The sequence below is a fragment of the Novosphingobium sp. ERN07 genome, assembly GCF_012641335.1.
GTDB lineage: Bacteria > Pseudomonadota > Alphaproteobacteria > Sphingomonadales > Sphingomonadaceae > Novosphingobium.
Genome location: NZ_JABAID010000010.1, coordinates 56,769 through 138,341 on the forward strand (window position 1 = coordinate 56,769; position 81,573 = coordinate 138,341).

The 81,573-nt window shown below is 61.9% G+C and carries 78 protein-coding genes (1 of these 78 cut by a window edge); 32 read left to right on the forward strand and 46 right to left on the reverse strand.

What is annotated here, in order from left to right:
* From HGI47_RS14025 to HGI47_RS14040, 4 genes are all read left to right on the forward strand, one after another.
* Positions 1-8: the final stretch of an FAD-binding oxidoreductase gene (locus HGI47_RS14025; RefSeq protein WP_168853391.1), read on the forward strand. The gene continues 1,621 nt to the left of window position 1, outside the view; only the last 8 of its 1,629 coding nucleotides appear in the window; its start codon lies beyond the left edge, outside the window; its stop codon occupies positions 6-8.
* Positions 8-760 (forward strand): SDR family NAD(P)-dependent oxidoreductase, encoded by a 753-nt coding sequence (locus tag HGI47_RS14030; protein ID WP_168853392.1) that lies wholly within the window; start codon positions 8-10, stop codon positions 758-760. The genes HGI47_RS14025 and HGI47_RS14030 overlap by 1 nt, the downstream gene beginning before the upstream one ends.
* A 13-nt stretch (positions 761-773) precedes the next feature.
* A complete protein-coding gene (locus HGI47_RS14035) occupies positions 774-1,652 on the forward strand; it encodes an MBL fold metallo-hydrolase (RefSeq protein WP_168853393.1) in 879 nt (292 codons plus the stop codon).
* A 73-nt stretch (positions 1,653-1,725) separates the two neighbouring features.
* Entirely contained in the window at positions 1,726-2,499 is a 774-nt protein-coding gene (locus tag HGI47_RS14040; protein WP_168853394.1) for a triacylglycerol lipase, read from the forward strand.
* On the opposite strand, the gene HGI47_RS14045 is transcribed toward HGI47_RS14040, so the two are convergent.
* From HGI47_RS14045 to HGI47_RS14060, 4 genes are read right to left on the reverse strand one after another with little or no spacing between them, the layout of a single operon-like run.
* The gene (locus HGI47_RS14045) at positions 2,496-3,074 is read right to left on the reverse strand and encodes a GNAT family N-acetyltransferase (RefSeq protein WP_168853395.1); all 579 of its coding nucleotides are present in this window, start codon (positions 3,072-3,074) and stop codon (positions 2,496-2,498) included. The genes HGI47_RS14040 and HGI47_RS14045 overlap by 4 nt on opposite strands.
* A complete protein-coding gene (locus HGI47_RS14050; protein ID WP_168853396.1) occupies positions 3,074-4,156 on the reverse strand; it encodes an alpha/beta fold hydrolase in 1,083 nt (360 codons plus the stop codon). The genes HGI47_RS14045 and HGI47_RS14050 overlap by 1 nt, the downstream gene beginning before the upstream one ends.
* A complete protein-coding gene (locus HGI47_RS14055; protein WP_168853397.1) occupies positions 4,153-4,533 on the reverse strand; it encodes a hypothetical protein in 381 nt (126 codons plus the stop codon). The genes HGI47_RS14050 and HGI47_RS14055 overlap by 4 nt, the downstream gene beginning before the upstream one ends.
* A 22-nt stretch (positions 4,534-4,555) precedes the next feature.
* Complete coding sequence (locus HGI47_RS14060; protein ID WP_168853398.1) at positions 4,556-5,323, reverse strand: LuxR C-terminal-related transcriptional regulator; 768 nt, start codon at positions 5,321-5,323, stop codon at positions 4,556-4,558.
* A 142-nt stretch (positions 5,324-5,465) separates the two neighbouring features.
* Here HGI47_RS14060 and HGI47_RS14065 point away from each other — a divergent pair, with 142 nt between their 5' ends.
* A complete protein-coding gene (locus tag HGI47_RS14065; RefSeq protein ID WP_168853399.1) occupies positions 5,466-6,563 on the forward strand; it encodes an acyl-CoA dehydrogenase family protein in 1,098 nt (365 codons plus the stop codon).
* Between the two features lie 57 nt (positions 6,564-6,620).
* On the opposite strand, the gene HGI47_RS14070 is transcribed toward HGI47_RS14065, so the two are convergent.
* Positions 6,621-7,406 (reverse strand): ThuA domain-containing protein, encoded by a 786-nt coding sequence (locus tag HGI47_RS14070; protein WP_168853400.1) that lies wholly within the window; start codon positions 7,404-7,406, stop codon positions 6,621-6,623.
* Entirely contained in the window at positions 7,403-8,815 is a 1,413-nt protein-coding gene (locus HGI47_RS14075; RefSeq protein ID WP_168853401.1) for an aromatic ring-hydroxylating dioxygenase subunit alpha, read from the reverse strand. The genes HGI47_RS14070 and HGI47_RS14075 overlap by 4 nt, the downstream gene beginning before the upstream one ends.
* Before the next feature lie 159 nt (positions 8,816-8,974).
* Here HGI47_RS14075 and HGI47_RS14080 point away from each other — a divergent pair, with 159 nt between their 5' ends.
* The 4 genes from HGI47_RS14080 (at position 8,975) to HGI47_RS14095 (ending at position 14,535) form a co-directional block, all read left to right on the forward strand.
* Positions 8,975-9,757 (forward strand): SDR family NAD(P)-dependent oxidoreductase, encoded by a 783-nt coding sequence (locus HGI47_RS14080; RefSeq protein ID WP_206066210.1) that lies wholly within the window; start codon positions 8,975-8,977, stop codon positions 9,755-9,757.
* Between the two features lie 4 nt (positions 9,758-9,761).
* Positions 9,762-10,577 carry an SDR family NAD(P)-dependent oxidoreductase gene (locus HGI47_RS14085; RefSeq protein WP_168853403.1) on the forward strand — a complete coding sequence of 272 codons (816 nt, stop codon included), beginning with the start codon at positions 9,762-9,764 and terminating at the stop codon, positions 10,575-10,577.
* The gene (locus tag HGI47_RS14090; RefSeq protein ID WP_168853404.1) at positions 10,574-11,353 is read left to right on the forward strand and encodes an SDR family NAD(P)-dependent oxidoreductase; all 780 of its coding nucleotides are present in this window, start codon (positions 10,574-10,576) and stop codon (positions 11,351-11,353) included. Before HGI47_RS14085 ends, HGI47_RS14090 begins: the two co-directional genes overlap by 4 nt.
* A 257-nt stretch (positions 11,354-11,610) precedes the next feature.
* The gene (locus HGI47_RS14095) at positions 11,611-14,535 is read left to right on the forward strand and encodes a TonB-dependent receptor domain-containing protein (protein WP_240950194.1); all 2,925 of its coding nucleotides are present in this window, start codon (positions 11,611-11,613) and stop codon (positions 14,533-14,535) included.
* A gap of 98 nt (positions 14,536-14,633) precedes the next feature.
* On the opposite strand, the gene HGI47_RS14100 is transcribed toward HGI47_RS14095, so the two are convergent.
* Positions 14,634-15,125: a GreA/GreB family elongation factor gene (locus HGI47_RS14100; protein WP_168853405.1), complete on the reverse strand. Its 492-nt coding sequence runs from the start codon at positions 15,123-15,125 to the stop codon at positions 14,634-14,636.
* A 51-nt stretch (positions 15,126-15,176) separates the two neighbouring features.
* Between HGI47_RS14100 and ybaK the strand changes: the two genes are divergently transcribed.
* Positions 15,177-15,653: a Cys-tRNA(Pro) deacylase gene (gene ybaK, locus HGI47_RS14105; RefSeq protein WP_168853406.1), complete on the forward strand. Its 477-nt coding sequence runs from the start codon at positions 15,177-15,179 to the stop codon at positions 15,651-15,653.
* Positions 15,654-15,807: 154 nt separating this feature from the next.
* Here ybaK and HGI47_RS14110 read toward each other — a convergent pair whose 3' ends face one another.
* From HGI47_RS14110 to HGI47_RS14160, 11 genes are all read right to left on the reverse strand, one after another.
* Positions 15,808-16,584: an SDR family NAD(P)-dependent oxidoreductase gene (locus tag HGI47_RS14110; RefSeq protein WP_168853407.1), complete on the reverse strand. Its 777-nt coding sequence runs from the start codon at positions 16,582-16,584 to the stop codon at positions 15,808-15,810.
* A 34-nt stretch (positions 16,585-16,618) separates the two neighbouring features.
* Positions 16,619-17,962, reverse strand: a complete 1,344-nt coding sequence (locus HGI47_RS14115; RefSeq protein WP_168853408.1) for an SRPBCC family protein — start codon at positions 17,960-17,962, stop codon at positions 16,619-16,621.
* 80 nt (positions 17,963-18,042) lie between these two features.
* The gene (locus HGI47_RS14120) at positions 18,043-18,477 is read right to left on the reverse strand and encodes a nuclear transport factor 2 family protein (RefSeq protein WP_168853409.1); all 435 of its coding nucleotides are present in this window, start codon (positions 18,475-18,477) and stop codon (positions 18,043-18,045) included.
* A 90-nt stretch (positions 18,478-18,567) separates the two neighbouring features.
* Positions 18,568-19,119, reverse strand: coding sequence for a VOC family protein (locus tag HGI47_RS14125; RefSeq protein ID WP_168853410.1), 552 nt, complete (start codon positions 19,117-19,119; stop codon positions 18,568-18,570).
* 127 nt (positions 19,120-19,246) lie between these two features.
* A complete protein-coding gene (locus HGI47_RS14130; RefSeq protein WP_168853411.1) occupies positions 19,247-20,581 on the reverse strand; it encodes an SRPBCC family protein in 1,335 nt (444 codons plus the stop codon).
* A 23-nt stretch (positions 20,582-20,604) separates the two neighbouring features.
* Positions 20,605-21,123, reverse strand: a complete 519-nt coding sequence (locus HGI47_RS14135; protein ID WP_168853412.1) for a nuclear transport factor 2 family protein — start codon at positions 21,121-21,123, stop codon at positions 20,605-20,607.
* Positions 21,124-21,125: 2 nt separating this feature from the next.
* Positions 21,126-22,547 (reverse strand): SRPBCC family protein, encoded by a 1,422-nt coding sequence (locus HGI47_RS14140; RefSeq protein WP_168853413.1) that lies wholly within the window; start codon positions 22,545-22,547, stop codon positions 21,126-21,128.
* Positions 22,548-22,635: 88 nt separating this feature from the next.
* Positions 22,636-23,832, reverse strand: coding sequence for a cytochrome P450 (locus HGI47_RS14145; protein ID WP_168853414.1), 1,197 nt, complete (start codon positions 23,830-23,832; stop codon positions 22,636-22,638).
* An 83-nt stretch (positions 23,833-23,915) separates the two neighbouring features.
* Entirely contained in the window at positions 23,916-24,662 is a 747-nt protein-coding gene (locus HGI47_RS14150) for an SDR family oxidoreductase (RefSeq protein WP_168853415.1), read from the reverse strand.
* 11 nt (positions 24,663-24,673) lie between these two features.
* Complete coding sequence (locus HGI47_RS14155) at positions 24,674-25,720, reverse strand: nuclear transport factor 2 family protein (RefSeq protein ID WP_168853416.1); 1,047 nt, start codon at positions 25,718-25,720, stop codon at positions 24,674-24,676.
* A 73-nt stretch (positions 25,721-25,793) separates the two neighbouring features.
* Positions 25,794-28,094, reverse strand: a complete 2,301-nt coding sequence (locus tag HGI47_RS14160) for a TonB-dependent receptor (RefSeq protein WP_168853417.1) — start codon at positions 28,092-28,094, stop codon at positions 25,794-25,796.
* Positions 28,095-28,270: 176 nt separating this feature from the next.
* Here HGI47_RS14160 and HGI47_RS14165 point away from each other — a divergent pair, with 176 nt between their 5' ends.
* The 3 genes from HGI47_RS14165 (at position 28,271) to HGI47_RS14175 (ending at position 30,187) form a co-directional block, all read left to right on the forward strand.
* Positions 28,271-28,969 carry a TetR/AcrR family transcriptional regulator gene (locus HGI47_RS14165; protein ID WP_168853418.1) on the forward strand — a complete coding sequence of 233 codons (699 nt, stop codon included), beginning with the start codon at positions 28,271-28,273 and terminating at the stop codon, positions 28,967-28,969.
* Between the two features lie 84 nt (positions 28,970-29,053).
* Positions 29,054-29,740, forward strand: a complete 687-nt coding sequence (locus tag HGI47_RS14170) for an SDR family NAD(P)-dependent oxidoreductase (RefSeq protein WP_168853419.1) — start codon at positions 29,054-29,056, stop codon at positions 29,738-29,740.
* 12 nt (positions 29,741-29,752) lie between these two features.
* Entirely contained in the window at positions 29,753-30,187 is a 435-nt protein-coding gene (locus HGI47_RS14175) for a nuclear transport factor 2 family protein (protein ID WP_168853420.1), read from the forward strand.
* Here HGI47_RS14175 and HGI47_RS14180 read toward each other — a convergent pair.
* Genes HGI47_RS14180 through HGI47_RS14195 form a run of 4 tightly spaced genes read right to left on the reverse strand, consistent with a single transcriptional unit; the run spans position 30,175 to position 33,002 of the window.
* Complete coding sequence (locus tag HGI47_RS14180) at positions 30,175-30,621, reverse strand: thioesterase family protein (protein ID WP_168853421.1); 447 nt, start codon at positions 30,619-30,621, stop codon at positions 30,175-30,177. The genes HGI47_RS14175 and HGI47_RS14180 overlap by 13 nt on opposite strands.
* Before the next feature lie 40 nt (positions 30,622-30,661).
* On the reverse strand, positions 30,662-31,012 hold the full coding sequence (locus tag HGI47_RS14185) for an EthD domain-containing protein (protein WP_168853422.1): 351 nt from the start codon (positions 31,010-31,012) through the stop codon (positions 30,662-30,664).
* Positions 31,013-31,022: 10 nt separating this feature from the next.
* Complete coding sequence (locus tag HGI47_RS14190; RefSeq protein ID WP_168853423.1) at positions 31,023-31,814, reverse strand: sugar phosphate isomerase/epimerase; 792 nt, start codon at positions 31,812-31,814, stop codon at positions 31,023-31,025.
* Between the two features lie 9 nt (positions 31,815-31,823).
* On the reverse strand, positions 31,824-33,002 hold the full coding sequence (locus HGI47_RS14195; RefSeq protein ID WP_168853424.1) for an aromatic ring-hydroxylating dioxygenase subunit alpha: 1,179 nt from the start codon (positions 33,000-33,002) through the stop codon (positions 31,824-31,826).
* A 168-nt stretch (positions 33,003-33,170) separates the two neighbouring features.
* Here HGI47_RS14195 and HGI47_RS14200 point away from each other — a divergent pair, with 168 nt between their 5' ends.
* A complete protein-coding gene (locus HGI47_RS14200; protein WP_168853425.1) occupies positions 33,171-34,793 on the forward strand; it encodes an AMP-binding protein in 1,623 nt (540 codons plus the stop codon).
* On the opposite strand, the gene HGI47_RS14205 is transcribed toward HGI47_RS14200, so the two are convergent.
* Positions 34,790-35,836, reverse strand: coding sequence for an aromatic ring-hydroxylating dioxygenase subunit alpha (locus tag HGI47_RS14205; RefSeq protein WP_168853426.1), 1,047 nt, complete (start codon positions 35,834-35,836; stop codon positions 34,790-34,792). The genes HGI47_RS14200 and HGI47_RS14205 overlap by 4 nt on opposite strands.
* Before the next feature lie 86 nt (positions 35,837-35,922).
* On the opposite strand from HGI47_RS14205, the gene HGI47_RS14210 reads away from it, so the two are divergent.
* Positions 35,923-36,543, forward strand: a complete 621-nt coding sequence (locus HGI47_RS14210; protein ID WP_168853427.1) for a TetR/AcrR family transcriptional regulator — start codon at positions 35,923-35,925, stop codon at positions 36,541-36,543.
* Between the two features lie 2 nt (positions 36,544-36,545).
* Here HGI47_RS14210 and HGI47_RS14215 read toward each other — a convergent pair whose 3' ends face one another.
* Complete coding sequence (locus HGI47_RS14215) at positions 36,546-37,352, reverse strand: SDR family NAD(P)-dependent oxidoreductase (protein WP_168853428.1); 807 nt, start codon at positions 37,350-37,352, stop codon at positions 36,546-36,548.
* 145 nt (positions 37,353-37,497) lie between these two features.
* Between HGI47_RS14215 and HGI47_RS14220 the strand changes: the two genes are divergently transcribed.
* From HGI47_RS14220 to HGI47_RS14235, 4 genes are all read left to right on the forward strand, one after another.
* A complete protein-coding gene (locus HGI47_RS14220) occupies positions 37,498-38,256 on the forward strand; it encodes an SDR family NAD(P)-dependent oxidoreductase (protein ID WP_168853429.1) in 759 nt (252 codons plus the stop codon).
* 10 nt (positions 38,257-38,266) lie between these two features.
* Positions 38,267-38,794, forward strand: coding sequence for a VOC family protein (locus tag HGI47_RS14225; protein ID WP_168853430.1), 528 nt, complete (start codon positions 38,267-38,269; stop codon positions 38,792-38,794).
* Positions 38,795-39,054: 260 nt separating this feature from the next.
* Entirely contained in the window at positions 39,055-40,464 is a 1,410-nt protein-coding gene (locus HGI47_RS14230; protein ID WP_168853431.1) for an SRPBCC family protein, read from the forward strand.
* Positions 40,465-40,474: 10 nt separating this feature from the next.
* Complete coding sequence (locus HGI47_RS14235) at positions 40,475-41,659, forward strand: SRPBCC family protein (protein WP_168853432.1); 1,185 nt, start codon at positions 40,475-40,477, stop codon at positions 41,657-41,659.
* 2 nt (positions 41,660-41,661) lie between these two features.
* Here the strand turns inward: HGI47_RS14235 and HGI47_RS14240 are convergent, their stop codons facing one another.
* From HGI47_RS14240 to HGI47_RS14250, 3 genes are all read right to left on the reverse strand, one after another.
* Positions 41,662-42,549 (reverse strand): helix-turn-helix domain-containing protein, encoded by an 888-nt coding sequence (locus tag HGI47_RS14240; protein WP_168853433.1) that lies wholly within the window; start codon positions 42,547-42,549, stop codon positions 41,662-41,664.
* A 94-nt stretch (positions 42,550-42,643) separates the two neighbouring features.
* Entirely contained in the window at positions 42,644-43,360 is a 717-nt protein-coding gene (locus tag HGI47_RS14245; RefSeq protein WP_168853434.1) for an SDR family NAD(P)-dependent oxidoreductase, read from the reverse strand.
* Positions 43,350-44,372 carry an NADP-dependent oxidoreductase gene (locus HGI47_RS14250; RefSeq protein WP_168853435.1) on the reverse strand — a complete coding sequence of 341 codons (1,023 nt, stop codon included), beginning with the start codon at positions 44,370-44,372 and terminating at the stop codon, positions 43,350-43,352. Before HGI47_RS14250 ends, HGI47_RS14245 begins: the two co-directional genes overlap by 11 nt.
* A gap of 154 nt (positions 44,373-44,526) precedes the next feature.
* Here HGI47_RS14250 and HGI47_RS14255 point away from each other — a divergent pair, with 154 nt between their 5' ends.
* Together HGI47_RS14255 and HGI47_RS14260 are read left to right on the forward strand one after the other, a co-directional pair.
* A complete protein-coding gene (locus tag HGI47_RS14255) occupies positions 44,527-46,893 on the forward strand; it encodes a TonB-dependent receptor (RefSeq protein ID WP_168853436.1) in 2,367 nt (788 codons plus the stop codon).
* A 96-nt stretch (positions 46,894-46,989) separates the two neighbouring features.
* Positions 46,990-47,754, forward strand: coding sequence for an SDR family NAD(P)-dependent oxidoreductase (locus tag HGI47_RS14260; protein WP_168853437.1), 765 nt, complete (start codon positions 46,990-46,992; stop codon positions 47,752-47,754).
* Positions 47,755-47,835: 81 nt separating this feature from the next.
* Here the strand turns inward: HGI47_RS14260 and HGI47_RS14265 are convergent, their stop codons facing one another.
* The 3 genes from HGI47_RS14265 to HGI47_RS14275 all read right to left on the reverse strand — a co-directional run bounded on the left by HGI47_RS14265 (position 47,836) and on the right by HGI47_RS14275 (position 52,081).
* A complete protein-coding gene (locus HGI47_RS14265) occupies positions 47,836-48,627 on the reverse strand; it encodes a ThuA domain-containing protein (RefSeq protein ID WP_168853438.1) in 792 nt (263 codons plus the stop codon).
* Complete coding sequence (locus HGI47_RS14270; RefSeq protein WP_168853439.1) at positions 48,627-49,637, reverse strand: NADP-dependent oxidoreductase; 1,011 nt, start codon at positions 49,635-49,637, stop codon at positions 48,627-48,629. The genes HGI47_RS14265 and HGI47_RS14270 overlap by 1 nt, the downstream gene beginning before the upstream one ends.
* A 137-nt stretch (positions 49,638-49,774) precedes the next feature.
* Entirely contained in the window at positions 49,775-52,081 is a 2,307-nt protein-coding gene (locus HGI47_RS14275; RefSeq protein ID WP_168853440.1) for a TonB-dependent receptor, read from the reverse strand.
* A gap of 342 nt (positions 52,082-52,423) precedes the next feature.
* On the opposite strand from HGI47_RS14275, the gene HGI47_RS14280 reads away from it, so the two are divergent.
* The 3 genes from HGI47_RS14280 to arsB are packed head-to-tail and all read left to right on the forward strand — an operon-like array spanning position 52,424 to position 54,326.
* Positions 52,424-52,756, forward strand: a complete 333-nt coding sequence (locus tag HGI47_RS14280) for a helix-turn-helix transcriptional regulator (protein ID WP_168853441.1) — start codon at positions 52,424-52,426, stop codon at positions 52,754-52,756.
* Positions 52,756-53,262 carry an arsenate reductase ArsC gene (locus HGI47_RS14285; RefSeq protein WP_168853442.1) on the forward strand — a complete coding sequence of 169 codons (507 nt, stop codon included), beginning with the start codon at positions 52,756-52,758 and terminating at the stop codon, positions 53,260-53,262. Before HGI47_RS14280 ends, HGI47_RS14285 begins: the two co-directional genes overlap by 1 nt.
* Positions 53,262-54,326 carry an ACR3 family arsenite efflux transporter gene (gene arsB / locus HGI47_RS14290; RefSeq protein ID WP_168853443.1) on the forward strand — a complete coding sequence of 355 codons (1,065 nt, stop codon included), beginning with the start codon at positions 53,262-53,264 and terminating at the stop codon, positions 54,324-54,326. The genes HGI47_RS14285 and arsB overlap by 1 nt, the downstream gene beginning before the upstream one ends.
* A 6-nt stretch (positions 54,327-54,332) precedes the next feature.
* On the opposite strand, the gene HGI47_RS14295 is transcribed toward arsB, so the two are convergent.
* The 5 genes from HGI47_RS14295 to HGI47_RS14315 all read right to left on the reverse strand — a co-directional run bounded on the left by HGI47_RS14295 (position 54,333) and on the right by HGI47_RS14315 (position 57,503).
* On the reverse strand, positions 54,333-54,761 hold the full coding sequence (locus HGI47_RS14295; protein WP_168853444.1) for a nuclear transport factor 2 family protein: 429 nt from the start codon (positions 54,759-54,761) through the stop codon (positions 54,333-54,335).
* 99 nt (positions 54,762-54,860) lie between these two features.
* Positions 54,861-55,211 (reverse strand): Rieske (2Fe-2S) protein, encoded by a 351-nt coding sequence (locus HGI47_RS14300; RefSeq protein WP_168853445.1) that lies wholly within the window; start codon positions 55,209-55,211, stop codon positions 54,861-54,863.
* A gap of 11 nt (positions 55,212-55,222) precedes the next feature.
* Positions 55,223-55,756 (reverse strand): VOC family protein, encoded by a 534-nt coding sequence (locus tag HGI47_RS14305; protein ID WP_168853446.1) that lies wholly within the window; start codon positions 55,754-55,756, stop codon positions 55,223-55,225.
* Complete coding sequence (locus HGI47_RS14310; RefSeq protein WP_168853447.1) at positions 55,753-56,490, reverse strand: glucose 1-dehydrogenase; 738 nt, start codon at positions 56,488-56,490, stop codon at positions 55,753-55,755. The genes HGI47_RS14305 and HGI47_RS14310 overlap by 4 nt, the downstream gene beginning before the upstream one ends.
* Complete coding sequence (locus HGI47_RS14315; protein ID WP_168853448.1) at positions 56,490-57,503, reverse strand: NADP-dependent oxidoreductase; 1,014 nt, start codon at positions 57,501-57,503, stop codon at positions 56,490-56,492. The genes HGI47_RS14310 and HGI47_RS14315 overlap by 1 nt, the downstream gene beginning before the upstream one ends.
* Positions 57,504-57,629: 126 nt before the next feature.
* On the opposite strand from HGI47_RS14315, the gene HGI47_RS14320 reads away from it, so the two are divergent.
* The gene (locus HGI47_RS14320) at positions 57,630-58,043 is read left to right on the forward strand and encodes a nuclear transport factor 2 family protein (RefSeq protein ID WP_370521729.1); all 414 of its coding nucleotides are present in this window, start codon (positions 57,630-57,632) and stop codon (positions 58,041-58,043) included.
* A gap of 146 nt (positions 58,044-58,189) precedes the next feature.
* Here HGI47_RS14320 and HGI47_RS14325 read toward each other — a convergent pair whose 3' ends face one another.
* Positions 58,190-58,597, reverse strand: a complete 408-nt coding sequence (locus HGI47_RS14325; protein ID WP_168853449.1) for a MarR family winged helix-turn-helix transcriptional regulator — start codon at positions 58,595-58,597, stop codon at positions 58,190-58,192.
* 184 nt (positions 58,598-58,781) lie between these two features.
* On the opposite strand from HGI47_RS14325, the gene HGI47_RS14330 reads away from it, so the two are divergent.
* Positions 58,782-61,373 (forward strand): TonB-dependent receptor, encoded by a 2,592-nt coding sequence (locus HGI47_RS14330; RefSeq protein WP_168853450.1) that lies wholly within the window; start codon positions 58,782-58,784, stop codon positions 61,371-61,373.
* Between the two features lie 47 nt (positions 61,374-61,420).
* Here HGI47_RS14330 and HGI47_RS14335 read toward each other — a convergent pair whose 3' ends face one another.
* From HGI47_RS14335 to HGI47_RS14355, 5 genes are all read right to left on the reverse strand, one after another.
* The gene (locus HGI47_RS14335) at positions 61,421-62,830 is read right to left on the reverse strand and encodes a mannitol dehydrogenase family protein (RefSeq protein WP_370521731.1); all 1,410 of its coding nucleotides are present in this window, start codon (positions 62,828-62,830) and stop codon (positions 61,421-61,423) included.
* Between the two features lie 8 nt (positions 62,831-62,838).
* The gene (gene uxaC / locus HGI47_RS14340; RefSeq protein WP_168853452.1) at positions 62,839-64,239 is read right to left on the reverse strand and encodes a glucuronate isomerase; all 1,401 of its coding nucleotides are present in this window, start codon (positions 64,237-64,239) and stop codon (positions 62,839-62,841) included.
* Positions 64,239-65,861, reverse strand: a complete 1,623-nt coding sequence (locus tag HGI47_RS14345) for a family 43 glycosylhydrolase (RefSeq protein WP_168853453.1) — start codon at positions 65,859-65,861, stop codon at positions 64,239-64,241. Before HGI47_RS14345 ends, uxaC begins: the two co-directional genes overlap by 1 nt.
* Positions 65,858-66,862 carry an alpha/beta hydrolase gene (locus HGI47_RS14350; RefSeq protein ID WP_168853454.1) on the reverse strand — a complete coding sequence of 335 codons (1,005 nt, stop codon included), beginning with the start codon at positions 66,860-66,862 and terminating at the stop codon, positions 65,858-65,860. The genes HGI47_RS14345 and HGI47_RS14350 overlap by 4 nt, the downstream gene beginning before the upstream one ends.
* A gap of 64 nt (positions 66,863-66,926) precedes the next feature.
* The gene (locus HGI47_RS14355) at positions 66,927-69,779 is read right to left on the reverse strand and encodes a TonB-dependent receptor (protein WP_168853455.1); all 2,853 of its coding nucleotides are present in this window, start codon (positions 69,777-69,779) and stop codon (positions 66,927-66,929) included.
* Between the two features lie 241 nt (positions 69,780-70,020).
* Here HGI47_RS14355 and HGI47_RS14360 point away from each other — a divergent pair, with 241 nt between their 5' ends.
* On the forward strand, positions 70,021-71,367 hold the full coding sequence (locus HGI47_RS14360; protein ID WP_168853456.1) for a polysaccharide lyase family 1 protein: 1,347 nt from the start codon (positions 70,021-70,023) through the stop codon (positions 71,365-71,367).
* A complete protein-coding gene (locus tag HGI47_RS14365) occupies positions 71,364-71,759 on the forward strand; it encodes a cupin domain-containing protein (RefSeq protein ID WP_168853457.1) in 396 nt (131 codons plus the stop codon). Before HGI47_RS14360 ends, HGI47_RS14365 begins: the two co-directional genes overlap by 4 nt.
* On the opposite strand, the gene HGI47_RS14370 is transcribed toward HGI47_RS14365, so the two are convergent.
* The 5 genes from HGI47_RS14370 to HGI47_RS14390 form a co-directional block, all read right to left on the reverse strand.
* Positions 71,728-73,272, reverse strand: a complete 1,545-nt coding sequence (locus HGI47_RS14370; protein WP_168853458.1) for a carboxylesterase/lipase family protein — start codon at positions 73,270-73,272, stop codon at positions 71,728-71,730. The genes HGI47_RS14365 and HGI47_RS14370 overlap by 32 nt on opposite strands.
* Positions 73,259-74,269, reverse strand: coding sequence for a sugar kinase (locus HGI47_RS14375; RefSeq protein ID WP_168853459.1), 1,011 nt, complete (start codon positions 74,267-74,269; stop codon positions 73,259-73,261). The genes HGI47_RS14370 and HGI47_RS14375 overlap by 14 nt, the downstream gene beginning before the upstream one ends.
* Positions 74,266-75,033, reverse strand: a complete 768-nt coding sequence (gene kduD, locus HGI47_RS14380; protein ID WP_168853460.1) for a 2-dehydro-3-deoxy-D-gluconate 5-dehydrogenase KduD — start codon at positions 75,031-75,033, stop codon at positions 74,266-74,268. The genes HGI47_RS14375 and kduD overlap by 4 nt, the downstream gene beginning before the upstream one ends.
* A 25-nt stretch (positions 75,034-75,058) precedes the next feature.
* The gene (locus HGI47_RS14385; protein ID WP_168853461.1) at positions 75,059-75,697 is read right to left on the reverse strand and encodes an RpiB/LacA/LacB family sugar-phosphate isomerase; all 639 of its coding nucleotides are present in this window, start codon (positions 75,695-75,697) and stop codon (positions 75,059-75,061) included.
* 211 nt (positions 75,698-75,908) lie between these two features.
* Positions 75,909-76,925, reverse strand: a complete 1,017-nt coding sequence (locus tag HGI47_RS14390) for a LacI family DNA-binding transcriptional regulator (RefSeq protein WP_168853462.1) — start codon at positions 76,923-76,925, stop codon at positions 75,909-75,911.
* Between the two features lie 166 nt (positions 76,926-77,091).
* Here HGI47_RS14390 and HGI47_RS14395 point away from each other — a divergent pair, with 166 nt between their 5' ends.
* The 4 genes from HGI47_RS14395 to HGI47_RS14410 all read left to right on the forward strand — a co-directional run bounded on the left by HGI47_RS14395 (position 77,092) and on the right by HGI47_RS14410 (position 81,187).
* Positions 77,092-78,603 carry a UxaA family hydrolase gene (locus tag HGI47_RS14395; protein ID WP_168853473.1) on the forward strand — a complete coding sequence of 504 codons (1,512 nt, stop codon included), beginning with the start codon at positions 77,092-77,094 and terminating at the stop codon, positions 78,601-78,603.
* Positions 78,604-78,684: 81 nt separating this feature from the next.
* Entirely contained in the window at positions 78,685-79,494 is an 810-nt protein-coding gene (locus tag HGI47_RS14400) for a 2-keto-4-pentenoate hydratase (protein ID WP_168853463.1), read from the forward strand.
* A gap of 51 nt (positions 79,495-79,545) precedes the next feature.
* On the forward strand, positions 79,546-80,832 hold the full coding sequence (locus HGI47_RS14405) for an MFS transporter (RefSeq protein ID WP_168853464.1): 1,287 nt from the start codon (positions 79,546-79,548) through the stop codon (positions 80,830-80,832).
* 67 nt (positions 80,833-80,899) lie between these two features.
* Positions 80,900-81,187 (forward strand): hypothetical protein, encoded by a 288-nt coding sequence (locus tag HGI47_RS14410; RefSeq protein ID WP_168853465.1) that lies wholly within the window; start codon positions 80,900-80,902, stop codon positions 81,185-81,187.
* Positions 81,188-81,573 lie beyond the last annotated feature (386 nt).

Consider the following 81,573-nt stretch of genomic DNA (forward strand, 5'->3'; position numbering starts at 1 on the left):
TCATCTAATGATGCGTTTCGAAGGAAAAGCCGTCCTTATCACCGGTGCCGCCACCGGTATCGGCCGCGCCACCGCGCTCGCCTTTGCGCGTGAGGGTGCCGCCGTGATGATTGGCGACGTTGATGCCCGCGCGGGCGAAACCGTGGACATGATCGTGGGCGAGGGTGGCCGCGCCGCCTTCCGCCAAACCGATGTGCGCAAAAGCGCTGACCTGACCGCGCTGGTGGCCGCGGGCCTCGAACGCTTCGGGCGGATGGACGCGGCATTCAACAACGCGGGCGTCCTGCCCCCGCAGCGCCCGATCCACGAAGTGCCTGAAGACGAACTCGACCTTGCCATCGATGTCGATTTCAAGGGCGTGTTCTTTGCCATGCAAGCACAGATCCGCCATTTCCTGACAGTGGGCGGCGGCTCAATCGTCAACACTGCCAGCGTCGGCGCGCTGATCGCAGACCCGAACATGAGCGCCTATTGCGCGATGAAGCACGCCGTTTCGGGGCTGACCAAGGCAGCGGCGGTGGAATATGCGCAGATGGGCATCCGCGTGAACGCCATCGCACCGGGTTTCGTCGTCACCCCGATGACGCAGCACTGGGCCGACAGCAACGAATTCACGCAGATGTTCTTCGCCCAGAACATATCGGGCCGCGCTGCCCGGCCAGAGGAAATTGCCCCCACCGTGCTGCACCTCTGCTCTGACGGGGCAAGCTTCATCAACGGGGCCACCTTCACCATCGACGGTGGCCAGACGGCCCATTGAGGGAGAGCGTTACATGCGGAAATTTCTCACACTTCTTGCCGCCTCCGCGCTCACTGTCAGCGCAGCGCAGGCAAAGCCGCTCGACTATAAGGTCATCCCCACCAGCCCCCTGAGTATGGTGGCCAACGTCACGCTTGTAACGGGCGAAAAGGACGCGGTGCTGGTCGATGTGCCCTTCGCCCGGTCAGACGCGCTGCGCGTGGTGGCCGACATTCTGGACAGTGGAAAGACGCTCAAGGCCATTATCATCACGCACGATCATCCCGATCATTTCTTCGGGCTGGACGTGCTGCAGGATGCCTTCCCTGATGCAAAGATCGTGGCGCATCCGGTGGCGGCCAAGGACATGGAACGCTCCATACCCATCAAGTTCAAGCGCTGGAGCGGGCAATTGGGCATCAACGCCCCCAAGCGTCCGGTGCAACCTGCGGCGATGAGCGGCGATAGCATCGACCTCGAAGGGCACCAGCTGCAGGTGCTGGGGCCCATCCAGGGCGATCACGTGCATTCCACTGTGGTATGGGACTCCGAAACGCGGACGCTGATCGCAGGCGATATTCTCTACAACGGCGTTTATGTCTGGCTGGGCGAACATGGCCCGGCGAACTATGATGCTTGGCTGAAAACGCTCGACCGGTTGGAAGCGATGAACCCGGTCAGGATCGTGGCGGGCCACACCCGGCCCGGCCTGCCCGATGACAGTATGAGCATTGCGTGGACGCGCGGCTACATCAAGGCCTTCGTCGATGCCCGCGCCCGTTCCAAAACATCAAAGGAACTCGCCGCAATCATGGCGGAGAAGTACCCCAACGCCCTCGAAGTCTACGGCGGGTTCCTGCTGGGCATTTCCAGCCAGGTCGGCGCGGGCGAGATTCCGCCGTGGGATGAATAGCGGCGCTACCCAAAACGATAGGATTGCCGCCTTGGTCGCCTTGGCCGATGACGGGCCGGAAGGGATTCCAGCCATGCAGGCAAGATCACACGAAGACATCAGACGCCCGCAGCTAGGCTGGACGATGATGGAAACGCCACGCTTCCTGTCGGAAGCGGCGATGCTGGCGATGGCATGGCCGATGTTGCTGCGTGCGCCCGCAGGCGATGGGCATCCGGTGATGGTCCTGCCCGGCTTTGCGACCAACGATGCGATGACAGGGCTGTTGCGGGCCTATCTGGCCAAGCTGGGCTATGCGGTGTTTCCGTGGGATCTGGGCTGGAATCTCGATCAGCATTCCGCCGGCGAAAACGGCGAACATCTGGCAGAGCGGATCGAGGCTATCGCGCAACTGACAGGGCGCAAGGTCAGCCTTGTGGGGTGGAGCCTTGGCGGGGTCATCGCGCGCGAAGCGGCCCGGCGCGATCATGGCGCGCTGCGTCAGGTCGTCACGCTGGGCAGCCCGTTTACCGGCAATCCGCGCGCGACCAGCCTGACCACGCTCTATGAGCTGTTGACCGGCAACAAGGTTTCATCGGACGAAACAGCCGCGCGCTATGCCCGTGGGCACGATCCGCTGCCGGTTCCATCCAGCGCGATCTTCTCGCGCTCGGACGGGATCACGGCTTGGGAAAACTGCGTGAGCCAGATCGATCCGCAGACCGAAAACATCGAAGTGCATTGCAGCCATTTCGGCTTCGTATCAAATCCCGGCGTATTCTGGGCGGTGGCCGACCGGCTTGCCTTGCCGGAAGGCCAGTGGGCGCCTTTTGTGCCGAAGGGGCCGTTTGCAGGCTTCTTTCCCTAGCCCATGCCGTAAAGCGTCTTGATCCCGCCCTGCCGGTCAAGATCCAGCGCCATGATTGCGATATCGTGCAGTTCACCATCGTTATCGCGCACATGATCGCGCAACAGCGCTTCGGGGCGGAAGCCCAGATCTTCGAACACGGTCAGCGCCGCCCCCTGATCCGGGGTCAGGCGCGCGGTCAGCTTCGATACGCCATCAGCCATTGCCATCGTCAGGCATTCCTGCGCCAGCACCCGCCCAAAGCCGGTGCCGCGCATCCGCGGGGATATCAGCAAACGGATATCGGCAACGTGCGGCGACCAACTGAGTTCGTCGCGGGCCAGCGCGGTGCAGCCCACGATCTCGCCATTCTCCACCGCAACGATGCTGCGGATCAACCCGCGCTCCACCTGTTCGATCCATGCGGCGACCACGCGTGGATTGCGGATATCGCGCAGCAGAAACAGCAGGTCGTGGGGTGGCAGGCCTTGGGCAAAGGCGATCAGCGCCGGGGCGTCGTCCGGGCGCAGCAGGCGCAGTTCGATGGTCTGCGTCCCCGCCTTTACCGTGCGAGGATATGTGAGTGTATCGGGCATCAAACGGACCTCTCGGCAAGCCAGCCATCGATCAGTGGCCAAAGGCGCCTCAGCGCGGCAGGGCCGGCCACAAGGCTGACATGCCCACCCTTAGAGACGATTTCATGATAATCGGAACAGCCCGTCCGGTCACGCAAAGGCCGCGCGGCATCAAGGCTGACCACGTGATCGTGCTGGGCAACGATGTTGAGGATCGGGACCGTGATCTTGCCAAGATCGGCCATGCGCCCGCCGATTTCCAGCGTGCCTTCGTGCAGCGCGTTCTCCCACATCAGATGGCGGATCTGCTGGCGGAAATATTCGCCCGGAACCGGCAGCGTTTCGGCGGCCCAGCGATCAAACATGCGATAGGATTTGACGAACTCGTCGTTCCACATGTTCGTCCATAGCTGCATCCGGCCTGCCGTGCGGTTCGCCGGGCGCGCCAGATCGAATGCACCCAGCATGATCTCCGGCGGGATCACGCCCAGTTTGTCCACCACATCATCGACATCGAAGTGCCGCCGGTCGGACCATTTCTGGAACATGTGCATCTGCGTGAAATCAACCGGCGTTGCAAACAGCACCAGATTGCGCACGCCATTGCCCGGATGAAGCGCGGCTTGGATCGTTGCCAGTGTCCCGCCCATGCAATACCCGGCAAGCGTAACGTCCGTCTCACCGGTAATTCGGGCAATGGTGGCAAGGCTGTCCGGTATGAAGCGGTCCACGTAATCGCTCAGCCCAAGATGTGCCTCGTCACGCCGGGGTGCGGCCCAGTCCAGATTGAACACATCATAGCCACGGCCCAGCAGATATTCGACCATGCTCTGGCCCGGTGCCAGATCGAAGATATAGCCCTTGTTGCTGGGGGGTGAAACGATCAGCAGCGGCAACCGATAGATCTCGTCGGTCACCGGCCTGTAGCGATAGAGCATCGCGGTGCCTTCGCGGTGGACCAGATCCTTGGCCATCGCGCCCACGTCCTGCCGGGGCGCGGTCAGGAATTCCAGGCCCTTGATGTTGCGTTTTAACGCGCGGTCCACTTCCCGGCGGACCCGCTCCGCCACTGCTTCAGCCGATGGCTGATCGGCCTCGCTCATGAAGTGGCCGCAGGCGGCTTGCGCGTCCGGCGGGGTTCGGGTGGCGGCGGCGTGGCCTGCGTTTTCGTGGCGAGCGCTTCCACGGCCAAGCGAACCCGGTCGACCGAATCCTCAATCGCGTCAAGCCGCTCGGACAGCGCTTCTACCTGCGCTTTGCTGGGCAGGTTCAGGTTGCGCAGCAGCGATTCCATCTGTTCGGCAAACGCGCGCTGGGCCACCAGTTGCACTTTGGTCATCTGGCCCATCATCGCGCCAAACTGTTCGCTTTCCGTCAGCTTGCCCGACCAGCCGTTGATTTCCTGTTCCCACTTCTGGACCATTTCCTGCCATCGCGCGCCCGACCAAAGCTCGAATGGATCAAACGGTTGTTTTGACATGTGGTCCCCTCCGGTGCCCTGATCAGGTGGCCAGTGAAATGTATCCAAGCTGCGCTGCCTTGAACACGGTCTGGCTGCGGTTCACCGCGTTCAGCTTCATTGATGCGTTGTGGATGTGGAACCGCACCGTCGCACGGCTGCGGCTCATGATCATGCTGATTTCAAGGTCGGTCTTGCCGATGGCTGCCCAGCGCAGGCATTCCACTTCGCGCTTTGACAGGCGCGACCCGGATGGCAGCGCCTGCGCCGAACCCATCGCGTGGACGTAGCTGGCGATGAACGTGCGCGCATAGATGCCAAAAGCGTCGCCATTTTCCAGAAACACGTCATCCAGCTCGGTCATGTCCGTATCGAGCGGGTTGAAGCTGACTGCGCCGATCTGGCCGAAAGGCAGATGCACAGGCACCACGATGGCTCCGCGCGTCATCGCCCGCGTTTCGAAGTTCGTCAGATCGATCGCTGTCAGATAGTGATTGGGCTGGCGGGTGTGGAACCCGTTGGCATTGACCCAGAAGGGTTCGCTTTCAAACCGGCAGGCCGATGTCAGCGGCGAATCGAGCGCGATGCGCGAATTGCGCCACCACACCTTTTCATCGTTCCACCCGAACACGTCGCGCGCCAGAATATTACCTTCCGCGTCTACCGGGGTGCGCTTGTCGGCAATGTCGTGCGCAGGGGCGGCGCGCATACCTGCGGCGATTGCGATTTCGTGCAATGCTTCGGCTGCGCGGCGCACGTCCTGCGGCCCGCTGATCCTCACCGAATCGATGGATTCCACCGAAAGCTGCACAGTTCTCTCCTGTCCCAATTGCCGTATCCTTACCGGTCAAGCCATTTGGAAACAACGACGGGATTGTTGCAATCGCCTAGTCATTTGCGCAGCGTGGCTAGCCTCTCGAACTTGTTACAGAATGAGCCTTGAGGAGAGGGACGTGAATTTCGACCTGAACGAAGACGAGGAAATGCTCAAGGCACTGGCCGAGCGTTTCGTCGAAGATCACTATGATCTTGATCGCCGCCGCGCCTATCTGGCCGGGGCCAACGGATTCTCGCCCGAAATGTGGGCACTGCTTGCCGAACTCGGCCTCGTCGCGGCGCCGCTCTCTTTCGAAAGCGGCGGGTTGGCACTGGATGCTACAGCCATCGCCACAGTGTTCGAAGCGCTGGGCAAGGGCCTCGTGGTCGAACCGCTGATCGAAAACGTGATGGTCGCTGCGCGCCTTTTCGAACGGGTCGCGCCCGAAGCGTTGAAGGGCGAATGGATGGAAGCGCTGGCGATGGGCAGCCGCCGCCTCGTGCTTGCCCATGCCGAACAGGGATCGCGCGGGGGCAGCCTGTGGGTTGCCGCCACCGCTGATGCCGATGGCGTCCTGACCGGCACCAAATCCTGCGTGCCAGCGGGCGCGGGTGTCGATGGCTATATCGTCACCGCGCGCGAAAGCAGCGCGGCGGGCGATGAGATGGGCGTTGCGCTGTTCCTCGTCGCTGCCGATGCGCCCGGCATCACGCGCACCGCATGGCGCACGGTCGATGGTGCGCTGGCCATCTCGCTCGAATTGAACGCGACGCCTGCCGTCCGCCTTGGCGGAAGCGCTGCCGATGTTGCCGACAATGAAACGCTGGCCTCACTCGCCCGCTCTGCCGAGGCGCTCGGCATCATGCAGCTTCTGTTCGACGCTACGCTGGATTACCTGCGCACGCGCCAGCAGTTTGGCACGCCGCTCGGCTCGTTTCAGGCAATTCAGCACCGCATGGCCGCGCAATATGCGGCTATCGAACAGGCCCGCGCGCTGCTGAATCTCGCCATCGTAAGCCAGGGATCCGATCGTTTCGCCAATGCTGTTGATGGTCTGCGAGCCTTCATCGCGCCCGCATCGGTCGAACTGGGGCATGAGATGATCCAGTTCCACGGCGGCATGGGCGTGACCGACGAACTGTTCATCGGCCACGGCCACAAGCGCCTGCTGATGCTATCGCGCTGGCCCAATGATCCGCAGGCCGCGCTGGATCGGTTCGCCAAGGTGGCGTGAAGGAACAACAGAAAAAGGCCGAGATCGCTCCCGACCTTTTCGTTTTCTGTAACAGGATCAACCGTCGCGCAGCTGCCGCTCTTTCAGCCAGCCAATTCCCCGCCGTAGCAGGTCATAGAACACCGGCAGATCCCACGCACAGCGGTCTACCGTTGGCCACCAGTCCAGCATCGGTTGCAGGTCGTAATGCCCCCGGCAATGCCCCAGCGTGTTATAAAGTACCGCGCCTTTACCGTGGTCTTTCAAATACATCACCGCGTGCTTGCCCAGCGCGTCCTTCGCCTCGACAAAGCCGGTGCCTTCTACTGTGCAGTCCGTTTCCAGCAGCACGTGAAGCTTCCCGTGGTATTCCATGTGGTAAAGCTCGTCCGTCGTCTCGAACGGCTCCACCCCTTTCACCAGCGGGTGGTCCGGGTCGGCCACGGTCACCGTATAGGGCGCGATGGGCGGATGGCTCAGGAACTGGCTACCCAGCATATCCATCATCAGCGGTGCCCAGCGCGGTGCGTCCCACAGGCCCGCATTCGGCCCTTCGGACAGCAGCCGCAGCACCGAATTGGTGCCGTGCAGCGCATACCAGCGCCCGCCCGCTTGCAACCAGTCGCGCAAGGCTTCCTGCGCGGTGAGCGAAGGGGTGACATCGCAGGTATAGGTGATCAGGATATCGGCGGCGCGGATCGCCTCGACGTTCTCATAATCCTCGAACACGCGAGTGCGCACGGCAGGGTCTTCGGCCAGCAGCTTGAGCAGTTCAAGCCGGGCAAAGTCCATGTCATGCCACACCCCGCCGCAGATCAGCACGCAGTTGATGCGTGGTGGATGCGCTTCGGCTGCCTCGCTCATTCCGCTGCCTCGGCGTTCAGGTACTTGTCGAGCGTCTGGTGGAACTGGCGGATGCGGATTTCCTGGTAATCGCCCAGGTTCACTTCGCCGGTCTTGGATGCATGGAGGCCTTCCTGAACGAACGGCAGGTTTTCCATGTCCTGTTCGAACACATGGCCCAGCACGCCGATTTCGGGCGCATCCGTCCACTTCTGGTCCTTGCCCAGCAGCTTCATCGGCACGCCATGCGGCATCGGATCACCCTTCTTCACGCGGGCAAGGATGCGCACTTCCATCAGGCATGTGTCGGGCGTCTTTCCGGGCCGCCAGCGATAGACGATGTTCGGCATGAACCCACCCCACGGCGCAAAGTTCGGGAACACGTTGTAGACCAGCCCGTCGAGCAGTTCGGCATCGGTGGCATGATCGTGGTCATAGCCGGTCTGCGCGGTATAGCCTGCGCGCATCGCCGCGCCCAGCGCTGCGCGCGCGGTCATGCCTTCGGGCACGGTCACGGCAAAGGGATCGCCTGCTGCGTCATAGTTGTCAGCGCTGCGGCCGTTGTATTTGCAGAACTCGTCGACGATCCACTGCTGCGTCTTGCCATTGGGATCAACGTGGGGTGACATGATGCCGAACGGCACATGGTTGACGTTCACATTGTCGCCATAGGTCCAATATGCGCTGTTGGCATCGCCGGTGAACGGCAGCAGTTGCGGATGGGTGACGATGGTGTGCCACGCTTCCATGAATGCCTCGGCGGTCACCTTCCAGTTGGCCGGAACTTCCTTGGCCACCCAGATTACCGTGGTGCATTCCTCGTGCCGCCAGCGTTTGAAGAACTCCGGCAGCGGGGCCAGGTATTCCTCAAGGCTCGGCCCGCCCTTTTCCTCGCGCAGGAAGATGTATCCACCCCAGCGGCCCACTTCGGCTTCAGGCAGCGCCATCTTGTCGGCGGTCAGGTGTTTGAAGTCCCACGAACAGGGCATTCCGTCGAAGCTGCCATCCTTGTTCCACGCAAAGCCGTGGAACGGGCAGGTGAACTTGTCGGCTGTGCCGTCCTCTGTCCGCAGCTTGCGCCCGCGATGCAGGCAGACGTTGTGCATGGCTTTGACGCTGCCATCTTCCTGACGGCTGATCAGCCACGAACGGCCGGCGTTTTCGAAAACGGTATAGTCGCCAGCCTCAGGAATATCCTCTTCACGCGCAGCGAACTGCCACACATGCGGCCACATCTTTTCGCGTTCGAGCTTTGCAAATTCCTCGGAGGTATAACGCTCCGCCGCCAGCGGTTCCGACCCGCGATACTGATAGCTTTCCTCGGTCAGCATGGCAGGCGCTGGGCGCGAATCCTGCGCCAGCAGTTCCTGCCAGCTAATCGCCTCGCAGCGTGCCTTGCCACCACCCATGTTGGGATCACTGTCAGCCATTATGATTCCTCACCCAAATTCCGGTATTACTGCCGGTTTTGCCGCTCCCTCGCGCGCGCGTCACCTTGCTGAAAGCATAGGTTGCACATGCGGCGTCCGGGCGTAACCACTCAATTCATCATGCGGATTCCGCGCAGGCGGATTTTCGGGAGAAAACAATTGTCGAAGAGGCTTGAAGGCAAAGTCGCGCTCATCACTGGCGGGACCACCGGCATCGGCGCGGCCACGGTCGCCCGGTTGGCGCAGGAAGGCGCGAAAGTCTGGTTCACCGGATCGAAGGAAGAACCCGCCGCCGCGCTCTGCGCGGAAACCGGCGCCACCTTCCGCAAACACCGCGTGCAGGATGCCGCCGCATGGGCACCGCTGATTGACGAAATCATCGCCACTGAGGGCCGCCTCGATATCGTGTTCGCCAATGCCGGCACCGAAAGCGGCGATGGCAGCATCGAAGATGTCGGCATCGAAGGCTGGGATAATGTCGTCGCGGTCAACCAGACCGGCGTCATGCTCACCGTGCAGCACGCGATTTTGGGCATGAAGCGCAATCCCGATGGGCCAAAGGGTTCGATCATCGTCAATTCCTCGATGAACGCCACGCGCCCCCTGGGCAACTATGTGACCTATTCTGTGACCAAGGCCGCCGTCTGCGCGCTGGCAAAATCCGCCGCCGTCCACTGCGGGCAGCAGGGCTATGCCATTCGCGTCAACGCGATTCTGCCGGGCGTGGTGGAAACGCCCCTGATCCAGCAGATCATGAACGCGCAGCCAGACCCCGCCGCCGCCCGCGCGGTCTATGAAGGCATGGCCCCGCTAAAGCGCATGGCGCAGTTGAACGAAGTGGCGGGCCTTGTTGCCTACCTCGCCTCTGACGAAGCCGGGTTCATCTCCGGCGCGGAATACGCGATCGACGGCGCGACGACCGCCGGCATGATGGGAGTTTGATTTGATGGAACTTTCCGCACAACGCCTGCAGGGCCGCGTCGCTTTCGTATCGGGCGGCCTGCGCGGCATCGGCCTTGCCTGTGCGACACGGTTCCTTGCCGAAGGGGCCGAAGTCGTCCTGTCCGATCTTGATGCCGAAGACAGCGATACCGCGCGCGAAGTCATGGCCAGTCTGGGGCAGGCTGCCAGCTACATCAGCGCCAACGTGGCCAAGGAAGAAGACTGGCAGCGCGCCGTTTCCCTTGTGAAAGAGCGCCACGGCAAGTGCCACATACTCGTCAACAACGCAGGCATCGATCTTACCGGCCCGGTGGAAGAGCTTTCGATGGAAGGCTGGCGGCGGATCATGTCGATCAACGTCGATGGCGTGTTCCTTGGCACCAAGCACTTCGTGCCCATGATGGCGGCGAGCGGTGCCGATTTCCGCGGCGGTTCCTCGATCATCAACGTCAGCTCGATCATGGGCCTTGTCGGCATGAACGAAGTTTCGGCCTACAACGCGTCCAAGGGCGCGGTGCGCCTGTTCACCAAGGGCATCGCCATCGAATTTGCGCAAAAGAAGATGCCGATCCGCGCCAATTCGCTGCACCCCGGTTTTGTCGAAACGCCGCTGCTCAAGGCTGGTTTTCAGCGCTGGGTCGATCAGGGCTTTGCCGAAAAGCCCGATGATCTGGTGGCAGGCGTCGTCGGCTCCACGCCGATTGGTCGTCTTGCGCAGCCCAGCGAATTGGCCAGCGCCGCATTCTTCCTCGCCAGCGAGGATTCAAGCTACATGACCGGCGCAGAGCTGGTGATCGACGGGGGGTGGACCGCACAATGACTATTGCTCTCAACGATGTGGTGGCCGTCGTCACCGGGGCCGCAGGCGGAATTGGCCGCGAACTGGTGAAGGCGATGAAGGCGGCGGGCGCCACAGTCATCGCCACCGATCTGACGCCTGATGCGCAGATCGAAGGCGCCGACCACTACCTGAAGCATGACGTGACGAGCGAGGCCGATTGGCAGGCCGTTGCGGCTCTGGTGCAGGAAAAGTATGGCCGCCTCGATGCACTGGTGAACAACGCGGGCTATTCGATCGTCACCAAGTTCGATGAAACCCCGCTCAGCGATTTTCACCGCGTCAACGCGATCAATGTGGATTCGATCATCATCGGCACACAAACCCTGATGCCGCTGCTTCGGGCGGGCGGCAAGGCGCGCAAAGGCGGGGCATCGGTCGTCAACTTCTCCAGCGTTGGGGGCTTGCGCGGTGCGGCGTTCAACGCGGCCTATTGCACCAGCAAGGCGGCGGTAAAGATGCTGTCGAAGTGCCTTGGCGCTGAATTTGCCGCGCTGGGTTACAACATCCGCGTCAACTCCGTGCATCCCGGCGGGATCGATACGCCCATGCTCGGTTCGATCATGGACAAGTATGTCGAACTCGGCGCAGCCCCCTCGCGCGAAGTGGCGCAGGCTGCGATGGAAGCGCGCCACCCGATTGGCCGCATGGGCCGGCCAGAGGAAATGGGCGGCGGCGTCGTCTATCTGTGCTCCGAGGCAGCCAGCTTCGTTACCTGCACCGAATTTGTGATGGACGGCGGTTTCAGCCAAGTCTGACCAGTCCGACATTTACCATTTTAGGCCTGCTTTCCGTAGGGGAAAGCAGGCCATATTTTATTCCAGAATGAACGCATTTCTGTGGCAGTCTCGCCACACTTCGTTGATTATCGTCGCAACCGAAACCAACTGAAGTATGGTTCTGGGTTGACCCAAATGCCCGCATTGGCGAGTGGATCAAATTCATAACATTGTTCTGTAATGAATTTCAGGGACTCGCAATGATAAACAAAAGTTCACTCCGGTCAGCCCTGCTGATGTCGGCAAGCGCTCTTACGCTTTGGTCCGTTCCGGCGCTTTCTCAGGATGCACAGGTTTCTGACACCACCGCAGCACAGAGCGCGGATGACGCGGGCGAACAGACCATCGTCGTTACCGGCAGCCGCATCCAGCAGCGCGCCGATTACAACACGCCGAACCCGATCGTGGCGGTGACATCGGAAACGTTGCAGCAGGCAGGCAATATCCAGATCGTTGAAACGCTGGCCCAGAACCCGGCGCTGCTCAATTCGCTTTCCGCAGGCCGCACCTCCGGCTCCAATGCCGATTTTGGCGCGGTTGGCGTGCAGTTGCTCGATCTGCGCGGCCTTGGTGAAAACCGCACGCTCACGCTGGTCAACGGTCGCCGCCATGTGTCGAGCCTTGCCGGCACCGCAGCGGTCGATGTGAACTCGATCCCGACAGACCTGATCGAAAGCGTTGACGTTCTCACCGGCGGCGCATCGGCCATCTACGGCGCAGATGGCGTGTCGGGCGTGGTCAACTTCCGGCTGAAGCGCGATTTCGAAGGCCTGATGGCCAGCGGCCAGATCGGCATCTCCAGCGAAGGCGACGCCGGGCAGCGCTTCGGTTCGGTCACCTATGGCCGCAACTTTGCCGATGGGCGCGGCAACATCGCCGTGTCTTACGAATTCCGCGACATTGATCGTGTACGCGGCACCGCGCGCGATTTTTCGGGCGATCCGCGCAAGACGTTTGGCCTTGTGCGCAATCAGAATGACATTCCCGACAATCCCAACGTGCCAGACCGCATCCCCACCAACGATCTGCGCTATGCCGATAGCTCAATCGATGGCGCGGTCGACCTTGATCTCGATGGCATCCCGGACTTCACCGGCTCGGGCACGCGCTACCGGCGCGGTCGTCTGCTTGCATCTGCCGGCGGCCTGACGCAGGGCGGCGACAGCACGCCGCTGGCAGGGTATCAGGGCGACCTTCAGGCCGCCAACCGCGTTCACAACGTCAACGTGCTGGCGCACTACGATTTCAGCGATGCTGTGTCGTTCTATGTCGAAGGCAAGTACGTCAAGAACCGCACGTTCACGCTGGCGCAGCCCTCGTTCGATTTCTTCACCTACCTCACGCCGGAAAATCCCTATCTGCAGGATCGTTATGCCGGTATCGCCGATACCAGCAGCGGCGCGCTGATCTCGCGCGATAATTATGACCTTGGCGTGCGCGGTGAACGCAACGACCGTGAAACGATCCGCCTTGTCGCGGGGTTCGAAGGCCAGATCTCGGATCACGCGCGTTATGACGTGTCCTATGTCTTCGGCCAGACCAAGTCGACCATCCTGCTGACCGACTACCGCATTGCCGACCGTTACTTCGCAGCCCTCGATGCCGTGCGTGATGGCGCGGGCAACGTGGTGTGCCGCAGCACCATCGATCCCACCGGCAACATCGATCCCAACAACTTCGACGCCCCGGCCACGACCTTCACCCCCGGTGCGAACAGCGGCTGCCTTCCGCTCAACCTGCTGGGCAATGGCGTGCGCAATCAGGCGGCGCTTGATTGGGTAAACGCCGATATCACCAACCGCGCACGCATCCGCCAGCATGTCGTTTCAGGTGCGATTTCGGGCGATTTCGGCCAGTTCTTCGAACTGCCGGGCGGCCCGGTCGGCTTCGCCATCGGTGGCGAATACCGCAAGGAAACCAGCAGCTTCACGCCTGACCAACTGCTTCAGCAGGGCGCGCTGGCAGACTTCTCGCTCCAGCTTCCCGAACAGGGTGAGTTCGACGTGAAGGAAGCCTTCGCAGAACTTCAGGTGCCGGTGCTGCGCGACATGCCGTTCGCCCATAACCTGTCGTTCGGTGCAGCCATCCGCCTGTCCGACTATTCCACCGTGGGCAAGACCACGACGTGGAAGGTCGATGGCACCTATGCGCCGATCCCTGACGTGACCTTCCGCGGCACGTGGTCGGAAGCGGTGCGCGCGCCAAACATCACCGAACTGTTCGCCCCGCGCAACGGTGGCTTCTCGTTCATCAGCGATCCGTGCGATCCGGTGTTCATCACCGAAGGCACGCAGTTCCGTGCGGCCAACTGTCAGGCCACGCTGACGGCAGCGGGCCTCACACCTGCGCAGATCCTGGCGTTCAATCCTGAAAACGATCCGACCGCCACGGTCAGCCTCCCCGGTTTCTCGGGCGGCAACCGCAACCTGCGCGAAGAAACGGCGCGCACCTGGACGGCGGGCGTGGTGCTGCGTCCCAGCTTCATTCCCGGCCTCGTCGCCTCGTTCGACTGGTGGGACATCAAGCTGGACAACGCCATCAACACGCCGACCGCGCAGGATCTGGCCGAACTCTGCGTCGATCAGCCCGATCTGAACAACGTGTTCTGCCAGAACGTGACGCGCGATGGTAGCACCGGCTATATCTCCAGCTACTTCGTGCAGCCGGTGAACGTGGCAAACTTCCGCACGGCAGGCGCGGACTTCAAGCTGAACTACAGCTTCCGCACGGACAATTTTGGCTCGTTCAGCATCGGTTTCGTCGGTGGTTATCTGGATCGTCTGGAATTCATCCCCACGCCGGGCGCACAGGTCGATATTGATCGTGAAGAAGCCTACAGCCCCAAGTGGAATGCCACCGGCGATATCACCTGGAAGATGGACAACTTCTCGATCAACTACGGCATCAGCTGGTTCAGCAAGACCCGCCGTTTCGAGCTGGAAACGCTGGCCGCCAACCCCGATCTGGTCGCGCCTGAATACCTTTACTTCAAGGAACGCTGGCAGCACGACATGCAGATCGGCTTCGACGTGAACGACAAGTTCCGCTTCTACATCGGCGGCAACAACATCTGGAACCAGAAGCCCGATATCGCATCGCTGAACTACCCGATCAGCTATGTCGGCCGCTACCTCTACGCAGGTGCCCGCGTTAAGATGTAAGCCAAACAAAAACACCGGCGTCCCAAGGACGCCGGTGTTCTCACTTCCTGCCCTCCCACCAGCGGAAAGTTCCGGGGGGGGGGGAGGGCTTGTTGGCTCTACTGCCGATACCACCCATCAGCGCCCACCACCGCGCCCCGCGCCGCCAGCACTTCAACCGCTTCGGCTTTCCCGGCAAAGTCCACAAGTTCGCCGTCTTCTGCTCCCATCATCGCTCGCGCAAGTGGCGCGGAAAAGGCAATCAGCCCTGCTGCCGGATCGGCCTCGTCATCGCCCACGATAGTAACGGTGCGCGCCTTGCCATTCAGCCGGAACTGCACGGTGGAGCCAAACCCCACCACGCCGTCCTGGCTCGCCGCGACCAGTTCCGCGGTCGCTTTGCGGGTGCTCCAATACCGTAGCGTGCGGCGCAGTTTCTTCACTTCAGCTTCGTCCGTCACGCCTTCCAGCGCAGCTTCCGCCTCTGCCAGCTTGGCCGCGATCAGCGTGGCTCCACGCGCCGTAACCAGGTTCGGACCTGGCGGAATGGGGATTTCGAACGTCGGCTCCAGATGCTCGTCATCGCCTTCGCGGCGAAACGCGACACTCATGTCTTCTCTCCACTGGCGCGCACGTGCGCCATCTGCAACAAGCCGACCCCTATGGCACAAGTGACGCGCGCAACCAAAGCGCTGGTACAGGCAGGCATCGCGTTTGACCTGCACAGCTACGATTACGATCCCGCCGCCCCCAGCATCGGGCGCGCCGCCGCCGATGCGCTTGGCGTCGATCCGGCGCAGGTGTTCAAGACATTGATGGTGCTGGCCGACGGCAAACCCGCCTGCGCCATCGCCCCCAGCGATGGCGAGGTTTCGCTCAAGCGCGTGGCCGCCGCGCTTGGCGCAAAGGCCGCCACGATGATGCGCCCCGCCGATGCCGAACGCCTGACCGGCTACAAGATCGGCGGCGTCAGCCCTTTCGGCCAGATGCGCCGCGTGCCCACGGTGATCGATGAAACTGCACTGCTATGGGACGCGGTGTTCCTCAATGGTGGCCAGCGCGGGCTGCAAGTGCTGCTCCCACCCGATGATGCGGTGCGATTGCTGGAGGCGGTTGTGGCCGATATCGCGGCCAGCTAATGCAAATCCTCCCTGCCTTTGCGAAGCACAGGCGGGGAGGGGGACCGCCCGCAAAGCGGGTGGTGGAGGGGCAATAGAAAACCCCTCCGTCATTCGCAAAAGCGAATATCTCCTCCCCGTTTGTGCATTCGCAAAAACAGGGGGGATCAGATGCTTACCGCGTCAGATAGCCGCCTTCCACCGCAAGACTATGCCCAGTGACATAGCTCGATGCGTCCGAACACAGCCATGCGCTCGCTTCAGCCACTTCTTCCGGCTTGCCAAAGCGCCCGAACAGGCTGAGCGCGGGCGCGAAATCTGCTTCAGTAAAGCCGGTCGTTTCCAGCGCGCCGCGCAGCATCGGTGTGTCGATTGCACCGGGCAGCACGGCGTTCACGCGAATGCCTCGGCCTGCATATTCAAGACTGCCTGTCTTCGTCAGGCCGATCACGCCGTGCTTTGCCGCAACGTATGCCGCATTGTTTGGCTGCGGGCGAACCGAACTGACCGACCCGATGTTGACAATGGAACCGCTGGTGCCCTGCGCCAGAATCTGGCGGATTTCATACTTCATGCACAGCATGACCGAGCGTAGATCCACGTTCAGCACCTTGTCGAACACCGCCATGTCGGCTTCGTGGATCGGCAACACATCGGGAGTGATCGCGGCGTTGTTTACCGCGCAGTCCAGCTTGCCGAACGTCGCCACCGTTTCGGCCACCAGCGCCTCTACTTGCGCTTCGTCGGCCACGTCGGTGCGCACGGCGTGGGCCGTCCCGCCCGCGCTGCGGATCGTTTCGACGGTCTGCGCCGCCGTTTGCGCGTTGATATCGGAAACCACCACGCTGGCCCCGCGCGCCGCCAGCAGTCGCGCGGTAGCCGCGCCCATGCCGACGCCCGCTCCGGTAACGATGGCGACTTTGCCTTGCAGCGAAACGAGATCGGGATTCATGGGCGCGCTTTCCTCTTCTTCTATGGGCGGGCAATCAACGCCGCCCTTCGATGTAGTCGTTGATCACTTCATGGAAGCGGCGAATGCGCGTTTCCTGTTCGGCCAGATAGGCATCGTCGTGCCCCAGCGAATGCAGGCCCTGTTGCTGCGTTACCGCCACTTCCAGATCCTGAATCAGGAAATCGCCCTGCTTTATCTCGGCGGTATAGGCGTCGAAATCGCCGGTCTGGTGTTCGGCATCCTTCCACGGGCGCAGGCCGTAGATCGTGGGAATGTCCTGCCCTTCGATCTCTGGCGAGAGATACCAGTAATCGAATGTCGACCAGTTGGGGTCTTCCAGATCCGGCTCGGTGCGGAACACGTGCAGCCCTTCGGGCGTGCCGGTGATGGTGAAGTTGGGGAAACAGGTGTGATGGAACTGGTCGGTCAGTTCCTCATCGCTCAGCTTGTCAAAGTGCTTGAACCCCCGCGCCGGGCCAAGCGTGCGGCGGGCCTGCTGCAACGCGATGCGGCCTTCCTGCGCGCGCCCTTCGAAATCGGCGGGATCAAGCTCCCATTCCTTCAGCACTTCGGCCCACAGCGGCTTGATCTGCTGTGCGTCGACATAGCGGCTCGATGGTTGCAGCTTTTCGATCATGCGGTTGTGTCCGGTGGGATACATCTCGAAGATCGTGGTGGAATAATGATCGTCGATCATCCCTTCGAATTGGGGATGGACCGAGGGGATGTGATAGCTTTCGTTGAAGTTGTCCGACGCGAACTTCCAGTTGGTGTTCACGCGCAGGGTGCGCCACACCACGCGCTTCCAATCGGCCAGATCGCGGTTTTTCAGCAGCGTGGGAATGGGATGGAGATATTCCTCCAGCGGCACCGCATTGGGATCAAAGCTGTAGAAGATGAAACCGCCCCAGACCTCGCACGGCACTTCCTTCATCCGCAGCTTGCCGCAAGGGCTGCCCTGCCGGAAATCCTCCTCGTCCTGCACCCAATCCAGCGCGCCGTCGATGTTCCACTTCCACCCGTGGTAGGGGCAGGTGAAATGTTCGGCCACGCCGCCTTCGGATGTGGAAACAAGGCGATTGCCACGATGTCGGCACACGTTGTGGAAGGCGCGAATGCCGCCGTCCTTCTGCCGCACCGCGATAACCGACTGGCGCAGGAAGTTGTGGGTGATGAAATCGCCCGGCTCTTCAAGCTGCGATGTGCGCCCGGCCACGTGCCAGACGCGCTTCCACATATGCTCCCATTCCTTATCGGCAAATTCCTTGGACCAGTAACGGTCGCCGGTAATCGCATCGCCGCGCGCCTTGGGGAATTCGGCTTGCGGATCGGTGGGGTAGGTCGCCCCCGGATTGGGGATTTCAAGATAGGTCGCCATGATGCAGCTCTCCTGTGATCCGGTGCTGTTCTCCCCAGCGCACCGGCAAGGTTTGGTCCGACGTTTCGCCGGTTTTATAGTTATTTGGCGTTATCGAGCGTGCCGCTGAGCGGCATCAGGAAATCCATCGTATAGCGCGTGGCTTTCCAGCCCGCTTCGGTGCGGCGCACGTCAAAATAGTAGCGCCCGTTGACGGTAACCGCCCGGCCATCCTTGCCTTGCCCCATGCCGATCACATAGGCGCGCATCGATGCGGTATCGCCATCGAAGGCGGTCAGGGCAAAGTTCGTCAGATAGTGGGCGTGGTGTTCCATGTTGGCGAACACATTGGTGAAGAAGGCGCGGATACCCTCGTGGCCAAGCTGCGGGGCAAGGCCGATGCCGGAAAGATCGAAAACCGCGTCGGGCGTGAAAACATCCAGCACCGCGTCGATATCGCTGACCGTGTCAACCGCGTGGGCATAGGCCACCATCAAGTCCTGAATGGCGAGGCGATCTTCGACAGAGCATTTCATTTATTATTTCCTCTCAAACACTTAAATCATTTTATTTTGATCTGCGCAGTGTTTCCCCGGGGAAACATGCCGGAACAATTCATGAACAAATCATGTGAAAAGGGGACGGATCGGATCGGTAACACCATCCCAATCCGCCGCTGCTTGCGCAATGCGGGTGAAGGCGGCGGACTGCGATGCGTCTTCCTCGACGATCTCGATCATGCAGCCCAAGGCGGGCGATGTATCGACATAGCAGAAGCGCATCGCACCGAATTTGCCATCGATGGCCACGGCAAAGCCCTGATCGACATAGCGCTGGCGGCAGGCATCGTAATCGGCGGTATAGATGCAGAAGTGGTGGAAACCCTGCTGCCCCTTGGCGATGGTATCGCGATAGGCGCTGGGGCGATCACAATGCTGCTGGATCAGTTCGATCTGCGTGCCGCCCGACTGCGCCAGCGCGACCGAGAAGTCGATGCCATCGGACGGTGCCCCGCGATAGGTCGCCTCAGCCAGTTCGATATGCGGCACCAGAAAGAACGGGCCGATGCCGGTGGTGGCGATCCACGCCTTTGCCGCGGCTTCCACGTCATCGACGATGAAAGCTGCTTGCATCAGGTGCGGGCCTGTCTGGCCGGGGGTTACGGTTGTGTCGATCATGTCATCCTCTCATCCCACACAGCATCGTGCTGCGCCCCCGCCTTCCGGCTTTGCCGGAAGTTTATCCTGAGCGACCGACCTGTCGGTCAGTCGAAGGGCGGGGGCGCAAGGATGGTATCGTTTGCTTTCAGCCTACCGCCGCCGTCGGGTGGCCCAGCACCATGTCGTTCAGCTTTTCGTGGAAACGCTGAACGCGCTTTTCCTGCCCCGGCAGCAGGCAACCCTTGAAGCCGCGTGAATTGAGGCCCTGTTGCTGCGTGGTGCCGATCGACAGATCCTGATCGGCCACATAGCCCACCGAAATGCCATCGCCATATGTCGAATGGCGCTGGATCGCGTCATGCTTCAGCGGGGCCGGGCCGACCGGCGTGACCACTTCCCTCATCTTTGCATTCGGCGGATAGAGGCACCAGTGCTGGAACACGCACTTTTCCGGGTCCGTCGGGTGCGGTTCGGTGCGCAGGATCTGGCACTGTTCGGGCGACATCGTGATCGTCAGGTTCGGGAACAGCGTGCAGTGGAAATAATCGACCAGTTGCTGGTCGGTCATGCCGCTGTAGTCATACCCTGCATCTGCCCCGCGTTCGCGCTTGGCCCCGATCACGGCTTCGCGGATATCGGCGGTGCGGCCGCGATATTCCTTGGGGTCGATGCCCCATGCCTCGGCCGCTTCATACAGGCCCGGCGGCACGTCTCCGCTGACGTAATCCTTGCGGCTCGTGGCTTGATGGCCAATCATCCACATCGCATTGTGGCCGTTTTCGTACATCTCGAAAACGGTGGTGGGCAGGCCATCGTTGATGAAGGTCGCCAGTTCCGGGTGGATCGTGGGAAGGTGGTAGCTTTCGTTGAAGTTGTCGCGGATGATCTTCCAATTGAAATCGCAATCCGCCGAAACGTTCAGCACGCGCACCCAGTTGTCCAGCTTGTAGCCAGCAAGCCGTTCGGTATAGGGCCACAGCCATTCGTGCAGGGGGGCAACGTCATCGTCCATGCACCAGAACACGAACGGACCCCACGTTTCGCAGCGTAATTCGGACAGCTTTACCTTGCCGCAAGGGTTGCCGCCGGCAAAATCGTCCGGGTCTTGCACATGCACCAGCGTGCCATCGGGTGCATATTGCCAGCCGTGATAGCCGCAAGTGATGCGCGGCGATGAACCCACATCGCCCAGCACCAGCCGGTTCCCACGATGCGGGCAGGTGTTGTAGAACGCCTTCACGCCGCCATCGGCCTGGCGGACCATGATCACCGATTCCTTGCCGAAGTTGTGGCGGATCAGATCGCCTTCTTCCTCAAGATCGGCCAGAACGCCGCCCAGGTGCCAGACCTTCGGCCACAGGTTCTTGTTCTCAAGCTCCATCCAGTCCTTGGTGATATAACGGTCAGCGGTGATCACATCGCCGCGCACGGCAACGTCAAACTCCGGGGAATAGCGGGAAATCGTTTCGTGAACGGTCATTTCGGCGTCCTCATCACTCTATCTTATACTGGCCAGTCGCGGGTCTGGCTGAAGTCTGTTCCGCGCCTTCCCGGCCGGACCAGCGGGTTGCCTTCAAGGAAACCGTCTGCTGCCGGGTCGGTGCGCGCCCAGTCTACTATTTCGCGGCGGCGACTGATGCGCCACTGCCCATTCTTGCAGGTGTATTCGTCGACATAACGACCGGCGACCACCAGATCCTTCGCCTCGCCATCCTCGCGCGTCCGGTGCCAGGCGTAGAAATAGACTTCGCCGCTGGCCTTTTCGCCCTGCACATCGATCTGGGCCTGCCCGATAATGTGCTGGCTGCCATCCAGATCGGCCAGAAAACCTTGGGCAAAGGCCACGAATTCATCGGCGCTACCCTGCATCAGCCCGCAATCGACCCATGCGTCGTCATGAAAGGCGCTGCGGTGCAGTTCGGGATCGAGCCGGTCCTGCCCGCGCATATAACGGCACAGCGCGTCGTGAATATCACGCCGGGCGCACAGATCGCGCAGTTCGGCTTCCATATCGAAGGCCATGATCAGGCTTCTCCGTTCAGGTATTTGTCGATCACCATCTGGAAGTGCCGGATGCGCGATTCCTGATAGTTGCCAAGGTTCTGGACCCCGGTTGCACTCGCCCGGAAACCGGCCTGCTGCGCGCGCAGATTGTCGGTATCCTGATCATAGACATGGCCCATCGCGGGATCGAAGCCGGGCGCGCTGGCATAGCTTTCATGCTCGGCCACGCGATAGGGTTCGGGCGGTTCGGGCACGCGGCCGCTTTCGGGATTGGGGCGCAGGAACAGGATTTCGAACAGGGTGCGGTTGGGGTCGGTGCCGATGGGGCGGAAGCGATAGACCATTGGCAGGGAAAGGCCGGGGAAAAGCACCATGTTGGGGAAGACATGGTATTCGATGGTGTCGATCATTTCGCTGTCCGAAACGGCGGAAAGATCGCACTTGTAGGCCTCGCCCATCACCTTGCGCAGATGGCGGGCCATGACGGTGCGCGCGGTTTCTCCGGGGCCGACGACAAGACCCTCGCCACGCGAATCCTTGTCGCCAAGGATCATCGTGGCGAGGAGTTCCTCCTCGCTGAGGGGGTGTGCGAGGTGGGGGGAGTTGACGCCGCTGGCGGCATAGAACCGGGTCACGTGGTCCGAATGGCAATCGTACTGCACGTTGGCATCGCCCACGCCCTTCAGAAGCTGCGGGTGCGTTTCCAGCACGTGGTAGGATTCAAGGAAGGCTTCCTGCGCCGTCTTCCAGTTGCAGGGTAGCTCCTTGGCGACGTGGACCGCCACATGGCGGTTCGCAATGTCCCAGCCCTTGAAGTGTTCGGGCAGGGGGGCAAGGAACTCGTCTAGGCTTGGCCCGTCCTGTGCAGGGTTGATGAACACGAATCCGCCCCAGTGGCCGACGCGCGCTTCGGGCAGGTTGGCTTTCTTCGCATCGATATGCTTGAAATCCCAGGCGCAGGGGACCGAGGCCAGGGTGCCATCGTTGTTCCATGTCCAGCCGTGATAGGGGCAGCGCAGATTGTCACCCGAACCGACGCCTTCGCCGCGCTTCAGCTTGGTGGAGCGGTGCAGGCACGAATTGGTGAAGGCGCGGACCGACATGTCATCCTGCCGCACCACCACGTAGGACAGGTGCGCGACTTCGTAGGTGTAATAATCGCCCGGTTCGGGGATGTGATCTTCGCGGCAGACCCATTGCCAGGTGCGCTTCCAGATTTTCTCGATCTCAGCCTCGAAGATCGACTGATCGAAATAGCGGCCCACGCTGACCGGTTCGGTGCCGAGGAACGCTGGCTCTTCCATCGCCAGCACTGGCGGCGGCGGCAGGGCATCGCCCGCCACGATCTTCTGCACGCTGGGCGCATCAGGGCAGCGCACGGCAGCAAGGGCTTCGGCATCGATCTGTTCGGGCAAGCCGTGGGCAACGATGGCGTCCAGCATGGCACTCTCCGGTGTGCCACTCCATAAAACCGGCAGCACTGCCTGTTTTATGGCCGGATAGCTGATTCGCCTCAACCTATCCGATACGCTAGGTGTTCCAGACCAGCTCCACCCGCCGCAGCGCGCCGACGATGCCGGGTACGGGTGAAAGGTCGCTGTCAGGGCTGAGTGCGAAGTCGGGAATGCGCTTCAGCCATTCCTCCAGCGTGATCGCCACTTCCTTGCGCGCCAGTTCCTGCCCTGGACACATGTGCGGGCCGGAACCGAACGTGGAATGACGCGCGCGTTTGCGGGCGGGATCTATGGTGAGCGGATCGGGGTTCACGCGCGGGTCAAGGCCGTGGACCTGCGTCGGGATGGCGATCATGTCTCCGGCTTTCAGATGGACGCCGTGAAATTCGATATCGTGGCGCACCTCGCGCGCGATGGAGACAAGGCCGAAGCGGCGGAACAGTTCGTGGACTACCGGCACGATATCCGCCCCGCGCTGTCGCAGATCGGCGCGCAGTGCAGCGTTTTCCGCCAGTTCGCGCATGATGAAGCCCAGCACGTTTACCACGGTATCAAGGCCCGCGATCAGAACTTGCGTGACCACTGAAAGCGCCTCGTCACGGGTCAACCGCCGCCCTTCGCCAAGATCAGCGTGGAGCAGTGCGCTGATCATGTCCTCACCGGGCGTTTGGCGCCGTGCATCGACCAGCGGGGCGACATAATCGAAGAACACGGCTTTGGCTTCGTCGAAGGTCATGTCCATGCCGGGGCGCGTCATACATTCGGCCCAGTGGCGGATTTTTGGCGCTTCTGCTGCATCGATGCCGACCAGCGCCATGAACACGCGGATCGGGAACTGTTCAGCATATTCGGCAGAAAAGTTGCAATGGCCCCTGCTCGCAAACCCTTCGATCAGATCGACGGCAGTGGCGCGAATGCTGTCGGAAAGGCCCCGGATGGCAGAGGGATTGAGATGCGCGTTGAGCAACTGGCGATAGGGCCGGTGTTCGGGCGGGTCGATGGTGGTGGGGATCAGCCCGTGCATCTCGCCCACCGATTTGGGCAGCACGATCACGCGCGATGAAAAGCGGCCAGGATCAGACTGCACGTCCTGCAAAGCCTCACCCCCCAGTGCGATCCAGTGCCCTTCGTTGCGCGGTGTCCAGACGACGGCAGGGTTGCTTGCAGAAAGGTCGCTCCAGGCCTTGTGGAAGCCATCGCTTTCAAGACCGGGCGGCATGTAGATATTGATATCGACAATACGGTCGGCCGGCACATGGGACGGGGTCTGCATCGAATGATCCTCTCGTTGTTATGGAGAGGATCATGCGCGCGTGCGTGCCTGCGGACGCTTGGTGTTTTGGATAGGGTGGGCGGTCAGCCCATCGTCTCTCCATTATCGATCACTATGTTGGTGCCGGTGATGTGGTGGCCATCGTCGCAGGCGAGGTAGAGGACCATGTTGGCGATGTCGGCGGGTTGACCCATGCCGTGGTTTTTTGCCTGATCCAGCCCGGCGTTGCCTTCGGGAAGTTCGGCCAGCGCCTGCGCAGTCATGGGTGTGACGATGCCGCCGGGAGATATCGAATTGCAGCGGATGCGGTAGCCTTGTTCGCGGCAGTGGACCGCGATGGAGCGGGTCATGCCGATGATCCCGGCCTTGGCGGCAGCATAGGCGGGGATGGCGCTGATGCCCTTGATCCCGCCGACCGAGGCCATGTTGATGATCGAGCCGGAGCCGTCGCGGCTCATGTGCGGTAGTGCGGCCTTGCAGCCGAGAAACGTGCCGCCCGCCATAACGTCGGTTTGCAGCTTGTAATCGGCCCAAGACAGCGCCTCGACCGTGCCGAAGCGGACAAGGCCCGCGTTGTTGACCAGCGTATCGAGCCTGCCGAAGCGGCGCAGCGTTTCGGCCACGACTTCGGCCCAGTGGCCTTCATCGCGCACGTCATGCTTCAGGAACACGCAGTTGGGGATCTCGGCGGCGACCTTTTGCCCAAGGTCTTCCTGCATATCGGTGATCACAACGCTTGCGCCTTCGCGCGCCAGAACGCGCGCGTCTTCTGCACCAAGGCCCGAAGCGCCGCCGGTGATCAGGGCGACCTTGCCATCCATCTTGCCCATCGTTCTTTTCCTTATGCGGCCCAGTGGGCGTAAACGGGATCGGCAGCGCCGAAGCAGCCGCGATGGGTGAGCGCTTCGTAAAACCCGTCGCGCTCCATCGTGGAGGGGTGCGAATGGTTCCAGTCGGCCACGAAGGTGCGGGACTGGATCAGCCACTTGCCATCGCGCTTCACATAACGGTCGATATAGCGGCCGCCGGTGAGCACTTCGGTGCCCGACTGCACCATTTGCGCGATCACATAGTGTTCGCCCACGGCTTCATCCCCGCGCACGTCGATCCATTCGTTGGCGACCGAGTGGAAGCACATCTCAAGGTTCTGCGATACGAAGGCGGTGATCTGCTGCGCGAAGTCCTTGCCCGAACCGTTGACCACGCCGGAAATGACGGTGGAATCATCGGTGAAGATCGAAGCGAGCAGTGCTTCGTCGGCCCGGTCAACGCCGCGCGCATAGGCCATGAGCAGATCGTGGATTTCGGCGCGCGCGAGGGCGGCGTCGAGAGCGGCTTCGCGGTTTTCGGATGGCGTCATCGAGGTGTTCCTTGCACTGGCGGCATGAAGGGCAAGCAGGGCGCGGCCCGGATCGGCGGCGCCTTTGCCGCCTGCCGGCAGGAAGTGTTCGAAGCCGGTCGTCGGATCGGCGCGGACGGCGCTGTTCGGGCGGTTGACATTGCCATCGAGAACGTAGGTGCGGTGGGTGAGCCGCCAATCGCCTTCACGGCATTCAAGCCGGTCGAGATAGCGGCCCATGACCCAGCGTTGCAGATCGGCCTCCTCGACATAAGCGATGACATAGGATTCCGCCGTGGCGCGATGACCCTGCGTTTGTATCCAGCAGTTTGACGTGCGGTGAAGCGTGGGAAGGGCCGATTTTTGCGCATTGGCAAGGATATCGACAAGCGTGGCAACGGGGCCGGCATAGAAGCCGTAATCGACGGTGGCGTCATCGTGATAGGCGCTGCCGAGCAGGTTGGCGTCGGCCCGGTCCACCCCCCGACTGTGATTGGCGAGCGCGTTCAGGATGCCGTGGCGGGCGATGAGATCGTCTGGTCCGATCAAGGCGGTCCTCCGATAAGAAAAAATGCCCCGGCTGCTGGTGAAGGCAGCCGGGGCCAGGGAGGATCGCTTCAGATCAGAAGTTGTAACCCACGGTCACGCCGAACTGGCGGGGCGGTGCATAGCCGACGATGCCCATGTAGCCGGGGCTATCGTAGACGGTGGAGATATAGCGCTTGTCGAACAGGTTCTTGCCCCACAGGCCGATCGAATAGCGCTTGTCCGGGCCATAGTAGGTCAGCAGCGCATCGACATAATAGGTGGGTTGGACCGAGGAACGCGGGGTGTTGACCACTGCGGTGTAGAACTTCTGCCCGGTGTACATCCAGCTTGCATCGGCAACGAGGCTGGAACCATCGGCAAATTCGGCGGTGTAGTTGATGCCCAGCGTGGAGGCCCACTTGGGCGCATTTTGCAGGGCATAGCCCTTCAGGTCGATGAAATTTGCGGCTACCGGATCGAAGTAGAGGAAGTCCTTGTACTTGGTATCAAGGTAGGCGAGCGATCCGCGCAGGGTGAGGCCATCGACGGGCACGGCCTGCAGCTCCAGTTCGAAGCCCTTGATTTCGGATTCGGCGGCGTTGAGGATGCGGTTGCCCTGCACGTTGGTTGCCGGATCGAAATAGATCTGCGCAACCTGCATGTCGCGATAGCTGGTGTAGAAGGCGGCAAGGTTTGCGCGCAAGCGGCGGTCAAGGAAGTCTGCCTTCAGGCCCAGTTCGAAGGTATCGACCTTTTCCGGGTTATAGGGCGCATTGCCGTCTGCCGCCACGCCGATGCGACCGGTGAAGCCGCCCGATTTGAAACCGCGTGCCCAGTTGGCATAGACAAGCTGGTTCTGGCCCACTTCGTAATCGAGGCCGATCTTCCAGCCCACGTTGTTCCAGCTTTTCTTGCCGCCCACATCGAGGCTGCCGGGGAACAGCACATCGAACTTGTCCCAGTTGGCCGAGGTGAGGTTTTCGCTGCCAAGGCCGGTATCGAGCGTGGCGCGGGCATCGATGCTGTCATGCGTGTAGCGGATGCCGGCGGACAGCTTCAGCGCATCGGTAAGCTGGGTGTAGGTTTGCAGGAAGGCCGAGAACGATTCTGTGCCCTGATCCTGCACGTTGTACTGGATCAGGCCCGGCAGCGCGAAGTCCAGATGGTACATCTGGTAATGGTTGTAATCGGTCTTCATGTAGAACAGACCGGCCACCGCATTGAAGCGTTCGCCCACGTCGAAGGCGCTGCGCAGTTCCTGGCTGAACTGCCAGCCACGGGTGCGGCGGCGGGTGGCGTTGTTCGTCTTCGCGGTGCCATCCTGATCGGTGTATTCGAACAGGGTGAAGTGCTTGTAACCGGTGATCGCGGTGATATCGCCCAGCGGGGTGTTATCGTACTGGATCGTGCCGATGAAGAACTTCGTCGTCATGTCAGACTGATCGGGCACTTCGTTGTTGCCCGAATAGTACTTGTCCGGCGCAACGCAGGGCTGGCCTGCGGTGGCGCAGGGGCTGCGATACATCGGCTCTACCGCGCCGTTCCAGAAGGTGCCTTCGGGCACATAGTTCGCTTCGCCCGGCAGCCCACCATTGACGACGATGGGCGCGCCGTTTCGGGCTTCGACATATTCGCCCTGAAGCGTGATCTTCAGATCGGCGTTGGGCGTGATGTAAAGCTGGCCGCGCACCGCATCCACATTCTTGCGGCCCATGTCCTCGCCGTTCCAGACGTTCGTTACCCAACCATCGCGCTGGGTGTGGATGCCCGCAACCTTGACGCTGACCACATCCTTGACCAGCGGGGCTTCGATTGCGGCGTTGATGTCGAACCGATACCAGTTGCCCACCGTACCGCGCACATAGCCACCGAATTCGCCGGTGGGCTGATTGGTTACCACATTGACCACGCCGCCGGTGGTGTTTGCACCGAACAGCGTGCCTTGCGGGCCGCGCAGGATTTCGACGCGGTTGGAATCATAAGTATCGAGCAGCGCGCCCATCGAGAAGAACTGCGGCACGCCATCGACCACGATGGACACGGTGTTACCGGCATAGGGATCGGGTTCGATCACGCCGATACCGCGAATGGTGAAGACTGCGTTGTTGGGGGTGTTGGCGAAGTTATCGATCTGCACGTTGGGCACAGAGCCTTGCAGCGCCTGCAACGTGGTGACGTTCATCGCCGCCAGCGTATCGCCGCCGACTGCCGCGATGGAGATCGGCACCGACTGGATGCTTTCAGCCTTTTTCTGCGCGGTGACGACGATTTCCGAAAGGCCGCCGCTGGGGGTATCTTCGGCCTGTGCTGCCTGCGCCAGCGCAGTGGCGGGCAGCGTGGCTAGTGCCAGCAGCGACAGGCTGCCAAGCAGGCGCGATGCGGTTGATCCGGTCATTTTAGGTATCCCTCCCGAATATGCCGGTTCTGGTTCCTATTGGCCCAAAATCCGGCGCTTCCACCATAAAACAGGTGGGTATGCCGGTTTTATGGCCCCAAGCCCACCCCTGTGGGAACTGGCGGTTTTGTCAGGAGGGCTTGAACGGCTCGAAAAGGCATGACAGGACGATGACGATGGCCGAAACCACCATGCAAAAGCGGATGCTTGCCGCGATGCGCCCCAATGGCATGGGCGAAGTGCCCGAACGCTGGCAGCAGCGCAAATCGGCGCAGACCCGGCTGAAAATGCTTGAGGCTGCGGTCGATTGCCTTGTTGAAGGGGGATATCAGGGCCTTACCACGGCGCAAGTGGCCGAACGCGCCAGCGTTTCACGCGGGGCAATGCACCATCATTTTGCCACGCGGATGGATTTGGTGGCCGCTGTGGTGGAGCATGTGTTCTATCAACGGATGCGCCTGTTTCTGGAAGATTATCTGGCCAGCATGGTAAAGGCTGGCGATGTGCCGCTGATCGACCTTGCAACGCAGGCGCACTGGCGCAGCGTGCAGACGCGCGAATATGCCGCCTATCTGGAACTGGCCGTGGCCGCGCGCACCGATGCCGAACTGGACGCCGCGTTCGAACCGGCCGCCCGCCGTTTTGACGAAGTGTGGACCGCCGAAATGATCGAATCCTTCCCGCAATGGCAGGACCAGTGGCAGGCGATGAAGCTGGGCAGCGATTTCGCCATTGCGGTACATTCCGGTCTGCTGCTGCACCGCCCGGTGTTTGGCCCAGACCGGATAGAACAGGTGCTGCGCCTGACGCTCGACGCGATTCGGGCGCTGTACAAGCCGGTGGATGAAACCGGTGGCGCCGGATTCCTCGCATAAAGACCAGTTCCGCAACGGTGGCCGTCTGGCAGGATCACGGCAATCCGCTACCGGACTATCGGTTGCGCAACGGGAGAAGATGGTATGGCAACCGTGGCAATTACCGGCGCGGGGCGCGGAATCGGCCTTGAACTGGCGCGGCAGCATGTGGAAGCCGGGGACCGGGTGATCGCGCTGGTGCGCAATCCCGCAAGCGCCACAAAGCTGGCCGAACTGGCCGCCGCTTCCGATGGCAGGCTGACGGTTCATGCGATGGACGTGGGCGATCAAGCTTCGGTCAGCGCAGGCGCGGCTGAAACGTCGGACGAGGCGGTCGATCTGCTCTACAACGTCGCCGGGGTGAGCGGTCCTGCCGCAGCCGAGCTGGAAAGTTCGGACTGGGCCGAATGGAACGACGTGTTCAACATCATGGTGCAAGGCCCGCTGCGCGTGTTGCAGGCGTTCCTGCCGCGTATGGCCGCAGGCGCGAAAGTCATCAATTTCTCCAGCCAGCTTGCGGCATCTACGTGGCCCTATGGCGGGTATTATGCCTATGCGGCGGCAAAGGCAGCGCTGAACCGGCTGATGCGCTCTGTCGCCACCGATCTGAAGGAGCGCGGCGTGATCATCGGGCTGGTCCATCCGGGCTGGGTGCAGACTGAGATGGGCGGCGATGGCGCAGACATCACCCCGCAGGAAAGCGCCGAAGGCATCCGCAAGCTTGCCGCAGACTGGACGCTCGACCGTTCGGGCGATTTCCTGAAGTGGAACGGCGAAACCCACGCCTGGTAAGGAGTGCGACCGATGCCGTTTACCGGACCAATCGAGGATCGCGTGGCGATCCGCGAACTGATGGACACGCACGCCCACGGCGTGATGACCAAGGATGCCGAACTGTGGGGTTCGATCTGGGCGGACGACGCCTATTGGGAACTGCCCGACTATCCCGATCTTGGGGCCTTCGTTGGCAAGAAGACCATCGTCGATGGCTGGATCGAATCGATGAAGGCCTATGGCCTTGATAACTGCACCAAGCCGATGATCTATTTCATGCAGCCCGGATCAATCGAGGTGGACGGTGATAGCGCGAAATCGGTGGCCTATACCATCGAGATTTTTGACGATCCCGCTACGGCCAAGCGCATCCATACCACCGGGCGCTATGACGATGAACTGAAGCGGATTGACGGCGCATGGAAGTTTACGCGGCGGGCCTATCGGACCGTTTACGCGGATTGATCTGAGGCGATCGTCAGCAGCACAGCCCGCCACGCTTCCGGCAAGGGAGTGGGGCGGCGTGTGCGCGCATCGACATAAACGTGGGTGAAGTGTCCCTCGGCTGCGGCTTCATCAATGCCTTCGACGAAGACGCCGAGATGGTAGGTGACGCTGCTTGATCCGAGCCGCGCCACAGTCACGCCAATCTCAATCCGCTGCGGGAAAGCAACCGGAGCTGCATAGCGACAGCCCGTTTCCACCACGAGGCCGATAGGGTTGCCGCCCTCGATCTGGAGCAAACCGTTGTCGATCAGCCAGGCGTTCACCGCCGTATCGAACCAGCCATAGTAGACCACGTTGTTGACGTGCCCATACACATCGTTGTCGTGCCAGCGTGTGCTGATCGGGGCGAAATGGCGATAGGCGGTGCGGGGGCGAAGCGGGGTGCGGCTCATGAGCGTTCCCTAGCCGCTTCGCCGCGCATTGAGAACGCGATTATGGCAGAACCGAAGCGTGCTCCTCGATCCGATAGGTTCGCATCCGCGTGCGGTCGAACAGGCGTTCTTCGTCGGCCACGATTTCGTTCATCACGGCAGGGCTGGCCATTGCGGCAAAGCAGGCGTCGCAGGTTTGCTGGTCGGGGAAGTCGATTTCCAGAACCACGTCGTAATCATGGTCCAGCGTCTGCCCGTCGAGCGGGTGGAGGTGGCGGCGGACATAGCGGGTGGCCCAGCCTGACAGCACCTTTTCTCCGATAAGCCGATGGCGGCTTTCGTAATAGGCGATGAAATCGGCCTTGGTCATGCCTTCGCGGCGTTTCAGCAGGGTGAGGACGGTGACGGTCATGCCCAAGGCCTCATGCATAGTCCGCCAGCCAGCGGCGCGTTGCTTCGGCCACGGCGCTGGCGCGCAGCGCGGGGTGGGGGAAGGCATCGCGCAGTGCGGCAGAGCGCAGTTCGATGGCCAGCGGCAAGCCCTGTGGCAATGCGTGATAAAGCTGGCCGAGTGGCAGCGCGCCTTCGCCGCATTGCTGGCGCAGATCGATGGCATCGTGGATCACCGCGTTGAAATCGGCGGGATCGGGGCGCTGCGCCGGAGCATCGCAGAACTGCGCATAGGGGAGCAGCGCGGGATCGACTTGTGCGATTTCGGCAATGGAAGAGCCAGAGCGATCAACGTGGATCGGATCGATCAGCAGCGCTTTCAACGGGTGGTCCACCATGTCCAGCACGGCAAGAGCCATGCGCAGGTCTTTCACTTCGGTGAAAATGCCGAATTCCAGCGCCACGCGGATGCCGCTGCCTTCGGCATGGCGGCACAGGTCTGTGAGCCGCGCGGCGGTACGGGCGTGATCGGGGTCTGACGATACGCACAGCACATTGGCCGCGCCAAGGTCTGCGCCCACGTCCAGCACCTTGCGGTGATCGTCCATCGCTGAATCAGGTTTCAGCCAGACGACTTCGACATCGAGCAGCGGCAGACCGGTGGCGGCCAGTGCGGCGCGGGCATCGCGCGTGTGCGCCGCCGTCCATTCCGCCGGATCAACCCACAGGCCCACCATATCGAAGCCACCCGCGCGGGCGGCTTCGATAGTGTCAACCGGGCCGAATTCCGGCACCACGCCGGACGCGAGCGAGATCGGGTTCATGCGCCCGCCTTACATCTGCGGTTGGGGAAGGTCCGCGTCATCCTGCAGATACCAGTCCAGCCATTCGTGGAAGTACTGGTTGCCGCGTTCGTTGCGCCCGAACACCAGTTCGTCATGCGCCCCTGTTTCAAGGCCCTTCTGGATTTCCAGACCGATCAGGTAATCCTCGGTATAGGTCACATCGCGGAAGAAGTTCATCGCCGCTTCGACGTTCGCGCGGTCTTCCTCGTCGCGGATGGGTTCGCGACGCAGATAGTTCAGCACGGTGCGGTTTTCGCCCGGCGTCGGCCCGGGGAATAGCTGGGCAACTTGCGTGATTTCGGGCGCGATAAAGGCCGATACGTTGGGGAACATGATCCGCACGAAATCGAACCCGTTGTTCTCTTGGCGGCCCCATTCTTCGCGCGGCACGTCCTTCAGGGCGTCTGCGATCTTATGGTGCGGGAAGCCAATGCGCTGGTGCGGGCCGAAGCCTTCGTAGTGCATACAGTTCGATGGCGTGCGCGGAAAGATCGTCTGAGGATGAAGCGAGGCGAAGTGGTAACCTTCGAGATAGCCGTCATAGGCGATCTTCCAGTTCGCGCCTTCGATCACGCGGCTGCCCATGTAGGACCAGTTGCCGAAGTCCAGCGCTTCGAAATCTTCGAGAAAGCCCTGAAAATAGGCATCGACATCGATGGGAGCATTGGGCGTGAGCACGACGAAGATCATGCCGGCTTTTTCCTGACACGGCAGTTCGCGCAGGCCGAGTTCGGACTTGTGGACTTCACCGAACTTGCTCGCTTCGGAAATGCCGATCAGCTTGCCGTCCTGCCCGAAGGTCCAGCCGTGATACTTGCAGGTGAATCGCGGGCAATTCCCGTGCCCTTCATTGGCCACCGGTGCGCCGCGATGCGAACAGACGTTGAGGAAGGCGCGGACCTGCCCGGTCTTGTCACGATTGATCAGCACGGGCATCCCGACGGCATCCATCGCCTTGTAATCGCCGGGATTGGGCAATTCTGCGGTGAAGGCCAGCATTAGCGGCACCCGCTTGAACACCAGCTCCATTTCGGCCTTCCACTGGTCCGGGTCGGTATAGCTGCGCACGGGCACGCGCTTGGTGCTGTCGGTCAGGAAGGTTTGCTTGTTTTCGACGTAATCGCGCATGATTTCCGCGACTTGTCCGATACGCTCGATGCGATCCATTCTTCTCGTGCCTCTCCGTGCCCGCTGGGTCGGGTTCAAGGTGTGACCATGCCTTGCGCGCACTATCGCGGAAAGCTGTGACAGGGGCTAGGTTTGCGCAATGGTATCGTCCCAACTCGCCTTTTCGCCAATTGCTGCAATGGGGGTGCGCTTGGAACAAGCAACCTTATGAACAAGAACAACGACAAGCCTTGGGACTGGCTGCCGATTCCCGCCCCGCACCAGCAGGCCTTTGCGACTGGCGGCGTGTGGGACATGAAAACGCTGGCCGATCTGGCGCGCGAACGGGCCGATGCCGCGCCCGATTTTGTCTGCTTCATCGATGGCGAGGGGCAATATACCTTTGCGCAAGTGCTGGCCGAGGCCGAGGCACTTTCCGCCTCGCTCCATGCGCGTGGGCTTTGCGCCGGAGACGTGATTGCCTTTCAGGTGCCGAACTGGCGCGAAGCGGCGGTGATCAATCTGGCGGCGGCGCTTTCGGGCTTTGTCGTCAACCCCATTGTGCCGATATACCGCGATGCCGAAATGCTGATGATGCTCGGCGATTGCCGGGCGGCGGCGATCTTTGTGCCCGATGTGTGGCGCAAGGTGGATTATGCCGCGATGGCGCGTCGTTGTGCCGATGCGCTGCCCGATCTGCGCCATGTCTTCACCGTGCGGGGCGTGGGCGAGGACGATTTCGCAGCACTGGTCGCGGCCGGGCGCGATGCGGCATTTGATGCGCCAAAGGTCGATCCGATGGGCGTGAAGATGGTGCTCTACACATCGGGCACCACAGGGAGGCCCAAGGGCGTGCTGCACAGCCATTGCACGCTGGCGCACATCGTTGCCACCAGCGGGCGGCATTGGGGCTTGGGCGAGGGCGAGGCGACGCTGATGCCATCGCCCGTCACCCACGTTTCGGGCTATGCCAACGGGCTGGAGGCACCGTTCATCTGCGGCATCCGGTCCGTGCTGATGGAAGCGTGGAATGCGAATGAGGCGCTGGCGCTGATCGAACAGCACCAGCTTGTCGGCACCGTGGCGGCAACGCCGTTTCTGGTGGAACTGGCGGCGGCGGTGCGGGCAGCAGGCACAGGCCTGCCCAGCTTCCGCTTCTTCGCTTGCGGTGGCGCGGCGGTTCCGGCGGACCTGATCCCTGCGGCCAACGCAGCTTTCGACAATTGCAAGGCTTTCCGCGTGTTTGGGGCTTCGGAAGTTCCGCTGGTCACTTTTGGGTGGCCTACCAACGAACACCTTGCCGCGACCACCGATGGCGAAGTGGTCGATTACGTTGTGCTCATCGTCGATTACGAAGACCGCGTTCTGGCCGCGGGCGAAGAAGGCGAAATCCTTGCGCGCGGGCCGGCCATGATGATGGGCTATGCCGACGCTGCCCAGACCGCAGAGGCGATAACGCCCGACGGCTATTTCCGCACGGGCGACCTTGGCGTGCTGACCGCCGATGGCGCGGTGACGATTACGGGGCGCAAGAAAGACCTGATCATTCGCGGAGGCGAGAACATCTCTGCCAAAGAGATCGAGGACGTGCTGCACACCCACCCGGCGGTGAAGGAAGCCGCCGTGGTGGCCATGCCGCACGAACGCCTTGGCGAAGGCGTGTGTGCCTATGTGATCCTCGGCAGCGATGCCGATGCGGCCACTCTTGCCGCCCACGTCGCCGCATCGGGCATGGCCAAACAGAAGATCCCCGAACGCTTCGAGCTGGTCGAAGACTTCCCGCGCACTGCCAGCGGCAAAGTGCGCAAGGATCAGTTGCGGGCCATGATCAAGGAGAAGGTGGGGGGCTAGGCTGGACACTCCTCAGCACGAATTTGGGTTTCGAGCCGGTGGCGCACTTTGAGCGCACCGGTATCGCAGCGTGCCGAAACCTCGCGCGGGGGAGAATCCAACCCTTGAAGCACCAGTTCGATAGCTTCGATTGCGGCCTTGTCCTGTGGCTGGATGCGCAGACCCATATCCATATGCGTCTGACCGAGCGCCGGGTTGCCGGTAGCAAAGTCGCGCGATGTGATAACAAAATAGTGCAGCGAACTGGGCGTTTCCGGCGTGATAAGGTGCAAGTAGTTCTGGGTTCCCAGCAGCGCTCCATTCGCGCTGTCATAAAGAGCGCCGCCGGTGCGGATCAGATGCGGGCCGAAGTACTCTGCATCGAATGACTGATCCAACGGCCCGGCGTGGTCAGGAAACATCAGTTTGAAGAACGGGTTCGGCGGCAGCCCGTTACCCTTCCGGCGCACGTTGAGACTTTCCGGTGTTTCGACCAGGTCAACCGGCAGACCGGCAACGAAGTTGCCGCCGGGGATGGTATCGGCATGGATGAAGCTGGCGTGGCTGAGGTCAAGCAGGTTGTCGATCAACAAGGTGTACCGGGCAGCAATCGTGGCTAGGCGGTGCTGTTCTGTAGCCCAGGCTGGGCTGCCCGGTCCAAGTGCGGCCATGTCGGGGAGAAGCGTTTCGTCGGCCAGTGCTTCTGATCCGGTCCAAATCCACACAACACCGCCGCGCTCTGCCACTGGATAACGGCGCAGATCGGCCTTTGCCGGAATGGCAGTCTGGCTTGGCACTTCTTCCAGCGTGCCAGACGCGGAAAATGCGAACCCGTGATAGCCGCAACGAACGCGGTCACCAGAAAGACACCCTTTCTCAAGCGGAAAGGCGCGGTGTGGGCACAAACCTGAAAGGATCACCGGCTCACCGCGTTCGGTCCGGTACAGGATGATCCGCTCGCCCAAGATGGTACGGCCCAGCAACTCGCGCCCCACTTCGGAGGAATAGGCGGCGGCCCACCATTGGTTGCGGGGATAGGGTTGACGGGTTTTGAGCGGATGCATTTCATTCTCCCGGATGCTTATCACCCGGTGTTTGGCATTTGCCAAAGATGTTTGTCAATTGCCCAAATCAGTGGCATCGCGATCCTATGCCAGCCAAGCCCGCACGTTATGCCCCCGCCGCCAATCGCGAAGCCATTCTGGAAGCGGCGCTGCATGTTTTTGCCGAAGCCGGGTACGAAGGGGCCAGCACGCGAAGGATCGCTGCTGCTGCGGGGATCGAACCGGGGCATCTGGCCTATTACTTTCCGTCTAAGCGGATGCTCTGGCAGGCCGTCGTCGAAGCTTTTGCGCAGCAAGGTGAACAGGTGCTGCGTGCAGGGCTGCAAAGTGTGGCGGGAGAGCCTGCTTGCGATGTTCTGCCGCGCCTGCTCGCGTCGTTACTTAAAACCTTCGCAGCGAACCCCCAACTCACCCGCCTTATGCTGCAAGAGTTTTCGGTGTCGGGTGAGCGGCACGATTGGGTGGCGCAGAGCTTTGGCATCCCGGTATGGGAAATTCTCCGCCCTTTTTTTGCCGCACTGGAAAGCGAAGGCCTGCTGTCGGGCGCAAGCGCCGCTGCTGCATACATGAACTTGCTTGGCGGGGCGCTACTGGCATTCGGCACGCGGGATTACTTTGCAGGCATCGCGGGGTACGACCCGACCTGCGAACCTGAACTTTCGCGCTATATCGATCTGTTGCTGCGCCCCTTGCTGCAGAAGGGTTGAATTCAACCCTCCCCCATCGCCTTCGCCACACTGGCGTTGATTTCCTCGCGCGTGGGATTGCGGCGCAGGGTGAGGCCGCCGTTCACTTGCAGGTTCTCGCCGGTCATGAAGCATTCGTCGCTGGCGAGGAACACGGCGGCGGCGGCGATGTCTTCCGATGTGCCCCAGCGGCCCAGCGGGTAACCGGCGCGGAAGGCTTCGAACAGACCGGGCACCTGGCCCGCATCAGCGGTCATCGGGGTATCGGTAAGGCCGGGCGAGATTGAATTGGCGCGGATGCCTTCGTGGCCGAACTCGTGCGCAATGCAGCGGATAATGTGATCGGTGCCGGCTTTGGTGCCCATGTAGATCGCGTGATCGTTGAGCATGATTTGCGCGGTGGCGGAGCTGATCGTCAGGATCGAACCGCCGCGCCCGCCCAGCGATTTTGCCATCTTGCGCACCATCGCCTGAAAGAACTGGTGCGGGCCAACGAGTTGCAGTGCGCTCATCGCGTCAAGCTCTTCGCGCGTCACATCAAGGAACGGCTTGAGCAGGCCCCACCCGGTGGCGTTGAGCGCAATGTCGATACCGCCCATCTTCTGCACGGCGGTTTTGGCCAGCGCGTTGACGCTGGCTTCGTCGGTCAGATCGCAGGTGGCCCAGTGGCAGGCGTTTTCGGCGGCGAACTTTTCAAGCACATCGGCCTTGCGGCCTGCGACCAGCACGGTTGCGCCTTCGTCGATAAAGCGCCGGGCGATGATCTGGCCCATGTTGCCTTCGCTGCTGGCACCCAGAATGATTGCGGTCTTGCCTTCCAGGCGTCCCATGTCCTGCTCCAATGATATGTGTTTGGTTGCAGGCCTATCATCATGGGGGCCATCGCATTTCCTGTTCAAAAGGCGAGTGGCTTGGCAAGCGCCGGACCTTCAAGGATGCTGAAACTGAATCTGTACGGGATAGAGGAGCGCGAAGATGGATCTGGGGCTTAAAGGCAAGAAGGTGATCCTTACCGGCGGCAGCCGCGGTATCGGGCGCGCTGCACTTGAATTATTTGCGGAGGAGGGCTGCGACGTCGCGTTCTTCTCGCGCAATTGCGAACAGGTCGCGCAGACTGTCGAGGTGCTTTCGAAGCATGGAGGCAAGGTCATCGGAACACCTCTCGACATGATGGATCATGAGGCCTACCGCGCCTGGCTTTCGTCTACCGCAGAGCAACTTGGCGGATGCGATATCTTCGTTCCAGGAGCGAGCGCGTCGGGTTCTGGCGCAACCGGCGATTGGGATGCCTGCTTCAACGCGGACATCAAGGGAACTGTCATCGGTTGTGAAGTTCTCGAACCCTGGCTTGAAAGAAGCGGCTCCGGTTCGATTGTTATGATGTCGAGCACTGCCGGTATCGAAACGTTTGTGGTGCCGCAGGCTTTCAATGCGATGAAGGGCGCACTGCTCACCTATTCCAAGCAGCTTGGACAGGCTCTCGGTCCAAAGGGAATTCGCGTGAACGCGGTTTCGCCAGGCCCTATCGCATTCCCGGGCGGCAACTGGGAGGCTATCAAGGGAGCCGCACCTGAACTTTACCAAGCAACGGAGGCACAATTCGCGCTCGGCCGCTGGGGTGGACCGGATGAAGTTGCGAAGACCATTGTGTTCCTGGCCAGCCCAGCATCATCTTACACCACTGGAACGAATGTGGTTGTTGATGGCGGATATACCAAGCGCGTCCAGTTTTAAGGCCGCGCGGATGAGCATCGGGGCAAAGGGCATCCAGCACATCGGGGTGTCCGTCCCCGATCTCGACAAGGCGCGCGAATTTTACCTCGGCCTGCTTGGCGCGGTCGAGGTGGGACCGCCGCTGGAATGGCGCGACAATCCGTTTATCGATGAGGTTGTGGGCCTGAAAGGCAGCGCCGCGCGGCAGTTCATGTGCCGGCTTGGCAATGCCTGCATCGAAGTGTTCGAATACCTTGAACCCCGGTCCGATCCGCAAGACCCGGACCGAGGCGTCAACCGCTTTGGCTACACCCATTTCGCGGTGCAGGTGGAAGACGTGCAGGCCTGTTACGAACGCCTCCTCGCCGCCGGAATCCGCGTTCACACGCCGCCGTCGCTGGCGGGCATTACCATTGATGCCGATGGTCGCAAGCATGGCTATGCCGCCACCTATTGCCGCGATTTCTTCGGCAATGTCTTTGAGATCATGGAAATCTATGACGACGAGCAGATCCTGCCCGTCTGGCGCGCGGGTGAGGGTGTGATCGTTCCGGGTTGAGCGGCGGTTGCATCATTAATTTCGTCATTCCCGCGCAGGCGGGAATCCAGTTGAGACGGTTGCTCGCTGGATTCCCGCCTGCGCTGGAATGACGGAGTGCGGCTTCAAATAAAACCGGCAACATAACCTGTTTTATCGCAAAAACGCCAGTTCCTAGCCAAAATCAGAGGTCTTCGGGCGGCGTATCTTGACCTTGATCAAACGCCGTATGGTCTAAACATGACACCTTCCGCTCCGTTACCGATACGGAGAGGACAATCATGGCAGACCGCGATCCCGGCGCTTTTCACAGTGCCCGCTGCCCCGGCACAAGCTGGGAAGACATCCTCCGGGCCGACGATGTGCCGCCCCCCGCCTTTATGGCCGAGGACCGTTCGCAATATCTCGGCTCTGATCCCATCGATGCGGCACGATATTACAGCCCCGATTTCTTCCGTGCCGAATGCGAAAAGATGTGGCCCAGCGTCTGGCAGTTCGCCGCGCGCGAGGAAGACCTGCCCGAACCCGGCGATTACGTCACTTATGACAATGCGGGCCGGTCCTATCTGATCGTGCGGCAGGATGATGGCAGCGTGAAGGCGTTCCACAACGTCTGCCTGCACCGTGGCCGCAAGCTGAAGACCGATAGCGGCAGCGCCGACCAGTTCATCTGCCCGTTCCACGGCTTTTCATGGAACCCTGACGGTTCGCTGCGCAACATTCCGTGCCGTTGGGACTTTGCCCATCTGACCGATCAAAAGATGCAACTGCCTGAGGCCAAGATGGCGCAATGGGGCGGATACATCTTCGTGCGCGATAACCCGGAAGGCCCGACTATCGAAGAGTTTCTCGATCCGCTGCCCGAGTTCTTCAAGCGCTGGAAACACGAGGAATGCGTGACCGTGGCGTGGGTGGCCAAGGTGATCCCGGCGAACTGGAAGATCACGATGGAAGCTTTCATGGAAAGCTACCACGCCTATGTCACGCACCCGCAGCTCATGCCCTTCACCGGCGATGCCAATGCCGCCTATCACGTGCTGGGCCGCCATGTGAACGTGAACTACACCCCCTTCGGCGTGATCAGTCCGCATATCGAGGCACAGGCCGAGGCCGAACACTGGCCGCAGCAGCGCATCATCGATGAATTCCGCAAATATAATGGCCGCAGTGCCGACAACTACGATGCCGAGAAGGACAATTACGCCATTCAGGTGCCCGAAGGCCGCACCGCGCGCGCCGCGCTGGGCGAAATGATGCGCACGGTATCGGAAAAGCAGTTCGGCGGCGATTACAGTGGCGTGTCCGAAAGCGAACTGCTCGACGCGCTGGTCTACAATGTGTTCCCCAATTTCGCGCCGTGGGGCGGCTTCATGCCCAACATCGTGTATCGCTGGCGGCCTTGGCCCGATCAGGAAAAATGCCTGATGGAAGTGCGCGTGATCGCGCGCGTGCCGCAAGGCCAACCCCGTCCTGCGGGTGTGCCGATGCACATGCTGTCAGATGATCAGATCTGGGCCGACGCACCTGAACTCGGCGTGCTGGGCGCGGTGTTGGATCAGGACAGCGAGAACATGGCACTGTGCCACGAAGGGCTGAAAGTCTCGAAAAATCAGGCGGTGGAACTGGCTGATTACCAGGAAGTCCGCATCCGCCACCTTCACCAGACACTCGATAGCTATCTGAACGCATGAGGCCGCTGCCATGACCGAACTCTATGACAAATATGCCGATGCAGCGGAACGGATGCTGCATTTCGTCGAAACCAAGACTACCGATCAGGCGAGCGACACCATGCGTGTCCCAGTGGCCGATTACCTCAGCGAGGAGCGCTTCGAACGCGAGATCGAGCGCATCTTCAAACGCTTGCCGCTGATGCTGGCGCTGACCATCGAACTGCCGCAGGTCAACGATTACAAGGCGATGGACGTGATGGGCCTGCCCGTGCTGATCACGCGCGGCAAGGATGGCAAGGCGCGCGCCTTTCTCAACGTGTGCAAGCACCGGGCGATGCACCTTGCGCCTGAAGGCAAGGGCAATTGCCGGGCCTTTGCCTGCCAGTATCACGGATGGACTTATGCCAACGATGGCAAGCTGATCGGCATTGCCGAAGCCAGCACCTTTGGCGACTTGGACCGCTCCACTCTGAACATGACCGAACTGCCGTGCGACGAGGCGGCGGGGCTGATCTTTGTGATCCTAACTCCAGACCTGCCGATCAACGCCATCGAATGGATGGGCGGCATGTACGAGGATTTTGCCGCGCTGAAGCTGGAGACGTGGTATTACCACAAGAACAAGCCGATGAAGGGCGCGAACTGGAAAGTCGCCTATGACGGCTATCTCGAAGGCTATCACTTTCAGGCCGCGCATACCAACACGGTCGCCACGCGCAGCCCATCGAACCGCGCCAACTACGAAGGCTTCGGTCCGCACATCCGGCTCGGCTTTCCGCAGAATGCGATCACCCGCCTGCACGATCTGCCGGGCGACGAATGGGGGCGGCAGGAGAACAACGGCTATGACTTCATCCGTATGCTCTTCCCCAACATGAGCTTCTTCCTCGCGCCTGAAATGGGCCAATTGGCGCAACTGTTCCCCGGTCCGAAGACCAACCAGAACACCACCGTGATGAACTACATCTTCCCGACGAAGCCCGACACCGAAGAAGGCTTGGCCGCGCTGGACCAGATGTGCGATTTCTTCTTCGATGTCGTCGAGGAGGAAGACTATTTCCTCGGCCTCAAAGTGCAGAACGGCCTCGAATCCGGCGCGATGACGCACCAGACTTTTGGCCGGAACGAGCCGGGCAACCAGTTCTTCCACAAATGGGTGGCCTACTACCTTGATGAAAGCGGGCAGGTGCCGATGCCGGTGATGAAGGAGTGAGCCTAGTCCACCTGAGTCAATGCCTGTGCAGGTGCGCCTAGCACGGCATCGCGCAATTCCAGCGATCGGGTGAACATCGGCCCACAGGCTTCGAGGAACTGTGTTGGTTTCATACCCAGAAACTCGTGCGCTTCCCGGATGAAGTGTGAATAGTCGGTGTAACCCGCATCGATGGCCACTGCCTTGCGGCCCGGCCCGCCACGGATCAATGCATGGAGCGAACGCAGGAAGCGGGCGCGGCGCAGCAGTAGCTTGGGCGTAAAGCCAAACGTCTTCAGGCTCAATCGTTCGAGCGTGCGTTGCGTAACGCCAGCCCGCGCTGCCGTCGCTGTCGAGGTTTTGATGGCCGGGTCAAGCAGAGCTGCACCGATCCGCGTCACCACATCTTCGTCACGATGCGGCGGCGGAAACTGGGCTAGTAGCCACTGGTCGAGGATGCCGACGATCTGCCTGTCGTCACGGGCACCACGCAACTTGTTCGCAAGCTGCTGTGATGCCTCTCCGAATACCGATTGTGCGGGAACTACGCGATTGGCCAGTTTTCCTGCCTCACCTGCACCCAGCCGTGCCCAGCCGCGCGGGGTTATCCCCACGCCGATGACTGTGCCCTCGTTGCTTTCCGACCAACAGGCGGCGCTGCTGGGTCCAAACAAAGCTACATCGGGGACACGTAACGGCGCTGATGTTCCGAATTTCACAGTCCAGCGCGTTGCAGGATCGATAAGTATGCGCAGATTGAACCAGGCTGGCTGGAAAACATCGCGATGCAGTTCCCCTTCTGGTGGGGCAACCGCATAGAGGTGATATCCGCTGACCAGCCCTTCCAGCTCAGGCTGTGGCTTCCAGTAGACCATGCGCATTGCGGAAAACCGCTCTTCTTCATTTTGCATGATCAAAGGCGCAAGGAACGGCAGTCATCGTCAATTTGATGTCCTGTTAGTGGCCAGCCCGTAGTTGGCAATAGCAGAACGAACGGATGAGCCCTTAGTGCCGCACCATCGCGCCACCATCTATCCACACGCCGTGGCCCGACATGAAGCGCGCATCATCGCTGCACAGGAATGCGATCACGTCGGCAATGTCCTCAGGCTGGCCAAGGCGGCGCAGGGGGGCCTTGTTTTCCCAAAAGGTCTTGAATTCCGGCATCTGGGTAAAGGCGGGCGCGGTCATCGGCGTGGCGATGGCGCCGGGCTGCACACAGTTCACCGTCACGCCTAACGGTCCCAGTTCTGCCGCTACCGATTTGGTTAGCCCCAGCACCGCGTGCTTGGACGCGGCATAGGCGCAAAGCCCTTCGTCCCCGTGGCTCGATGTGGTGGAGCCGATGGTCACGACGCGTCCTTTTCCGGCGGCTTTCAGATGCGGCACAGCATCGCGGATCAGCCGGAATACCGATACCACGTTCACATCCAGTACCCGCTGGAAATAAGCATCGTCGTGCCCTTCAAGCGGATGGAACGCGCTGATTCCGGCGCAGGGCACCAGCGTGTCCAGTCCGCCCAGCGCCGCCACGGCCTGTTCGATCAGGCGAGCGTTGGCATCGGGCGTGGTAAGATCAGCCACGAAGTCTACATCGCCCTGCATATCTGCGGTAAAGACCAGCGCTCCATCGGCACGCAGCCGTGCCGCCGTGGCCGCACCGATGCCCGAACCTGCGCCGGTGACGATGGCCTTGCGGCCGCGCAGACGATCAGAGGCCATCTGCGATCTTCAGCACAAGCTTGCCGGTGTTCGCCCCGGTGAACAGCCGCATGAAGGCTTCGTAGGCATTCTCCAGCCCTTCCTGCACGTCCTCATCGATGCGCAACCGCCCTTGCGCCATCCATTCGGCCATGACCGCGCCCCCTTCGGCAAAACGCGGGGCATAATCCATGATCAGGTAGCCATAGAGCGTCGCCTGTTGCGCCAGCACCTGCCACAGGTTGCGCACGCCGATCTTTTCGGGCGAATTGTATTCGCTGATCAAGCCGCACAGCACGATGCGCGCGTGCTTGGCCAGGTTCATCAGTTCGGCGTCCATCACATCGCCGCCGACGTTTTCAAACACCACATCGGCCCCGTCCGGCGCCGCGGCGCGGATTTCGGCGGCAAGCTGGTCCACCGATTTGCCCTTGTAATCAATGGCAACGTCGAATCCGTAGTCGTCGATCAGCCGGCGGCACTTGGTCTCACCACCAGCAATGCCGATGACGCGGCACCCCATGATCTTGCCGATCTGCCCCACTGCTGACCCGACCGCGCCTGCCGCACCAGATACGAGCAGCGTTTCTCCCGCCTTGGGCTTGGCCACTTCGGTCAGCCCGAAATAGGCTGTCAGCCCCACAGCGCCCATTGCCGAAAGGAACCGCGATGGCGAATCCACTTGGGAGGTATCAACCTTCATGGTGAAACCACCGGCTTCGTTGACCGAGTAGTCCTCAAGCCCGTTCAGCCCCAGAACCCAATCACCCACGGCAAAATCGGGGGATTTCGATGCGGCGACAACGCCAATCGTGCTGGCCCGCACCGGATCGCCCAATGCGATCGGCGGCATGTAGCTGGGAGCATCGTCCATCCACCCACGCTGCGCCGGATCGAGCGAGGCAAAGCAGTTGCGCACCACGAAGCCGCCCAGCGGCGCGTCAGGAACCTCTTGTTCCACAAACGAAAAGTCCTCTGGAACGGGCGCTCCGTGCGGACGGCGTGCCAGCAGGAATCGACGGTTGATGCGCATTTCGATCTCTCCCTTGGGGTGCACAAAGGATGCAGCATGGCTGATCGCAGGCACCTGTAACAAGTGGCAGTTGGTTCAAATCGCGGCGGGGTGGATGAAAGAGGGGAGCAACGGCCCGACGAGGCCGAGCGACCTTATTTTGAGGGAGGATACCATGAAGACCCCAGCCGCACGGCGCCTGATCGCCGTTGCACTTGCCACCACCGCGTTCGGCCTCTCCATGCCCGCGTTCGCCGCTGATGCGGCTGAGCCGCAGGCTGGCGCTCCACAGGCCGATCAGGCCGAAGCCACCGAAGATACTGGCGCGATCATCGTTACCGCACGCCGCCGTTCGGAAACGCTGCAGTCCACCCCTGTCGCCATCACCGCTGTCAACACCGCCATGCTGGAAAGCAAGGCTGCGGTGAACATCGGGGACCTGCAAGGTGCGGCGCCAGGCCTGCTGATCACTCAGCAGAATTCGGGCGCGCAGGCAGCCAATATCTCGATCCGCGGCCTGACCTATGCCGACATCGAAAAGTCGCAGACGCCGACCGTGGGCGTGCTGGTCGATGGCGTGGTCATCGGCACCAACACAGGCCAGTTGCAGGATGCGTTCGACGTGGCGCAGATCGAAGTGCTGCGCGGCCCGCAGGGCACGCTCTTCGGCGCGAACACCATCGGCGGCGTGATCAACATTCAGCGTTCCAAGCCCACGATGAAGCCCGGCATGAAGGCCGAAGTCAGCTATGGCCGCTGGAACACCTTCTCGGCCAAGGCCATTGCCAACTATGGCGATGACGAAAGCTGGGGCGTTAAGGCGTGGTATTTCCACAACGAAACCGACGGGTTCTACAAGAACGTCACGCGCAATGTCAGCGCGGGCTGGAGCAACGCCGAAAACTATGGCGCGAGCTTGTTGTTCAAGCCTGTTGGTTCGGGCTTCGAAGCGCAGTTGACCGTCGCTCAGGTTGAACAGAAGTTCGATCCCGTCGTCAGCAACTTGACCAACAGCACCGAAGTGTTCTGCGGCTTCATTCCGGCGCGCGAATGCAACCGGAACAACACCACCGATCTTTACACGACCTTCGGTGACTATGCTGAAAGCACCTACAAGGCGCCCGAAGCCACGCTGGAAATGAACTATGATGCCGGCGCGGTGAAGCTCACCTCGATCACCGGTTGGCGCAAGAGCACCGAAGCCCAGACGCAGGACTTCGATGGTTCCTCGACCGATCTCTATTATGTCGATCGTCGCCAGCACTACGAACAGTGGAGCCAGGAACTGCGCGCTGCTGGCGAACTGTTCGACGGGTTCGACTACGTTGTCGGCGGTTTCTACTTCAAGTCGGAATACGATCTGACCCAGTGGTCGCGGGTGTTCGGTTTCAGCTCGACCACACCGCCTACTACGTTTGATCTCAATTCGCAGCATGTCGAAGGCAAGACCGAAAGCTATGCCGTGTTCGGGGACTTCAACTGGAAGGTTGCCGATCAGGTCCGCATTTCGTTCGGCGGTCGGTTCAGCCACGACAAGAAGGAACTGTTCAACGGTTTTGCCGGTGGCAAGCTGATCGATCCCGACAACGTGCAGAAGTCGCAGTTCGTGCCGGTCGGCACGGGCAAGGCCAGCTTCAACAAGTTCACGCCGAAGATCGGGATCGACTGGCGCCCGAACAGCGATACGATGATCTATGCTTCGTGGTCGCGCGGCTATCGTTCGGGTGGTTTCAGCCCGCGCGCAGCCACTGCCGCCACCGCCAGCACGCCGTTCCAGCCTGAAACGGTAGATGCCTATGAAGTGGGCGTAAAGCTGACGGTGCTGGATGGCCGCATGGACCTGAACCTTGCGGGCTTTGTGTCCGATTACAAGGACATGCAGCAAAACCTGACCGTCCCTGGTGGCCCCACCGGCAACCAGACGATCACCGGCAACGTCCCTGGCGGCGCCCTGATCAAGGGTCTGGAGTTCGACAGCACCCTGCGCGTGACCGACAACTTCAAGCTGACCGGATCGATGGCCTACCTCGATTCGCACTTCCGCAACTTCGTCACCTGCGGCGCTTATGCGGGCGGGCCGGTGGCCACCAATTCGTGCGGCACGGGTCTGGTGCCGTTCAACTACAACGCCAACCGCCTGATCTATGCGCCGAAGTTCACCGCGTCGCTCAGCGCTGAATACACGATGCCCACCAGCTTCGGTGATGTGTCCACCAACGTGGGCTGGCGCCATATCTCGCCTTATGACGAACAGCTTTCAGCAGCATCGCTTACGCCGACGCTGAACGGCGCAGGGCAGGCAACAGCGGTGACCGTGAACGGCAACGATCCGCGCGTGCGCACCACCACCCAGGATCTGGTTGACGCATCGCTGACGTTCAACTTCGATCTGAACGACACCAAGGCCTATGTCCGCGTCTTCGGCCGCAACCTGCTGAACGAAAAGACCACCACGCACGCCTTCACCGTTGCAGGCCTGTGGTCGTTCGGCATGGCGCTCGAACCGCGCACTTATGGCGCAACCGTCGGCGTCAAGTTCTGAAGCTGACGCATAACTGATCCACCTTGCCGGGGGGCGAGGGCGGGGCGTTAACGCGCTCCGCCTAACGCCCCCGGTCCTTTTTAGGAGTACAAGCGCATGTCACGTTTAGCCGGCAAGACCGCTCTTATCACAGGCGGGGCTTCGGTGCCCGGCCTTGGCAGTAGCACAGCGCAGCGTTTTGCCGAAGAAGGCTGCAAGATATGGCTGACCGACCGTGATCTGGCGGGCGCTGAAAAGGTTGCCGAAAGCATCCGTGCAGCAGGCGGGCAGGCGAAGGCCATGCTGCATGACGTGACCAATGAAGCCCAATGGGACGAAGTGTTCGCCGCCATCGAGGCCGAGGACGGCAAGCTCGACGTGTGCGTCAACAATGCTGGCATCGCCGTGCTGCGCCCCATCGAAGACATGACCAGCGCCGATTGGGCGCTGCAGAACTCGGTCAATCTCGATAGCGTGTTTCACGGCACGAAGCGTGCGGTTGCGCTGATGCGCAAGACCGGCATCAAGGGCTCGATCATCAACATTTCGTCGGTCGCCGGGCTGATCGGCGTGCCGGCTTGCGGTGCCTATGCTGCAGCTAAGGGTGGCGTGCGCCTGTTTTCCAAGACCATCGCGGTGGAAGTGGCCAAGCAGGGCATCCGCGTGAACTCGGTTCACCCCGGCATGATCCTGACCAACATTCAGGGCGTGGCGCTGGAAGACAACGCGGCAAATTATGATGCAACGCTGGCGCTCGTGCCGATGGGCTACATGGGCGATCCGCTCGACATCGCGAACATGAACCTGTTCCTTGCGTCGGATGAAAGCCGCTATGTCACCGGCACCGAGCTGGTCGTCGATGGGGGCATGACCGCGCTTTAAGCGCTTTAAGCGCTTAAATTGCAAACCAGCACCTCGCGCCCCCGCCTGCGCGGGGGCACAGGCACCATTACGGGTGACAGTTCAAGCCACCCAGCGGATCGCATTCTCCACCAACCGCCGGTAATACACATCGTCATAGGCCGATGGCCCATCGCCCGGCTGCAGATAAACCAGCCTGCTGTTCAAGGCCTGCTTCGCCCAACCGACAAGGTTCGATCCGGGCGGATGCTCCCACCCTTCGCGGCTGAACATCTGGCCCTTGACCGCAAGGTCTGCGGACCAGAAATGGTCGCGGTCAAACGCGGCGGATGATCGCAGCAGCGGCGTTACGCCTGCTTCGGCCACTTGCCCCAGATACAGTTCATCGGTCAGCGTGAACCGTTCAGGCAGCCCGGCGGTCACCGGGTGATCGGCCACCACCGAAACATCGTGGCGCACGTCATGGCAATATCCGCTGTCGGCTACCTTCGCGCCAGCCCATGTGCCGGGGTGATAGAAGAACTGCCCACCCAGCCATTCGTGATATTCCGTCCATGTAGGCCAGCCCGCCAGAGCATGATGCAGCGCCACCACGCCCTTACCCTGCTCCAGTAGGCTGCGGAAACCAGACATCAAGTCCGCTTCAGGTTCGATGTAAAGCGGTGCATTTACAGGGGCTTCAAAGTCAAGCCCCGGCATATCATAGAGCACCAGCACATCGAACCCGCGCATTCCAACCGGGTTCATCAGCCGTGCCGCTGCAGGCTGATCCACCATCGTGGCAGAGATGCCGTCCATCGCCTGAAACATCGCGTCAAAGGCCGTCCGGTCAAACGGGTGGCCGCGCACGGCGACAAGGCATTGCAATGGGGCGCGGTGTTTTATGATCGGCATCAGCCAGCCACCTTCACGATAACCTTGCCGATGGCTTTGCCCGAAAGCATCCGGTCATAGGCCACTAGCGTGTTCTCAAGCCCGGCGGTTTCATCCAGATTCACCGTCAGCGCGCCCGAATCTACCCACCCGCGCAAAGTGGGCAGGAACTCCGCGCCGCGATGCAGGAAATCCGGGATGAAGAACCCTTCGATCCGCAGCCGCCGCATCAGCACCTGATCGAACCGCGCGGGGCCGGGCAGGGGGGCGTCGTTGTCATAAGCGGCCACCATGCCGCACACTGCCACGCGCCCGTAATGCGCCATGTTGGGTAGCACTCCATCCAGCAGCGGCCCGCCAACGTTGTCGAAATAAGCGTGAACGCCGCCTTCAATCGAGGCAAGCCGCGCAGCCACGTCCTCGTTCTTGTAATCGATGGCCATATCCACGCCGAGCTGTTCGGTCAGGTAGCGGCACTTTTCAGGCCCGCCCGCAATGCCGATCACCCGCGCGCCCAGATTGCGCCCGACCTGGCACGCCATGCTGCCGGTCGCGCCTGCTGCGGCAGACACCACCAGCCATTCGTCGGGCTTGATTGCCGCCACTTCCTTCACGCCCACCAGCGCCGTCCACGCATTCATGCCCAGCGCGCCAAAGTGCTGGCGCACATCGGCAAGGCTATCGTCCACCACTTCCAGCCCCGACAGCGCCGGAACCACCGTGGCATAGTCAGCCCATTGCCCGAAGCCGCGCACCATCGCGCCCACCGGATAGGCCGCATCGCAGCTTTCGCTCACACGCCCCAGCACCAGCCCGGCCATTTTCGATCCCAGCGGCAGCGGCGGCTGATAGCCATCGGTGCGCGGGCTCATCCACATGCGCGTGCCTGCGTCCATCGAAAGCCAGCCGACTTTCACCCGCACTTCGCCATCGGCCAGCGGCGGCAGTTCCTCTGCCTGCAAAGATAGCGCGGCGGCAAAATCGTTGCCTTCGGGGTGGTTGTCGAGCTGCCAGAACCGGTTGGTTGTCATCAATCGTGCATCCTCTTTTGCCCTGCGTCGCAAAGCACATGGCACCCGGCAACTGGCCAATCACCGAGGTTGCCGCAAAAGCAAACGCCCGCCCCCTTTTCGGGGACGGGCGCTGCATTATCAGCTTGGCGGAAAGATCAGAACTCGACCTGCAACTCCACGCCCCAGGTGCGGTTCGGAATGCGGTCGCTGAACCAGAACGGCCCGGCATAGCTGGATCGCACGATGCGGCCACCGCCGTGGAAAGCATCGTTGATGAAGGCGGAGATCTTGTATTCCTTCAACCCGCTCATCGCGCCGGTAAAGGTGATCGCGCCATCGATAGACGTGTGCGCCGGGATCCGTTCGCGGCGCAGGCCGGAATAGTCCACGCTCGATTCGGTCACATAATCGCCTACGTATTTCAGGTTGCTGCCCAGCATCAGCTTGTTGCCGCCACCCAGTTCGAAGGTGTAATCGCCGCCCACGCTGGCATTCCACTTCGGCGCATAGCGGAGCTGCTTGGTCGCGCTGATGTCGTTTCCAGCCTGATCGAGGAATTCCAGATAGCGCGCCTTGAGATAGCCCGCCGATCCGAACAGGTTCAGTTCAGGCACCGGGCGGAGCTGGGCTTCCAATTCCACGCCCTGGAACCGCGCCTTGCCTGCGTTTTCAACGAAGGTAATCGTCGAAGCCGGGTTCAGCGGGTTCGTGCGGATCTGGTCTTCCTGCTTGTCGCGATATTCGGTCTGGAACACCGTGACGTTGAAGATCGCCCGGTTGTCCCAGAACTTGGTGCGCAGGCCCGCTTCATAGCTGTCGACCGTTTCGGGATCGTATGGCCCGATCGTCTGCGGCAAGGAGCCGGGACGCCCGTTCCACCCGCCCGAACGGAACCCGCGCGACCATGAGGCATAGAGCATCACATCGTCAGCAAGGTTCTGGTCCACCGATACGCGCGGGGTGAAGCGGTTGAACGACAGGTGCGGATTGGCGCAAGGCGCATAAGTGGACGTCGGATCCGGGCACGAATAGGCAGGCGTGGTATAGGGCGCCGGCTTCGTTACGTGGAAGTCCTTGGTTTCGTGCGTGTAACGGCCGCCCACGGTGATGCGTGTGGTTGGCGTTACCTTCCAGTATGTTTCGGCAAAGGCGGCATAGGACTTTACCGTCTGCCCGGCGTTGAAGGTATCGACAAGGTTGGCCGGGTTGCGCGTGCCATCGGCAACGAACACGTCCTGCCGATCCAGCTCATACGTCGATTTGAAGAAATAGACGCCCGCGACCATATCGAACATGCCGCCGAAATCGGTATCCACGCGCAGTTCCTGACTGAACTGGTTGCCGTGCAGATAACGCACCGGGTGGAAGAACGGCGTGTTGGGCGCAATCGCATCACCGATGTTGTCGATGTCGAGCGAGTCCTGATTTTCCATGTAGCCGGTGACCGACGCGATGGAGAAATTGCCCGCATCATACGTCATGTTCAGCGTTACGTTATCGGCATCCAACGGGGCATAGAACGGCAACCCGCCAAACGAGGCGCGAAACCCGCTGCTTTCGTATTCGTCCTTGTGTGCGCTGTAGCAAAGGCCCACGTCGCAGGCCAGTTCGCCCGGAATCGATTGGTTGACGGGGTTCGGATAGTGCGAACGGTCGCGCAGGTGCTCATAGGTCACCAGTGCTTCGAATTCGGGCGTCGGCGTGAACAGCAGGCTGGCCTGAATGTCCAGACGGTTGAGGCCCGGCTCGTCCTTGCCGGTGGCGGCGTCATAGGTAAAGCTGTGGCTGTTGATCGAGAACACGCCAACCTTCAGCGCCAGAACATCGTTCACGATGGGCGCATTGAACACGCCGCGATAATCGTTGCGGTTATAAGCACCAACCGTAACCGCCATTTTGGCACCAAGCTCACCCGTGGGGCGTGAACGCTTGACGTTGATGATGCCGCCCACGGTGTTGCGGCCAAACAGCGTGCCCTGCGGGCCGCGCAGCACTTCGATCGATTCTACGTCGAACATATCGACCAGCGCGCCGGTGTTCGAAGCAAGGAAGATGCCGTCGATCGATGTGGCGACTGCCGGTTCGAACGACCGCTCGATATCGGCAAAGCTGATGCCGCGGATCGATGCTGAAAGCGTCGCACCCGAATACTGGACCTGTCCAAGCTGGACGTTCGGGATGTACTTGGCCACCGCACGCACATCGGGCACAAAACGCGCTTCCAGCGCGGTGCCGCTGATGGCAGAGACGGCCAGCGGCACGCTCTGTACGTCTTCCACGCGCTTGCGCGCGGTCACGGTGATTTCCTCGATTCCCTGCGATGGCGAAGCCTGATCATCGTCGGCTTCCGCCGCCCAAACTTGCCCCGCAGCCAGAAATGTGGCTGCAAGCGCGGCAGCGCGGATTGACCGGCGCGAACCGATGGTCGCAGATGCCAAGGCTGAATGGCCAGAATTTCTCATATTCCCCCTCCGTTTTCCGGCAGCGCGGTTGCTGCGTCAGCCGGTCGATTTCGGGAAGAGATGCACAAGGCGCAAAAAATCACGTTCGAAAGCATGAAGCTGCCGAAGTATCATCAGCGCGGCATTGCTGGTTAATCTTGATCAGCCCAAACTGGGTTCTCGAACCAACCGGATATTTCCAAACATTTCTCTCCCGTTTCTCTGTGTATAGGGCGACGTCCTCTGGGGAGAACTGGGAAAAGTAACAGGCGGTAATGCCGGTTTTGGCGGGGCCGATGCGCAGCCTTGTGCCATCGATCATTTCAACTATTATAGAAATATCGAATCGAAGGATGCCGCCTTATGAATTCCTCCGCCGTCGTCCGCGCGCTTGGCGCACTTGCGCAGGACCATCGCCTTGCCGCCTATCGTCTGCTGGTGCAGGCGGGACCGGATGGTATGGCCGCAGGCACGCTGGCCGAAGCGCTGGAAATCGCGCCGTCATCGCTCAGCTTCCATATCGCGCAGCTCGCCAATGCGGGCCTTGTTACCCAGCGCCGCAATGGCCGCTCGATCCTCTATGCGGCAGACTATGCCGCGATGAACGCTCTGATGGGGTTCCTTACCGAAAACTGCTGCGGGGGCGGCGTTTGCGCCCCTGCTGAACTGGTTCGACAAACCCCGGAGTGCTGCTGATGGCCGACCGTCTGTTTTCGGTGCTGGTGCTCTGCACCGGCAATTCCGCGCGCTCTATTCTGGGCGAGGTGATCCTTGGCACGATGGGGGCAGGCCGCATTGTCTCCTACAGCGCGGGCAGCAAGCCCAAGGGTGTGCCGCATCCGGGCGCGCTGCGCCTGCTTGCGCGGCGCGGCATTGACACTGCGCCATTCCGGTCGAAAAGCTGGAACGAGTTCACCGGGCCGGATGCCCCGCCGGTCGATCTGGCGATCACCGTCTGTGGCAATGCGGCGGGAGAAGCGTGCCCGGTGTTCATGGGCGCGCCGCTTAAGGCGCATTGGGGCTTGCCTGATCCGGCAGATGTCGAAGGCAGCGAAGCAGAAGTGGATGCTGCATTCGAACAGACGTGGGCCTGGCTGGAAATGCGAGTCGCCGCGCTGCTGGCCCTGCCGTTCGAAACGATGGAGCGCACTGATCTGATGCGCGAACTTGCCCGCATTGGTCAAATGGAAGGAGCCGCCTGATGGCTACGTTGATCGCTGCCGCGCCAGAACGCGCGCGTCTATCATTCCTTGATCGCTGGCTCACTTTGTGGATTTTCGCTGCGATGGCGTTGGGGATCGCGCTGGGCACGCTGGCACCTGCCGTGCCGCAGGCCCTGAACGCCATGTCGGTCGGCTCCACCAGCATTCCGATTGCGGTGGGCCTTATCCTGATGATGTTCCCACCGCTTGCCAAAGTGCGATATGAGGAGCTGGGGCAGGTTTTTCGCGATGGACGGATGCTGGCGGCGTCGTTCATCCTGTGCTGGATCGTTGCGCCTGCGTTCATGTTCGCGCTGGCGGCGCTAACCTTGCCCAACGATCCTGAATACATGACTGGGCTGATCCTGATCGGTATTGCGCCCTGCATTGCAATGGTTCTGGTATGGAACCAGCTTGCAGGCGGAAGCCCGGAATACGTGACCGGCCTCGTCGCGTTCAACTCGCTTTTCCAGATCGTGTTCTACGTGCCCTATGCGTGGTTCTATCTCACCGTGCTGCCGCCTGTCTTCGGGCTAGAAGGACAAGTGGTGGACATCGATTTCGGCATGATCGCGCAGGCCGTGCTGACCTATCTCGGCGTACCGTTCCTTGCCGGATTCCTCGTCCGCAAGGCGCTGGTTTCGGCACGTGGGCGCGACTGGTACGAAGCCCGCTTTATCCCAGCCATCAGCCCGCTGACGCTTGCGGCGCTGCTGTTCACCATCGTTGCCATGTTCAGCCTGAAAGGCGGAGAAATCCTTGCCCTGCCGATAGATGCGCTGCGGGTGGGGGTGCCGCTGGTGGTGTTTTTCGTGGTGATGTTCGTGCTGGCGTTTGCCGTTGGTCGGGCCATCGGCGCAGGGTATGAACGCACGACATCGCTGGCCTTCACGGCGGCATCGAACAATTTCGAACTCGCCATCGCGGTGGCCATTGCCGCGTTCGGCCTCGCCTCGCCGGTGGCTTTTGCCGCTGTGATCGGTCCGCTGGTGGAAGTTCCCGTGCTGATTGCGCTCGTCAATCTGGCGCTGTGGTTCCGGCGGGCGTGGTTTCACGCCCGCTGATCCGCTTCAGCAGCCTTTGGGCGCGTGCTGGCGGTGGATGTTGCGGAAAGAACGGCTCTTGAACAGCCACTTGCCGTCGACTTTGACGCAGGTGTCTTCATAGACGCCGCGATCGCGCATGGTGGTGCCGTTCTGGTCGTAGACCTCGCTGGTGTAGCTGCGCATGGTGGCGGTATCGCCGGTCACGTCGATCGAGCCGGGCCATGCTTCGAACATGATGCCGGGATAGCTCTTCATCGCTTCCACCCACATCGCCTTGATCGCCGGGCGGCCGGTGGTGGTGCCAAGTTCGGGATAATCGGGGAGCGACCATTCGGCGTCTTCCGCCCATGTCGCGGCCCAATCATCCGCGTGGCAGCGGGTCACGGCATCGGCATAAGTTTCAAGCAGTTCGCGGATGGCGAGGCGGTCTTCGGCGGGGCCGGTGAAGGGCATTTCTTGTCTCTCCCACTGTGTTTTTCCGAACTGCACCTAGATGCACCTAGCGACACCTAACGCACACTAGGCCGCCGCGAACCTGCGCTTTGGGTGAGTTCAGAGGACGACAGGCAGTTCGTCCATGCCCGGCGCTTCATCGGGCACGCAAACCTCGATCTGGCCGCCTTCGACCCGCACCGGAAAGTTGCGCAGATCCTTGTAAGCGCCGCCGATGCACCGCCCGGTGTTCATCTCGAACCGCGCGCCGTGCAGCGGGCACATCACCGCCCCGCGCCGGATGCGCCCGGTGGAAAGCAGCGCCGCCTGATGGGTGCAGCGATCGTTGACCGCGAAGAACCCGTCTTCGGTCTTGGCCACCAGCACGTGCCAGCCGCCGATTCTGGTGGCGAGCTTGCCCTCGGCCGGAAATTCGCTTTCGGAAACAAGGGTATGCCAGGTATCGGTCACGGTATTCATCCTCAGGAAAAGCGTATCGTCTGGATCGGATCGCCGCCGCGCCAATCCTGCGCGGCCTGCGCGACCATCGCGTAGAAATCAAGCAGGACTGGCGCGGGGGCATAGAGTTCGGTCATCACCCCCAGCGTGGCCGTCGTATCGGCAAAGGCGAAGACGAAACCGTCGGTCATCTCCGCCCGCAGCGCGCAAGGTGCGCCGGTGCCAGAAAAGCGGGCAATTTCAGCGTCCACATCGTCAACGAACACGGCGATATGGTGCATCCCCCACTGGCCTGACCCTTCGGGATAGACATCGCGGAAAGGGGAGGGGCCGGGGTTGTTCTGGCTCACGAACTCCACCATCACATCGCCCCACTGGCCGTAAGCCGAGGTATGGTCCAGTTCGCGCGCCACCCCGCGATGAACCGCGCGGGCGAGCGGAATGTTGTCTGCCACAAAGAACGGTCCCGATCCGAAAGCCGCGTGGTGGGCGCGGGCGGCGGTGCGCACGTCTTCAACGAAGAACGCCACCTGACGGATGGGGAGCGCGCCGGTCATACCGAAGCGCCGCCGTCCACGCGGAATTCCGCGCCGGTGGCAAAGGCGCTGGCATCGCTGGCAAGGAACACCGCCATCGCGGCGATTTCCTCTGGTTTGCCAAGGCGCTTTACCGGGTGGACATCGACGAAGCTTTGATAAAGCGCTTCTGGATTATCGCTTTGTGCCAATACCTTGTCGATGATCGGGGTGTGGATCGCGCCGGGGTGGATGCTGTTGCAGCGGATGCCATAGCCTTTTTCCGCAAAGTGCAGCGCGCAGGATTTGGTCATGTGCGTGACCGCCGCCTTCGCTGCATTATAGGCGCACAGATTGGCCGAGGCTTTGACGCCCGAAAGCGAGGACATGTTGATGATGGAGCCACCGTGGTCCTTCATCTTCGGTAGCGCGGCCTGAATGCCCATGAACACGCCCAGCACATCGATATCGAGTTCGTGCCGGAACTGCGCCAGCGTCAGTTCCTCGACCGAGCCGAGTGTGGTGATCCCGGCATTGTTGACCAGCACGTCGATCCGTTCGAACGGCGCGACGGCTGCGGCCCACGATGCCTCCTGCGTAACGTCCAGCGTCACGAACCGCGCGCCAATTTCTGCGGCCAGCGCCTCACCGCCTGCCGTGTCGATATCCGCGATGACCACCGATGCGCCTTCTGCGGCATAGGCACGGGCAATGGCCTCCCCAAGGCCCGATGCGCCGCCGGTGACGAAGGCCAGCTTGCCGTCGAGAACGCCCATTATACCAGAACCAGCGTTTTGCCGGTGGTCTTGCCGCTCATCAGTTCGATGAAGGCTTCCGGCAGCTTTTCCAGCCCGTCGCGCACATTTTCCAGCGGCTTGAGCTTGCCCTCGGCAAAGAGCCGGTCGAGCATGGCCTGCGCTTCACCCAGCACTTCGGGGTGATCGTAGGTGATGAAACCGCGCATGTTCAGGCGGTTGACGACCAGTTGCCACAAGTTGCGGTTGCCGTGGGGGTTATCGGCATCGTTATATTGCGCGATCATGCCGCACACCGCGATACGTCCGTGGAGCCGCATCAGCGGCAGCACTGCATCCAGCGTTTCACCGCCGACGTTATCGAAATAGACGTCCACGCCATCGGGCGCGGCGGCGTTGATCGCTGCGCCCAGATCGCCTACCGCCTTGTAGTCGATCGCCACGTCGGCACCGAGTTCCTTGACCATGCGCGCCTTGTCAGGCCCGCCCGCAAGGCCGATCACGCGGCACCCGGCGGCTTTGGCAAGCTGCACCACGGTGCTGCCGGTAGCTCCTGCAGCGGCGCTGACCAGCACGGTTTCGCCCGCCTTGGCCTTGCCCACTTCGAACAGGCCGACCCATGCGGTTAGACCCACCGGGCCAAGCGCGCCCATATAGTGCTGCAAGGGCACGCCGGGGGCCTGCTCCACCTTTTCGATGCCCAAGGCGTCTGCGCCGACAACATAGTATTCCGACCAGACCGCGAAAGTGCGCAGCAGCGTGCCGACGGGCCAATCGGAGTTGTTCGATTCGACGACTTCGCCCAGCGACATGCCGTTGATCGGCGCGCCCAGCGCGACCGGAGGCAAGTAGCTGGGGCGGTCATCCAGAAAGCCCCGGATCGCCGGGTCGCACGAGCCAACGCGCATTCGCACAAGGATTTCGCCGGGACCGGGCACGGGGCGCGGCACATCGACCAGCGCGAAATCTTCCGGCACGGGAATGCCGGTGGGGCGGCGGGCCAGCGTGATCTGGCGGGTGGTTGCGGTTGTCATCAGGCGATTGTCCTCTCGTTGTAGCATCCTTAGCGCGGGTGGACGCAAGGCAGCGCTAGCCATATCGCTAGGTTTCGTAGGGACGCGGCTTGGGTGATCGTGCAGACAAATTGAGAGGATTGCCCGATGACGATGACCGCGCAGGAAATGATCCAGTTCGTCGATGACCTTTATGCCGCAACCGGCGTGGGCGATTGGGACAAGGCGGCTGCGATGCTGACCGACGATTTCTTTGTGACCGAAGCGCCCGGCCTGCCGATGGAAGGCGTCTATCGCGGCAAGAACGCGCTGAAAGAGCTGTTCGTTAAAGTCATGGGCATGGTCGATGTGGTGGGGCTGGACCGCGTGGAAACCACCGCCGGCAAGAACCACGCGATCACGATCCTGTCGTTCCGCTTTGCCGACCCTGCGCTGGCACCTGCCGAACTGTGCGAACTGTTCCGCTTCCGCGATGGCAAGTGCTGCGAGATCAAGCCGTATTACTTTGACGTATCGGTGTTCCGGGCGGCGGCTGAAGCCAAGGCAAAAGCGACCGCGTGAGTGGGCTTTTGCAGCAACAATCGACGGTTTAGCAGACCCACCCCGCTGCGACTAACTTCGCCTACAGCTCAGTAAGTCTCGCTCCCCTCCCGCAGGCGGGAGGGGTTGGGGGTGGGTTTGCGGTGCGGCGGTTGCGCACCGCCACGTCAACCAATTAGCCGCAGCTTTTCCAGCATTTCGGCATAGCCTGCCTTGCCTAGCGCAGCGGCGATAGCGTCTTCGCCTGCGCGGGAAGCGGCGTGGACTTGCGGCATTACAGTTATGCCTTCGGGAGCGAGGTAGAGACCGATGGTCTTGCCGCGCCCCGGCTTGCGTTCGATCCAGTTGCGTTCGGAAATGCGTGCGACGATGGGTACGACGTTTGACCGTTCCATCCGCAGCATCCGGCCAATCGAACTTTGCGTGATGCCGGGATTGACTTCTATCACCATCATCACGGCGGCATCGGCATGGCGGATGCGCAGATCGCCATAGTGCGCGTTGACGATGCGCAGTGCGATGTTGGCCGTTCGCACGAGTTGAAAGCCGACCATAGGTTCTAGCGGATGCTTCATCAGGCCGCTGTAACACCGTCAGTCCCGATGTGCATCAAGGAAGGTCTCAGCGTTTCACAGACGCGATAACGCTACCAAATGTTGTTATTGACCATAACACAGAATCGGGCGTATGCTGCCCTCAGCCGGTATCAGGACGGCGCATTGCCGGGCACGAAAAATGATGCCGGTATGGGAGGATAGGATGACCAGATCGCTTCGCGCGGGCGTAAGCCTGCTTGCATTTTCGATTGGTGCGCAGGCCCTTTGCGGGCAAGCCTTGGCGCAGGACACCAGCCAGCCGGAAACGCCCACCACAACCGAAATCGTCGTTACCGCGCAGTTCCGCGCGCAGAACCTGCAGGATACGCCGCTGGCCATCACGGCGGTGAGTGGCGAACTGATCGCATCGCGCGGCCAGACCAACGTTTCGGAAATCGCATCGCAAGCGCCGAACGTCACGCTGAAGCCGCAAGGGCAGGAACTGGGGCCGGGCATCATCGCCTTCATTCGCGGCGTGGGCCAGACCGATCCCAACTTTGCGCTGGAGCCGGGCGTTGGCATGTACATCGACGATGTCTATCTGCCGACGCTGACGGGTTCGCTGCTCGACCTGACCGATCTTGACCGCGTGGAAGTGTTGCGCGGGCCGCAGGGCACGCTGGCCGGGCGCAATTCGCTGGGTGGATCGATCAAGCTCTATTCAAAGAAGCCCGAAGGCAGCAACACCGGCTCTATCGAGGCGACCTATGGCCGCTACAACCGCATCGACGTGCGCGGGCTGTTTGATGTGAAGCTGGCCGAAAACCTGTTCATGCGCGTGGGCGGGGTGACCAAGAACGTCGATGGTTATGTCAAGCGGCTCGATTACAACCTGACCCATCCGGGCACCAATGTGCCGACCTTTGCCAAGGGCGCGGACCCTGTGCTGGGCAAGGTGGGCGGCACATCATCTGTGGCAGGGAAGGTTTCACTGCGTTGGCAGCCAAGCGAGACGGTGGATATCAACCTTTCGGGCGATTACACGCGCGAGCGCAACGAGCCGGGCGCGAACGTGCTGCTCTATGCCAATACATCGGCGGTGTTCGATGGCCCGAATGCCACGTTCACCGGCGGGCGTCCGTTCCTACAGGGCACCAACGGCGCGGGCATTCCGCTGAACTGCGCGTTCGTTCCGAACGGGGCGAATAGCTGCGATACGATCAGCGGCTATGACCGGCGCTTCATTTCTTATGCAACCTATGGCGATGCGGCGCGGCCCGATAGCCAGATGCCCTACAAGCCGACCTTTACCGATCCGCATTCGAACCTCGACAACTATGGCGCGGCGCTGACCATCGATGTCGATCTTTCCGATGCGCTGAAGCTGAAGTCGATCACATCGTGGCGCAAATATACTGCCGACTGGTCTTATGACTCCGATGGTTCGCCTATCGCCAACAACAACCTGAACCAGACGCAGAAGAACCGGCAGTGGAGCCAGGAACTGCGGCTTTCGGGCAAGGTGCTGGACGACAAACTGGATTTCACGGTTGGCGGGTTCTATTTCGATACGCGCGGCACGTTTACCGGTCGCATCAACCTGAACTATGCCGGGATCGATTTCCTGCACGGGCCTGATCCGACGCCTGCGAAGAACAAGGCGCTGTTCGCCAATTTCACCTTCGCGCTGGCCGAAGGCGCGAACCTGACCGGCGGCATTCGCCAGTCGTGGGATGAGAAGGATTACGGCTATGTCCGCCGCAACCCGGATGGGACGGCGATTCAGGGACCGTGCAACTTCTTCCTTGGTGCGCCCACCGCAGGGCCGACCGGGCTTGGCAACCAGCCCAACTGCCTCCTGTTTGGCCTGAACGGGCTGACGGCAAGCTTCCGCGACAACCGTGTCGACTGGCGCGTGGCGGCCGACTACCGGTTCAGTCCGGACTTCATGGCCTATGCTCAGGTATCGACCGGCTACCGCGCGGGGGGTGTGAACCCGCGTCCGTTCTTCCCCAGCCAGGCGACGGCATTCCGGCCTGAAACGATTACCGCTTATGAAGTGGGCTTCAAGTCCGACCTGTTTGACCGGAAGCTGCGGGTAAACGTTTCGGCGTTCTTCAACGATTACAAGAACATCATCCTGTCGAGCGTAAACTGTCTCGATCTGGCGACTGCCGGTCCGGGTGGATCGTCACAGGCAACGCCGTGCCTGCGGCCATCGAACGTGGGGTCTGCCCATGTGAAGGGCTTCGAGGTGGAAACGCTGATCCGCCCGGTGGAGAACTTCACCATCGACGGTTCGGTCAGCTATCTCGATTTTCAGTACCAGAACGTCGATACGCTTTCGACCGGTGTGACGCTGAAGGACGTGACGCCCTATACGCCGAAGTGGAAGGCGGCGGTGGGCGTGCAGTATGACATTCCCGATGTGCTGAAGGGCATGGTCACGTTGCGTCTGGATGGTGCCTATCAGTCGAAGATCTATACCGAAGCGGCGAACCTCGACAGTCTGGCGGTGAGCAGCACGGTGCCGGCGAACAGTCCGGTCACGCCTTCGCCGTTCAGCAATGCGGGCGGCGGCGGGCCGATCACCACGCTGCGCCTGTCCAACCGGATCGACGGCTATTTCCTCGCCAATGCGCGTGTGGGCTGGCAGTCGGACGAGAAGGACTGGGGCGTGACGCTGGAAGTGCAGAACCTGACCAACAAGTACTATTTCCTGACGCTGTTGCAGGAAGCGTTCGGCGCGGGGACGGCATCGGGCCAGCCCGGCCGCCCGCGCACATGGTCCGTATCGGTCCGGCGTTCGTTCTAAAGGGGGGAGGACGGCGGGTTCCCAAGGCACCCGGAGCTTGCTGTCTTTCAGACCGCCGTCTGCACCCCCGTGCAGGCGGCGGTCAGCGTTTGGAGATCGGCTGCTGTGGGTTGCCACGTTCCGGCATGGGGGCCTTGGCCGGTGAACAGTGCGCGTACGGCATCAGCCGGGTTCGCGGCGCGGTTGGCGATAGCGCCCAGTCTGTCCGCCATAGGGTCATCGACGGTTCCGTTGTGACCTTGGAGGTGGTGTATCCAAGCTGCGATGGCGGAAAGGATGGCGGGGCAGGGTTTGCCTTGTGCCTGATTGGCGGCGATGGTTTCGAGCCAGCGCTGTGGGATTTTCTGTGAGCCGTCCATCGCGATCTGGATGAGGCGGTGGTTGAGGCTGGGGTTGGCGAAGCGGTCGATCAGGGCGTCGGCATAGGCGGTGAGGTTCTGGCCGGGGGCTGGCGTGATCGTGGGGGCGGCTTCTTGGCGCATCAGGCGTGTCGCCAGTTGGCGCAGGTCGGGGTCGGCCACGGCTTCGTGAACATAGGTGTGCCCGGCCTTGAGGCCGCAGTAGGCGAGCAGCGAATGCGCGCCGTTGAGCATCCTGAGCTTGGCGGTTTCATAAGGCGCGACGTGGGAGACGAGCTGCGCACCGACCGCTTCCCAGCGGGGGCGCGGGCCTGCAAAATTGTCCTCGATCACCCACTGGCTGAACTGTTCGGTGATGACGCAGGCTTCATCCGTAAGGCCGCCGAGCGCCGCTGCCACCATCGCGCGATCATCGTCGGTGGTGGCGGGCACGATGCGGTCGATCATCGTTGCCGGGCACGTGCAGTTCTGGGCGAACCAGTCCACCAGATCGGGTTCGTGCCGGCCAAGATATTGCAGCATCAGCGCGTTCAGCTTTGCGCCGTTGTCGGCAAGGTTGTCGCAACTGAGCAGCGTGATCCCCGGCAGCCCGGCCTTGTGCCGCCGCAGCAACCCTTGGGTGACGAAGTAGTAGAAGCTCAGGGAGTGCGCGAGGTCGAAGTCGAGATCGCCCGCCTCATTGCGGCAATAGCCCTTCTCGGTCACGGTCAGGCTGACGATGTGCGTGGCAGGCGCAGCCACGGCGGCGATGACCGCGTCCGGCTCCTCGCTGGCGACAAGGACATTGCGCACGGAGCCGACGATGCGCAGCGTAGCGCCTTCGCCCGATTGCTCGGCCACGGTGTAAAGCCCGCCCTGCGGGTTCATCTGCCGCGCCACGCCGGGCGAGCGCAGCGAGACGCCAGTGATCATCCAGTCCCGGTCGCCTGCATTCCCATCACCCAGATTCATCGCGGCATCGGTGTACCAGGCCTGATGCGCGCGGTGGAATGCGCCGATGCCGAAGTGGACGATGCCCACGTCCTGCGCATCGCGATCATAGAGCGGCCGCGCGACTTGCGCCGGAAGGCTGGCCAGCGTTTCGGGTGAGAGCCTCACAGTTTGCCTCACAGCTTGTAGGCCTTCTTCGCAAGGTTGTAGGACAGGTCTTGCGCCAGTTCGGCCGCTTCCCAATCCTCGATGCGGTGCTCCATCACCAGTTCGGCAAGGAAACCGCAGTCGATGCGGCGCGCAACGTCGTGGCGCGCGGGGATCGACAGGAAAGCGCGGGTATCGTCGTTGAAGCCGACGGTGTTGTAGAAGCCCGCCGTCTCGGTGGTCATGTGGCGGAAGCGTTTCATGCCTTCGGGGCTATCGTGGAACCACCATGCCGGGCCAAGCTTGAGGCAGGGGTAATGCCCCGCCAGCGGCGCGAGTTCGCGGGCATAGGCGCTTTCATCCAGCGTGAAGAGGATGATCGACAGATCGCGTTCGTTGCCGAACTTGTCGAGCAGGGGCTTCAAGGCATGGACGAAATCGGTGCGGGTGGGAATGTCCGCGCCCTTGTCACGCCCGAAGCGTTCGAACACGGCGGCGTTGTGATTGCGGAAGGAGCCGGGGTGGATCTGCATGACGAGGCCATCGTCCACGCTCATCCCCGCCATCTCGGTCAGCATCTGCGCGCGGAACAGTTCGGCCTCTGCGGCGGTGAACGCGCCAGACACGACCTTGGCGAACAGCGCCTCGGCCTCGGCGGCGGAAAGGTTGGCCGTTGCCGCCGTGGGGTGGCCGTGGTCGGTGCTGGTCGCGCCCATGCTCTTGAAGAACGCGCGGCGGGTGCGGTGGGCGGCGAGGTATCCGCGCCATGTGCAGCAATCCTCGCCGGTCAGTTCAGTCAGCGTGTCCAGATTTGCGCGGAAGCCTTCAAACTCCGGATCGACCACCGGATCGGGGCGATAGGCGGTGATGACGCGGCCCTTCCACCCACTCTCGCGGATGGCAACGTGGTGTTCCAGCCTGTCGATCGGGCTTTCGGTGGTGGCGAGAACCTCGATATTGTACCGCTCGAACAGTGCGCGCGGGCGGAAGGTGTCCGACGCCAACATCTCGGTGATCGTGTCGAAATAGAGGTCCGACGTTTCTGCGCAAAGCTGCACGCCCATGCCGAACGCCTCGGCAAAGACCCAATCGAGCCACATGCGCGAAGGCGTCCCCCGGAACAGCCAGTACCTCTCAGCAAACAACCGCCACGCCGCGCGCGGATCGACGCCCTTGTTGCGCACGCCAAGGTCTTCCAGCGCCACCCCTTGCGAATAGAGCATACGGAACACGTAATGATCCGGCACCAGCAACAGGTCGGTCGCATTGCCGAACGTATCGTTCCCCGCAAACCACCGCGGATCGGTGTGGCCATGCGGGCTGATGATCGGCAAATCCTTCACACCGGAATAAAGCTCCCGCGCCAAGCCGCGCACCGAAGGATCAACCGGAAACAACCGGTCGGGGTGTAACTCAAGATTGCGCGGCATCAGTCTTCCAGTGCAGAGAATTTGAAGTTGCGGAATTGCGTTTCGCCGGGGCCAGCGGCGTAAAAGCCGGGACGCAGCATCAGGAATCCGCCGCGCACGTTGTGATGATAGCCCGATACTTCCATGCCCCGGTCGAACTTGAGCCAGGTGCGCCCGCCATCGCCCGATGTGTGATAGCTGATGATGTGGCGGCGGTTGGTCACGCGAATGCGCATGGAGGCGCCGTGCGGATTGTCCGGGCGGCCACGCTCCATCCCGTATTGGTTTGTGACGAAGCGGTCCTTGTCGAAGCCGAGACCGGCATAGAGCTTGTCGTCATAGAACAGCACAAGGCCTGCGGTGGCGCCGGGGGCCAGATCGATATCGCATTCGAACTGGTAGGACGTATCACCCGCGATCAGCAGCAGCGGGGAACCGGTGGAAGGGGCAAGGCCTTTGCCTTTGAAGAACAGCGTGTTGTTGGCCACCCGCACGCGGCTTGCTTCGTCCTGTGCGGGGCGGAAAAATGACCATTTGGTTCCGAGTTGCAGAGTGCTGAAATCGTCACTCAGCGGCATGCCGTGGGGCAGGGCGGTTCCGCCCTTTGGCTTGGGCAAGGGCGCGGCAAGATCACCGCCGGTCATGCGGAACCAGCCATCCGCGGTCCATTCCACCGGATCGAGCAGGCACTGGCGGCCCAGCGTCCAGAACCCGTTTTCAAACCCGTGGTAGAGGCTCCACCACGAACCATCGGGCGCTTCGATCAGGCTGGCATGGCCGCGTGACCACCATGCTTCGCGAATGTCGGTGGTGCGCACCAGCGGGTTGCCGGGATGTTGTTCCCACGGGCCGTGAATCGACTTTGCCCGCGCGGCGATGACCATGTGGCCGGTGGGTGGGCCGGCGGTGCCGCCGACAGCGGTGATCATGTAGAACCATTTGCCGATGCGGTGAATCTTGGGGCCTTCGGGCGAGAAGCCTTCGACGTCCCATTCATCGGGATAGCGCCACGGATCGTATACGTGTTCGACCGGTCCGGCGACTTTAATGCCGTCGTCTGAAAGGCGCACGCGGTCTCCGCCCGAAAGGAACAGCCAGCGCGATCCGTCTTCGCCCACGGCATGGCACGGGTCGATATGATCGTGGAGACCAAGCGGAACCGGATCGCTCCACGGGCCGTCGATATGGTCTGCCCAAATCACGAAGATGTCGTTGTGCGGGCTGGCTTTTACCGGGATGTAGAGGAAATAGCGGCCCCTGTGCTTTTCAAGACTGACCGCCCAGACCGAGCCGATGTTCCTGTGCAGCACGGGTTTGCGCGGCTGCCAGTTCACCAGATCGCGCGAATGCCAAATCAGCAGGCCGGGATAGCTCTCGAAACTGGAGAAGGTGAGATAGTAGTCCTTTCCGTCCTTGAGGATGGCCGGATCGGGTCGGTCGCCCGACAGCACAGGATTGACGAACGTGCCGTCGCCAAGGTCCGCCACACGCTGGTTGTCGATGCCCCGGCGTCTCAAAGGGATTGGTTGGGACACCGGGGCAACTGCGGCATTCGCCATTGGAGGCACGGCGACGCCGAATGTGGCTGACGCCGCCGAGATTAGCGCCTTACGCCTGCTCACGCGGTATGCCCTAAAGGTCATGCTGCCAGCCCCGTGGTGCGCGCCCATGCTCGCCACAGGTCGGGCCAGACTTCGGCGGGCTTGCCAATGGCCTTGCGCAGGCCAAAGCCGTGGCCGCCGTGTTCGAACAGGTGGGTTTCCACGCGAATGCCCTTTTCCTTCAGCGCCGCGCGCAGCAGCAGGGTGTTGTTGACCGGGACGGCATCGTCATCCTCGGCGTGGGTGAGGAAGAACGGCGGCGCGTCTTTCGGCACGTTGCGGTGCGGGGAATGTGCGGCCTCGCGCGCTGGGGGGGCGGATTTTCCGACCAGCAGTTCGCGTGAACCGGGATGGGCATCGGGCGCGCTCATCGACACGACCGGATAGATCGGCGCGGCAGAGTGCGGTTTGGCCGAGAGTGTATCTGCCGCATCGACGGGTTCATAGGTCTTTGCCGCAAAGCGGGTGGCCAGATCGGCGCAGAGGTGGCCGCCTGCGGAAAAACCCATTGCGGAAACACGCTCAGGCTCCACCGCGAAATCGCGGGCGCGGTGACGGATCAGGCGCATCGCCCGTTGCGCGTCTGACAGGGCAACATCAGGCCCCGCCGCCCAGCCTTCACCGGGCAGGCGATAGAACAGCACGAAAGCGGTGAAGCCGCGCGCCGCCAGCCAGCGGCCCATTTCATAACCTTCCTTGTCAATCACCACCCAGCGGTATCCACCGCCCGGCGTGATCAGCACGGCAGCGCCATTGGGCCGGTCTGGCCGGAACACGGCCATGCGCGGCGCGCTGATGCCGAAGACGGCGCGGTCGGTGACGAGGCGGTCGGTCGAGCGTTCCTGCACCGTTTCGACCAGCGGCTTGGCAGGTTTGCCCGGTGCTCCGTCAGGCCACAGATCGATGGTTTCCGAAGGTTGCGGCAAGCCGGGGGGCAAAGCGCCATTCGGCACGGCAGGCACTGCGGTTTGCGCAACGGCCTTTCCGGTCAAAGCCGCAGAAACAAGCGAAGCCGCCATGAAAGATCGACGATCAAGTGTCATGGCGGCTCCGTTTGCAAGTTGGCCGGGCAGCATAGGAGGGACCGCCCGACCGGGAGGGTTCAGGTCAATACTTGAAGCGCGCACCCACCAGGATGTTGCGGCCGAAGTGGTTGTTCTCATAATTCCGGTCGGCATCGATATCGGTGTAGCGATAGCGATAGGTGTCGAGCAGGTTGTTGCCTTCGACCGAAATTTCGACCCATTCGGTCAGCTTGAAGCGCATCGAGGCATCGAGGTTGAACATCGAGCCGTAGCCTTCGAGTATATTGCCTGTGCCGCTGGCGCCTTCGTGGTAGCGACCGCGATAGGTGCCCATCACGCGGGCCGAGAAGCGACCGTCATCGTAGTAGAAGGTGCCGTTGTAGGCCTGCTTCGATACGTTGGCGAGCGCGGCGGTGCGCGTAACGTTGATCAGCGCGCCGCCCGGTGCAGTCGCGGGGCCTTGCACGGTGTAATCGGCATTGCTGTCGATGAAGGTGGCGTTGGCGATGATCCCGAAGTTGCCAAGGAAGCCTTCGGTGAAGATCTTGAACGGGATCTGCGCGGCGATTTCCACGCCCTTCAGCTTGGCTCCGGTGCCGTTGACCGTGGTGGTCAGCGTCCAGATCGGCTGCGTGAGCAGCGCCGGGTTCAGCGCGGCGGGCGATGATGGGTTGAGCACCGACGCCGGCAGGCCGGTCTGCGCGAACGTCGCTTCGGTGATCGCGGCAGACTGGGTAAAGCTGGCCACGTCCTTGATGAAGCCCGCGACCGAGATCAGCGCTTGCGGGGCGAAGTACCATTCGACCGAAACGTCATAGTTCGTGGCGCGGAACGGTTCGAGGAACGGGTTGCCGCTGGTGACGCGGAAGTTGAAGCCGTCTGCCGAACCGCCCGGCGTGAGCGAACCCAGCGTGGGGCGCGTGATCACTTCGGCCACCGCACCGCGCACGATCAGGCTTTCGGTGGGATAGAACGCGATGTTGGCCGAAGGCAGCCAGTCGTCATAGGCGCGTTCAACGGTTGCCTGCGTGCCGCTGACGAGGCCGTAGGACGACTGTTCCGTCTTCACATAGCGGATGCCAGCGTTGAGCGCATAGCGCAGGCCGAACATGTCGCCCTTGCCATCGAACTGCAGGTAGCCGCCCTTGGTGGTTTCCTGCACGCCGCGAATGTTGCCCGCATCCTGCACCAGCGCGCGGTCATAAAGCTTGGTCAGCGCGGTGGTGGTTTCCAGATTGGGCACCAGCCACGAATTGGTGTTGCCGCTGGGCTGCCCTGCGCTGCCGAGGTTGAACAGTTGCGCCATCTGCGCGGTCACGGGGATGCCGTAGACCGCCGTGGGGCCGAACACCGACGATGCCGAGCAGGTGATCGTGCCCAGCACGCGGTCCAGCCCGCCATTGCCGCAAACCGCCGTATCGCGGGTATAGGCTTCGGTATCGAAGTTGAACCGGCGCCACATCGCGCCCGCCTTCACCGTGAAGCCATCGGCCACGTCCCATTCGGTGCGGAACTGCACGGTCTTGAACTTGTTCGTGACGTTCGACGGGCGATCACGGATTTCGGCAAGCTGGAAGTTGGCCGGATCGGTCACGCTGGTGCCGAAGGTCAGCTTCGGGTGCTTCATGTCGGTATAGTCGTAGCTGTACCCCTGCGCATCGCGATCATCGAAGATCATCGTGGTTTCGACAGGGATATCGGCATCAGACTTGGAGAAGCCGCCAAGCAAGGTGAAGCGCAGGGTATCGGACACGTCCTGATCCCAGGTGCCGCCAACCTGATAGAATTCGGTCTTGCTCTTGCGCAGGTAGTGCTCGGTGCGCACCCATGCGTCATTCAGCGTAGCCGAGATCATGTTGTTGTTGGCATCGTAAACCGGATTCACGACATTGATCGAGCGTTCGTTGCTGCGCAGCAAAACTTCGCCCCACTGCTCTTCGCGATCCGCGTTGAAGCGCGAGAACAGGCCGTCGATGGAGAACTTGGTGGCGTCAGTCGGTGCGAACTGGACTGAGCCAGTCAGGCCGAGACGTTCGCGATCATGCTTCACTTCGCCATAGCGCGGGATGCGCGGGTGGAAGGCAAGCGCTGCCTTGTCGCACGCGGCGCTGACGCGATAGGTGCCGCCGCTGTTGGGCGTGGAGAAGCAGTTGGTGCCGTCAACCGAATCAAACCGGGCCTGCGCCCAGCGCACGGTGTTGTTGCCCAGTTCCAGCACCTTGGTCTTCTGATAGGCGGCAGAGAGCGAGACGCCGAACGTGCCCGCGTCGTTACGCCAGCTCAGCAGCCCGGCAAGACGCGGGCCGACATAATCGGACAGGTCGTTATAGGTGCCGACGACCGAAGCGACGCCGGTGAAGCCTGCCTTGCCCGCCAGCGGGTTGCCGGTGTTCAGATCGACCACCGCGCCCAGCGAGCCTTCATCAAGGCTGGCTTCGGCGGTCTTGTGGACCACGATCGAGCTGAAGAGTTCGGATGCGAAGACGTTGAAATCGAAGGCGCGATCACGGTTGGACGAAGCGCCGTCGGTCGATGTGGCGACGGTTTCGAGGCCGTTCACGCGGACGCGGGTGAACTGGCTGGACAGGCCGCGCACGGTGATGGCACGGCCTTCACCGGCATCGCGCGAGATCGAGATGCCGGGAATGCGCTGAAGCGATTCCGCAAGGTTCTGATCGGGGAACTTGGCGATGTCTTCGGCCACAATGGCATCGACCGCGCCGACTGCGTTCTTTTTCACGTTGATCGCAGCTTGCAGCGACTGGCGGAAGCCGGTGACGACGATGGCGTCTTCCGGCGTGCCTTCTTCGGCGGCCACCTGCGCCTCGGCTGTGGCGGCAGCGTCTTGGGCCTGTGCGGTGCCGGCTGCAGCGAGTGCGCCGCCAGCCAGCAGTGCCATCCTGAACAGCGAAACGCGCGATACTGAATTACGCATGTCAAATCCCCTCGTCGCCCTTTTCGGGGCCATTGCTACCGGTGTCAAAGGGGAACGTGCATTCGCGCACGACCTTCATTGGCACCACTGCTCCCACACACCGATGCTGCGACCCGCAGGGCACCGGCTGTCGTTCCGGTCTTGTCCCCAAGCGTCGTTGGCGTCTTGGGTAACCGGTGTCATTATTTATTGCCCTCACGCCGCCGCTCTGTCAATAACGATGACATTGGGAGAGTCGCTGATGCGCAAGATACTGCAAAAAGCCATGATTTCCGCCACCTTGCTTGCCCTTGCCGGGGGCGTTGCACAGGCCGAACCGCACCCTGCCGATCCGACAAAGGGCGGTTCAGGCGGGCGAATCATCCGCGTGACCACTCTGGCCAAATCGGGGCCGGGATCGCTCGCAGAAGCGCTGGCGGCCAAAGGCAAACGCACCGTGGTGTTCGAAGTGGGCGGGGTGATCGACCTTGGCCGGGATTCGATCACGATCACCGAACCATACCTTACCGTGGCGGGCCAGACTGCGCCCTCGCCGGGGATCACGCTGATCAAGGGCGGCATCGATCTGAAGACGCACGATGTGGTGCTTTCGCACTTGCGCGTGATGACCGGGGCTGATGGGCAGGCCAGGCTTTCGGGCTGGGAAGCCGATGCGTTTTCGGGCGTTTCGGCGTACAATGTGGTGGTCGAACATTGCAGCTTCCTGTGGGCGCTGGACGAGAACATGTCCGCATCCGGCCCGCGCTTCACCGGCAACACCGTGGCTGAATGGCGCGCGGGCACCAGCCACGATGTTGTGTTCCGCGAAAACATTGCGGCTGAGGGTCTTGCCAATTCAAGCCACCCCAAGGGCGAACATTCCAAAGGCTCGCTCATCCATGATAATGCAACGAATATAACGTTTTACCGCAACGTCTGGGCGCACAATGTGGAACGTGCGCCGCTGGTCAAAGGCGGCGCGCAAATCAGCATGATCAACAACGTGATCTACAATCCCGGCCACCGCGCGGTGCATTATAACCTAATGAATCTCGAATGGCTGGGCCACGAATACGTCACCGGCGAGATCACTGCCGTGGGCAATGTGATGCGCGGGGGCAACGATACCGATCCCGGCCTGCCGTTCCTGATGCTGGGCGGCGATGGCGATCTGAAATACTATGGCAAGGACAACCGCGCGGTGGACCGCCACGGCAATCCGCTGCCGCAGTTCGGCCGCTATGGAGAAACGAAGGCAAAGCTGATCACGGCCAAGGCTCCGCTGACAGACGTTTCGCGCTACAGCGTGCTGCCGTCGGGCGATGTCGAAACGTCGGTTCTGCAAACCGCTGGCGCGCGCCCGTGGGACCGTGCGCCCGATGATATCCGCGTGCTGTTCTTCGTGGCCGAAGGGCGCGGTGATATCATTGATGATGAAAGCGAAGTGGGTGGTTATCCGCACCCAGTGCCCACCCACGCACCTTTTGTGGAAGCAGACTGGAACCTTGATACGATGACGCCCAAATCCGGCCTCTATCCGGGCCAGAAGGCCGGAGCGCAAGAGAAGCTTTCCACGCGCGATGCTGCCATGCGGGAGAACCGGCAATGAGCGCATTTCTTGCCCTGCTGATGGCGGCGGCACCCCCGATGGCGGTGATCGACGAAGCCGATACCATGCGCCGCGAACCCACGCCCCACGGGGCCATCGGCATGAGCACCGCGTGGCGCATCAGCGACGCGGTGCCGCAACCGCGCAAGATGGAATTCCGCCGCCGCACGCTGGACGTGGGCGCTGCTATTGGCGAGCATCCCATCGCGCACGATGAAGTATACTATGTGCTGGAAGGCGAAGGTGAAGTGCTGTCAGACGGCAAACGGGCCAAGCTGACCAAGGGGATGACCGCCTATCTTTATGAAGGTGCGGTTGTCGGCATCTGGCAGAAAGGTGATAAGCCGCTGGCGCTGATCATCAGCTACCCGGTTGAACGTAAGGGCCAATAGACCAGAGTTCACGCTCCCACCGGCGGGGATCGTTGACAGCCTCCACCTTGCCATCGCCGACCACCAGCGTTGCGCGTTGCGGCACAGTGTAGGGCGTCCAGTCCGGCAGGCCGGGTTTTCCGGTTTTGGCAAGACCGGTGAAGGCGCGCATCATCGCATCGCGCGTGGCCCGTGTGCCCTGATCGGTTCCGCTCATGCTGCCCGGCGCGTCCAGTGTGCCGAAAACATAGGGGATATCGTCGGTGTGGGCGGCACCACGCTGCGGGTCGATGGGGGACGCGCGATCAAGCTGATAGACCCATGTGGCGGCGGCACCTGCCTTTGCCCGTTCGTCCGCCTCGATCACCTGCCCCGGCCATGACCGACCTGCTGTGGTCGCGGAATAAAATACTTGGCTCGGCGTCCACGCCGGATATTGCGCGCGATATTGCGCCACGACCCAATCGACATCGAGATCGATCTTCACTTCGGGTGCCATGCGGGCGGCAAGGTTATCCCAGTTCAGGCCGTGCAGTTTCGGCCCCTTGGGATCGATGAAGGCGCGCGTTTCGTCGCGCGTGTTGCCAAGGATCATCGGGATATGCAGCGATTGCGGCGCGGCATCGGGCCAGAAGGGGTGGCGCGGCAGGTTCGTCATGTCCAGCACCGGTCCCATATAGAGGCCACCGCCGATCACAGGATCTGTTGCGCCAAGCCCGTCGATCAATTGCTGCACCGGCATCGTGCGCAGCATTTCCACGTCGCCCGGTTGCAGCTTCAGCGCGGCGAACAGCGCCTGCGTGCGCTTCCACGCATTGCCCGGCCCGCTGGCGACAACCTGCTGCCCGCTCATCGTGGCAGCGGCATGGAACAGGCCTTTGGCCGCAGGCATGGCCATCAGCGTGGCGATCTTGGCACCGCCGCCCGATTGACCGAAGACCATGACCCGCGCCGGATCGCCGCCGAAGTCGGCAATGTGCGCGCGCACCCATTCAAGCGCAAGGATCAGGTCGAGCTGGCCCAGATTGCCGCTGTCGGCATAGCGCGCGCCAAACGGTTTGAGCCAGGCATAGCCCAGCGCGTTGAGCCGGTGGTTGACGGTCACGACCACCACATCGCCCTGCGCGGCCAGCTTTGCGCCATGCGTCAGTGGATCGGTAACGGTGCCGTTGGAATAGGCCCCGCCGTGGAAATAGACCATGACCGCGCGGTTGGCCTTGGGGTTCGCGTCCGGGGTCCAGATGTTGAGGAACAGGCAGTCTTCGCTCTGCACCAAGTCCGCATTTCCGCGCTGCGGGGCGATGGGTGCGAAGGTTTGCGCCTTGGCCGGTGCGCTGCCCCAAGGTTCCGCCACGGCGCGCTCGAACCGCGCGGCTCGGCCATAGCGTATGCCCTTGAACGCCAGCACACCCTCTTCGCGCAGGCCGATAGAGCGGCCTACTTTCGGATCGCGGCGTCCGGCCAATACTGGAGCAGCCATCAGCGCTACGCCGCCGCCCAGCAGCGCGCGCCGCGTCAGATCAACGGCGGACATCGCCACCTTGCGCCGAAAATGCGGCCAGTTCACCGGCGCCGATCAGGCAGAAATCGCCCGGCAGTGAATGCTTCAACGCCGCCAGAGCCAATCCGCATTCGGCCATCGCCTGTGCATCGCCGCCGCGCAAGAATTGGTGCAGCACGCCTGCAGCATAGGCATCGCCCGTGCCGATGCGGTCGACTATGCCGGTCACGTCGATCTCTGCGGTCTGGTGCTTCGCGTCGCGCGTATCGACCCGCGCGGCGATGCGGTGATGGTCGCTGGAAACGACATGGCGCGCGGTCGATGCCACCAGTTGAAGATTCGGAAATGCTGCAAAGGCGGCTTCCACAGCCTCACGCCGCCGCTCCGCCCCGTCGCCTGAGAACGCCTTGCCCAGCAGCAGTGAAATATCCCGGTGGTTGCCGATCAGCACGGTGGCTGCGCTGACCAGTTCGGTCAGAACCTCGCGCGGGTTGCTGTCCCAGCTTTCCCACAATTGTGCGCGGTAGTTGCCATCAAGGCAGATCGGCACGCCCGCCGCCTGCGCCGCTGCCACCGCCGCGCGCGCCAGCGCCACGCCATTCGGCCCCAGCGCCGGGGTGATGCCCGACATGTGCAGCAGGGCCGCGCCATCCAGCGCGCCAGCCAGATCGAACGCACCCGCATTGGCCAGCGCAAAGGCCGAACCCGCACGATCATAGGTGATCGACGAAGGCCGCAGGCCCGCACCCGGCTCCATGAAATAAAGGCCCATGCGCCCTGACCCGCGCGCCACAAAGCGCGTATCCACGCCTGCCGCGCCAAGATCAGCGCGCGCCTTGTCGCCCAGCGGAGTGGCGGGCAGCAGCGTGACCATGCGCGTTTCGTGCCCCAGCGCGGCCAGCGCGGCGGCGACATTCGCTTCCGCACCGCCCACCACCATGTCGAGGCTTTGCGCCTGCATCATCAACCGAGCACCGGGAGGCGAAAGACGCAGCAGCATCTCGCCAAAGCAGACGACCTGACCGGTCATCGCGCCAGCCAGCCCCCGTCAACGGCCAGAACGTGTCCTTGCACATAGTCCGCCGCGCTGCTGGCAAGGAACACCGCCGCCCCGCCGATGTCCGAAGGTGCGCCCCAGCGGCCTTCGGGGATGCGCTCCATGATCTGGCGGTTGCGCGTTTCGTCAGCCTGCAATGCTGCCGTGTTGTTGGTGGCGATATACCCCGGCGCGATGGCGTTCACGTTCACGCCCTTGGCCGCCCATTCGCACGCCAGCAGCTTGGTCAGCCCTGCCACGCCGCTCTTGCTGGCGGTGTAGCTCGGCACGCGGATGCCGCCCTGAAAGCTGAGCATCGAGGCGATGTTGATGATCTTTCCGCGCCGTCCGGTGGCTTCGCGGTTGGCGATCATGTGGCGGCCCGCCGCTTGGCTGAGGAAGAACACCGATTTGAGATTGGTGTCCACCACCGCATCCCAGTCTTCCTCGGTGAAGTCCACCGCATCGGCCCGGCGGATGATCCCGGCGTTGTTCACCAGAATGTCCAGCCCGCCCAGCGCGGAAAGAATCTGATCGACCACGCCCTGCACCGGCGCGATGGTGGAAAGGTCTGCGCCCACCAGTTCGCACTTGCGGCCAAGCGCGCGCACTTTGGCGGCGGTTTCCTCAGCCGGAGTGCGGCCCACGGCGGCGATATCGGCCCCAGCCTCGGCCAGGGCAACCGCAATGCCCTGTCCGATGCCGGTGTTCGCGCCGGTGACGACCGCGATGCGGCCCGAAAGATCAAATACGCTCATTATGTCCTCTCCCGCGCCTGCAATATCAGGCGGTCAGGCCGCGCAGGTAATCGGCAATCGCATCGTCCTTGCAGTTGGCATAGAACAGCTCGGCAAACTTCTCGCCCGCGATCGTGGCTTTCAGCAGATCCTGATCCACGGTCTTGAGCACGGTCAGCATGTCGCGGCACGAAGCGTCCTTCAGGCCCTTCAGAATGCCGCGATTGGTCTTCATGATCGCCGCGCGCTCCTTCGGGTAGCCAAGGCCGCGTTCGCCATCGAACAGCTTGGCGTAAACGTCCTGCAGGTTCAGTTCAGCGGCCCAACCAAAGCCCTTGGAATAGGGCATCGAAATGGCGTTGCCATCGTTGATCTGGCCGAACAGAAAAGCGTCGGTCGGATCGATCACCAGTCCGCAGAACACACCCGGCATCGAATTGGCGGCCAGCATCGAACCCATGCCCGTGCCGCAGCCGGTGACGACGAAATCCGCCGCGCCCGAATTGAGCAGGATGCCGGTCAGCAGCCCGTTCATCACATAGGTGAGCGAGGCTTTGTCTTCGGGCGTGTACATGCCGTAGTGATGCACTTCGTGGCCCAGCGGCACGGCCACCGATGTCAGCGATTCGTGAACGATGCTCGCCTTGGCGGCCTGGCTGTTTTCGATGATGAGCGCGATTTTCATGGGATTTCCTCTCGCTCCGGCAATCTATGCCGGTGAAGCCGTTGTTTGGAAGTTGGTCTCTAGGTAACCGGTGTCATAAAATCACGCAAGCCGGTTTTTGGTGTTTGGCCCGCAGGCCGCGTCCGATTGCAACAACCCCGTCATCGCTGCGCTCGCAATAACGAGGTGAGGGGGGCAGGGCGCTAAGTTTCGAAGTCAGCCCTCGCGCCCCTCAGGCCGAAGCGACCGAAGCGCGCTCAATCAGGTCCGAAAGGAAGTGCGATGGTGCCTTGCGCGCCTGCGATGGGTCGATCAGCTTGATCGCGGCGGCTTTGGCCATTGCCTGAATCGGCCAGCGCACCGTTGTGAGTGGTGGCCAGATGTGTGCGGCGATGGCGGTATCGTCGAACCCCACGATGGAAAGGTCTTCCGGCACCGAAAGCCCCAGCTTGCGCGCGGCGTGCAGCACGCCTGCGGCCATCTCGTCGTTGCTGGCGAAAATTGCGCTGGGGCGGGGCGATGCTCCCAGCAGCTTTTCGCCCGCCGCGATGCCAGTTTCGAAGGTATAGTTGCCCTCGGCCATGATCGCCGGGTCCAGCGCGATGCCTGCCGCTTCCAGCGCATCGTGATAGCCCAGCGCGCGTTCGGCGGCAGAGCGGAACCCTTCCGGCCCTGCCACAAATCCGATCCGGCGATGCCCGCGCTCCACCAGATAAGTCACCGCCTTTACCACCGCCTCACGGTCGTTCGAGGCGACCAGATGTTCATCCTCGTCTAGATGGGCCGAACCCATGCGCACATAGGTCACGCCCAGTTCCTCGCACAGTGCGGCCAGATCGTCGTTTTCCGAAATCGGCGGTAGCAGCATCACGCCGAACAGGCGCTGCTGCTCAAGAAAGGCCCGCACATCTTCCAGCATATCGGGCGAGCGGCGATTGACCGGGCGTACCACAAGCGCAAATTCGGTGTCGCGAATGGCCGAAAGGATGCCTTCCTGCACACCCAGCACCATCTGCGCGTTCGGGTTGTCGTGGATCAGCCCAATCAGGAAATTGCGCCGCAGCGCTAGCGCGCGCGCCTGCGGATTGGGCACATAGCCCAGCTCGGCAATCACCGCCTCCACCTTTTCGCGCGTCGCTTCGTTCAGCAGTGGCGAACGGTTGATCACGCGGCTGACGGTCTTCTTCGATACGCCCGCGATGCGCGCCACATCGTTGATCGTCGGCTTGCCGTCCTTTGCCTTTTTCACGCCTGCCCCCGTCGATCATGCGGCGCAACGGAGATGTTACACCGGTGTCACCACCGCATTTCTCCTAGCCGGAACGTTGTGCCCTTTGCAATGCCACCCCGATTGACACCGGTTACCTAAGCGCTATCCATGTGCACAACAATTGGGAGAGTCTTTCGTGTCTGCGATGAATATCGCCCTGCCAGATGCCTTGCAGGTCCATGCCATTGATGGTGTGGCCGTGGCGTTGTGCCCGCTTTCCGCCGGTGCCGTGGTGCAGGTGGGCGAACGTGCCGTCACCCTCAAGGCTGACATCGCGCAAGGCCACAAGTTTGCGGTCCTGCCCCACGCACCGGGCGATGCGGTGATCAAATATGGCCTGCCGATTGGGCGCGCGACTTGCGTCATCGCCGTGGGCGAACATGTCCACGTCCACAATCTGGCAACCGCCTTGCAGGGTGAAGTCGCCTATGCACCGCCCAAAGCGAATGGTGCCGTCGCCGTGCAGAACGCCACCGGCCCGCAATGGCTGGGCTATCGCCGTGCCGATGGCCGCGCGGCCACCCGCAACGAGATCTGGATTCTTCCCACCGTTGGCTGCGTGGGGCTGACGGCGGAGCAGATCGCCCGCGCGGCAGAACTGCGCCACGCCACGCTGATTTCAGATGGACGGATTGACGGTATCCTTGCCTTCGCGCACCCGCATGGTTGTTCGCAACTGGGTGACGATCTTGGCGGCACGCGCGCACTGCTGGCAGGCCTTGCCGCCAATCCCAATGCGGCAGGTGTGCTGCTGCTGGGGCTGGGCTGTGAATCGAACCAGATGGCCGATCTGCTTGCCGCCATTCCCGATGCGGCAAGGGCCAAAGTCCGCACGCTGTCATCGCAGGGTGCGGGCGATGAACTGGCCGAAGCCGCCGTGCTGATTGATGAACTTGTTGCGCAAGCCGCAGAGGCGCAGCGTGAACCGCTGCCGTTCGGCGCGCTGACCGTAGGGTTGAAGTGCGGCGGTTCCGATGGCTTTTCCGGCCTCACCGCCAACCCCCTGCTGGGGCGGTTCAGCGAGGCATTGGCGGCGGCGGGCGGCACCCCGGTGCTGACCGAAATTCCCGAAATTTTCGGTGCGGAACAGGCCTTGCTTGATCGCGCGGTCGATACCGCGACCTTTGAAGCCGGGGCCGCGCTGGTCAACAACTTCAAGCGTTATTACCTTGATCAGGGCTTGCCCGTTTCGGAAAATCCCTCTCCCGGCAATATCGCGGGCGGCATCACCACGCTGGAAGAAAAGTCTGCAGGGGCCGTGCAAAAGGCAGGCACCGCGCCGCTATGTGCCGTGCTGGCTTATGGCGATCAGGCGACAGGGCCAGGGCTTGCCTTGCTCGAAGCGCCGGGCAACGATGCGGTATCGTCAACTGCGCTGACCGCTGCGGGGGCAACGCTGGTGCTGTTCACCACCGGGCGCGGCACGCCGCTGGGGTTCCCGGCGCCTACGGTCAAAGTCGCCTCGAATCGCACGCTGGCACAAGCCAAGCCGCACTGGATCGATTTCGATGCCTCGCGCGTGCTCGATGAAGGGCGTGAGGCGGCGGATGGCGCATTTCTCGATACGCTGCTGGCCATCGCCAGCGGCCGGAAAACCGCGTCGGAACGGGCCGGGCAGCGCGCCATTGCCATCTGGAAGAAGGGCGTAACGCTTTAATCAAGCAGGCTGCGAAACCGCAGTCACTTGCGAATGACACCGGTTTCCTATAAGCAGCCGGACGAACGAAGGACCATAGGGATGGGGATCGAATTGAACGAGAATGCGGATCATGTCGCGAAGGCCTTTGTCAGCGCTCGTCATGAAGCGCGTGCGCTGCCGGTCTATCCCGGCGTTGCGCCGCACGATCTGGGCGCGGCCTATGTGATTCAGGATCGCGCCATCTCGGTCGATGGCCGCGAAGTGGCAGGCTGGAAGGTTGGCCGGATCAACCCGCCGCGCGATGGCCAGCTTGGCGCAAACCGTCTGTCCGGCCCGATCTTTGCTGACAGCATCGTCGATGCCGCTGCGGGTTATGAACCGCAGATGCCGGTTTTCGTCGGCGGTTTCGCTGCGGCAGAGGCGGAAATACTGCTGCACGTTGCGCCCGGCTTTGCAGGCCCGGTTCCCACTGACGATGCAGGCACGATTGCCATTCTCGACGATGTGCGGCTTGGCATCGAAATCGCCAGTTCGCCCTATCCTCGCATCAATGCCGATGGTCCGCTGGTGACCGTTTCAGACTTCGGCAACAACGCAGGGCTGGTGCGCGGCGCTGTGCTGGAAGACTGGCAGGGGCTGGACCTTTGCGCGATCCACGTGCGCGGAGAGATCGAGGGCGTTGAGGTTGGCGCGGCAACCGCCGCCACCATGCTCGATGGTCCCTATGGCGCGGTGCGCTTCCTGCTCGCCAATCTGATCGAACGTGGCTTCGATGTTTCGGGCGGGCTGTGGGTGTCCACCGGCGCGATTACCGGCGTGCATGAAATTGCGGTGGGCCAGTCCTTCCGCGCCATTTTCGAAGGCTGCGGCGAAGTGCGGTGCAGCGTGGTTGCGGCCACCCCGCGCTAAAGATTTCTGGATGCACCGGTCACAGCCGGGCATCCGAACGGGAGAGTAACGATGGCAGAAAGTTCCGCCCCCGCACTCGATGCAGCCGCTGCAAAGGCGGGTCGCTATCGGTGGGTGATCGTCGCGCTGCTCTTCGCAGCAACGGCGGTGAACTATATCGACCGCCAGATGATCGGCGTGCTAAAGCCGACGCTGGTGGCCGAATTTGGCTGGACCGAAACCGATTTCGCGCAGATCGTGTTCTGGTTTCAGGTCGCCTATGCCATCGGTTACATCGGCTTTGGCCGCATCGTCGATGTGGTGGGCGCAAAGCTGGGCTATACCATCGCCATCATCGTCTGGACAGCCGGGCATATGGCGCACGGTTTTGCCAGCGGCCTTGCCAGCTTCGCTGCCGCGCGCTTCGGCCTTGGCGTGGGTGAAAGCGGCAACTTCCCCGCCGGTATCCGCGCGGTAACAGACTGGTTCCCCCAGCGCGAACGCGCTTATGCCATCGGCCTGTTCAATGCGGGCGCAAACGTCGGCGCCATCATCACGCCGCTTCTGGTGCCCGCGCTGGTGCTGTGGTTCGGATGGCGCGCTGCGTTCTTCATCACCGGTATCTTCGGCGTGATGTGGCTGGCGGCGTGGTGGTTCATCTATCGCCATCCCAGCGAACACAAGAAAGTGTCTCCAGCAGAACTCGCATGGATTCAGCAGGATCCGGCGGACCCGGTGGAAAAGATCGGTTGGAGCCGCCTGCTCACCGTGCGTGAAACATGGGCCTATGCGCTCGGTAAGTTCCTGATCGACCCGATCTGGTGGTTCTTCCTGTTCTGGCTGCCCGGCTATCTGTTCGAACGCTATGACATGGACCTCAAGACCTTTGGCCTGCCGCTGGCGGCGATCTATCTGATTTCCGATGGCGGTTCGATCTTTGGCGGGTGGATGTCCTCGCGCCTGATCAAGGCCGGGCGCACGCCCAACTTCGCGCGGAAGATCACGATGCTGCTCTGCGCGCTTGCCGTCCTGCCGATCTGGTTTGCGCAAAGCATTGATAGCGTGTGGGGCGCGGTGCTGATCATCGGGCTTGCGACGGCGGCGCATCAGGCGTTTTCGGCCAACCTTTACACTTTGCCATCGGACGTGTTCCCGCGCGGCGCGGTGGGTTCTGTCGTCGGCATCGGCGGAACGGTGGGGGCGCTGGGCGGCATGGGGATGGCGCTGTTCACCGGCTACATTCTGGACAGCACCGGCGGTAGCTACGAAATCCTCTTCGCAATCTGCGCCAGCGCCTATCTTATCGCGCTTGCTGTGGTGCATTTCCTCACGCCGCGATTGGTCCCTGCAAAGCTCTGATCACAGGCGGTTTTTCGACGATTTCCGAAGTGCACCTAGATGCACCTAGCACTGGCACAACCTTATTATGAGCTACACGGCGCTTGTACCGGAAATGGGCAGCCCGCACATCCTAACCCCGGAAAGCCAAGGTGCCACTCACTACTTCTTTACCCATGAACCGGGTGCTGAGGCCGAAGCGATGGCACGCCGGGTTTTTCTGGAAGAGGACGAGCCGATGGTCGCGGCTCAGGCTGAAGCCATGGCAGGCGCGGACTTCTGGGATCTTCGTCCTGTGATTTTGCCTAGCGACGCAGCAGCAATAAGGGCACGGCGCCGACTGATGCAGATGCGCAAAGCCGAGGCCACAGCTTAGAGTGCGGTGAGAGCGCGAGGCGGATCGCAGGCTTTTGCAGCCTGTGCCGCTCGTCGGACATTAAAAGTCTTTCTCGCCAGCTGCTTGAAACCGGCTGGCGGCTTTTGACCGTCAGATGGGCTGCGCAAATATGGCGGTCATCCCCTACAATCTGGAAGTTCCTCGGTGTGAGATGATCAAGTTACTGCAAGTCAGAGTAGTGACTAGTATCAAACGTGCCGGGGGCGTCGCCCGTTCAGGAAGAGGCTGACTGCATGTACGATCTGGCGGCGAACTGCATCACGGGAGGTGACCTGCCCCCCGGCAGTCCCTCGATCATAACGAGAGTCCAGCGGTTAAATACGATGGCCCGGACGCCTGCACAAGCGCGTCGGGCATGATGCTCT

What these genes read in the sequence shown, in the direction of transcription:
- HGI47_RS14140 (WP_168853413.1), bottom strand. Translation starts at nt 22,547, where the DNA reads ATGCTGGACGCCATCGTTGCCCACGGCTTGCCCGAACAGATCGATGCC.
- HGI47_RS14220 (WP_168853429.1), top strand. Translation starts at nt 37,498, where the DNA reads ATGGATCTGGGGCTTAAAGGCAAGAAGGTGATCCTTACCGGCGGCAGC.
- HGI47_RS14345 (WP_168853453.1), bottom strand. Translation starts at nt 65,861, where the DNA reads ATGACCTTTAGGGCATACCGCGTGAGCAGGCGTAAGGCGCTAATCTCG.
- HGI47_RS14260 (WP_168853437.1), top strand. Translation starts at nt 46,990, where the DNA reads ATGTCACGTTTAGCCGGCAAGACCGCTCTTATCACAGGCGGGGCTTCG.
- HGI47_RS14185 (WP_168853422.1), bottom strand. Translation starts at nt 31,012, where the DNA reads ATGACCGTCACCGTCCTCACCCTGCTGAAACGCCGCGAAGGCATGACC.
- HGI47_RS14180 (WP_168853421.1), bottom strand. Translation starts at nt 30,621, where the DNA reads ATGAGCCGCACCCCGCTTCGCCCCCGCACCGCCTATCGCCATTTCGCC.
- HGI47_RS14160 (WP_168853417.1), bottom strand. Translation starts at nt 28,094, where the DNA reads ATGACCGGATCAACCGCATCGCGCCTGCTTGGCAGCCTGTCGCTGCTG.
- HGI47_RS14145 (WP_168853414.1), bottom strand. Translation starts at nt 23,832, where the DNA reads ATGCAGACCCCGTCCCATGTGCCGGCCGACCGTATTGTCGATATCAAT.
- HGI47_RS14045 (WP_168853395.1), bottom strand. Translation starts at nt 3,074, where the DNA reads ATGCCCGATACACTCACATATCCTCGCACGGTAAAGGCGGGGACGCAG.
- HGI47_RS14410 (WP_168853465.1), top strand. Translation starts at nt 80,900, where the DNA reads ATGAGCTACACGGCGCTTGTACCGGAAATGGGCAGCCCGCACATCCTA.
- HGI47_RS14385 (WP_168853461.1), bottom strand. Translation starts at nt 75,697, where the DNA reads ATGAAAATCGCGCTCATCATCGAAAACAGCCAGGCCGCCAAGGCGAGC.
- HGI47_RS14325 (WP_168853449.1), bottom strand. Translation starts at nt 58,597, where the DNA reads ATGAAGCATCCGCTAGAACCTATGGTCGGCTTTCAACTCGTGCGAACG.
- HGI47_RS14245 (WP_168853434.1), bottom strand. Translation starts at nt 43,360, where the DNA reads ATGGCCTCTGATCGTCTGCGCGGCCGCAAGGCCATCGTCACCGGCGCA.
- HGI47_RS14135 (WP_168853412.1), bottom strand. Translation starts at nt 21,123, where the DNA reads ATGGCCTTCGATATGGAAGCCGAACTGCGCGATCTGTGCGCCCGGCGT.
- HGI47_RS14400 (WP_168853463.1), top strand. Translation starts at nt 78,685, where the DNA reads ATGGGGATCGAATTGAACGAGAATGCGGATCATGTCGCGAAGGCCTTT.
- HGI47_RS14095 (WP_240950194.1), top strand. Translation starts at nt 11,611, where the DNA reads ATGTCGGCAAGCGCTCTTACGCTTTGGTCCGTTCCGGCGCTTTCTCAG.
- HGI47_RS14035 (WP_168853393.1), top strand. Translation starts at nt 774, where the DNA reads ATGCGGAAATTTCTCACACTTCTTGCCGCCTCCGCGCTCACTGTCAGC.
- HGI47_RS14050 (WP_168853396.1), bottom strand. Translation starts at nt 4,156, where the DNA reads ATGAGCGAGGCCGATCAGCCATCGGCTGAAGCAGTGGCGGAGCGGGTC.
- HGI47_RS14265 (WP_168853438.1), bottom strand. Translation starts at nt 48,627, where the DNA reads ATGCCGATCATAAAACACCGCGCCCCATTGCAATGCCTTGTCGCCGTG.
- HGI47_RS14170 (WP_168853419.1), top strand. Translation starts at nt 29,054, where the DNA reads ATGGCAACCGTGGCAATTACCGGCGCGGGGCGCGGAATCGGCCTTGAA.
- HGI47_RS14320 (WP_370521729.1), top strand. Translation starts at nt 57,630, where the DNA reads ATGACGATGACCGCGCAGGAAATGATCCAGTTCGTCGATGACCTTTAT.
- ybaK (WP_168853406.1), top strand. Translation starts at nt 15,177, where the DNA reads ATGGCACAAGTGACGCGCGCAACCAAAGCGCTGGTACAGGCAGGCATC.
- HGI47_RS14030 (WP_168853392.1), top strand. Translation starts at nt 8, where the DNA reads ATGATGCGTTTCGAAGGAAAAGCCGTCCTTATCACCGGTGCCGCCACC.
- HGI47_RS14360 (WP_168853456.1), top strand. Translation starts at nt 70,021, where the DNA reads ATGCGCAAGATACTGCAAAAAGCCATGATTTCCGCCACCTTGCTTGCC.
- HGI47_RS14090 (WP_168853404.1), top strand. Translation starts at nt 10,574, where the DNA reads ATGACTATTGCTCTCAACGATGTGGTGGCCGTCGTCACCGGGGCCGCA.
- HGI47_RS14240 (WP_168853433.1), bottom strand. Translation starts at nt 42,549, where the DNA reads ATGCAAAATGAAGAAGAGCGGTTTTCCGCAATGCGCATGGTCTACTGG.
- HGI47_RS14130 (WP_168853411.1), bottom strand. Translation starts at nt 20,581, where the DNA reads ATGACCGTTCACGAAACGATTTCCCGCTATTCCCCGGAGTTTGACGTT.
- HGI47_RS14125 (WP_168853410.1), bottom strand. Translation starts at nt 19,119, where the DNA reads ATGATCGACACAACCGTAACCCCCGGCCAGACAGGCCCGCACCTGATG.
- HGI47_RS14295 (WP_168853444.1), bottom strand. Translation starts at nt 54,761, where the DNA reads ATGCCCTTCACCGGCCCCGCCGAAGACCGCCTCGCCATCCGCGAACTG.
- HGI47_RS14190 (WP_168853423.1), bottom strand. Translation starts at nt 31,814, where the DNA reads ATGAACCCGATCTCGCTCGCGTCCGGCGTGGTGCCGGAATTCGGCCCG.
- HGI47_RS14250 (WP_168853435.1), bottom strand. Translation starts at nt 44,372, where the DNA reads ATGCGCATCAACCGTCGATTCCTGCTGGCACGCCGTCCGCACGGAGCG.
- HGI47_RS14225 (WP_168853430.1), top strand. Translation starts at nt 38,267, where the DNA reads ATGAGCATCGGGGCAAAGGGCATCCAGCACATCGGGGTGTCCGTCCCC.
- HGI47_RS14370 (WP_168853458.1), bottom strand. Translation starts at nt 73,272, where the DNA reads ATGTCCGCCGTTGATCTGACGCGGCGCGCGCTGCTGGGCGGCGGCGTA.
- HGI47_RS14165 (WP_168853418.1), top strand. Translation starts at nt 28,271, where the DNA reads ATGGCCGAAACCACCATGCAAAAGCGGATGCTTGCCGCGATGCGCCCC.
- HGI47_RS14055 (WP_168853397.1), bottom strand. Translation starts at nt 4,533, where the DNA reads ATGTCAAAACAACCGTTTGATCCATTCGAGCTTTGGTCGGGCGCGCGA.
- HGI47_RS14355 (WP_168853455.1), bottom strand. Translation starts at nt 69,779, where the DNA reads ATGCGTAATTCAGTATCGCGCGTTTCGCTGTTCAGGATGGCACTGCTG.
- HGI47_RS14305 (WP_168853446.1), bottom strand. Translation starts at nt 55,756, where the DNA reads ATGACCGGCGCGCTCCCCATCCGTCAGGTGGCGTTCTTCGTTGAAGAC.
- HGI47_RS14100 (WP_168853405.1), bottom strand. Translation starts at nt 15,125, where the DNA reads ATGAGTGTCGCGTTTCGCCGCGAAGGCGATGACGAGCATCTGGAGCCG.
- HGI47_RS14205 (WP_168853426.1), bottom strand. Translation starts at nt 35,836, where the DNA reads ATGCATCCGCTCAAAACCCGTCAACCCTATCCCCGCAACCAATGGTGG.
- kduD (WP_168853460.1), bottom strand. Translation starts at nt 75,033, where the DNA reads ATGAGCGTATTTGATCTTTCGGGCCGCATCGCGGTCGTCACCGGCGCG.
- HGI47_RS14230 (WP_168853431.1), top strand. Translation starts at nt 39,055, where the DNA reads ATGGCAGACCGCGATCCCGGCGCTTTTCACAGTGCCCGCTGCCCCGGC.
- HGI47_RS14310 (WP_168853447.1), bottom strand. Translation starts at nt 56,490, where the DNA reads ATGGGCGTTCTCGACGGCAAGCTGGCCTTCGTCACCGGCGGCGCATCG.
- HGI47_RS14115 (WP_168853408.1), bottom strand. Translation starts at nt 17,962, where the DNA reads ATGGCGACCTATCTTGAAATCCCCAATCCGGGGGCGACCTACCCCACC.
- HGI47_RS14275 (WP_168853440.1), bottom strand. Translation starts at nt 52,081, where the DNA reads ATGAGAAATTCTGGCCATTCAGCCTTGGCATCTGCGACCATCGGTTCG.
- uxaC (WP_168853452.1), bottom strand. Translation starts at nt 64,239, where the DNA reads ATGCCGCGCAATCTTGAGTTACACCCCGACCGGTTGTTTCCGGTTGAT.
- HGI47_RS14235 (WP_168853432.1), top strand. Translation starts at nt 40,475, where the DNA reads ATGACCGAACTCTATGACAAATATGCCGATGCAGCGGAACGGATGCTG.
- HGI47_RS14175 (WP_168853420.1), top strand. Translation starts at nt 29,753, where the DNA reads ATGCCGTTTACCGGACCAATCGAGGATCGCGTGGCGATCCGCGAACTG.
- HGI47_RS14070 (WP_168853400.1), bottom strand. Translation starts at nt 7,406, where the DNA reads ATGAGCGAGGCAGCCGAAGCGCATCCACCACGCATCAACTGCGTGCTG.
- HGI47_RS14285 (WP_168853442.1), top strand. Translation starts at nt 52,756, where the DNA reads ATGGCCGACCGTCTGTTTTCGGTGCTGGTGCTCTGCACCGGCAATTCC.
- HGI47_RS14315 (WP_168853448.1), bottom strand. Translation starts at nt 57,503, where the DNA reads ATGACAACCGCAACCACCCGCCAGATCACGCTGGCCCGCCGCCCCACC.
- HGI47_RS14330 (WP_168853450.1), top strand. Translation starts at nt 58,782, where the DNA reads ATGACCAGATCGCTTCGCGCGGGCGTAAGCCTGCTTGCATTTTCGATT.
- HGI47_RS14405 (WP_168853464.1), top strand. Translation starts at nt 79,546, where the DNA reads ATGGCAGAAAGTTCCGCCCCCGCACTCGATGCAGCCGCTGCAAAGGCG.
- HGI47_RS14110 (WP_168853407.1), bottom strand. Translation starts at nt 16,584, where the DNA reads ATGAATCCCGATCTCGTTTCGCTGCAAGGCAAAGTCGCCATCGTTACC.
- HGI47_RS14075 (WP_168853401.1), bottom strand. Translation starts at nt 8,815, where the DNA reads ATGGCTGACAGTGATCCCAACATGGGTGGTGGCAAGGCACGCTGCGAG.
- HGI47_RS14350 (WP_168853454.1), bottom strand. Translation starts at nt 66,862, where the DNA reads ATGACACTTGATCGTCGATCTTTCATGGCGGCTTCGCTTGTTTCTGCG.
- HGI47_RS14375 (WP_168853459.1), bottom strand. Translation starts at nt 74,269, where the DNA reads ATGACCGGTCAGGTCGTCTGCTTTGGCGAGATGCTGCTGCGTCTTTCG.
- HGI47_RS14280 (WP_168853441.1), top strand. Translation starts at nt 52,424, where the DNA reads ATGAATTCCTCCGCCGTCGTCCGCGCGCTTGGCGCACTTGCGCAGGAC.
- HGI47_RS14150 (WP_168853415.1), bottom strand. Translation starts at nt 24,662, where the DNA reads ATGGGCAAGATGGATGGCAAGGTCGCCCTGATCACCGGCGGCGCTTCG.
- HGI47_RS14395 (WP_168853473.1), top strand. Translation starts at nt 77,092, where the DNA reads ATGAATATCGCCCTGCCAGATGCCTTGCAGGTCCATGCCATTGATGGT.
- arsB (WP_168853443.1), top strand. Translation starts at nt 53,262, where the DNA reads ATGGCTACGTTGATCGCTGCCGCGCCAGAACGCGCGCGTCTATCATTC.
- HGI47_RS14195 (WP_168853424.1), bottom strand. Translation starts at nt 33,002, where the DNA reads ATGGATCGCATCGAGCGTATCGGACAAGTCGCGGAAATCATGCGCGAT.
- HGI47_RS14255 (WP_168853436.1), top strand. Translation starts at nt 44,527, where the DNA reads ATGAAGACCCCAGCCGCACGGCGCCTGATCGCCGTTGCACTTGCCACC.
- HGI47_RS14200 (WP_168853425.1), top strand. Translation starts at nt 33,171, where the DNA reads ATGAACAAGAACAACGACAAGCCTTGGGACTGGCTGCCGATTCCCGCC.
- HGI47_RS14120 (WP_168853409.1), bottom strand. Translation starts at nt 18,477, where the DNA reads ATGAAATGCTCTGTCGAAGATCGCCTCGCCATTCAGGACTTGATGGTG.
- HGI47_RS14040 (WP_168853394.1), top strand. Translation starts at nt 1,726, where the DNA reads ATGCAGGCAAGATCACACGAAGACATCAGACGCCCGCAGCTAGGCTGG.
- HGI47_RS14270 (WP_168853439.1), bottom strand. Translation starts at nt 49,637, where the DNA reads ATGACAACCAACCGGTTCTGGCAGCTCGACAACCACCCCGAAGGCAAC.
- HGI47_RS14085 (WP_168853403.1), top strand. Translation starts at nt 9,762, where the DNA reads ATGGAACTTTCCGCACAACGCCTGCAGGGCCGCGTCGCTTTCGTATCG.
- HGI47_RS14365 (WP_168853457.1), top strand. Translation starts at nt 71,364, where the DNA reads ATGAGCGCATTTCTTGCCCTGCTGATGGCGGCGGCACCCCCGATGGCG.
- HGI47_RS14215 (WP_168853428.1), bottom strand. Translation starts at nt 37,352, where the DNA reads ATGGGACGCCTGGAAGGCAAGACCGCAATCATTCTGGGTGCCAGCAGC.
- HGI47_RS14210 (WP_168853427.1), top strand. Translation starts at nt 35,923, where the DNA reads ATGCCAGCCAAGCCCGCACGTTATGCCCCCGCCGCCAATCGCGAAGCC.